Consider the following 83,126-nt stretch of genomic DNA (forward strand, 5'->3'; position numbering starts at 1 on the left):
TAGAGAATAAAAAAAGGAGCCATCACCAAAACTAAGAAAAACGTTATTGATAAGTACAAACATTGCCCCTGCAAGGGTTAACGGCATTAAACGAATAAAGCCATTTTTAATCGCATTAACGTGAGGTTGCTTTCCAATTTTAACCGCAAAAGGAAGGAGTACCTTTTCAAGTGAACCAATGAACTTACTCATAGAAAAATACCCTTTAAATGCCGCTAATTACTCGGCTTGCTGAAAAATTCGCTCTTTGACTGGAATAAAAAATTTAAATAATAAAAAAATAAAATTAATTTGTTGTTGCAGATGCTTTTTTAATAGAGGCAACAGCGGCTTTTAACACGCCTAAGCCATCTACTTTTCCATATAACAGAGAATCGATCACTTCGACCGGTTTATTCGGGAGTAATTTTTGGATATCAGGTAACATCCAGCTAATTTGTGGACCCAGCAAAATCAGATCCGCATCCTGCCCTTTTTGTGCAGCTAACGTTTCAGGAAAAGCTTCAATGACCACAGGCACATCATATTTTTCTGCTTGTGCTCGCATTTTGGTCACGAGAAGGGATGTTGACATGCCAGCAGAACAAAATAAGTAAATATATTTCTTTTGCATAAAACCCTCTTGAATTGGCAACGATTTACCTTAGAGATAACAAGGTTTTCTCTTGTGCATTCATTACTGTGTCAGTACAGAAACCAAAGTAAGATTAAAATAAGGATTGTTTCTGCTTGAATGAAGTATACGCAATGATACTAGCTAACGATATTTCTTATAGGTTAAGAATTGTCTCTCCTTGACCTGCTCTTTTGACACTCTTCACAAATTGAGCAAATAATCTTAAGAGTTCTTTCACGTCACAAAATTTGTTCTTTATTTTCCTTTAATGATCTCTCGCAAAATTTCGCCATTTTAGTCAAGTTAACCCTTTATTATTATGAGAATGTGAATTAGTATCATTACTCTTTATACTTTTGATGGTATTATCATCTTCTTTGTGGATCGACATTTAAGCCACTGCTGTAAAGATCCGTCTTATTTCGTGTTGCAACAATATGGGAAAGAGAATGTTTAAAAAGTCATTAAGCCCACTGTTTTTACTGCTTTCTTCACTTGTTATCGCTGGTTGTGATAACGCTCAAGACACATCAACAGCACAATCAGCAGAGAAACAAACTCTCACGATTGAACATTTTCAAGGGACAACTGAAATTCCAGCTCACCCACAGAAAGTGGTTGTGATGAATATGGAAACCCTTGATATTATTGATGCATTAGGTGCTCCTATTGTTGGTCTGCCACAAACCAATGTTCATTTACCTAAATTCTTAGAAAAATACACCAACCCAAACGACTACATCAATGAAGGTGCGTTATTCGAGCCAAACTATGAAAAGCTCAGCACAACAGCGCCTGATTTAATTTTAAGTGGTAGTCGTGCTCGCGATGCGTATGCGAAATTAAGTGAAATTGCGCCTGCGATTTCAATGGATATCGACCCTAAACGTTTTGTTGAAAGCCTTGCTGAACGCACAACAACATTAGGTCAAATTTTTGGCAAAGAAGAACAAGCCAAAAAATTACTGGCTGATTTCAATAGTAAAATTGATACTGTAAAAGCCAAAACACCGGATGCTGGTAAAGCAATGGTTGTGTTAGTCAGTGGTGGTAAGATTTCAGCGTATGGCCCAGGCTCTCGCTTTGGCTTTATCTATGACGTATTAGGTTTTGAACCTGCTTATGTTTTTGATAGCCCAGGTTCACACGGCAACATCGTCAACTCTGAATTACTGTTAAAACTTAACCCAGATTGGATGTTTGTTATTGACCGTGACGCTGCGATTGGTCGTGAAGATTCACAACCTGCGCAACAAGTCCTTGATAATGCGCTGGTAAGAAAAGTAAATGCTTGGAATAAAGACCAAGTTATCTATCTTGATGCAAGCTCTATTTATATTTCCGGCGGGATCCAAACTTACTCTCGCTTAATGGATACTATCAATCAAGCACTGGATCAAAAAAAATAAAGTAACTGAATGAAAACGTTCCATTTATCATTGGGGATAGGACTTGTTGCTATCCTCTCAATGATCAGTCTATTTGTCGGCGCAGGAGATATTACTCCTGCTTCGCTTTTTTCTGATCCCGATATGCGCGATATCTTTTTTATCAGCCGTGTTCCAAGAACCCTATCATTATTACTCGCCGGTGGTGCCATTAGTGTTGCAGGCTTAATTATGCAACTACTAACCCAAAATCGTTTTGTCGAACCCTCTCTTGCGGGAACCACTCAATCGGCAAGCCTTGGATTATTAGTCGTTATGTTGCTCTTTCCAGCAGCTGGCATCTTTACCAAAATGTTGGTAGCGACCGTTTTCGCCCTTCTTGGTACTTTGTTATTTATGTTGCTTCTACAAAGGATCACATTAAAAACGACACTAATAGTGCCTTTAGTGGGGATTATGCTTAGCGCTGTTATCGGTGCATTGACTATCTTCTTAGCTGTTTATTTCGATTTATTGCAATCTTTAGATGCATGGACAAGTGGCGATTTTTCAAGTGTATTACAAGGCCGCTATGAACTCTTATGGCTTGTTGGTGCACTTGCGTTAATGGCATGTTGGGTTGCTGATAGCTTTACTGTGGCTGGTATGGGACGTGAATTCTCCATTAATGTGGGACTTAATTACCGCAAGGTGATGATCATTGGATTATCCATTATCGCACTGATTAGTGGTGTAGTTGTGTCTGTTGTTGGCGCCTTACCTTTCCTTGGCTTAATTGTACCTAATCTAGTGAGCTTAGTGATGGGTGATAATATTCGTAAAACTATTCCGTGGGTTTGCTTGAGTGGTGGTGCGATTGTTTTATTGTGTGATGTGATTGGCCGACTTATTCGCTACCCATTTGAAATTCCTGCCAGTGTTATTTTAGGCGCTGTGGGTGCCGTCATTTTCCTTTTTTTACTACTAAAGCAGCAACGTTATGCAAAAAGTTAATTCATCCATAATTAGCAAATGTACTGGCGCTGCCGAACATAAGAAAATGCGCCTTTCACCCATGTCTCGTATCTGGTTATTGTTAGGGGCATCGTTATTATCTATTGTGTTATTTATGACGATAAACCTAAACGGCAATATCTCTTATATTCTGACTCATCGTGCCTACATTATTCTCACCATGATTGTAGTGGCATTTGCAGCTGGTGTTTCGACTATCCTGTTTCAAACCATTGCCAACAACCGTATTTTGACTCCTTCATTAATGGGTTTAGAAGCGCTGTTTGTATTATTACAAACCGTGTTTGTCTTTTTTGAAGGCGATATGCCTGCATCATGGATGTTGAACTTATCAAAATTCTTTTTAGAATCAACATTATTGGTGCTATTTTCGGTTGTACTTTATCGTTGGTTGTTTAGCTCCGTACGTTTTAACATCAATTTAGTCCTGATGATTGGGATTATCTTAGGTACGTTATTTCGTAGTTCAGCCACACTATTACAACGTTTAATGGATCCTAATGAGTTCTCCATTTTACAGGGTCGCATGTTTGCTACTTTCACTCGAGCAACGCCTGATCTTATCTTTTGCGCTTTAGCCATTATCATTGTCGTCGGTATCTTACTTTGGCGGATGCGCTATAGTTTTGATGTAATGGCATTAGGTCAAGCGAATGCGATTAACCTTGGTATTAATTACCGCAAGCAAACCACTTATATCTTATTACTGATTTCTGTTTTAGTCGCTGTTTCGACCGCTTTAGTCGGCCCATTAACCTTCTTAGGTTTAATTGTCGCTAACCTTGCTTACCATATCAGTGGTAGTAGTCAGCACCGTTTCTTAATGCCTGTTGCCTTTTTACTGGGTACTATCGCCTTAATTGGTGGGCAACTCGTTTTAGAATATGGTTTAAAAATGACAGGAACACTTTCTGTTGTGATTGAGTTTGTCGGTGGGATGTTCTTTATCTATTTGGTGTTAAGAAGACTTTAATATGATTGAAATCAGCAAGATATCAAAGCATTATCAAGATATAACCGTTCTCGATAATATTACAACGACTATTCAACGTGGCGGTATTACTTCGATTATTGGTCCTAATGGTGCAGGTAAATCTACACTGCTGTCTGTTATTGGACGTTTATTAATTCCTGAAAGTGGTATGGTCAGTGTTAACGGCATGGATGTTGCGGCAACAGATAGTGATGTGCTGGCAAAAAATCTCTCAATACTGCGCCAAGAAAATCAATTCGTCAGCCGTTTAACCGTAGAAGAATTAGTTGGCTTTGGGCGTTATCCTTATAGCAAGGGCCGTTTAACACTCGATGATAAAAAAGTGATTGATGAGTCATTAGCTTTTTTAAATCTAACTGAATTTCGCCATCGCTATCTAGATGAATTATCGGGTGGGCAACGTCAACGTACCTATGTTGCGATGGTACTATGCCAAGATACAGAATATGTCATGCTTGATGAGCCACTGAATAATCTTGATATGAAACATGCGGTAATAATGATGAAACTTCTGCGAAAAGCTGCAGATGAATTAGGAAAAACCATTATTATCGTTATTCATGACATCAATTTTGCCTCTGTTTACTCTGACTATATTTTAGCCATGCGTAATGGACAACTGTATTATCACGGCTCACCTAAAGAGATCATGAAAGCAGACATTATCGAAGATATTTTCGACACACCCGTTGACGTTAAAGAGATCGACAATAAGCTAATTGCTATGTATTACTAATTCTAGCCCATTATCATCAATAAAAAGCATGTTGTTCTCTTAACAATATGCTTTTTTATTGCCTTTTTTCTTTTTCAATCAGTACTGAATCAATATCGTCAAAGATAGATTGCCACTCATTATCGTTAATATCCATTAAGCCTAAATAGCGTAATAAAAATGTTCCCTCTGTTGCTAAAAAAGCCAATCTTGCACGTTTTCCTGTTTCTGTCGTGAGATCTAAACCCGCTAATCGCTGTTGATACCACGCTTTGGTACCTTGTAGATATTCAGGGGTTTGTAACAGAGCCGCTAATAAACTTGCCCCTTTAGCAAAAGAGATTTGATCATGAGCCTGAGTGGCATAAATATGTGCTGTGACGCGATTTTCAGGTGAGTCATCCTGTTTAATGACTTCCTTAAATTTGGTTTCATAACTCTCTTCCCAATGCTCAAACATTGCATCAATCATCGCTTCTTTACTGCTAAAACAGTATTGGACGCCCCCTTTTGATATTCCCATTCTTTTCGCCACCGTATCGATGGTTAATGCCGCAGCACCTTGCTCCATTACAATGTCGAAGATAACTTCTAACAGTTTTTCTCTATCAATAGTTCTTTGACGCCCCATAAAAAAACCTCTTTTAAATACGGTCGTATGGATTTATATTATAGCCGCTAGTAAAAATAATACACATAAAAATAACTGAGATTTCTATGATAAAAGATTATAAACGTTGGATAGTATTACTTTTGGTATCTAGCATGCTGTTTCTCATTGTTGTTGATGTAACCGTGCTTTATACCGCATTGCCACGTTTAACTCATGATTTAAACGCAAGTGCTTCAGAAAAACTTTGGATAATGAATGCTTATCCATTAATTGTTGCTGGATTATTACCCGCAGCAGGTATGCTGACCGATAGGATTGGTCATAAAACGCTGTTTATCTGTGGTCTTCCTCTTTTTGCAATTGCCTCTCTATGTGCTGCTTTCTCACCGACAGCAACCACTTTAATTGCTTCCCGAGGTTTTTTAGCCGTGGGTGCTGCAATGAGTATGCCTGCAACACTATCAATAGTTCGCCAAGTTTTTAGCGACCCACAAGAGCGAGCTATTGCGATTGGCATTTGGTCTGCGGTTGCTTCTGGCGGGGCGGCTTTAGGCCCTTTAATTGGTGGTATGTTACTTGAACATTTTTGGTGGGGCTCTGTCTTTTTAATTAACGTCCCTATTGTGCTGATTGTCTTGCCGTTCTCTATTTGGCTTATTCCTACATTTGCAGGACATGGTCGCCATAAAATCGATTATTTAAGCTCAGTACTTATCTTAATTGGTTTGATCAGTGCCATTTATGCCTTAAAAGAGATAGGAAAACCTTATACACAGTGGGATGAAGCTACTATTGCCACCATTATTGCCGTCGTTTTCCTCACTCTATTTACTCTACGCCAACGTAAACAGGCTTATCCGATGATTGACTTTAGGTTATTTAAAAACCGCTTTTTTAGTATCGGTATTTTAATGGCCATACTTTCAATGGTAATTATTGTTGGGATTGAACTACTGCTAAGTCAGCGCTTACAGCTCGTCGCCGGATTTACACCTTTAAATGCGGCATTAGCCATATTACCTATTCCTATTGGCTCTGTATTAGCATCACCTTTAGCGGGCTATTTTTTAACACGGCTAGGTGAAGTTCGCCTGATCATCAGTGGATTTCTACTCACTTTAGTGGGAAATCTATGGTTAATTGCTATTTATCAAACAACATCTCCAATAGTATTAATTGGTAGCTTATTCTTAATCGGCTTTGGTTTAGGTCTGATTTTTACCACGGCATCTACGTCAATTATGTTAAGTGTCGCAGATAGGCAAGCAGGAATGGCGGCCTCAATTGAAGATGTGGCTTATGAGCTGGGCAGTGTGATTGGTGTAACATTTATGGGCAGTTTGATGAGTACGGTGTATACCTTAAAACTGATATTACCTGACTCATTAGCTATCAACGATGCAGCTTATGACAGTTTAGATGAAGCCCTGATTGTGGCAGAAAAATTACCCATTGATATGGCTTCTCTTGTGATATCTCAAGCAAATTTAGCCTTTGAAAATGCCTTTTTTGTGGTATTAGTTACTACCGCAATTATTACAACACTTAGTTTGATTTTTTTACCTTATTGCTTACGCCATTCTGTTAGGAAAACCATCGTTTAATAGAGTAGGCATATTATGCAAAAACGCACTTAATAAGTGCGTTTTTATCATAATTATCTGATATATACATTAACTAAAACCTATCGATATCCAGCGCATCCATACTAAAATGAGAAGGCGATTGCCCCATCTGTTTTTTGAACATTGTCGAGAATGAACCAGCACTGTTATAACCCAAGTCAAAGGCAATTTCAGTAATACCGCGTCCAGATAAGATTTGTGTTAATGAATTCAATAAGCAGACTTGTTGTCGCCATTGTGAAAACGACATTCCTGTTTGTTGGCGGAAAAAACGGCTAAAAGAGCGCTCACTTTTATGTAATCTATCTGCCCACTGTTGCGGTAAAGAATCTATTTTCGGGTTACGAATAAAATCACGACATAATTTAGCTAATTTACTATCTTGTGGAATAGGCGCAAAAAATGGTAACGGTTTTGCTTTCGCTAATTCGCATAAGATTAACTGCATTAAAAGGCCATCTCGCCCTTTTTTATCATATTCTGCAGGCACATCTACAGCTTCAAGCAATAGTTGACGAAAAAGAGGGGAAACACTAACTACTTCACATTGTTTACTATGGCGAGGTGCGGCGGAAGGCTCGATATACAAGCTTCGAGTACTCACATCTAACATACGAGTTTCATGCCCAGTTTCTGGTGGGATCCACACACCACAAGATGGTGGAATAACCCACTCACCATCATCTGTACTCACTTCAATTAATCCCGTAGCAGGGTATAAAAATTGCGCTCGACGATGTTGGTGTGTTTCTAGCAACGTATTGGGCAAATAGTCTGTACCCAGCGCAATAACATCTCGGTCAAGTGAATCAACGCTTTTTAACGGTACATTTCTCACACTTTGGGCCACTCTCTTTTTATTTTCGTCCTTTTTAATATAGCAGTTCTCACGCACTCTACACACTGGCAAATAATGAGCTATATAATTAAAATCGCTATATATTTAAATAAATAGCGAAAGTGTATTATGTGAAATTTCAACCTTCTTGATATCTATTTTACAAACCCTATTAACAATCAAAAAACGAGCCCTTAACACCCTTAGTAAATAGGCTGAAATTCAAATGTCATTGTCTGGTTTTAGAATGTTGGCAAAAGATTAATCAACTACTATCCCTCTCGCAGATGTTATTTCGAGCATGCTGCACTTATCTATGCATTCAATAATAATGCAGCGGATACCAGACATTCCCTTTATTCATAGCCTAGAAAAATCACGCACATTCTTTATATCAAGTATCGGGTATATCGGGATCCGCCTATTATGTTTAAGGTAGAGTTCATTATGAGCAATCAGTCCGATCACGATAGTGATACAAAGAGCATTCTCAACGATGTTAGCCGCCGTCACTTTATTCAAGCGAGTTCAGCATTAGTTACCCTTCCTTTTCTCGCATCAAACTCTTTTGCTGCGACAACAGATGACGCTATTCCCGTAAAACCAATAACAACTGAAGATGGTGAACGCGTTGTTTCAACTTGCAGTAGCTTTGACTGTGGCGGTAAATGCGATATTCGTGCCCACGTGAAAGATGGCAAAGTCACCCGTATTAGCACACGTCCCGATGCTGATCTAGATGAAGAGATGCCTATTATGCGTGCCTGTGTTCGAGGCCGCGGTTATCGTAAATTTGTCTATCATCCAGACCGTTTAAAATACCCAATGAAACGCGTTGGTAAACGTGGCGAAGGCAAATTTGAACGTATCACTTGGGAAGAAGCGACCACTCTTATTGCACAAAATATGCAACGTATTAACCAGCAATATGGCCCTGCATCACGCTTTGTAAGCTTAAGTACGGGTGTCACTGGCGGTATTTTCTCAGGTGCGAATATGTTACGTCGCCTGTTTAATATCACCGGAGGTTTTCTGGAAAACTATCACTCCGTTAGTAATGGCAATACCTTAGCTGTCACCCCTTACACTTATGGAACTGCTGCCAGTGGCAGTACGCTAGACACCTTAGAAAATACACCACTGGTGATTTTATGGGGTCATAATCCCAATGAAACTATTTTTGGACATTCAAACCATTTCTTCCAAAAAATGAAGAAAAACGGCACTAAATTTATTGTCGTTGACCCTCGTTATTCTGATACCGCCTCTTCTTTAGCTGATCAATGGATCCCGTTACTGCCAACAACAGATAATGCCATGATGGATGCGATGATGTATGTCATCGTAAGCGAAAATCTGCATGACCAAACTTTTATTGATAAGTACACAGTTGGCTTTGATGAGCACCAAATGCCTGAAGGGGTGGGTGAAAATGAATCGTTAGTTGCCTATTTAATGGGTAAAAAAGATGGTATTAAGAAAACCCCTGAATGGGCTGAAACCATCACTAAAGTACCCGCAGATACTATTAAACAATTAGCGCGTGAATATGCATCCACAAAACCCGCGGCATTAATGCAAGGCTGGGGACCACAACGCCATATTTGTGGTGAACGGACGGCACGCGGTGCAACATTACTTGCAACTATCACCGGCAATGTGGGTGTTCGTGGTGGTTGGGCTGCAGGTTATGGTATGGCATTAAACTCTGAACTGCGTAAAACCATCGCAGGGCCAAGTCTATTAACCAACCCCGTTAAAGCAAAAATCAATATCACCAACTGGGTACAAGCCTGTGAAGATAAGAATTTAGTCACACCACAAAATGGGTTACTGAATGCAGAGAAACTTGATACTGAAATCAAGATGATTTTCTCAATGGCGGGTAACTACATGACAAACCAAAATACCGATATTCTTCATGCTGCGAAAGTCCTTGAAGATGAATCAAAAGTAGAGTTTATCGTCTGTAGTGATCTGTATCTGACACCAAGTGCAAAATACGCCGATATTTTACTGCCAGAAACCAGCTTCTTAGAGCGCTGGAATATCGGTGGTACATGGAGTTATGGCGACTACATTATTCTTTCTGAAAAAGTGATTGAGCCTGAATTTGAACGTCGTACTGACTACGATTGGTTACGTGAAGTTGCAGATAAATTAGGTGTGGGTGAACAATTTAGCGAAGGGAAAGAGACTGACCGCGATTGGATTGAATATTTAGTTAATGACGCAAGTGTTAAGCGTCCTGAAGATGGTATTCCAACCTTTAAAGAGCTATTGGTTAAACGTCGTCATTTATTAAAACATCGTCCACACACTCAAAATGTGGCATTTGAGAAAAATATTCAAGACATTAAGAATAACCCATTTCCAACACCATCAGGCAAAATTGAGATTTTCTCTAAACGCTTATATGACATGAATAATGTCGATATCCCTGCGCTTTCTCATTATGTGCCTGCCATTGAGGGCCCAGAAGATACGTTGACGGATAAATTCCCGCTACAACTTATCACATGGAAAGGACGTAACCGCGCTAACTCAACACAATTTGCCAATCCTTGGTTGCAAGAAGTACAGCGCCAAGAACTCTGGATTAACCCATTAGATGCCCAAGACAGAAACATTAAAGAGGGCGAAAAAGTCAAAGTGTATAACGATCGTGGGGTAACGATGGTTCCCGTCAAATTAACACAACGAATTATGCCTGGAGTCGTGGCCTTGCAAGCAGGAGCTTGGTGGCAACCTGATGCGAAAGGCATAGATCAAGGTGGATGTGCCAACGTATTAACATCATCTCGTAGCACCGCAATGGCACACGGCAATGCTCACCAAACATTATTGGTCGAGGTAACAAAAGCATGAGTAAATTTATCGTTTATCCCGCGGTGAGCAGCAAACAGTTAGGGTTTTATATCGACAGCGCTCGCTGTTCAGGTTGTAAGGCGTGTCAGGTTGCGTGTAAAGATAAAAACAACCTTGATGTCGGACGTAAATTTCGCCGTGTCTATGAAATCACAGGCGGTGGTTATACTCGTAATCCGAAAGGCGCGCTGGTCAATAATGTCTTTGCTTACACCTTATCTATCTCTTGTAACCATTGTGACGATCCAATTTGCGTTAAAAACTGCCCAACAACGGCAATGCATAAGCGTGAAGGCGACGGTATTGTCATGGTAGATACGGACAAATGTGTCGGTTGTGGTGCTTGTGCGTGGTCTTGCCCTTATGGCGCGCCACAGATGAACCCAGAAACCAAACAGATGTCAAAATGCGATTTTTGTATCGATTTACAGCAAAAAGGTGAACAGCCAGTTTGTGTCGCTACTTGTCCGCTAGGTGCGATCCAATTTGGCCCTATTGATGAACTACGTGAACGCTATGGCGATTTAGATTATGTCACGGGTTTACCTTCCCCTGAAATAACGCATCCCAACCTTGTTATTAACCCACATCAGGGTGCAAACAATGACGGAATTAATAATAAGGGAGAAAGAAAATGAATGAATGGTCATTATTAATCTTCACATTTATGATGAATGCGACCATTGGTCTTGCACTAACAACAGGGCTTTTTGCTCGTCGCCTTTCTCATTATCTTAGTGCAGAAAGCTACTACCGCTTTATGCTGTTGGCCTTATTTGTTATTTGTGGATTGGCGGGTTTAGGCTCTATCGCCTCAATCACTCACTTAGGTGTGCCATTAAATGCTCCTAATGCCATTAGAAATGTTTTTTCTGCTTGGTTGAGTCGTGAAGTCGCCGTCACTGCTATTTTTGTCGGTTGCCTAGGATTAACCTTTTTATGGCTCTGGCGCACTCGCAAACTCTCAATGCTGTTATTAAGTACCAGTATTCTGATTGGGCTATTTGATATTTATTGTATGGCATCAATTTATCGCCATACCTCTATTTTGACATGGATGGATCTCAATACCTATGTGATGTTTTTTGGCGCCATGTTCACGCTAGGTGCTACTATCTTCTTCTTGTTGCTCAAAATATTACAACGTATAGGAAGTAAATTAGGTATAGAAATACCTCAAGACTCGTTCCCAATATGCTGGAAATGGCAATTATGGGGAATAATGGCATTTAGCTTAATCGGTCGATTACTGTATCAACCTTTTTATGAGCAATATTTAACTAGCACACTCTATAGCCAAAAATCGGTGACATTCCCGTTATCGCCTATTCAAGCGTATTACTCCATTGGTTCGTTACGTACTACCTGTTGGATCTTAGCAACCTTTGCAGTATTGGCTTGTGGCTATAGTTTAGTGAAATTCCTAGCCTCTAAAAATCAAGGTAAATCAACTGAGTCTATCTTTGCGTTTGGCTGTGTGATCGCAATTATCGCTGACTTTATGTTGCGCTATGTTTTCTACTCAATTCACTAGTAGTCATTGAGCAAGGCATTTAAATAATAAAAAAACAAACCTCATTAATTGGGGTTTGTTTAAGGAAGTATCAAAAATTATGAGCAGACTCTCTTATTATGCGGCTGCATTTAATTTATTGGGAATTTGTTATTTATTCCCACCTGATGATGACACCAATAAAACTGCACTCAACTTTTTTAAAACTGGGGATTTTGCAGCGCAGTGGCCTTGTAAAATTGAAAGCGGTCTGTGTGAACGTTTAATTAATTCCGTTTCTATCGATACAGAGCAATTAAAAATCCAATGGCAAAATCTTTTTGTTGGCCCTAATGCTTTACCGGCTCCTCCTTGGGGGTCAACCTATTTAGATCCTGAAGGTTTATTACAAGGGGATTCTACCCTTGCACTAAGTGAGTTTTTAAAACGGGAACGTTTAAAAGTAAATACGCCTTTTCCAGAGCCTGTTGATCATATCGGTTTGATGCTATTTCAAGCTGCGGTATTAGCATCAGAAAAAAGAGAAGACGCGGTTAATGAATTACTTTCCCTTCATTTGACTACATGGCTACCTCACTATTTAAATAAATTAAAAATGAGTGGATATAGCCAATTTTATAGCACATTAACAGAACTGGTAACCATCACGGTGAACGCATTCAGAAAATAGAAATTTATTAACAACTAATCATCCTAACATAATTATTTAAGGTAATTTGGACCACGCACCCAGATTACCTTTTTTCGTTTAGGACATTCTTTTTTAAAATTATTATGATTTTAACCCTAAGCGTTTTGTTAAACGACGTAAGTTAGCCGGATCAAGGGATAATTCTCGTGCAGTTGCCGCCCAATTTTGGTTATTCCGCAGTAATGCTTGTTTAATTAAATCTCGTTGAAACTCATCCGTTGCGTCTTTTAAATTTTTTTCCTCAGAAGGTAACGATTGTGATATTGGATGAGTTAGATTTTCTGTACCTAAAGCAAAATGACTGACTTGTAAAATAAGGCTGTCTGTCTTATTCCCTGCCCTCGCTAATACGATTGCTCGATGAATGGTATGTTCTAATTCACGTACATTACCCGGCCAAGAATAATGCAATAAATAAAGGCGTAATTCAGGGCTAATAATCACTTGAGTAAGATTAAAGCGCTGACGATATTGCTCGCAGAAATACCCCACTAATAGCAAAATATCTTCGTCTCGCTCTCGTAATGGCGGAACATGCAGAGGAAAGATACTTAAACGATGGAAAAGATCGGCACGGAAATTTCCCGCTAATACTTCCTCCCATAAATCACGATTCGTTGCTGCTAATACACGTACATTAACGCGTAAATTACGATCGTCACCAATTCGTTGAATATCACCATATTGTAAGACACGCAATAATTTGGCTTGGAGTGATAATGATAATTCTCCTATTTCATCAAGGAATAACGTTCCATTATCCGCCATTTCAAATTTACCACTACGATGGCTAATTGCGCCGGTAAAAGCCCCTTTCACATGCCCAAATAGTTCACTCTCTGCCACACTCTCAGGAAGCGCAGCACAATTTAAATAGACTAACGGATTATCTGCACGATTAGACATTTCATGAATAGCTTTAACCACCAGCTCTTTACCCGTTCCCGTTTCACCACTCACTAAAATATTCATATCTGCGGGTGCAACAATTTCTATCTCTTTTTTTAGTTGCATCATCGAAGGCGATAAACCAATAATTTCTGTTTTTACGGTGGGCTTAAACGTATTGGTTGGTGTAAATAACATATTTTGATTTTCGAGTTGTTCAATCAATAACGCATTATTTAATGCACCAGAAGTTAATGCCGCAATTAAACGAAGCTCTTCATCACTGAAAGTATCAAACTGATGAGGGTCCATTCCATCAAGTGTTAAAGTACCAATTAAATCTTGTCCTGCAAATAACGGTAACCCCACACAAGCATGAACTTTTAAATGCTCTCTGTCTGGAATAAGGCCATCATAAGGATCGGGTAAATCACTGTCCGCTGGAAAACGCACCACATCCCCTGCTCGCGCTATAGTTTCGAGACGAGGATGCCCTTCTAGTAAAAAACGACGCCCTAAGACATCAGGCACAAGGCCATCTATGGCTAATGGAATAAACTGGTAAGGCTCATAGCGAAGCAATGCTGCGGCATCGCAATTTAGCACCTGCCGAAGTGTGGTCACCAGTCGCTGAAATCTATCTTGGTGACCAACATCTTTTTGTAATTCAATGGCAATTTTAGCCAACACATCAACAGAAAAGCCCATAAAAACACCTCATAGTCATTATGACCGTTATTATGGTCATTTTGACATGATAAAGATAGTCATATTGACAATATATAAATAGTCACAAAAACAAAAATCATTTTAAAACAACAAGATAAAAATTGGCACGCTTCTTGATTATATCAATACATATCCCTATGAAAAGATTAATGAGAAGGAACAATACAAAATGGCTATTCATGTTAAAAATAATGTTAATTGGGTTGGGCAACGTGACTGGGAAGTTCGTGATTTTCATGGCACTGAATACAAAACACTATTAGGTAGTAGCTATAACAGCTACCTAATACGTGAAGAAAAAAATGTGCTTATTGATACAGTTGACCATAAATTCAGTCGTGAATTTGTACAAAATTTACGAGCACAAATTAATCTAGAAGAGATTGATTACATTATTATTAATCATGCAGAAGAAGATCACGCAGGTGCATTAACTGAGCTGATGTCCTTTATTCCTAATACCCCGATTTATTGCACAGCAAACGCCATTGATTCAATCAATGGACATCATCATCACCCTGAATGGAATTTTAATATCGTCAAAACAGGCGATAGCCTAGATATTGGTAATGGCAAGCAACTCATTTTTGTTGAAACGCCAATGCTACATTGGCCTGACAGCATGATGACCTATTTAACTGGTGATGCGATTTTATTTAGTAATGATGCCTTTGGTCAGCACTATTGTGATGAACGGTTGTTTAACGATGAAGTTGATCAAACAGAATTATTTGAACAATGCCAACGTTATTACGCCAATATTTTGACGCCATTTAGCCGCCTTGTAACACCGAAAATTAATGAAATTTTAGGCTTTAATTTACCTGTCGATATGATTGCTACGTCTCACGGTGTGGTATGGCGTGATAATCCAACACAAATTGTTGAATTATATCTAAAATGGGCTGCCGATTATCAAGAAGATCGTATTACTATTTTCTATGACACCATGTCTAACAATACCCGCATGATGGCAGATGCCATTGCACAAGGTATCAATGAAATTGACCCTAATGTGTTTGTAAAAAGCTATAACGTCGCCAAAAGTGACAAAAATGACATTATCACTAGTGCGTTTCGTTCTAAGGGCGTGCTTGTTGGTTCATCAACAATGAATAATGTCATGATGCCAAAAATTGCCGCCATGCTTGAAGAAATGACAGGCTTACGTTTTCGTAATAAAAAAGCTGCTGCTTTCGGAAGTTATGGCTGGAATGGTGGCGCAGTTGACCGCATTCAAACTCGTTTAATGGACGCTGGATTTGAAACCGCACTAGCACTAAAAACTAAATGGCGCCCAGATATGCAAGCACAAGAAATTTGTCGTGAATATGGACGTGAACTTGCACGCCAATGGGCTTTAGCGCCACTTCCTGCGACTCAACCTTGTTGTACAACCTCATCACAACCTGAAGTTATCACAGATGTTGAAGCAATCGACTTAGGCCCACGTATGCAATGCAGTGTATGCCAATGGATTTACGATCCGGCAGTAGGTGAACCAATGCAAAACGTTCAACCTAATACACCATGGAGCGAAGTTCCTGATAGCTTCTTATGCCCTGAATGCTCATTAGGAAAAGATGTCTTTGATGCACTTGCAAAGGAGGCAAAATGAGTACAGACCGCCTCAATAGTGGGATTGTCATTATTGGCGCGGGCTTTGCTGCGCGCCAATTAGTCAAAAATATTCGCAAATTTAATGCAGATCTTCCCATTACCTTAATTGCATCAGACAGTATTGATGAATATAACAAGCCAGATTTAAGCCATGTTATTAGCCAATCTCAATGTGCAAATGATTTAACCAAACAAACAGCCCAAGAGTTTGCACAACAGTATCAACTCGCGATCCATCCATATACGCAAATTGTCGATATTAATACGGATGAAAAACGGATCCAGAGTGCCAAAGGTGAACAATGGCATTACGATAAATTGGTATTAGCCACTGGAGCGAAAACTTATTGTCCTGCTATTTCAGGCCATGAGTTAATGTTTACGCTTAATAGTCAACAAGAGTACCGAGCTTATGAAGCACAAATTCGCCAAGCTAAACGTATATTAATTTTAGGGGCAGGATTAATTGGTACTGAATTAGCCATGGATTTTAGTCGAGCAAACAAAGAAGTGATCGTTGCTGATATTTCAGGGCAATTATTATCCTCTCTGATCCCTTCCGATCTTAGTGGGCGCTTACAATCAAGCCTTACTGAAATTGGTGTACGCTTAATGCTGAAATCACCATTACAGTCATTAACACAAACCGATAACGGTATTTTAGCGACATTTAATCAGCATCATCAATTAACAGTTGATTGCGTTATTGCCGCTACAGGACTCGCACCCAATATAGAATTAGCTCACCTTGCGGGTTTACATACCGATCGTGGGATCATGGTAAATGAATATCTACAAAGCAGTAATAGTGATATTTATGCCTTAGGTGATTGTGCACAAATCAACGGTAATTTATTACCATTTTTACAGCCAATACAATTAAGTGCGATGCATTTAGCCAAATCACTTGTAGGTGAAAATAATGCACCGCTGAATTTACCACCAATGATTATTCGGGTGAAAACGCCACTAATGCCTCTACATCTTGCCGGTGAAACCGCACGTAATGACTTAACGTGGAATATTAATACAACACAATCTGGTGTTATCGCTAAAGGCTTTGATGAGAATGACGTATTACGTGCCTTTGTGGTTACAGAAGAACAGGTAAAAGAAGCTTTTGCTTTATTGCGAGCACTGTCCGCTTAATTTAAATAACATACGAGATACCGATATGAATTTACGTGATAAAACTCTCGGTCAACTAGCCCTGTCTATTTCAGGTGCCAGTGCTATTTTTCGTCAATATAACCTCGACTTTTGCTGTGGAGGTAAACGTACATTAAGTAAATCTGCAGAGAAAGCCGGATTAGACATTGATGAAATTGAAAATAAATTACTCGCACTTTCACAACAACCATTAGAAAAAGATTGGCGACAAGCGCCATTAAGTGAAATTATTGATTTTATTATTGTTCGTTACCACGACAAACACAGAACACAATTACCGGAGCTTATTCTACAAGCAGAAAAAGTAGAACGCGTTCATGAAGCAAAACCGACTGTCCCTAAAGGGTTAGCTCGCCAATTAACACTATTATTAGATGAGCTAACAAGCCATATGATGAAAGAAGAGCGTATTCTTTTTCCTATGATAAAAAATGGCTTAGGAAGCCAAGCTGGAGCCCCCATTAGTGTTATGGAACACGAACATGATGATGCGGGTGAAATTGTTGAAGTGATTAAATTTATTACCAAAAATATCACACCACCCCCTGAAGCCTGCACCACATGGCGAGTACTTTATAATGGCATTAATGAGTTTATCGACGATTTAATGAATCATATTAGCTTAGAAAATAATTTATTATTTCCAAGAGCATTATCAGGCGAGTAATTGATTAATCTTGATAGGCAGGGGATTTTGTTATCCCCTGCTATTTTATTCTTATTGAAATTAATAAAATCTACCGCTCGCCTTGAGTATCTATCAACAAACGCTGGTTTATATATTCGATAGTCTCGTCTATCGTCATAATATTATTAACGACATTAGTAATGCCTTGCCCGATAATAATTTCGGCTTGGCGTAAATTAAATAACTTACCATTAGGCACCGAAGATTCTCGTATTCCCTTATTAATTTCTTGATAAGCCAATGTCATCCATGGATAACGATGGCTAATCTCTTGATTATGGCTGAAATTTTTATGATTACTGTTTCCACCTAATAAAATAAGGTGATCCATAACCATTGGGGAATAAAGCCAACGATAAAATTGCTCTGCATATTGTGATTTTTGGCTATAACGTGAAACCCCTAATACGCCACCGCCTAATTGTGGAATACTACCGGGTACAGGTGCAAAACCTGTTTTAGGTAAAATATTGCTATGTGCAACATCGTTAAATAAATTCATATAAGCAATAAGCATAGCAAGATGCCCTTGCTCAAATTGTCTAACCGATTCACTCCACCATTTATTATGAATATTCTCAGTGATCGACAACTGTTTTAAATATTCTTCTAATATTTCACCTGCTAAAGGCATTTCTAATCTAGGAATATTATGACTTCCTATTAAACATCCACCTTTGGCGTAATAACGTAATAGATACTCTGTTGCAATTAACCCCGCGCTACCCAATGTTGTTGATGCCCCCATTGGGCAACTTAATTGCCCTTCTTCATGTTGCTCAGTAAAAAACTGCGTCACATTATCGTATTCTTCAAATGTTGTCGGTACAGTTAATTCATTACCTGTTTTTTCGTAGTACATTCTTTTTAGAATAGGATCTTCAAACAAGTCTTTTCGATAAAATAAGAGTTGTGCACTGGCATCAAAAGGCATGGCATAAGCAACATTATTTACTAAGCTAAATTTTTGCTGAGTAGGTAGTGAAAAATTATTTAATAAATCCGTTAATCCATTACCAATCTTATCTAATGGCTGTAATATTCTTTCCGCAAACCAAGGAAAACAGGCCATATCAATACGCAATAAATCATAATAAGGATGTAAATGTAACTGACTTAAAATTTGATACACTTCATCGTAAGGATGAATTGCTAAATTAACTTTAATCCCTGTTTGACGATAAAAATGAGGTAGTAGTTTTTTTAATGCACTGGTTGAAGGGCTAGGTAAAATCAGTAAGTTAAGACTTATCTCTGCTTTATCCTCACTGATAACCGCTGGCGTTAAAGTATAAAGATGATCACTTTGATTACGCACACAAGTTACATTATTCTCGATAATTTCCGCATCCTCTTCTTGGATGAGTGCATCAATCACTTCTAACCCAAGTTGAGCGTAGTTCATTGGAAAGCAATATAACCCTTTTAATACAGGTGGAATATTATCACTCAATGCAAAAATAGGTGGGCAATCATTGTGGCTACCAAAATAACTCGCCTGCGTTAAATAACAAGCTTTTTCAATATCTTGCGCAATAAATAGGTCCGGAATTTGCTCCATAGAAAAGAAGTCGAACGCAATTTTATAGCTCTCTTCATCTGATGCACAAAGCACCACATTTTTCTTATTGGGTGCATACTCTAAAAGTCGATTTTGTAATTCATTGGCAAAGTTTTGATTATTTAAATAGTCGCTACTCCCCATAAAAATACCCACTAATTTACCTGTAGTTTTTGCAATCTGTTGGCAAATAGCTTCAACTGCTTGAGCAAAATCTAGCGTAAAAAATCGTTGAGTATTAAGTGGCTGGCGATAAACAAATGCAACTTGAGATGGGGGTAATTTTAACGTGTCAAAATAGATATTTGCATCTTTGAGACAACTTACAGTGATCACTTGTTTATAACCACCCGCGGCAATTTTCTGTAATGCCTCCAATTCTGTAGTTTCCAGATCATCCGTTAAGAAAAGATCGTAAGTAACCTCAGGAAAATGAGCAATAGATTGTCTTAAGGAATTAAAGAAAACAGCATATTTTTCAGAAACTAATTGAGGTAAAAGTATGGCTATTTTATGGCTTTTATTGGTTCTTAACAGTTGAGCCTGTGTATTTAACTGATAACCCATTTGTTTGGCAGCTTGATACACAGCTTCAATCTTCTCAACACTTACATTTCCACGTTTATTCAATACGTTAGAAACCGTTCCATGAGAAACACCCGCTAATTTTGCAATATCTTTAATCGTTGCCATTGACCTTTTTCCATCTCAATTTCTGCTTTCACTAGCATACCTGAATTATTTATCGCGACTACCGATAATTGATTTGAACGTTCCATTTTAAAATAGCTTATAAAACAATCTAATACTATTTATCACAAATAAATGATTATCAATATCAATTACAAATTATATTCATATTAATCAAATATATAGAAAATTTAATTTGAATAAGATCACTGATCTGATCTTCCTTTATTGGCAAATGGTCATCCTCATTTTATCATTGGAACGTTCAAATTAATCTACAGCTTATAGATAATCAACACCAGATAGTTAATAAAATCATAATAAAACAATAGGATAAGGGGATTTCTTATGAAACTTCATTTTTTAGGGACGGCGGCCTCCGAAGGTATACCCAATCCCTTCTGCCGCTGTGAACACTGCCTGAAAGCAAGAGAACTTGGTGGGAAAGATATCAGAACTCACTCTTCTGCCATTGTCGATGACATTATGCTAATCGACGTATCACCTACATTTAGTTACCAGTTAATGCGTGATGGAATGGATGCTACCAATTTTGAAAGCCTTCTATTCACTCACACTCATCCTGATCATTTCAATGTCGGCGATCTGTTTAGCCGAATGGAAGGTTATGGTTTTGAAATTAACCATCCCCTTCATATTTTTGGTAACGATCGTGCAATTAATGGCTGTATCGAAGTTTTACCCGGTTACAGCAAAGAGCGCTTTGCTTTTCACTGCTTAATTCCTTTTGTTACCGTAGAAAGAAACGGTTATAAAATTACGCCATTACTCGCTAATCATGCGAAATGGGAGCTTTGCTACGTTTATCATATTGAAAAAGATGGCAAAGTAATTTTTTATGGCCATGATTCTGGTTGGTTCCCTGAATTAACATGGAAATGGTTAGAGAACAAACCACTTGATATCGTTGTTTTTGAATGTACTTATGGACTCAATGGTAAAGATCGTACCGATAATCATATGAGTCTAGAAACCGTATTTGCTGCGAAAGAAAAACTGCAACAACAAGGTTGTTTACATCAAGAAACACAAATTGCCGTTTCGCATATTTCACATAGTGGCAAATTGCTTCACCTCGAATTAGAAGCTGTTTGTGCTCCTCACAATATCCGTGTTGCCTACGACGGATTAACGTTAGAAACAAATTAAGAGGAGAACGATGATGGATATGAAAATAACCTCTCGCTTACTGATTATGATGTTTGTGCAATATTTCATGCAAGGTGCGTGGAATATGACTATGGGGCTGGTATTAAGTAGCTATGGTATGGCAAGCATTATTGGTAATGCCTACGCTTTATTAGGTGTCGCAACAATTATTTCCCCATTATTTATAGGTATGGTGGCAGACCGTTTCTTTGCTTCACAAAAAGTCATGGGCATCCTTCATTTAATTAATGCGGCTGTCATTATTTGTGTTCCTCAATTTATTGAGGCACAAAACAGTGGCATGACACTCTTCTTAATTTTCATTATTGGATTATTGTTTTATCCAACAACTGCGCTTTCAAATAGTATTAGTTTCTCCCATATTAATGGGGTGAAATATTTCCCTATTATTCGTGTATTCGGTACGTTTGGTTTTATGGCTATCGGATTTATATTAGGAGAAATGGGCTTCTCTGGTAGTACGATGACTTGGTATATCGCTTCTGCTGTGGGTGTTTTACTTGGTTTCTACTGCTTTACCTTACCTAATACGCCCCCTAAAGCAAAAGGTAAGCCATTCTCTGCTCGTGATATTTTATGTTTAGATGCGCTTTCATTATTTAAAGACCGCTATTTCGCTATCTTAATGTTTAGTATCTTTATTTTAATGATCCCAAAAACAGCTTACTCCGCTTATATTCCTGTTTTTATTAAAGCATTAGGTTTTAATAATGCGGCGTCTATTATGCAAATAGGTATAGCCTGTGAAGTTCTGTTTATGTTTGTATTGTCATTCTTCTTAATGAAGTTTGGCTTCAAAATTACATTACTTTTAGGTGCTGTTAGCTGGATCATTCGCTCAATATTCTTCTCTTATGCTGCGGTAAATACAGAGTTTTATTTTATCGTTATCGGATTAATGTTACAGGGATTATGTTGGGACTTCTTCTTTACTGCTGGTGATATCTATGTTGACCGCAAAGCCAAACCAGAAATTCGTGCTCAAGCACAAGGCCTACGCTTTATTGTCTCTAATGGTTTCGGCTTATTATTTGCTTCCACTATTTGTGGTCAAATCTTTAATTCAACCGTAACCGAAACGGGTGATGCTGCATTACCACAGTGGTCAACATTCTGGATATATCCAGCAATAGTCGCTGCCGTTGTAACCATATTCTTTATCTTCTTCTTTAAAGATGATGTAACAAAAAAGAAAAATAATGAAGATAAAAAAGTCCAGGAAGGCATTGCAACACCATAGTCTTAAAATAAAGGAATAAGCCAACGTTAGGAGCAAACCTTGGACGCATTAATTCAGTTTGTTGACAGCATTGGCCCTTTATCACTATCAAGTATCGCTAAATTACTGGCCGCCTTTATTTTGGGCGGCTTTATTGGCTTAGAGCGTGAATCAAAGGGAAAGCCTGTCGGTTTTAAAACTTGTGTCATTATTGCCGTTGCGAGTTGTTTATTAACTATTGTTTCTATTCAATCCGCAGAATATTACGCCAATATCTCCGACAACATTCGTAGTGATCCTATGAGATTAGCGGCACAAATTATCAGTGGTGTGGGTTTTCTTGGTGCTGGTGTTATATTGCATCGACGTGATGATGCAATTTCAGGCCTGACAACCGCCGCCATCGTATGGGCTTCTGCGGGTGTTGGTATTGCTTGTGGCTCAGGTTTTTATTGGCATGCCATGATTGTGACGGTTCTATTTTTTATGGCTATTCAACTTAGCCCACAAGTGGTGCTATTTCAGATGAAAAACCAACGTTTAGGTAAAATAAAGGTGCGTATGTTATTTACTCATGAAAATGGCGTACCTCTTTTAATCGAGTACTTAAAAAGCCATAAAGATGTAATTGAAAATTTAACGATCCGCGATATTAAAAAAGAGCGCGTTGAAGTAAATTTAAAATTATTAGTTAGACAAAAAATCACCTTACCGGAATTTTATTGTTCTTTAAAACAGCTTGAATATGTTCATTCTGTTTCTTTGGATCATTAACCTATTCAAAACAAGAAATGCACTTTATCTAAGATAATAGCGCATTTCTTCATTATTTTGATGACCGATTAATTATCTTACTGAGTATTTTTTACCTCTAGCGGATTACCAAAACGTTCTAGATACATCATGCCAAATAGTGTTGAAGCATAATCTGTAATATGCCCTACATCACGATAAACTGGCACACCTTCTATATCGGTTAGACAGACATTTTTATCGCACTGCACATCTTTGGGATCGATGATAATTAAGGCTGGATAGTCTTTTTTTAATTTAACAAATAACTGATCCATCCATGTATTTCCCTCGCCTTTATAGTTTTTAGGGTTACAGTTATTATCTGCAAAGTCTTTCCTTAATTTTGCATTTTCATAAAAACAGGTCATAAAACCACTTGGCATAGAATTGACTGTTTTAATAAAAACAGGTTTAGCACCTGTGGTAATAATAATATCAAGTGCTTCACGCATCGCTTTCTCAACGCGTTTGCGAGACTCTTCAACTGTTCTTACATCACCTATCTTATTAATGACATGATTTGACGCGTAATTATTCCAAACCTGCCCAAATATTACATAATCAAAGTGGTTATTCTTTATAAGTTGATAATATTTCGCCGTCTGATCGTAACAACGTTGATAAACTGTATTTTTATGATTAGACCAGTCATAAAGATAAATATTAGGAAGTGTAATACACGATGAAGTTGCTTGTGCATATACGTCTATCTTGGCATCTTTACCTAATATATCCATAAAGCCCCAGTAGTGATTTGCATGAGAATCACCCAATAAAAAGGCTTTTTTCTGACTCCCTATATCACCAATATGGCACATTTTATCGGGATCTGAGGCTTCAAAATTCATACATTTAGCCCGATTTTGATAATCAAACTGATTGAGTTTTGCCTCTAAATTAACGTAATTTTGCCCAAGTCTAACACCAAAGCCTTGATATTTTTCATTCAACGCATTTAATCCTAACGCCAATAAAATAGGTACAATCAGTAAAAACGCGAAAGAATATTTAAACTCAAGACGCTTTCTTCTAAACGGTTTTTCAATAAGAAGATAAGAAAAAATAGAGAGTAATAATGTTAAAGCTAAAAGTAACCCTTTTTGTATCTCGGTATTAAATACGCCAATATAACGCGCAATAGCGAACAAAGGCCAATGCCATAAATACAATGAGTAAGATAATAATCCAACGATCACGATCGGCTTTAATGAAAGTATTTTTTTAATAATATTTCCATGCTGTCCGGTATAAATTATTAATGCAGCACCAAGACAAACATATAATGTATTAAAATTAGGATAGCCCGCAATTACCCCTTTTTGAAATGCGATCCAAAAGATCACGCCTAAAGCAATAAGACTAATAGCATCACTGACGCTTTGATGAAGCTTCACTTTTGTCGGTAAATAAGCGACACAAACACCCAACATAAACTCAAAAATACGTGTACTAAAAAAGTAATAATTTTTAGGCTGATCTTTTTGGTAAAAAAACACTAAAGAAAAAGAAATTATTGTAATAAATACAACAGGATAAAAATTATTTATTTTTTCTTTATGATTGATTTTATGCAGAAAATAAAGTGCAAAAGGCAAAAATAGATACCATTGCCACTCTATCGCTAAAGACCATGTATGCAATAACGGCAAAAATAACGCATCTTGCGCCGCATAACTGGTTGTTGCTCTTGCAAAATATTTATTAGAAACCAACGCAGAGGCATATTTTTCACTATTCGTGATATCAAGATAATCACTAGGAAGATAGAAAAAACTTGAAATAACTAAAACTGAAAGTAATACAAAAAGATAGAGAGGTTGTAATCGCCATAATCGGCGAATATAAAAATCACGGAATGAAAAATTGCCTTGTGATAATGCATTTTTAATAATTGATGAAATCAAAAAACCAGAGATCACAAAAAAGATATCGACACCAATAAATCCTGATGGTATTAAGCGATTATCAAAATGAAAAAAGATAACCAGAATAACGGCTACGGCTCTTAAACCATCAATGTCAGCTCGATATTTTACATTCATAATTCAAACACATAATCCAAATAAAAAGAATCGCTGGATTATATACTAATTCGCCATATCACTTTAGTCACAAAAAGATGAATGACTCTTTAATATTAATAACAGCGAAATGGCCATAATTGATTAAACTCCATCGTTAAACCCATCTGTACTTCAGTTGAAAGTGAACCTTTACTCACCACAAATTTGGGATGTCGAATCATAATAGGGGTATTAATCGCATAATCTATTAATGATGATCGGTTTTGCTCTAACTCATCATAAAGCTTCTTCATTTCTGCTGATGATGTATTCTTATTTAACCTCCCAAGAGTAATATGAATAATATCTTTATAAAGTTCACTCTCAATGGGGATCTGCTGATAAACCTGCTGCCTAAAGCGTGTTAATTCTTCGGAGATACCCGTTAATATCAAGCTGCCATTGGATGTTAGGGTAACGTTATTAAATATAATTTTGAGACTTTTTATTTGATTAAAGATTTTTGTGACCTCATGACACCACGATAATAATACGGGTCGTTGCAGTTTAAACTGCTCATTTTGTTGATTAAAAATCGTCAACAATGTGGAATGAAATTCTTGTGGCTGAGCAAATTCAATAAATGGAAATTTAAGTGCAAACGGTTCGCAATAAGCTGTTAGTTGCTGGCTAAAAGGAATAAAACTCTCTTCAATTTCTGGCTTATCAATCAATAACTGCCCTGCATTTAAACTAATATCAATGACACTCTCATCATTACGTTGCTTTAGCCACTCTTCGCCCGTTGCGAGTTTTTCAAGGGTTGATTGTGTCAGAAATGCGTAAGCCATAAAGTACCTTTTATATTCCAGTAAAATCGTTATGTTACGCGCTGAATATAAAGCTTACTACCCAATTGAATCACTAAAAGTCGATTCAGTATTTCAAGTGAGATTAATAATTAACTATTAATCAATAAGATATAAAAATGATGCTTAAGGATCGTTTTGACATTTTTGCTGATGCTCACCTTATACAAACAAGGCTAATTCTATAACTTTCTTACAACCTTCAATCATTAGCATCAGAAAAACATTTAGAAATAAAAATTAACACTGAATTCTAATAAAATTTATTTCTTTAGTTTGAATTTATGATATAAATAATAAACACGCATTTTGAAAAACAATATTTCATATTGCATTGCAATAATATCCATTTCAATAAAGAGCAAAAAAATGAATATGAACACCAATAACCGACTCTTAGGCCTAAACCTACTACTCCTTCTTTAGGTGGCCGAGCACGTTCATTTTTTTGCAAAAGCCACCAGTCAGGTGGCTTTTTTGTTGTGCCCCTTACTGGTGAAATTATTTTTAGGGGAGTTTCTATGATGTTGAGTTTTACCATAAGGATGATGAGTCACAACGTCTTCTCAATAAGTAATTGTATGGTTATATCCTCCATAACTAATCAAATAAATCAGGGGGCAAAATGAGCCAACAATGGACATCACGAGTCGGCCATATCTTAGCAGCCGCAGGCTCTGCAATCGGTATTGGCGCAATCTGGAAGTTTTCTTATGTTGCCGCCAATAATGGAGGAGGCGCATTCTTAATCGTCTTCTTATTATTCAGTTTTATTATCGGGCTTGCGGTATTACTGGCTGAGAATATCTTAGGTAGTAGCACACATGCTGAAGCGGTCAATGCCTTTAAGAAAATGATGGGGCGTAATTGGGTTATCATTGGCGTTATTGGTGTATTCAGTTCATGGTGTATTTACAGCTTCTATAGCGTTGTTGGTGGTTGGACAATTGGTTATACCGTTATGGCGGCAACAGGCCAGTTGAATATTACAGATAGCGCTGAATTAACGGGTATTTTTACCCGCTTTATTAGTGATCCCTTATGGCCTATTTTGGCTCACCTTGCCTTTGCGGGATTAACCTGTTTTGTGGTTTTAGCCGGTGTACAACGTGGTTTAGAAAAAGCCGTCAAAATCATGATGCCGATGTTATTTATCATTATGATTTTATTGATAGTCGTTGGTATGAGCTTACCCGGTTCATCTGAAGGTTTAAAATTATTTTTATACCCTGATTTTAGTAAATTAACCCCTCAAGGCGTATTGGATGCGTTAGGATTAGCCTTCTTCTCACTGTCTATCGGTTTAGGTATTCACATCACTTACAGTGCTTATTTAGCGGATAACAAAGGTATCGCTAACTCCAGCATGTGGGTGGTTATTCTGTCTTGTATGGTGTGTGTACTTGCCGGATTAATGATTTTCCCTGCATTATCTGCCGCAGGCTTAGAGCCTAATGCAGGCCCTGGCTTAACCTTTATGACCATGCCAGTTTATTTTGCTCACTTACCCGGTGGCAACATTTTAGCCGTGACGTTCTTTGTCCTGTTATTAATGGCGGCGTTAACCTCTGCAATTTCATTACTTGAGCATATCGTCGCTTATGTGCAGATGCGTTTTCAGTGGACTCGTCGTCGTGCCGGATTAGTAGTTACAGCCTCAATTATGTTGATGGGTATTCCTGTTTCATTATCTTTTGGGCCAATGAGTGATGTAACATTCGCAGGTAAAACGGTCTTTGATTTGTTGGATTATCTGACTTCTAATATTTTGATGCCACTGTTTGGTATTGCAATGTGTTTAATCTTTGGTTGGTCACGTAGAGCGAATGCTTTTATTCCTGAAAATATCACTGGATTAAAACGTCAATGCTTATTGTTAGTATGGCGTTATATTGGTCCAATCTGTATCGGTATTATTTTAGTCCATGGATTGATTGGCTAAACAGGTTCCCTATAAAAACAGCTTATTAAACATAAAGAGAGGGTCAAATGACCCTCTCTTTTTTCTTGTTTTATAACAGCTTTTTTATAATCAGCCCTATTTTATTTTGGATACTTTATGTTACTTTTTCCCTAACAGTTTTATAAATTTTACCCAACCAATCCCATTGCTTGAGGTAAGAACATCGAAATTGCAGGAATATATGTCACTAGCAACAGTACAAGAACGATAACAGCAAAGAAAGGTAATAGCGGTCTGATTACACCTTCAATCTTGATTTCACCTATTTTACAACCAGTAAATAAAATAGGGCCTACTGGCGGTGTTATCGTACCTAATGAAAGGTTAAACACCATCATGATACCGAATTGAACGGGATCCATACCAAATTGAGCACAAATTGGTAGGAAAATGGGGGTAAAAATTAACACTGCGGGCGTTGGGTCCATAAAGGTACCAACCAACAGTAAAACCAAGTTCATAATCAGTAAGATAACTAAGAAACTATCGGTAAAAGAGAGTAAACCTGATGCGATAATGGCAGGTATTTTAGTAAATGCCATTACCCAAGACATAATGGATGATGTTGCAAGCATCAAAATAACAATTGCTGTCATTTTTGCTGTTGCTAAGAAAATAGCAGGCAAATGGTTTATTTTGATATTTTTATAACACATACCTAAGATTAAAGAGTACACAACTGCAATGGCCGAAGCTTCTGTTGCAGTAAAAATCCCACCTAAGATCCCGCCAATAACAACCACAATCATCATTAAGCTAGGAACTGCGTCAAGCACGAGCTTAAATGCTTGCCCTTTCATGGTATTTTTTTCAGCAACATAACCACGACGTTTAGCAATAAAACCTGCCACTAACATCACACCCAATCCCCATAAAATACCGGGAATATAGCCCCCCATAAACAGTGCTGTAATCGAAACACTCCCTGCAACAGTGGCATAAACAATCAGTGTGTTACTTGGTGGAATTAACATACCTGTTGGTGCTGATGCAATATTAACCGCGGCACTAAAAGCTGGGTCGTAATTTTCTTTCTTTTGGATTGGGGACATGATGCCACCAATCGCAGCGGCTGAAGCCACACCAGAGCCACTGATTGAACCAAATAGCATATTTGCAACAACGTTAGTTTGCGCTAAAGGCCCCGGTAAAAAGTTACTGACTAACTTAGCGCAGTTAATTAAACGAATAGCGATACCGCCATTATTCATTAAATTACCAGCCAAAATAAAGAACGGGATTGCTAACAGGGCAAAAGAGTCTAACCCCACAAATATTCGTTGAGCTGAGGTTAAAATAGCTCCGTCAAAAGGCAATATCATTGCCATGGCGAAGAAAGAAGAGAGCCCAATACTGACGCTGATTGGTGTACCAATAAATAAGAGAAAAAATGCGCCAATAAACATGACTAGGGCAACAACAATTGCAATATCCATGGTTACACCTTTTGCTTTGAAGAAAGTTGTCTAACCAATCCATATTGGTTATATAAGCAATAAAAAACAGAGAGAACACCGCTTATAGGTATAGCTGCATAGATAACCCCAATCGGGATTTGCAGTGCCGAATCAAGTTGTCCCATTTGACGACTCATACCGATGTAACCACCAATAGTGAGCACCAATAACACAAAAGCAGTTGTGGCAAACTCACCTAAAATTTCAAGGTAAATTCGGACTTTATAGGGCATTCGATCACGCATAAACGTAATTGCGATATGTTCACGTAATCCAAATACATAAGCACTACCAATTAAAATTAACCAGATAAATAGGTAGCGAGAAAGTACTTCACTAACTGCACTAGGATCGTTAAATAGATAACGAGTCACAACTTGGTAAGTCACCAATATCGTCATTAAACCCACAAGAAAAATACAAAAATAAGCGACGATGGTATCTATTTTCAGCTTAATACTTGTTAAAAAAGTATAAAAATCCTTTTTTGCAACAGGCGTATTAGCGTCGTTTGAAGAGGGTAATTTCTCTGAAGGTTCCATGGTTGATCCTTATAATAGGGGCTAAAAATTTAGCCCCTTGCAACAAACGGCATTAGTTGGCTAATGCGCGGATCTTATTGTAGATATCTTTTTGTTCTGGTGTGGTCAGCATCGATTCTTGTAGCGGTTTACAACGCTCTTGGAATGGTTTGATATCAACCTCAGTAAATGTTGCACCTTGGCTAATAGCAGATTGTCGAGCCGTGTCTAACGCTTGGTTAAATAGATCAAACTCAGTAACTGTACTTTCTTTCGCTAACTTACGGAAAATCGCCTGATCTTCAGGGCTCATCTTATTTATGAATGCTTCATTCACGATAAGTAAATCGGCAACCATAACATGGCGGGTATAAGAGAAATTAGGTGCAACTTCATACTGTTTTAAGTCAGCATAAGTGATTTCATTATTCTCTGCGCCATCAAGAACACCTTGTTGGATAGCGGAATAAACTTCACCTTGCCCCATAGGAACACCTGTTCCGCCCATACAAGACAACATTTTTACCATGGTGTCAGATTGCATGACTCGAATTTTTCTTCCTTTCATATCTTCAGGTGTTTTAACTGGGGTTCCTTTCACATACATACTACGAGCACCCGCGGTATAGGCAGTAATTACCTCGAAACCATTTCCTTTGGTTGAGCTAAAGAGGCCATCTAAGGTATCACCTGTAAAAACTTTTCTTTGGTGTTCTGAATCGTTATAGATATAAGGCATCGCCAGAACAGAGAAGTTTTTGTTGTAGTTTTCAACAAGAGGGTTGGCAACCACGGCCAATTGAATGGCACCTGATTGAACTAATTCAAGAGCAGCACGTTGGTCACCCAATAATTCATTAGGATGTATTTCGAGTTTATATTTCCCCCCCGTAGCAGCTTCTAATTTTTGACTGAAATCTTCCAATGCTTTGTATTGAGGATTTTTTTCAGATTGGTTAAAAGCAGTTTTCAAAATAACTGGACTATCTGTTTTGTCATCTTCACCACATCCCGCTAAAAAAAGGCTAGCGACTACAACGGTGCTGATAAGAGATAACTTAGGCAAAACATTCATTGTATGCATGTGAACCCCTTATGGGTTTGCGTATTTTGATAGTGTTAATGCTACTTGAATTTGACAATATTTCAGTGATCGAATTCAAGAAAATGAAATGGCGTTCCTATTTTTTGAAAATAGGTGACCACTTTTATATTTTAAACATAACAACCAAGTAACGTATTGATAAAAAAGAATTAAATCATCAAAAAAAGAGAAATTATATTTAAAAAAAGAGAAACTATTTATTCTAGAATAAGCTACTAACTCGCTTTAAATCTGAATTATCGGCTACTTATTAAGCAAAGAAGTAGTCGATAATCATATTTAGAATGGGGAATGATAGGATGAAGATCCTAGCTATTATTACTGAGTTGCCAGCCATGTTTTACTGATTTTAAAAACCGCCTTTTTAATTTTTTGTGAAGCATTTACCTGACAAGTAGGTCGATGAACTTCTCCGGGATAAAAAATCGCAAAATCGCCAGTATCAAGCAATAAACGGGTTGTAATAGGTGGGTTATCTAAGAAAATCAAATCTGGTTTTGTCTCTTGATATTGATGAGGATAAGTAATCGTTGTACTGGTAGAGATCATCTCTTGACCCTTCAGTACAACTTGAATATCAAGATAATGGTCATGGAACTCACTTTTTAAGTTTTCTTCACGATCTGTAGTCGGTGTGGAAATAATATAAAAAACATCATTATCAATAATGTTATATGTACCTTCACTCTTCTCTTGCAAAACGTTTAACGATAACTCTTTTTTAGTGAGTAATTTTAACAGTGCAGGCGGTAGCATAGTTGCATCAAGTTGCTTTAAATTTCCAATGATCATCAGGTTACCCTCTTAAATCCGTGTTTAAATTCAATTACAAAGCTGCCATTGCTTCTTTAGCAAGAACGCCTATTTTTTCCCATTCTTGATTATCAACGAGATCTGAAGGCACCATCCATGTACCACCACAAGCAACAACTCGAGGTAATGCGAGATAATCTTTCACATTATTGGCATTAACTCCGCCTGTCGGCATAAAAGAGACAGGATAAACGGCACTAAGAGCTTTGAGCATACCAATACCACCAGAAAGTTCCGCTGGGAAAAACTTCAATAGCTTGATGCCTAGTTCCATGGCCTCTTCAACTAAGCTTGGCGTGTTAATACCCGGAATAATAGGAATGCCTCGATGCTGGCAATATTGCACAATGCGAGGGTTAAATCCTGGACTCACAATAAAATCCGCACCGGCTTCAATTGCCTGATCAACCTGTGCTTTCGTTAATACTGTACCTGCACAAATGATCATTTTCGGAAATTCATTTCTTAACTGGCGAATAGCCTCTGCAGCCGCGGGTGTACGAAAGGTTATCTCAGCACTAGGCATACCGTTTTCAACTAATGCTTTACCCAATGCAACAACATCATCTGCATTTTTAATTGTGATAACAGGAATGATTTTTAGTGCCGAAAGTTGTTCAAGTAATGTTGACATAGAGTGCCTCGTTGAATGAATAAATGGTGCTTTTATTGAGGAATGTGGCATCGCGACTATTGGGATAATCGCGCCACGATGTTGAATAACCGTACTGGCAAGTAAGTGTGCATAACGCGCAGACATCACAACTGACTCACCTGCTAATCGCGTAGCAAGATAACCTGCACTGAATGAATCACCTGCGGCGGTTGTATCAATCACACTTTGCTTATCGAGTTTTATAGCGGGAACTTCATCACAATGTCCTTGCTGTATAATGAGGCAAGGTTCTGCGCCTTTTTTAATAACGATTTCCCCAACACCAAATTCAATCGTTCTAGACACACATTGTGCTGCTTCTCTATCTCCCCAAAGAAGAAATTCATCGTCTAATGTGAGAAAAGCCAAGTCAGTGAGTGACAAAATAGCTTGATAAGCTTTTTGTGCAGCATCGGGACTTTCCCATAATCTTGGTCGATAGTTATTATCAAAGGCAATTTTCACACCGTTTTCTCGACAATGAGCTAATTGTTGTAAAAGCAGTTCTCTGTCTTCGGGAGATAAAATCGCCAAGCTGATACCGCTTAAATAAATATAATCAAAATCAAGCAGTTGCTGGAAAATCATTGGGGCTTTTGGTGATCGTAACCAATATCGTGCGGCAGCATCGTTACGCCAATAATGGAAGGTACGCTCTCCTTGGTTATCCGTGTTTATGAGATAAAGTCCGGGTAATTTATTGTCTAATCTCTGGACTAATTCAGTCTGTACACCTTCTTTTTGCCATTGCTCTAACATGGCACTACTCATTGGATCTGTACCTAACGCACTGACATAATGAACAGATAAATTAGGATTTGCGCGAGTCAAATAAACAGCAGTATTAAGAGTATCTCCTCCAAAATGACGTACAATATTCGCCTGATTTTCGGATAGTTCAATCATACATTCGCCAATAACAGCCACATTGATAGCCATAGCGCTTTCCATTTTCACATTAGCAGTGATGTCATTTTATTTTAAATCGATTCACTTAAAAAGATTTAAAACAACATTTCATTAATTTTGTGATGTTGTCATTGTTTTCAAAATACATAAAAAAGTAAGTTTAAAGAAGATCCATAAAAAGCCATAAAGTACTCATCATGTTATCGCGTACTCATATACCCAATAGCATACACAAAACCATGACGGCTATTTATCTCTATCTACTTTAAATTCAAAGTGATACACACATAAAAAATATCAAATTTAGATGTTTTTCATTTAAAAACACTGTGATTAGCAACACGTTATATGATGAAAAATTGTTAGCCTTATTGAATCATCATCGTTAAGCGCTATAATTTTTATGGTATTTCAAATATAATGAAACAATAAATCATTTTTTAGGACTCACAATGTCTGAAATAGAAAACACTCCTGATTCAGTTTCCTCTGTACTCAAAGTATTCGCTATATTACAAGCACTTGGCGAGGAAAAAGTGATTGGTGTGACAGAGTTATCCTTGCGGATCATGATGTCTAAAAGCACCGTCTATCGTTTTTTACAAACGATGAAAACATTAGGCTATGTTTCCCAAGAAGGGGAAACAGATAAGTATTCTCTTAACTTAAAATTATTTGAGTTAGGCGCAAAAGCACTTGAAAACCAAGACTTGATTAAACTTGCTGATGAGCAAATGTATCGCCTTGGAAAACTGACCAAAGAAACGCTTCACCTTGGTACATTAGACGAAGACAGCATTGTTTATCTGCATAAAATAGACTCTGAATACAATTTACAGATGTATTCTCGCATTGGTCGTCGCCGTCCACTTTATAGCACTGGGCTAGGTAAAATCATGCTGGCTTGGCTACCAGAAACGGAAATTCGCGCTATTTTAGCTAATGTAACTTTTGAACCTTTTACAAAATACACTCTGAAAGATATCGATGCTTTACTTGTTGAATTAGAACAAGTTCGCAAACAAGGTTACGCAGAAGATAAAGAAGAAATGGAACACGGCTTGCGCTGTTTTGCTGTGCCTATTTATAGTCGCATGGGCAGAATTATTGCCGGACTCTCTTTATCTTTACCTTTGATCCGTTTCCAAGAAGAAAATAAAGCTGCGTTAATTGCGCAATTACATGAAGCGGCAGCCAATATTTCTGCTGGATTAGGTTTCCACGACTACCCTTTTAGCTACACTGATACCAATGTCTTGGCTGAAAATATTTAAAAATCAAACCTAATTCTTTGTTTATAATAAAAATCCATTAATAAAATTGATGGATTTTTTTATTTCTCTTTGTCATAACGAACTCTGTAATTTCGCTTTATATAGCTTAAAAATTGTTCGACTATTCACAATTAAGAAAAGGCTTTCTTGTACTATTCCACCAATTGAACCTGCCCAAATATTATGCGTTAACCAACATAGCGTACTAGTTAACATACACAATCTAAGCGCAATGCCGTTAAAGCGAAATAATGCATAGGTTGTTAACGTCGTCGCAAATAACGTTAAGAACTGTATTGGATGTATGATTTTTGGGATCACTAAAAACCACGCTAAAGCAATAAAGATCAACATGATCCCAATATTACGCGAATAGCCCGACACCCAATTTCGTATTGCACAAAGCAAACAGTTAATGGCTCCTACCGTTGAGCCTATCAAAAAGAAATGAATAGACATCAAAAGGCCATTGAGCGTGAGCTGAAATCTAAGTTTACTATCTTGTCGTTGCATAAAGGCAGTTGCACCAATAAGGCACCCGAGAACACCAATACCTTGGGCAATCCAATAATTTTCAAAAAACATGCAACCTCCTTATTCCCCGCTCAACGAAAAAAGGCGCCTTTGGGCGCCTTCTTCAACAATAGCGTATTAACGCGCTAACCAACCACCATCAACTGCAATGGTATAACCATTAATATAATCAGAAGCTGAAGATGCTAAGAAAACAACAGGCCCCATCATGTCACTTGGAACGCCCCAACGCTCAGCAGGAATACGCTCTAAAATAGCCGCATTACGTTCTTCATCAGCACGTAGAGCCGCAGTGTTATTTGTTGCCATATAGCCCGGAGCGATAGCATTCACATTAATGCCTTTATTTGCCCATTCATTTGCTAACAAACGGGTTACGCCCATAACACCACTTTTAGATGCAGTATAAGACGGCACACGTATGCCACCTTGGAATGAGAGCATTGATGCAATATTAATAATTTTACCGCCAGTACCTTGAGCAATAAATTTTCTAGCCACTGCTTGAGACATAAAAAAGAGACTTTTAATATTGAGATCCATAACATCATCCCAATCTTTCTCTGTAAAATTAATCGCATCTTCTCGACGAATGATACCGGCATTATTGACTAAAATATCAACATGGCCGAAATGAGTAACGGCTTTATCCACCAGCCCTGGCAATTCGTTCGTTTTACTCACATCAGCTTGTAAACTTAAAAAACGACGACCGAGAGCTTTTACTTCGGCGATAGTCTCTGTCGGTTCAACAAGGTTGATCCCCACGATATCACAGCCAGCTTGAGCAAGCCCTAATGCCATACCTTGGCCTAAACCTGTATTACAGCCAGTTACAATGGCGACTTTACCTTTCAGATCAAATGCATTCAGGATCATACTATTACCTCGAATATAAGAAATATGTACCACCACTTCATATAGTTGGTAGCTACTTTATTATGAGTAATACATTTATCTGATTAGCGCAGATCGCGAACTGCAACATGATCCATATCGCTAAAGACCTGATTCTCACCCACCATACCCCAAATAAAGGTATAGGCTTGTGTTCCAACACCTGCGTGAATAGACCAACTTGGTGAAATAATGGCTTGCTCGTTATGAACTAATAAATGGCGAGTTTCATCCGGTTTACCCATCATATGGAATACCGCAGCATCTTCTTTCATATTGAAATAGAAATAGACTTCCATACGGCGTTCATGTGTATGACAAGGCATGGTATTCCAAAGACTTCCTTCCTCTAACTGAGTCATCCCCATCACTAATTGGCAAGTCGGTAATACGTTAGGGACTAAATATTTATAAATAGTACGGCGATTACTGGTGCTTGCGTCCCCTAATGTTTCAGGAGAAGCCTGATCTTGTGTGATTTTACGTGTTGGATAAGTGGTATGTGCGGGTGCGCTATTATAATAGAATTTAGCTGGATGAGCAGAGTCAACACTCTTAAAGCTGACATCACGAGCACCTTTTCCTACATAAAGAGCTTCTGCTTTACCCACTTCATAGTTTGTACCATCAACCGTAATCACACCAGCGCCACCAATATTAATAAGGCCTAATTCACGGCGTTCTAGGAAATAGGTGACACCAAAAGACTTCCCTAACTCATTAGAAAAAGTGAGCGGAGAGTCCACTGGCATAATTCCGCCAAATACAATTCGGTCGATATGGCTATAAGTCATAGTCAGTTTATTTGGGCTAAAAACTTCTTCTATCAGAAACTCGCGGCGCAGGCCTTCTGTATCTAATTGTTTGGCATGGTCGCTATGAATGCTTTGACGAGTTTGCATAATGAACCTCAATTCCTAGCCTTGATAGGCATTAATGATAATGTGTGAAAATGCATCACTTTTATAGGGACACGATATCAATAAAAAACACAACCATCAATAAAAATATAAAACATTGTTTTATATTTTTGAAGATGTCGTTCTTTTTATAGGAAAGAGTCATTTTTGTTACTTCTCAAATAAAAAAAGAGCCACTCAAAATGAGTGGCTCTCGACTTAACTGATAATAATTTATTTATGGATACTTGATGGTTTTTACTACTTATTTATAACTTTGTTTAATTTCTTGAGAAATCGCTAATCCACGTTTTGCTTCTTTCTCAGCAAGTTCAACGGATAAACCGATATAAGAACGAGGATCGAGCATGGCCTTGATTTCATCTGCATTGAAAGCTGCAGTAATAGTTTCGTTCTTCATCAAGTTAGTATAAAAATCTTCACCATCTGCTGCCGTTTTAATCGCTTCTTCATATAACAGTGAATGCGCTTTATCTTTACCTAATTTTTCTGCCATTTTCATCATAACGTATTCTGTATTATCTAACCCTTTATTTCTCATCACGTTATGTAGCATTCTCTCTTCATGAGGAACGATGGTTCTTGAAAGCTCTTCCGTTCTTAATAGAATTTCTGTTGTTAATTCTAACGCTTCTTCAATTAAGCCATCAAATAACATATAAGAGCTACTGTCACCTTCATAAGGTCTTACCGCAGAGTACATTCCCACATTCGGTAATGAGTACAGTTTCTGTGAGTTAGCGATAATTCCTTTGGCCAATTTGGGATTAATTTTATGAGGCATTGTACTACTACCGACAGTACCTTTTGTGAATCCTTCAGAAACCTCAGCAATTTCTTCTAACGTGGTGCTATACACTTCTTCACCAATTTTATGGCAGATGTTAGCCATCAGTGCCAAGTTCATCATATATTCTAATTTATGCGTACTTAGATTACGTGATGGGACTTCCATTGCTTGCATACCCACTAATTCAGCAACGCGTTTTTGTACTTTCATCCCCACTTCAGGCATTGAGTTAAAAGCACCTACTGCACCGCCCATCATAATAGTGAATACGCGCTTTTCACTCTCTTTCATTCGTTGGTAGCAATCAATAAAATCACTGATCCAAACCGACACTTTATAGCCGTAAGTAATAGGAATAGCATGACGACCGTGTGTTCTACCTGCCATCACCATATGTTTTGTTCTTTCAGCGAGATTTGATAAGTTTTCGATGATCTCGCTTAACAACAACATAAATTTGTTGTGTACGGTTTTCATCATATACAGCTGTGAACTTTGCTGTATATTTTGTGTGGTAATGCCATAGTGCACATATTTACCACTCTCTTCAGAACATGCATTCACCAGTACTTTTAAAAAAGGCACAAAGCCATGACCGATTTTTTGATAAATACGGTTCATCTCTTCAAAATCGATATTCTCAATAATCGCCTTTTCTTTAATTTCATCTGCGGCAGACTGTGGAATAAAACCGTATTCAGCTTGTGCTTGCGCTAACATGGCTTCAAACATCAACCAAGTTGAATATTTAGCTTCATTGGACAGCAGATTTTTTATACCGCGATCGTCGATTGTTTTACTTTTAGAATCGTATAACGCTCTCATCATGTATCCTTTTTATTTCTTCATTGCGTCATCAACAGCATTGCGAACAAATTCGACTTTAGGGCCATAAACGACATGGACATGGTTTGCTGCCGGAAAGAAGAATGCTGTACAGCCAGACTCCAACATTAATTCTTTGTCTATTTGATTTACTTCATTAATATCAATACGTAATCGCGTAATACAGTTATCAACATTACGGATATTTTGTTTGCCACCTAACGCTTGAATTAAGATTTCTGCAATTTCGCCATAACGTTTTTCTTTGATTAGTGTGTTTTTCATATTGCTTGATTCTTCTCTACCTGGGGTTTTGATATCAAATTTGACGATAGCCCAGTAGAAAATAAAGTAGGTCACAACAGCCAGTGTGCTACCAATCAGCACTAAAAAGATCCAATTAGTATGTTCGTAGAGTAAACCAAAGATAGTGAAGTCAAAGACTGTGCCTCGGATATAACCAATTGCAACACCAGCAAAAGAGAGTAGAACTGCGCCAATACCCACAATAATCGCGTAAATTAAATAAAGTAACGGTGCGATAAAGACGAAGGTAAATTCAAGAGGTTCGGTTACGTTACCTAACATTGCAGTTAAAACCATCGTCACTAGCATCGATTTAACTTCAGCACGGTTCTCTTTTTTCGAGGTTTTATAAATTGCTAATGCAATCGCAGGGAATAAGAACAACGTAACCAACATTTGTTGCTGAGCCATAAAACGCGTCAGGCTTGGCATCATTGCCCAATATTCACTACTTGGACCTTGGTTAAATAATACTTCTGTCATTGCTGGAACAACACCCACATAGGTTTGCCCATCAATCACATAAGAACCACCGGCTTCGGTAAATCTAAACAGAACATTCCAGACGTGGTGTAAACCAAATGGGATAAATAGACGCTCACCACCCGCAGTAAAGAAAGGCCCAACAGGACTTAAGAAGACAGCCGAGAGCTTAGTTAAGCCCATGACTAATACTTCCCAAATAAATGGCAACAATGCACCCACACCAATCATTAATCCGACCATAATAATGGCGACAGATTTTTTCCCTGAGAAGAAGGCAAATGCTGTTGGCAATTCAAGGTTATAAAACTTATCGGTAGCCCATGCAGCGATTAATCCTGTGATAATCCCTCCGGCGGCACTAATATTCATGGTTTGTATACCCAGAACCTTAATTTGCCCAACCTGCGTCATAATGGCAGGATCAGCCAGCTTTCCAGTCAATACCAACCAGATATTGATTGTACTTATCAAGGTTAAATAGCCCACCACAGAGGCAAAGACCGCAATTCCCTTATCTTTATGACTCATTCCATACGCCACCCCCATTGCAAATAGAAGTGGAATATTGTCAAACACCACACCTGCAATAGAACGGATACTGACTAATAAAGCATTGACTGTTTCATTTCCTAAGAAAGGAAAGCGTGCAATCATATAAGACTGAACTAAAGCACCACTGATCCCCAAGATCATACCGATAGGCGCTAATACACCGATTGGTAGAAGTAGGGTTCTACCAAAGCGCTGAATAGACTCGCTGAACTTTTTCCTGGCCATATTTTTTTCCTTATGACTTCTCGAATATAAAAGAATTACCGAGGTACTCTAACTTAGGGATTATAGGAAATGAATGACGTAGCGGTTTTAAATATTATCTCATGTCATTTTTTATGACTTAGGTCTTTTTAATAAACGATTTAATTAATAATAATAAACAATTTTTTATTTCAGCAATAAAGATTGATCCTAGATATTAATATCTATATTGAAAAAGAAGGTTATTTTAAAATAACTTATGAGTATTTTAATCAGATAGATTAATGCTTTTTACACATTAAGAATAAAAAGAATATTTAACTAATAGAATGATCAGTTTATTAGAACTTAAAGTAGTGTTTCTAGCTCATTTATCAGTAAATCCACCAGCATAAAAAAGCCAATACGTGATTTAGTATCATCTTTTTTTGTATCGTGATTATCAGCAAAACAAAACAGAGCATGGCTTGCGTAACTGGTTAATTCATTGGTATTAAATGCTGTCATACTAATAATATTAGCATCTTTTAACTGTACGATTTTTGCTGTTTCTATAATTTTTTTTGTGCCACCAGAAAGGGAAATAAAGATAACAGTGTCATCTTCATTAACAAGGCGAGTAAACGAGTCAGATAAGTTGTAATCATTAATAAAAAAGCAATGTAGTCCCAAAGCAAACAGAAGGTGTTCAAGGTAATAACCGACTGCTTTACTCGTTCCCCTTGCAACAATAAAAATATTCCTAGAGTGACGTAAGGTTTTCGCACATTCCCGAATTTGCTCTTCATTAATTAAGGTAAATGTTTTATTAATATTCTTTTCTAATTGCTTTTTATAAGAGGCGGTACTCGTTTTCTCAACTTTATTTTGAGCCAAGATATAATTATTAATTTGGAATTTAAGCTCTTTAAATCCACTAAATCCTAACTTTTGCGATAAATTAATAATCACCGTTTTTGATACAAAAGTTTTTGCAACTAAATCATTAATATTTAAATAGGGTATATCCGCAATATTATCGGTGAGATATTTTAATACTTTTTTTTCGCTGATCGTTAAATTGTCATAATTTTTTAAGAAATCCAACATATCTCACCCAACCAATTGAATATAAAACACTCTATAAAGGAGCGAACATCCCAAAAATATGCCAGCTCTTTTCGTGCGCTTATGTGCAATAAAATAGATAACGAGTATACGTTAAATCATACAGTTATGTAGGAACAGAGTTATTTTTTGTGAATTGAGAGATTATTGAGCCCACGATCAATGAGCCCAATACGTGCTATTCATTACCCCAGCGATTAAGAAACATCGCAATATCGTCAATGCGTTTTTTATTAATACCCGCTTCTTTTGCCATCTCTTGTTGTGCCGATTCACTAATTTCTTCGTTATTCATTAATCGAGTGAGTAATAATTGAAAATAGAGAGCAAGCCCATCTTCTTCTGCTTCAGCAACAGGATCGGTTGATTCCAGTGAATACTCTTCTACCATGTCATAATATTTAAAATGGATTTCATTGTTCATAAATTCTCCCCAAGGATTAACGTTAATACTCGTCATATTCAATTACTATAAAATTACTAAGAGTATATCTCTACATTCGCCTGTTAACCTAAAATTCGCTATCATCCACTTTCTTCTTTTTCTGCGGATAGGCTGATGTCTACGATTATCGATACTTTTATTGCCCCACCTTGCCATGATGAAATCGAGATCCTTTATCAAGACGAGTACTTAGTCCTTATCAATAAACCGACAGGACTATTGAGTTTATCAGGAAAAAACCCACAAAATATCGACTCGGTACATTATCGATTAGTGAAGCTATTTCCGGGATGTACGCTTGTTCATCGACTTGATTTTGGTACATCTGGATTGATGGTTGTGGCACTCAATAAAGCAATCAATGCGCTTTTGTGTCAGCAATTTAGCCAACGCAGTGTAACCAAGGTATACAACGCACTACTGTGTGGTCATTTGAAAGAAAATGAAGGAGTGATTAATGCTCCAATTGCAAAAGATCCAGCTCTGTTCCCACGCATGTCTATTTGCCCTATTAATGGAAAGCCAGCTCGCTCTGGTTATCACGTTATTGAGCGTTTTTATCATATGTTAGAAGATAGGACGTTATTGCCTCTAACTCGGGTACAATTTACCCCTGAAACAGGAAGAACTCATCAACTTCGTATCCACAGCCAGTTTATAGGCCATCCTATTTTAGGGTGTGATTTATATGGTGGGAGCGACTATTACTTGAATAAAAAAATAAAAGAAACTAAAAGAACTGAACGGACTCCGCGACTTATGCTTCATGCGAGTGAGCTTCATTTTGTTCACCCTATTAGCCAAGCACCAATAAAAGCGCGTTGCGAGAGCCCGTTTTAAATATCGATATTTACAGTTTAAGTGCTTTTACTGTTTCATCGATATCAAGTTCATCTTCAGTAAAAACTATCTCTGTTCCGTGCATTGTCATGATCGCCAGCTTTCTCAACGTGCGCATATTAGTCGCACCATCCGCTGACTTTGGTCTGATGCTATTCATTAAAGTACCAACAGAAAGTACGGTATTTTCTTTATTGATATGTGTATCTGCAGGCACATCTTCGCTATAAATTCGAAATGATTTAATTGATGTCAATTTAACGCGCTCACCTGCAATATAAACATATTTGCTGTCTGGGATCACTTTAACCGCATAAGCAGACAGGCCTTTGGTATTGGTGGTCGGCTCAAACGTGACATTTGCATCTGTTTTTATCAAAGCAGGGTTGGCAACTTTAATCACATGAAAATAACGGTTATCCCCGTTTTCATCTTTAATAAATCCAAAACCTTTATCTTCAAACCACTTTGTGATTATTCCGTTCATTGCCATTATCGCCTACTTAATCGTTTATCTACAAAAATTTCCAGATGCAGTATAAAGCACAATGCTTATACAGACTATGCCTTTGAGTTAATAAGCTACGTTACTTACTACCACATTAAATCATCTGGGATTTTAAAATCAGCATAAGGATCGTCTTCATCTTGTTCTGTCTCGCTCAGTGCGTTATTTAACAAGATACAGTCCACGTCTCTTTGTGTAATTTTATCTGCAACACTGGCAGGAATAATCGCGTACTCCGTTTTATTTGCATTATCCAGACGAGCAATAGCAAGACGTCCACTAATTAATTGAGATTGCGTCAGTTTATCCACCGCAATTTTTTTAATTACATTATTGTCAGTGAAATTAAAGTCAATATCACCTTTTGTTGGCGTAATTCTATTCATCTCAATAAGTTGCTTAACTTGCGCTTTATATTCTTTAGATAAAGTCGCTTGTTTTTGTTGCTCACTAAGCAATTTATCGCGCTCAAGTTGAGCTTTTTTATTTTCTTCTACGGCTTCTCTTGCTTCTCGCGCTTGAACACGTGATTTTTTTGCCGTTCTTTGGACTTTTGCCATTTTTTTACTGGTCACAAGCCCTGCTTTTAACATTTGCTCTTGTAAGGTAAGTTTTGCCATTTTTATGCCTAAATTTGCTCAAGAATTTATGAAATTATACCTGTAATTTCTAAGAGTGCATCAGGTTGTAAGAAATGAAGATAGCAACATTTGAACCTATCATGGCATTCAGAGTATATTGGAAACACTATCGTAAAACGCTTTCTATTACAGGTAATACTAACAATGGCTCTGATCCCAAAAAACTATGCACGGTTAGAAAGTGGCTACCGTGAAAAAGCACTGAAAATCTACCCGTGGGTATGTGGACGTTGTGCTCGTGAGTTTGTTTACTCAAACCTGCGTGAACTAACCGTTCATCATATTGATCACGACCATACCAATAACCCAGAAGACGGCAGTAACTGGGAATTATTATGTCTGTTTTGCCATGATCACGAACACTCTAAATACACAGAAGCAGACCAATATGGCACAACTGTTGTCGCTGGTGAAGATGCACAAGATGATGTAGGTGCAGCAACCTATAATCCTTTTGCTGATTTAAAGTCGATGCTTAATAAGAAAAAATAGTGATGCAATGTCTGCTTTGGTGCAAAGCAGACTATCTATCCCCCTTCTCACGCCCCAATCTAGAATGGTGTATACTTACCAACAAGAAACTTGTTCACGGTTAATTAATAATGAAAGAAATCGAAAAAGCAAAAATCAAACTCCTTAGCGACCGTTTAGATCTTATTCGTCATAAAATGGCAAATATCTCACTGCCAGATGAAGAGGAAAAAGCGGAAAAATACGCAGAGTTTGAAAAAGAAAAAGTAGAACTGGAAACTGAAATCGCTCGTCTGAAAGCAGTACGTAACAATAAACTCAGTAAAGAAGCACAAAAATTAGAAGATATGCCATTCAAACGCCTCATTACTAAGAAAGAACAAGCGGATATTGGCAAGCTAAAGAAAACTGTACGGGGCCTGATAATTGTCCATCCAATGACCGCATTAGGGCGCGAAATGGAGCTAGATGGTATGACCGGTTTTTCTAAGACTGATTTCTAGCTAGAAAATCAATTCAACTAAAACCTGTAAAAATCAGCTAATACTAACTGGTTCTTAATATATATCTGTTATTATGAGCCGTTAGTTATCTGGAGAGAAGATTAGGAAGCAAAGCATCACGTAAACTAGAAAGCTACTTCTTCTGCTTACCTCTTTTCAGCAAATCTTTCAGTACTGCAATATTCGCCCTGTGGTGCTTTAGAAAGATTTTCGCTCATCGAATTGCCTCCACTCTCTATACGTTATGCAAGACTATGAAAAACAATATGATAAAGAAAGAATTAGATGCTTTATTAGAAAGAAGTGATGAAATAAGAAGTGGCGGAAGATCACAGGAGTCGAACCTGCCAAGGACCGCTGGCGGCCCCATCTGGATTTGAAGTCCAGCCGCCCCACCGGGGACGATGATCTTCCATTTTTGAATGGGTCAAAAGGAAATAACGGGATGATTATACGCTGAATTATTTTTAATCCCAAGTGCATCAAATCAATAAAACCCCTTTCAAATAAAATAATCCCGTTTTTGAGTAAAACTTCGGATAATTACCGCGATACTATTGAACTTATACAGTTTCATCCTCATCTTACTATCTATAACGAATAAACTCAGTGGTGTTTTTTACGTCACTGCAAACCAAAATACAGGATGTTTTTTATGTCAAATCCATTACTTAGCACAACGGGATTACCTGCATTTTCCCAGATCAAACCAGAACATGTTGTTCCTGCATTAAAAGAAGTGTTAACAACTTACCGTGAAACAGTTGAAAAATTACTGGCTGAAAATACTCAATTTAACTGGGATAACCTTTGCCAACCATTAGCAGAAGCGGGCGATAAACTTTCTCGAGTTTGGTCTCCAGTCAGCCATTTAAACTCTGTCAAAAATAGTACTGAACTACGTGAAGCCTATGAGCAAAGTTTACCATTGCTGTCTGAATTCAGTACATGGATGGGACAACATGAAGGTTTATATCAAGCTTATAAATCAATTAAAGAAAGTGCTAATTTTAATGCATTAACTCAACCTCAAAAAAAAGCGATTGAAAACGCATTACGTGACTTTGAATTATCAGGTATCGGCTTACCCAAAGAGAAACAACAGCGTTTTGGTGAAATCAGCGCGCGTATGTCTGAGTTAGGCGCTAAATATGGAAATAACGTATTAGATGCAACGATGGGTTGGTCTAAACTAATCACTGATGTAGAAGATTTATCCGGTATGCCTCAAAGTGCTATTGATGCTGCAAAAGCTATCGCACAAGCTAAAGAGCAAGAAGGCTACCTATTAACGCTTGATATGCCAAGCTATCTGCCTGTCATGACATATGCTGATAATCGTGAACTAAGAAAAGAGATGAGTATCGCTTATAGTACGCGAGCCTCTGATCAAGGCCCAAATGCAGGTCAGTGGGATAACAGCGAAATTATCGCTGAGATCCTTGCATTACGCCACGAACTCGCTCAACTCCTTGGTTTCAAAAATTACGCTGAAAAGTCACTCGCCACTAAAATGGCAGAGTCTCCAGAACAAGTCCTTAGTTTTTTAAATGACTTAGCACAACGCGCTCACCCACAAGGTAAAGAAGAGTTAGCTGAACTCACCCAATTTGCAAAAGAGCACTATGGTGTTGATAAATTAGAATCATGGGATTTGGCTTATTACAGCGAAAAACAGAAACAACACCTGTTCTCAATCGATGATGAGCAACTGCGTCCTTACTTCCCTGAACAACGTGCTTTAAGTGGCTTATTTGAAGTTGTTCATCGTATCTATGGTTTAACAGCTAAAGAGCGTAACGACATCGACACTTGGCATGATGATGTTCGTTTCTTTGAGCTTTACGATGAAAGTAACACCTTGCGCGGTAGCTTCTATCTTGATTTGTATGCACGTGAACACAAACGTGGTGGTGCTTGGATGGATGACTGCATGGGAAGAATGCGTCATGCCGATGGCAAGCTACAAAACCCTGTTGCTTATCTCACCTGTAACTTCAATAAACCTGTAGGTGGTAAACCTGCACTGTTTACTCATAACGAAGTCACCACACTGTTCCATGAGTTTGGTCATGGCTTACATCATATGTTAACGCAAATTGATACTGCTGATGTTGCTGGTATTAACGGTGTGCCATGGGATGCGGTTGAATTACCAAGCCAGTTTATGGAAAACTGGTGCTGGGAGCCAGAAGCATTAGCCTTTATTTCGGGTCATTATGAAACTGGTGAGCCATTACCACAGGCAATGCTTGATAATATGCTTAAAGCAAAAAATTATCAGTCTGCAATGTTTGTGTTACGTCAACTAGAATTTGGTCTATTTGATTTCCGTTTACATGCAGAATATGACCCAGCAAAAGGGGCGCGTGTAATGGAAACCTTAACCAGTGTGAAAGATCAAGTATCTGTCGTTCCGTCAACACCTTGGGCTCGTTTTCCTCATGCCTTTAGCCATATATTTGCAGGTGGTTATGCCGCAGGTTATTACAGCTATTTATGGGCTGATGTGCTTGCAGCGGATGCCTTCTCTCGTTTCTCCGAAGAAGGGATTTTTAACCGCGAAACAGGCCAATCATTCCTAGATAATATTTTAACTCGTGGCGGTTCTGAAGAGCCAATGGAACTGTTCAAACGCTTCCGTGGTCGTGAGCCAAAACTTGATGCTATGCTTAAAGGCTACGGCATTAAAGGATGATATGTGAATATCTGTTTACTTTGTGAAGAAGGCGCTGATAACAGCGCCTTATCTGATTTAGCGCAACGTTGGGGATTAGTTCACGACGAAACGCAAACAATGGCTTTAGTGTTAACACCAACTCACCTTGAATTACGCAAACAAGATGAACCTAAACTAGGTGGCATCTATGTTGATTTCGTAGAGGGTACCATGGCGCATCGTCGTAAATTTGGCGGTGGTCGAGGTGAAGCGGTGGCAAAAGCAGTTGGGATCAAAAAAGACTATCTGCCTGATGTAATTGATGCAACCGCAGGACTTGGTCGTGATGCGTTTGTCTTAGCGTCTATTGGTTGCAAAGTCAGAATGGTAGAGCGTCACCCCGTGGTTGCTGCATTACTTGAGGATGGCTTAAAACGTGCTTATCTCGATGCTAACATTGGTGAATGGATGCAAGAGAGAATGACGTTAATTCATGCTTCTTCTGCCCAAGCACTCACTGAGATCACACCTCCTCCTGATGTTGTCTATCTTGATCCGATGTACCCACATAAAGCAAAAAGCGCATTAGTAAAAAAAGAGATGCGAGTGTTCCAATCTTTAGTCGGTGCTGATGAAGATGCAGATGCCCTGCTAGAACCCGCAATGACCTTGGCAAAAAAACGTGTTGTCGTAAAACGTCCTGATTATGCTGAGCCATTAAATAATCAGCCTGCACATGCCAATATAACAACAAAAAATCACCGTTTTGATATTTACCCTTGTGTGTAAACACTGACATACAAGGATAAAGAAATTAGTTTGAGATCTGACGGGTGTTAAACACCCGTTCAGAATCAATGAGATTTACAGCACACCTTGAGCCAGCATTGCATCCGCAACTTTAACAAAGCCTGCAATATTCGCACCTTGAATATAATTAGTCTGCTTACCTTCACCACCGTAATTCACACAAGCATGGTGAATATCTAACATAATGTGATGTAAACGAGCATCCACTTTTTCGGCTTTCCAGCTTAAACGAGCTGCATTTTGCGCCATCTCTAAACCAGAGGTTGCAACCCCTCCCGCATTGGCAGCTTTTCCTGGTGCAAAAAGGACACCTGCTTCGATAAAGGCATCTGTTGCTGCAATCGTTGTTGGCATATTCGCACCTTCAGCAACGGCTTTAACGCCATTTTTTATCAAGACTTTTGCCGCCTCTATATCTAATTCATTTTGTGTTGCACAAGGTAGAGCAATATCAACAGGAACAGCCCAAGGTTGTTGCCCTTCAAGATAGGTTAAACCAAATTCTTTCGCATACTCTTCAACACGACCATAATTATTTTTAATTTCAGTTAAACGTGCGAGTTTTTCAGTAGTAAATCCGGCTTCATCAACAACCGTACCACCTGAATCGGATGCTGTGATAACCTTAGCGCCTAGCTCTAAGCATTTTTCGATAGTGAATTGCGCTACATTACCTGCACCAGAAACTGCCACACGCATCCCCTCAAGAGACATACCATGACGTTTAAGCATCGCATTAGTAAAGTAAACTAAACCATATCCAGTGGCTTCTGGGCGGATTAAACTGCCTCCGAATGAAAGGCCTTTGCCTGTAAATACACATTCATTACTATTAGACAGTTTTTTCATCATGCCTGCCATAAAGCCAACTTCACGCGCGCCCACACCAATATCTCCTGCTGGAACATCTGTGTTAGCCCCTAAATGACGATAAAGTTCAGTCATTAAAGCCTGACAAAAACGCATAACTTCCCCATGGCTTTTGCCTTTAGGATTAAAGTCAGAGCCACCTTTCGCGCCACCCATTGGTAATGTCGTTAAGGCATTTTTAAATGTTTGCTCAAACCCTAAGAATTTTAGGATAGAGAGATTCACAGAAGGATGAAAACGCATACCACCTTTGTAAGGCCCGATAGCTGAGTTAAATTGGATACGCCATGCACGGTTAACTTGCACTTGCCCTTTATCATCTAACCAACAAACGCGAAACTGAATAATACGTTCAGGCTCAACTAAGCGCTCAAGTAATGATTGTTCACGATATTGTGGATTTTTTTCTAAAAAAGGCCACAAAGTGGTAAAAACTTCACGAACAGCCTGATGATACTCAGGTTGATGAGCGTTATATTTTTCTACCCCTTCTAAAAACGAAGACAATGAGCCAGATATATTCATTCCGCTATTCCTTTTTTGTGTAATGTGATGTTGGCATAACCTCATTTATTCGGAATATTTTTGGGTTTTGTGAGGTTGATGTTGTTTTGCTTCTTGAATATATCATTAAAATACATTCACACTTCAAGACATTTTTTTCATAATTAGACAAAAAAAAAAGGTTGACTCCACTTAACAGCAGGAAAAATAGGAATTTTAGACAAAAAAATACCTGCATAAGCAGGCATTTTTTTTGCTTAAACAAGCAAGCGATTATTCTTCATCATCTTTCAGAGGAACAATTAACATATCAACATGCACAGTATTAATTAATTGACGTGCTGATGACATCAATTTGCTCCAGAAGTCTTGGTGATGACCGCAAACAACTAAATCCATATCGTATTTTTTAATCGCATCAACCAGAACTTGGCCTAAATCACCGCTACCACTCAAGGTTTCCTGAATTTCATAACCTGATTTATCTGAGAGGTCTTTTAACGCGTTACGGGTTTCATCAGTAATACGTTGTTGCATATCACCGAGGTTGACATCAATTAGACCGGTATAAAGATCAGAATAGTTAACATCAACGTGAATTAAGGAAACTTTGGCATTATAGGGTTTTGCCATAGATACAGCTTTCTGTACTAAGACGTTACTCTCAGGGGATAAATCAACTGCCACTAGAATATGCTTATAAGCCATCGTGAACTCCTTCCATAAGCTGATTAATCGGTTGGAAAGGCGGTTAAGCCTAAATCCTATGTATTAAATATAACGTTTTAAGATGAAAGTTAGATGTCGTCTTGATCACAACTTATGTCAAATTCATCAAGAAAGCATCTATCGATAAATAACAATATACACCATTTTAGATTATCACGATGTCATTCACCGACAATATCATCATAATAATGAGAATTGAGTATAAAAAACAACAAAAACACCCTTTTAGAGTTATTTTTTATCCATTTTTTTGAAAAAGGAAACAACTTGAACACGTCACTTTTGTTTATTGCTTAATTTCACCTAAACTTAAATAAGAGAAAAAATAACCTCTATGGGTAAAGGTTTTCTCATCTCTGAATCTATTATTCTAGGGAGGGGATTATGTTTAATGTCATTGTTATCTTTTGGGCGCTCTGTATTCTTTGCCTGATTAATATGATGCGTTATTTTTCATCTATTCGGGTGTTACTCACAATACTGCGCCAATCTGATCCGTTACTCTATCAATCAGTAGATGGTAATGGGTTTTTTACTATGCATGGGCAATTTTCAAAACAATTGCGACTTATCCGCTACATCAACCAACGTCAATATACCAACCATCATAATCCTGAAGTGATTATGCGTTGCGAGCGAATTTATCGGCAATTTTATCTTGTTAGCCGTTTTTGTATTTTGGCTGTAGCAAGTTTAATTGCGATGCTTATTTGGTAGGTGACAAAAACAAAAAAACGGTGACTAAAAGTCACCGTTTATAAACAAACTTGGGTAATTTATTGTTTATCAGCCATTCACAATGAATGTCAGTGATATCCAATAAAGTAAACCTGATAAACCAATGCTAACTGGTAATGTTAAGATCCAAGCAAGTCCGATATTTTTTATCGTCTTCGATTGAACTCCACCACCATCTACAATCATTGTACCTGCAACGGCAGATGACAAAACTTGTGTTGTTGATACAGGCATACCCGTATAACTTGCGACACCAATGGACACTGCTGCTGTTACCTGAGCAGAAACCCCTTGAGCATAAGTCATACCTTTTTTACCAATTTTTTCACCAATCGTTACTGCAACACGTTTCCAACCTACCATTGTCCCAATAGAGAGCGCTAATGCCACTGCAACAATGATCCAAATCGGTGCATATTCCACAGTGTTTAGCAGGTCACGACTCAATGTTTTTAAGAACCGTGCATCTTGGGCGCTAGTTTCAGGTAATTTAGCCACTTCTGTTGCGGTATCAGCGATACACATTAGTAATCGACGCATTTGAGCACGCTGGTCTGCTGTTAGTTCATCATAAGAACTAATATTTGCCAGCATTTGTTCTGTTTGATTCAGAACAATTGGCGTTCTCGCGCTGTTACAATGAAAATCGGTATCACTAGGATCAGTTTGTGCTGACACTCCTGGTGTATTTTCGATAGCATGCTGTAATGCTGGCTGATGCTTCTCATAATACTGCTGTAAGTGCACAACGGCATCATGTGTTTTGGTGATATCGTACCCGCTAGCACTCATATTGACGACAAAGCCCGCAGGCGCCACGCCAATTAATACCAACATGATAAGACCGATACCTTTCTGCCCATCATTTGCACCATGAGAAAAACTGACCCCAACCGCAGATAAAATCAGTGCAGTACGAGTCCAAAATGGTGGCTTACGCTTACCATCTTGTTTTTCACGTTCAGCTGGTGTCAGGTGAATACGACGACGTTTTTTCGTACCACTCCAGTAACGGCGCAGTAAGAAAATCATCGCGCCCGCAATAACCAAGCCGATAATTGGAGAAAGAATGAGAGATAGGAAGATACTGATCATTTTTGGAATGTTTAACGCATCAACGATAGACGAATCTGTCACGATAGCATTTGTTAAGCCAATACCAATGATAGCACCTATCAGCGTATGTGAACTTGATGCTGGAATACCGAAATACCATGTACCTAAGTTCCAGATAATAGCAGCTAACAGCAACGAGAAGACCATAGCAAGACCATGACCTGAGCTCACATTCAGCAGAAGATCTGTCGGTAACAAGTGAACGATAGCATAAGCTACGCTCAAACCACCGAGCAAAACTCCAAGGAAGTTAAATACACCCGCCATCACGACCGCAAATTGCGCACGCATAGCACGAGTATAGATAACAGTTGCTACCGCATTTGCGGTATCATGGAAGCCGTTAATAGCTTCATAAAATAGCACAAAAAGCAGTGCTAAAACCAACATTAAACCTGTATGAAATTCTAGGTCAGTAAACAAATGTAGCATAGACGTTAAGCCAGTTAGTTGGACATGAACGCGGCGCATTATCAGCGACAAATGCGAACGGTGGAAGCGAAATTTAACCTTTTTTTGATTTGATAACCAAGAAAATCAGAGCCTTTTTAAGATAATTCCTTATATATCATTTAATTAATAAAAATAAAAAAAAAGTAAATTTCTGACAATTTTTTTCCTTGCTAATACGAATTTAGGTGAAAAATGCAGATTTCTCCATATAATTTTACAAAAATACTCTGATCTTACGCGAAAATCATTGATTAAGTAGTCAGAGAAAACCAAGAACGAGACATCATTGTGGGATCATACGATACAGTAATTATAGGTGCAGGTGCCGCGGGGCTTTTTTGTGCGTCTTTAGCAGGACAAGCAGGATTATCTGTTTTAGTGCTAGATAACGGTAAAAAAGTAGGTCGAAAAATTCTTATGTCAGGAGGCGGTCGTTGCAATTTTACCAATATGTATATTGAGCCTTCAGCCTATTTATCAGAGAATCCTCATTTTTGTAAGTCAGCACTTGCTCGCTATACGCAATGGGATTTTATTGAGTTAGTGCAAAAACATAACATTGCCTATCATGAGAAAACATTAGGCCAACTCTTTTGTGATGATTCAGCACAGCAAATTGTGGATTTATTACTTGCTGAGTGTCAAAAAGGAAAAGTGAGTGTTCGCTTACGTAGCGAAGTAACGTTAATCGAGAAAACAAATGAAAACTTCACTGTTTTTGTTGATGGAAAAGCAATTGTGACCTCTTCTGTTGTCATTGCCAGTGGTGGGCTTTCTATGCCCGGTTTAGGTGCTACTCCTTTTGGCTATAAAGTCGCAGAACAATTTGGTCTTCCTGTTTTACCCACTCGTGCAGGCTTAGTGCCTTTTACATTGCATAAACCTCAGCTTGAGCAATTTAGCCAACTATCGGGCGTTGCTGTACCCGCTATTGTGACAGCAAAAAGTGGAACGAGTTTTAAAGAAAACATTCTTTTTACTCACAGAGGCCTTTCAGGGCCAGCTATTTTGCAAATCTCTAGTTATTGGCAACCTGGAGAGTATGTAAGTATTAACTTACTTCCGAATATTGATCTTGAAAACCTTCTACAAGAAAAACGCCAAGAGCACCCAAATCAATCATTAAAAAATACATTATCTCGCTTATTACCAAAGCGTTTTATTGAAATAATGATAGAAAATAAACAGTTACCTGATGTTCCTCTCACTCAACTTAGCAATGAACGTATTACTCAAATTGCAGTGTTGCTACAAGAATGGCAAGTTCAGCCTAATGGCACTGAAGGATATCGTACTGCGGAAGTCACTCTAGGTGGCGTAGATACTCGAGCCCTCTCCTCTAAAACAATGGAAGCCACTAAAGTAAAAGGACTCTATTTCATTGGTGAAGTAGTGGATGTAACAGGTTGGTTAGGTGGATATAACTTCCAATGGGCATGGAGTTCGGCGTATGCCTGTGCTCAGAGCCTTATTTCAACACCAAAATCAACGTTTTCTGAGTAATAATGAATAAATGTACCAATATTAAAGTTATAAATATTGGTTTTATAATTCTATAAACTTATAAGTTATACATAACAAAACCCAGTTATCATCAATCAGTGATAGCTGGATTTTGTTTTATCCCTTAATAGCGGCTCAAAATGGCTCATATCCCTTCTTTTATTCTGGTTTTATAGCGCAATTATTGTCCTTCCCCCTATGAATAACCTTATAAAAAATATTGTTAACTATTTGGTTATATTACTATTTTAAAAAATTATCAAAATAAAACGACTCGTTAATCAGTAAGTTAAAAGCTTTTCATTGCTTTTTTCTATATTGCTTAAAAAAAAGGCTTTACAAATGATACTGAGAACCATTATCATCAATAACACTTTCAGACGCACCACCTTCAGGGTGATATGAAAGAACGACATTGCTCACATTGCTTCCAGTGTTTTATTTAGCCAGCCGGGTGCTGGCTTTTTTCTTTTCTAAAACTTATTCGATGTTCTTGTTTCTCTTTATTCAAATTATTTGGATCTTCAGGTTAAATTCCTCCGCTTTTCTACTTTGTGCTATTGCGTAAACTGTGTTCAACAACTGATGAGAAGGAAACACATAATGATTTATCTACGCAAAGCAAATGAAAGAGGACACGCTAATCATGGTTGGCTAGATAGCTGGCATACCTTCTCTTTCGCAAACTATTACGATCGTGATTTTATGGGATTTTCTGCATTACGCGTGATTAATGAAGATCGCGTAATACCTGGTGAAGGCTTTGGTACTCACCCTCATAAAGACATGGAAATATTAACCTATGTGCTTGAAGGTAATATCGAGCACAAAGACAGTATGGGTAATAAAGAAAATGTTCCTGCTGGTGAGTTTCAGATAATGAGTGCAGGTACAGGGATCACCCATTCAGAATATAATCCGAATAGTGATCAAGGGCTACATTTCTACCAAATTTGGATTATGCCAAATACTGTCGGTATCACACCACGCTACGATCAACGTCGTTTTGATACAACAGTAAGTAAACAGCTTATTTTGTCGCCAAATGCCCGTGATGGCTCTTTAAAAGTATTCCAAGATATGACCTTATGGCGTTGGAACCTGAAAAAAGGTGAAGAAGCACAATATCAAGTAGAAGCGGGACGCAATATTTGGCTACAAGTTGTAAAAGGAAAAATAGCCATAAATGACATAATTGCGACCACCAGTGATGGTGTAGCTATTGCTGATGAAGATATGATCCGTTTTGTTGGTGATGAAGACAGTGAAGTTTTATTGTTTGATTTACCTCCAGTAACAGCATAGTTGGGTTACCACCCTCTAAAGTCACTTTTTCTCTAATAATCTATTTCACTTTGTTTTCTTTTTTTATCCCCTGAGATGTTCTCGCATTTCAGGGTTTTTTTTATTTAAAATAAAAAAACACCAAAATCACACTTTATGATATTTGGTGTTTTTTATTAATACAAATAACAATTAACGCTTAGGTCCAACTTTTGTCAGTGCTTGGCCAGCTGGGGTATCTGTATATTTATCGAAGTTTTTCACAAAACGATCAGCAAGATCGTCTGCTTTCACATCCCATTGTGCTTTATCAGCATAAGTATCACGAGGATCTAAAATTTCACTATTAACACCGGGTAATGCTGTTGGGATTTCTAAATCAAACACGGGTAATGTTGTCATTGGTGCTTTATCAATATCACCATTTAAGATGGCATCAATAATAGCGCGAGTATCTTTAATTGAGATACGCTTACCTGTGCCGTTCCAACCGGTGTTAACCAAATACGCTTTTGCGCCAGATGCTTGCATACGTTTTACTAATACTTCAGCGTATTGTGTTGGATGTAGAGATAAGAATGCCGCACCAAAACAAGCTGAGAATGTAGGTGTTGGCTCTGTTACACCACGTTCTGTTCCCGCAAGCTTAGCGGTAAAACCCGATAAAAAGTGATATTGCGTTTGTTCTGGCGTTAAACGTGAAACAGGAGGTAACACACCAAAAGCATCTGCAGTTAAGAAAATCACTTTCTTAGCATGACCCGCTTTAGAAACTGGTTTAACGATATTATCGATATGATAAATCGGGTAAGAAACACGAGTATTTTCTGTTTTTGAGCCATCGTCGAAATCAACAGAACCATCCGACAACACAACCACGTTTTCTAATAGTGCATCACGTTTAATTGCACCATAGATATCAGGTTCAGCTTCTTTTGATAAGTGGATCGTTTTCGCATAACAACCCCCTTCAAAGTTAAACACACCGTCATCGTCCCAACCATGCTCATCATCACCAATTAGCTTACGCTTAGGATCCGTTGAAAGGGTTGTTTTACCTGTACCGGATAAACCAAAGAAAATAGCCACATCACCACTTTCGCCAACGTTTGCGGAGCAGTGCATAGAAGCCATACCTTTAAGAGGAAGGAAGTAGTTCATCATAGAGAACATACCTTTCTTCATCTCGCCACCGTACCAAGTACCGCCGATTAACTGAATGCGTTCAGTTAAATTGAACGCAACGAAGTTCTCAGAATTAAGTCCTTGTTCCTTCCAATTTGGATTTGTACATTTTGCTCCGTTCATCACAATGAAGTCTGGTGTAAAATTTTCCAGCTCTTCTTGTTCAGGGCGAATAAACATATTTTTAACAAAATGAGCTTGCCAAGCAACTTCCGTGATAAAACGTACTTTTAAACGTGTATCCGCATTCGCACCACAAAATGCATCAACAACAAACAAACGTTTGCCTGATAGCTGATTGGTTACCAATGATTTTAAGTCAGACCACACTTCTTGTGAGAGTGGCTTATTATCATTTTTACCTTTTCCCTGATCAGCCCACCACACTGTGTCACGAGTAACATCATCACGAACAATGTATTTATCTTTCGGAGAACGTCCAGTAAATATACCTGTATCAACGGCAATAGCGCCTAACGAGGTTAATGTGCCTCGTTCATAACCTGTTAATCCAGGCTGGGTTTCTTCATTAAATAACAGCTCATAGCTTGGGTTATAAATGATTTCACTTGTGTCCTTAATACCGTACTGCTGGAGATCCTTAGGGGTAAGACCTTTAACGCTCATAGTTTCGCTCCTGATAAATAGACCTTTCTACGAGCAATATTAGGGTGTTACGAGTAATTAACAGCGATTGTTATCAATATTTTGAAAATTTATAATTTTTTTATGTTAAGAACGAGAGCTAATGCACAAAACTACAGAAAAATTGTTGAATAAAAAAGGACGCAAAATAGCGTCCTTTTGATAAAATCACCTTGCTAAATCGAATCAGTGCAATTCAGAGCCATTTAACTTATTGATATTATTAATATCACTCTCTGTGAAGATGTAATGGGTTCCACAATATTCGCATTCCATATCGATATTACCCTGTTCTTGCAACAGGTGGTTCACATCTTCTTTAGATAATGTTACTAATGTATTTTCACAGCGCTCACGCGAACAAGTACAATGAAATTCAACTGCTTGAGGCTCATAAAGAGTGACATCTTCTTCGTGATATAAACGATGTAAGATCTCTTTAGTATCCAGCGTAAATAACTCCTCAGCCTTAATAGTGTGAGTTAATTGTGTAAGTAATTCAAAATGTTCCGCCGTATGTTCCGCAGTGAACTCTTCTGATGCTGGTAATACTTGTAATAACATTCCCGCAGCCGCAGGCTTACCTGCTTGCATACCACTACGAATAAATACGCGAGTTGGTAACTGTTCTGATTGTTTAAAATAGTTATCAATACAAGCTTCAATAGTTTCACCATCAAGAGCAACAATACCTTGATAACGTTCACCTTTCTCTGGTGTTACTGTGATGACCATAAAACCATTCCCGATCATCTCTTTTAATGTACTTCCAGCCTTTACATCATCGCCCACACGCGCCACACCGCGCATTTGTTGATTGTTATTACCATTGATAACAGCCAATCGTACTGGACCATCGCCTTGTATTTGAACAGTAATATCTCCTTCAAATTTAAGCGTTGCTGTTAACAAACTGGTTGCCACCAGCAAATCACCCAGAAGACATTGAACTGGCTCAGGATAATGGTGATTTTCAAGCATTGATTGATAGGTTTCAGTCACATTGACCAATTCACCACGTACCGCGTTTTTTTCAAATAAAAAACGTGATAAAGAGTCTTTTTTAGACATAACGTTCTCTCATTTCAGGGAATCGGTTAATCCGATTCTTGTAAATTTGTCTGTTTGAAGCGAAGTAAGGTGCGTCTTTCCTTTTTATCAGGGCGACGTTCAGGATGAGGCATTGTTAACGCATTCATTTTTCTCGCTAGAGCAATTTTTTCTCTTTTCGCAATACTCTCTGGTGTTTCACAATAGAGTGCTTGCGCTTGTGTAGCACCTTGTCGCTGTGAACTCACCATTAGAATGGTTACTGTCCGTTCATCATTACCTTGTCGTAGACGTATTTCTGCGCCTTCTTCAACGATTTTACTTGGCTTGCCTCTCACACCATTGTAATGGACTTTGCCACCTTCAATCATCGTGCGAGCAATGGCGCGCGTTTTATAAAAACGAGCAGCCCAAAGCCATTTATCTAAACGGACACCACTGTCTTGTGATGGTTGACTCATCCCTTTCTCCTTAACTTCAACTTCTTTTATGAAGGCGATAGTGAAAACACATAGCCTTCCACAACAAGGGACTTACTGAGGAGGGCGATAAAAACAGTGCTCATAATAGAGACTGATTTTATTCATGCGTTGGTTGTTTTGTCGCCGACGCCGGATGATAAGAAATAGGTTCAATACTAAAAACCCGATAGCGAGAAACAATAATAACGTATTACCGATGTAATATAACATTGTCATTGAATCAGGTAGGCTATGTAAAAATATCTGTAACGTACCATTAGCATCAACAACCATGCCTGTTATTACTCCACCCGTATCAAAAGGTGTATGTAATAAAATATCGGATAAACGCTGTAACTCTCGCCACTGTTCTAACGGCGTGGGTTCAAACACTGAGTTTGAATTTGACGCGTAATCAACAAGCTGTTTTCTTTCATCACTGATTAATAGCACACCACCTGGTGGCGGACTATTTAACAGAATTGCGGCTTTATCTATTTCTCGGTAGATAAAAGAAGATGTGGTGGTGTCGATAAGCTTTTCCAAGGCCTCAGCACTTACTGCACGTAATAAAACATTGGTACCCGTTAGTTTACCACTCTCCGCGCGTTGAACTAATGCAGCCCAGTCATTGACGTTACTCAAGTTAACTAACGCCATTTTCAAGCGGATGCATTCGTTCTCTCTCGGGCATAAATCCTGTGTTTTCAACACAATACCATCGAAATTATCTAAAAGATTCATCCCTGATTTAGTAATTGCTTGACCTAAACTTGGGTTAACTCGGTTATTAGAAACGGGATGAAGTTGCTCTTCAACCATATGTAATAAAGCAGCTGCTTTTTCGATTGTGCTCGATTCAGGCATCGGCATTGGATTGCTGTTATTCCAGTAAATACCCGAACAATCAAAAGGTGCAAAAATAGTTTTATTATTCTTACTTGATAGATTAGGTGGCATATAACACATACCCACCCCTTTCGCCTGAATAATATCCCCAACATGCAAATCGGTTGTTTCTAATTCGGTAAAATTGGTTACTAAATGAGGTTCTGTATCTTTAAGCCATGAAAAACTGAGTTTCATTGAAAGAGAAAGTGGCTGATAAAGATACAACATGCCAATAATAAATAAGCTCCAAAAAACGAAAATAATATTTTTAATATACCGTTTATAAGGATAATTTTTTTCTTCATCATGTAATGAAAGATAACTTCCTTGCTTTATAACATGATGACTAGGGTACATTTCTAAATAGGTTACTTTATCAATATAACCTTGGATATAAGGCTCCCAATGAGGTGGATAAATAAGATCAATCCCCCCTAAAGAAACATTTTTCACCTGCCCATGATCAAAATTACCGAAAAGCCCCCAGCGTTTTAAACGTCCTTTAAAACAATGGACCTCTTGCTTACGAGGTTTAATCAAAGGATTGTGAATAAGGAAAATACCAATGGCAAGAAATGAGCTTCCTATCGCTAAGATCCAAGGAAGGAAAACCTGAGGCATCATTAGGGCCGTTAGCCATAATGTAAGCCCTATACAAACAAAAGAACCATCCCAAAAGCCAGATGAGTTATGTAATCGGTATTCTTCGTTAGTTTCTTCTCTAATTTGCAGTAGATGGGCAGCATCACCTTCATTCTTTTGGATCGTGGATGAACCATTTGCCAAGATAGGTTCAGAAAGTTGCTTTAAACTCAGCGCAGAAAAATGAATTTTTTCATCTTTCAAAAAGTGCCCATTAACACCAATTACGATGGGGATAGATGGCGTACACACAACATCGAGGACATTTTCTTGTTGAAGATAAGGAACAAGTAGCGGGGGAATGTGAATTTCTACAGCATCAATATAGTAACGCCAATGATTTAATCCTTCTGATGAGCCCGCAAAACGGTTAACGATATTTCTTAATGTTGTAACGACTTCACCTTTAATTGGCATTTCGGGGAAGTTTTGTAATGAATATCCAGAAGAAAAATCCGACGTACCAAAATAAGATAAATAATCACTAATAAGCCCATAGTCATCTGAAGTGAGCTTACGATAAGTTGGTTTGGCAAGAGATGGAAGATGATGTGAGTCATCAAGCCGCCTTCTTTTAAAGAATAGAAAGGCGGCCATTATAAATAGGCTTATCATTAAGATAGCCAATATAATGACTGATAATCTCATTTTTTCCCCATGCTTATACTGATGCTGCGTAGTAACAATAACAAATTTAAAACCCTGCCTAACATAAGGCAATTCCTATTCTTTTGTTCTATTTTTTATTTAAATACAATAGATTATATTTTTATTGGCGCGTTATAATTTATCTGTCTTATCAATTTTATATCCACTAACAACGCTATCTTCAGGTAAAATAGCGGATCAATAAATAATAATATTCTCAAAAAATCAATAAATAACTAGGTTTAGTAGCGGAGTGTACTCAATTTTCACTTAAAAGCTAAATCTAATTGTTAGATTTATTTTGTCATTAATGTGTTAAATTCAGGTTAATCTCTATTCTGCCAGGGGCTGTTATGAAAGAACTTAAAAAACCCAATATATTAAACATTGATAACATCGCCCGTTCTCGATTATTTCAGATCCAATCCGTTAATCTGGAGTTCAGTAACGGGGAAAAACGTATTTATGAACGCATGAAACCGGCGAACCGCGAAGCCGTTATGATTGTTCCGATCATTGATGACAACCTTATACTTATTCGTGAATACGCTGTTGGTATCGAAAATTATGACTTCGGTTTTCCTAAAGGTGCCATTGATCCTGGCGAAAATGCGCTACAAGCTGCAAACCGCGAACTCAAAGAAGAAATTGGTTATGGTGCCCACTCTTTAACAGAAATAGCAAAGCTTTCTATGGCACCTTCTTATTTTTCCAGCAAAATGAATATCGTCATTGCTCATGATCTTTACCCAGAGCAACTGGAAGGCGATGAACCTGAACCGCTAATTCAAGTACGTTGGCCTATCGCCAAAATGATGGACTTACTGGATCATCCCGATTTTACTGAAGCACGTAGTGTCAGTGCCCTCTTTCTCGCACAGCGCTATTTACAAAATAAATAAATAAAAAAACCCCCAGTAATTGATTGTCCAACTATTGGGGGTTACTTCATTTTTATATCCGATTTTTTCGATTAATTAGAATAATTCGTTAGATTCACCATTATCCTCAAAAATCTGTGTTCCCACTTCGCTTTTTGCTCTTTCTGTGGGTTGTGTGCCCTCAATGAAATACTCTTTCATCGATGGGCCATCACCTGCAAGTTTACCCGTTCTTCTATCTATTTGAACAGCAACAACACCTTTTGGTGCTGGCATCATATTCACAGGTACACCATCAAGTGCGACTTTCATAAAGTCATTCCAAATAGGTTGCGCTGTTTTAGCACCAGCTTCACCACCACTAGCCGCAGTACGTCCTAAGTTACGGCTGCTGTCATCAAAGCCAATCCAAGCAGTGGCAACAATATTTGCACCATAACCCGAGAACCATGCGTCTTTAGAACTGTTGGTTGTTCCTGTTTTACCACCAATATCTTGGCGTTTTAGATCACGAACAGCCCGCCAACCTGTACCAGACCATCCCGGTTCACCCACAAGGTTTGTTCTTAATGCATCATGCATTAAGTAAGCCAGTGGTGTGCTGATAACGTGTGGTGCGTATGGGCTTTCTTTAACAGTCTCAGCTAACGGAGCTTGTTCTAATTCAATTTCAGGCGCTGCATCCGCAGGCTGTGATTTATTAGATTGAGCAACGTTTTCCATATAGTCATCAGATAGAGCGATAGAACGCATGGTATCGCCGTAAATAACTGGTATATCTGTACAGTCTGGGCAGGCTACTTTTGGCTCTGCAGTAAACAACACTTCACCTTCTGCATTTTCAATACGTTGGATATAGTAAGGTTCAATTAAATATCCGCCATTCGCCATCACAGCAAAACCACGTACCATTTGCATTGGTGTAAATGATGGTGATCCTAATGCTAAAGATTCTGTTCTATCAATATTTTGATTAGGGAAACCAAAACGTAAGAGATAATCAGCAGCATAATCCACACCCATTGCGCGCATTGCACGTACCATCACCACGTTTTTAGATTGACCTAATCCCTGACGTAAACGAATAGGCCCCGCATAAGTTGGTGGTGAATTTTTAGGTCGCCAATCTGTACCTGCACCCGCATCCCAACGACTAATAGGTAAATCATTAAGGAGTGTTGATAAAGTAAGTCCTTTATCTAACGCAGCCGCATACAAGAAAGGTTTAATATTCGACCCCACTTGGCGCAATGATTGAGAAACGCGATTAAACTTACTGATTTCAAAATCAAAACCACCTACAAGCGCAATAATACCGCCATTGAGTGGATTTAATGCAACAAATGCCGCATTAACGCCTGGAAGCTGCGCTAATACCCAATTGTTATCATTATTTTGACGAACCCAAATTTGCTCACCAACATTAACTACTGCATCAACTTTTGTTGGTGTCGCGCCTTGAGCGGTATCTGAAATAAACTTACGAGCCCAACGAACTGCTTTTAAATCTAAGGTAATGTTATCGCCATTCTTTAAAACTACTTTCGCTTCTTTAGCGTCTGCAGATAACACAACTGCTGGGATCAATGGCCCATAAGTTTGAATTTCTTTTAATTTTTTACTGATCGCATCATTATCCCAAGGCGTTTGCCCTTCACGCCAAAGGACTTCTTGAGCACCGCGATAGCCATGGCGCATATCATAATCAATCACATTGTCACGTAAGGCTTTTTCTGCTGCTAATTGATCTTTACGAATAACAGTGGTGTAAATTTTATAGCCATCAGTATAAGCATTTTCACCATAACGCTCATACATCTCCATTCTCACCATTTCAGTGAGATATGGGGCTGAAAAATCAATTTGAGGTGCATGGTATTTAGCCACAATAGGCTCTGCTCTTGCACTTTCATATTGTGCTCGAGTGATGTAATTCTCTTCATACATACGCAATAAAACAACATTACGGCGTTTTAAGGCACGATCGTAAGAATAGAGTGGATTTAGTGTAGAAGGTGCTTTAGGCAAACCAGCAATGACTGCCATTTCATTAAGGCTAAGATCATGCACACTTTTACCAAAGTAAACATACGCCGCAGCACCTACACCGTAAGCACGGTTACCCAGATAAATTTTATTTAGATACAGCGCTAAAATTTCATCTTTTGTTAACTCTTTTTCAATGCGAATAGCCAAAAAGGCTTCTTTAATTTTTCGCATTAATTTCTTCTCAGGCGTTAAAAAGAAATTTCGAGCTAACTGTTGCGTAATGGTACTTGCACCTTGAGAAGCTTGTCCTGATGTTAATGCAACAACTACCGCACGCGAGATCCCAATGGGATCGATACCGTGATGCTCACGAAAACGGGTATCTTCGGTTGCGATAAAAGCATTAATTAATTGAGGAGGCATTTCCTCTAGCGTTAGCGGTAAACGGCGTTTTTCGCCATATTGCGCAATTAATTCTCCGTCTGCACTTAAAACCTGCATAGGGGTTTGTAAACGAACATCTTTTAATGTCGCAACATCGGGTAACTGAGGCTCAACATACTTATACATACCGTATATCGAGGCTGCTCCCAAAATTATGCAAGCCAAAACGAAGATGAAAAAATATTTTAAGAACTTCACCTTAAATTTCCCATGTAGTGTGAATTGGGCGGTTTATAAACAAACAGTGCGTAGTATAAAGGTAACGCCTCTTTGAAAATAGGCAATTACTCATCAATAGATATGGATATCATTTATGGAAACACACAATTACCAGATTGGTATTGAAATTAACACTCATCATATCAATGCTGTTTTGGTATTTCAGCAGAATAAACAATGGAAGATCAGCGCATTTTGGCAATTCCCTTTACCTCTCAATGATGATTCAGATGATACAAAATTAAGAAATATCTTAATAAACTGGCGCAAAGATCTCCCTTTTATTAACAATATTACTCTCTCATTACCTGATATTTATGAAAGTTATCAGACAATCCCACTGCCACCGCTTATTTCCCTTACATCGGCGGCATGTTATCGGTTAGCACAGTTACGAGCCACATCTTACACACAAAATACAAAAAACCCTGTTAATTTTGACTATCGGCAAAATAACGGCAAACTCGCTATCCATTTGTGTCATAAGATCGCATTAGATAAGTATATAGCCTTGTTTTCTGAAATAAACTTAGCGCTCTCTGCAATTGATTTACCCGCGTGTGCGCTACGCTATTTAGCCACTTACCTTAATATCTCACCTAAAAACAAGCTTATTTACTGTAAAAATAACACACTATTTTGGGTTTCATCTGATGATGAAATGCCCCATTACGGCACTCTTCCTTATCAAGATCAGCAAGAACAACAAACCGCTATTTATCAGCTAATAGAGAAATATCATTGGTCTAAAGAACAGTGCTATTTTGCTGGCGATAATGCGACAGCATTTAGCCATTCAATGCCTCTTTGGCCTGATTTTTCCCATTATTTATTTCAACCAACCACAAAAGAAAACACACTTTCCCTTATCGCTCTTGGTTTAGCATTACGTCCTTAGGAGAAATCATGTATCAAGTAAATTACCTACCTTGGCGCCACAATTTATTTAGAAAAAGGATCGTAATATGGACTTATCAAACATTAATTTTTATCACTATCACACTAATAATTTGCGGTTATTACACCTATCATTTAGCCCAAAAGCGAAATACAGTCTCAGCATTACACACTCAAACACAGCAACAAGAAAAAAGTTTGTTCGAACAACTCAATATTTATCAACAACAGAAAGAACAAACCGACTTATGCTCTCAGCGCTATTCGCTTTATTATAAAAATTGGTTACGTTATTTACATTACATACGCTTTTTTCAGGCTATTGAAGTTTATCTCCCTGCTGCTGTATGGATAAGTCATTATTCTGATACGGATAATCGCCACTCTTTAGATCTTATTTTACCCAAAACACAATCTCTCTCTTTTATAACCCATTTTAAACATCACCCCATTCTTACCACTCTATCGTTGGATCATTTACAACAAAGCAAAATCTCCCCGTCCTATACCGAAGTTCATTTAACGGGAAAATGGGAAATCGGCGAACCGTGGAATAAAAAAGATGTCGAGGAAGTACCATGAAGATAAATGTGCAATGGTTACAATTTGTGATTTCTCTCGCCATGTGGCAAATAACATTACTGAGCTTAACAATACCCTTTACTATTTTTCTACTTTATTACTTCTTTATTTATAGCGGTTACCAGCAAGAAATAACTCAACAGCAAATGGAAACAACCCAAAGGCTCTCTCGTATTCATCATTATCAAAAGACGTTAGAGACTGCACCATCACTTGAATCACTTATTGCACAACAAGCTGATTATCATATTTCATTAAATAATCCATCAACTCATGAGCAACTACAACACCTACTTATTACCTATCATTTCATCCCTGAAATTTGGGAAAACTCACCTAATTCGTTATATAAGCTCACTTTTACTTTGCCTTATACTCGCTTGATAACTTTACTCGAACACCTTAATCAAACCGGATTATTGCTTATCTCGCTCGATATTACTCCAACAAAAACAGAGTTACTTTCTATTCAAATCACACTAATGGCACTAAAAGAACTCTCATTAGAACAAGGTGGCATATCATGAAAACATTGGTTTTCTTTATAATGTTATGTATGACAACTTGTGTTTTGGCTCACCTGAGAGATCCGTTCTTCCCTGACGTTTCTGATGCTATTAATCATGAAAATATACCTTCAATATCCGCTGAAGAACCATGGGAAGACACACAGCAAACTGAACCATTACACCATCGACTTTATCCGTTAAATTATGCTGATGCAGAAACATTAGCGAAGCAACTTAGCACTTATGCGATCCCACTATTAAGTAAACAAGGCCGGATCATTGCTGATAGTGACTCGAATAGCCTTTCAATTGTCGATAATGACAAAGCACTTTATGAAATCGCAGATTGGCTAAAATTAAAAGATACGCCACAACAACAAGTTCATATCACTGCGCATATCGTCAGTAGCAGTCAAGATGCGTTAAATGAATTAGGTACCCAATGGGGCTTACAAGCATTAAAAACTACAAATACTGAAGCAGTATCGACAATACCTAGTACTACACCAATAAATCCTAACTCTGCTTTATCAATACCTTCGCTGTCTGCATTATCGCTTCATCAAAATACCAAAAATCCACTTCACTATATTGCCTTTAATATTGCCAGAATTAATGGTCGCCTATTAGAACTTGAGTTAAGTGCATTAGAACAAGAAAAGCAGCTATCAATTATTGCGAGTCCAAGACTAACAGCAGCTCATGAGAAAACGGCCTCAATAAAACAAGGAACGGAAATTCCCTATGTCAGCAGAGATAATGAAGCCACTCGAGTTCAATTTAAGGAGGCTGTATTAGGAATGGAAGTCACCCCGATTATTCAGAGAAATAAAAAAATAAGGTTAATACTTAAAATCAGTCAAAACACACCTGGTATCGCCCTTGTTCAAGGTGGTAGTGAACACCTTTCTATCGACAAGCAAGAGATCAGTACAGAAGTCACTATTAATGATGGAGAAACCATTATGTTAGGAGGAATATTTCAACAAAAGCAGCAAGAGCATACAGCAAAAATCCCTTTATTATCATCTATCCCATTATTAGGGATACTTTTTAGCCATAAAAGAGATCAGCATAGTCGCCATGAATTGGTTATTTTTATTACACCCAAATTAATCTAACTTTTTATATGATAAAAATTTTTACCATAAAATACAAAAAGTTACCTATTTATCACTAGGGTTAAACTGAGAGTTATTCATTGTTTTTTCTTATAATCAGTATTTATAGATTTGACGATGAGGACGATTTAGCTTACAAGGGTTAGCTAATTTGAGTGGACCTGAAACATCACAATGATAATACGGATACATTTTATGCACTTCCTCTATTCTTGGAGGTAGGGCTTTTTATATGTAATATTGATCGCTTGATGACGAAAAAGACAATATTATCAGATGCAGTTTTCCGACTAAATTGTGTTAGAATCTTCGCGTTGCCAACAAAGATGATTACTTTTTTTAGTAGTTTTTGTTATGTACTGTAGGCAAAGGGATTTTTATCCTATGTTGTTGTTTGCAACAGCATGTGGTTATTTTATAGCGATCTACTGAAAGAACTCAGTCTTATTATGAGAGTAGATAACAAATGTTATCAGGTGTGAATTAGATAAACACTCATAAATTTCAGTTTAGGTCCCGTCGCTGAATGAATTTGGCGGGGCGGGTTATCATTAACGAATATCTTAGTAATACCAAAAACATGGCAGAGAAACGTAATATCTTTCTGGTTGGGCCTATGGGTGCCGGCAAAAGCACTATTGGTCGTCAGTTAGCTCAACAACTTAGTATGGAGTTTTATGATTCCGATCAGGAAATTGAGCGGCGTACAGGTGCGGATGTAGGTTGGGTATTTGATGTAGAAGGCGAAGAAGGCTTCCGTCAACGAGAAGAGAAAATAATCAACGAACTCACTGAAAAGCAAGGCATTGTACTTGCTACAGGTGGTGGTTCGGTGAAATCGCGAGAAACCCGTAACAGACTATCTGCTCGTGGTGTGGTTGTTTATTTAGAAACAAACATTGAAAAACAACTCGCTCGTACCCAACGTGATAAAAAACGTCCTTTATTGCAAGGTGTTGAACCTGTGCGTGATGTCTTAGAGACATTAGCTGAAGAACGTAATCCTCTTTATGAAGAGATTGCTGACATCACAATTCATACTGATGATCAGAGTGCAAAAATTGTAGCCAATCAAATAATTGAATTATTAGAACAAAACTAATAAATTCAGCTATTTATAAGGTTAAGTAAAGACAATAAGAAGAAGGCCACTGTTATGGAAAAAATCACTGTCACATTAGGTGAAAGAAGCTATCCCATTACCATTGCTTCTGGCCTTTTTCATCAACCTGATACTTTTTTACCATTAAAATCAGGGCAGCAAGTGATGATAGTTACGAATGTAACGCTTGCTCCTCTCTATTTAGAAAAGGTAACAAACACCTTGAAAAAACAAGGTGTTTTGGTTGATAGCGTGATTTTACCTGATGGCGAACAATATAAATCGCTTGAAATCATGAACAATGTCTTTACTGCATTATTAGAAAAAAATCACAATCGAGACACGACACTTATCGCATTAGGCGGCGGTGTTATTGGTGATCTAACCGGTTTTGCGGCAGCAAGTTACCAACGAGGTGTTCGCTTTATTCAAGTTCCTACCACGTTGTTATCACAAGTTGACTCATCCGTTGGCGGAAAAACAGCAGTTAATCACCCTCTTGGTAAGAATATGATTGGTGCATTTTACCAACCAGCTTCTGTCATTATTGATCTCGATTGCCTTGCCACATTACCACCTCGTGAGCTTTCATCTGGTTTAGCTGAAGTTATTAAATATGGCATCATTTTAGATAAAGACTTCTTTATCTGGCTTGAAAATAATATTGATAAACTTTTGGCGCTTGACCCTAAAGCTATGGCTTTTTGTATCCGTCGTTGTTGTGAGCTAAAAGCTGAAGTTGTCGCCGCAGATGAAAAAGAAACCAGTGGCTTACGTGCATTACTCAATCTAGGCCATACTTATGGGCACGCTATTGAAGCTCATATGGGATATGGTGTTTGGTTGCATGGTGAAGCGGTTGCAGCAGGTATGGTAATGGCGGCAAGAACCTCTCAAGCACTCGGTCAATTTACTGAAGAAGAAACACAACGTGTTATTCAATTACTTGAGAAAGCAAATCTCCCCGTCAATGGCCCTGTAGAAATGACACCTGATGACTATTTACCTCATATGATGAGAGATAAAAAGGTCTCTGGTGGCAAATTACACCTCGTTTTACCAAAAGGCATCGGTCAATCTGAATTACGTGCGGATATTTCTCGCGAACAAGTCCACAAAGCGATAACATCTTGCATTAATGCAAATTAAGCACCCCATTACCTGGCTAGAAGCAAACCAGAATGCCTACTTAAGGATAATTCTGGTTAATATTGTCAAATGCAACGTTTCAGAAAAAGCGTTTCATCCTTATACTATGAGGTAATGGCTAAGGCTGAATAGAATATTTTTCGCTTTTTGACGCTCTGACGGAGGGCATAATGGACGAGTTCAAACCTGATAATGAAACTAAGGGTGATAATTCACTCAAACCTGATACATCGGATAGACCTGAACGTCGAACCAACCGACCTCGTAACAACCCATTAAAAAATGCACGCTTCTCTGTATCCCGTCAACAGATGATGATTGGTGTGGGTGTCCTAGTACTTATTCTGTTAATTATTGCAATCAGTTCTGCATTAAAATCACCAGAAACAACTGAACCTACGTCACCAACTGGAACAGAAAGAAATATCGATCTGTCTCAACAACCGTCATCCGTTACACCTACAGAAAATGGGCAGCCATCAACACCTCAAGCTATTTCTGGGCAAGAAATTCAATCTGTGACACCCCCTTCACAAAATTTACCACCGATGATTGATTCACAAGGTCAACGTGTTGAGATCCCCGGTGATATTGTTGATTCTTTAAATCAACAACAAGCGGGTATAAACCAAGCAACAAGCCAACAGCAGCAATTAAATTCACAACAAACAAAACCAGTACAGCCTGCTATACAACCACCAGCAACCAAGCCAGTGCAACCTGTACAAAAACCTGCTGAAGTAAAAACACCGCCAACAAAGCCGGTAACACCACCAGCAACAACACAATCTAAACCAGCCGCTAAACCGGTTGTTTCAGGCTCATTATCTGCTGGCAATTTAAGTTCTATTCCAGCTTCAAATTATACATTGCAATTAAGTGGCGCAAGTCGCCAAGATACCTTAGAAGCTTTCGCTAAAAAGAACCTCAATGGAAACTACGCTATCTATAAAACTCAGCGTAATGGTAACCCTTGGTATGTACTCATCTATGGTAACTATCGTAATATAAGCGAAGCTAAACAGGCTGTTTCTTCATTACCTGCACCGGTACAAGCGAAACAACCTTGGGTTAGACCGATGAAACATGTTCATCAGGATCTAAAAAAATAATTAAGACGAGGTTCACCGCTGATATGCTGTCTGAAACAGAGTACAATCGGCGACTCTGAAACGATTGAGAAATTTGGACGGCATGAAAAAAAAGCGCGCATTCCTAAAATGGGCTGGTGGTAAGTATCCTTTGGTAGATGATATTAAACGTCATCTACCTGAGGGTAACTGTTTAATTGAACCTTTTATGGGTGCTGGTTCTGTTTTTTTAAATACAGAATACGATTCATATATTCTTGCTGACATAAATAGTGATCTAATTCATCTCTATAATACGGTAAAGCAACATCCTGAAAAATTCATGAAGGATGCTCGCTTATTATTTACCCCTCAAATGAATATCGCAGAGGAATTTTATCAACTACGACAAGAGTTTAATCGCTCAACTGATCCTTATCAACGTAGTGTCTTATTTCTCTATCTTAACCGTCATTGCTACAATGGTTTATGTCGTTATAATTCTAAAGGTGAATATAACGTCCCTTTTGGCCGTTACAAAAAACCTTATTTCCCTGAAACAGAGTTAATTTGGTTTTCTGAAAAAGCGCAAAAAGCTGAATTTGTTTGCCAAAGCTATTCATCAACCATGACAAATGCAGAAAAAGGTGCCGTCATTTATTGTGATCCTCCTTATGCGCCATTATCACCCACTGCAAATTTCACGTCATACCATACAAATAGCTTTAGTTTTCAAGAGCAGGAACATCTGGCTCAACTTGCCTCGATGCTGGCTTACGAGAGACAGATACCCGTGTTAATATCAAATCATGAAACTGCGTTAACAAAAGAGTGGTATATAGACGCAAAAGAGCTACACAGTGTGAAAGTCAGAAGAACAATCAGTAGCAACACACTCGGTCGTAGCAAAGTGAACGAATTACTTGCCTTATATAAATAATCGTTAACACCTCCCGACAATGGGAGTGTTGTCAGGAGAATGCGATGAAAGATTTTCTGATTGCCCCTTCTATTTTATCTGCTGATTTTGCACGCCTTGGTGAAGATACTGAAAAAGTACTTGCTGCGGGTGCTGACGTTGTCCACTTTGATGTCATGGATAACCATTATGTTCCAAATCTAACGTTTGGTGCACCGATATGTAAAGCCTTACGTAACTATGGAATTACTGCACCTATTGATGTTCACTTAATGGTAAAGCCAGTTGATCGCATCATCCCTGATTTTGCACAAGCAGGCGCAACCTATATTTCATTTCATGCAGAAGCCAGTGACCACGTTGACCGTACCATTCAATTAATCAAAGACTGTGGGTGTAAAGCAGGCTTAGTGCTTAATCCAGCAACCCCATTAAACTATCTCGACTATGTTATGGATAAATTAGATCTTATCCTGCTGATGTCTGTTAACCCAGGTTTTGGTGGCCAATCATTTATTCCTAACACTCTCGATAAATTACGCCAAGTTCGTAAGATGATTGATGATGGTGGTTATGACATTCGTTTAGAAATTGATGGCGGTGTTAAAGTCGATAATATTGCTGAAATTGCCCAAGCGGGTGCAGATATGTTTGTTGCTGGCTCGGCTATTTTCAATCAGCCTGACTATAAACATGTTATCGACAATATGCGCCGTGAATTAAAAAAGGTATCGTAATGATAGATAAAAAACTCAAAGGTATCCGTGCTATCGCCTTTGATCTTGATGGCACACTCACTGACAGCGCAGTAGGGCTTACAGAAGCAACAGATTACGCATTAAAAGCAAAAGGCTTTCCTCCTGCTGGAAAACATAATGTCACTATTTGGGTGGGTAATGGCGTTGATATGTTGCTTACGCGTGCTTTACATAATGCTGGCGTTGAGGATGTCACAGAAACCTTATTAAAAGAAATGCGTGATCTTTTTGATGAACATTATGCAACTTCTGTCAAAACAGGTAGTGATTTATTCCCACACGTTAAAGAAACGCTTGAAGTATTAGCTTCACATAATATTCCATTAGGTATCGTCACCAATAAACCATCACCATTTATAGCTCCACTATTGCAGCAACTGAAAATTGATAAGTATTTTTCCTTGGTGCTAGGAGGAGACGATGTTAAAGAAAAAAAACCGCATCCAGCACCATTATATTTAACAATGGGTACATTTGGTGTTAAAAAGGAAGAACTCCTTTTTGTTGGGGATTCTCGCAACGATATTATTGCAGCACAAGAGGCACAATGCCCTTGCGTAGGTTTGACCTATGGCTATAACTACGGCGTATCTATCGCAGATAGCAAACCTGATTATACACTTGATAATTTTGCTGATTTGCTCTCAATCCTCGACATCACGCCAATGACAACTGTGGAATAGAACTAACATGACGACTTCAGTAGAAAAAACGGCAAAAAAACCAATTGTATTCAGTGGTGCACAGCCTTCTGGTGAGTTAACTATCGGAAACTATATGGGTGCATTACGTCAATGGGTACAAATGCAAGATGATTATGACTGCATTTACTGTATCGTTGACCAACACGCCATTACAGTTCGTCAAGATCCAAAAGAATTAAGAAAACGAACGCTAGATACGCTGGCGCTCTATCTTGCTTGTGGTATTGATCCAGAAAAAAGCACCATTTTTGTTCAGTCACATGTTCCACAACATGCTCAATTAAGCTGGGCACTCAATTGTTACACCTATTTTGGTGAATTGAGCCGTATGACTCAATTTAAAGATAAATCAGCACGTCATGCTGAAAATATTAACGCTGGATTATTTGATTATCCTGTATTAATGGCAGCAGATATTCTTATTTATCAAACAAATCAAGTTCCTGTTGGTATTGACCAAAAACAACATCTTGAATTAAGCCGTGATATTGCTCAGCGTTTTAACGCTATTTATGGCGATATCTTCACTGTACCAGATCCTTTTATTCCAAAAGGTGGTGCGCGTGTTATGGCATTACAAGATCCAACTAAAAAAATGTCTAAATCTGATGATAACCGTAATAACGTTATCGCATTGCTTGAAGATCCAAAAGCGGCAGCTAAAAAAATCAAACGGGCAATGACTGACTCAGAAGAGCCACCTCGTGTTATTTACGACCTTGAAAACAAAGCGGGTGTATCTAACTTACTAGATATTTTAGCAGGTGTAACAGGTAAAACGATTCCTGAATTAGAAGCTGAATTTGAAGGCCAAATGTACGGTCATCTAAAAGGTGCTGTCGCAGATGCTGTCTCTGAAATGCTAGCCAACATTCAAGAACGATTTAACACATTCCGTAATGATGATGCTCTACTTAATAAAATCATGAAAGAAGGTGCAGACAAAGCTAAAGCTCGCGCTCAAGCAACCTTAGACAAGGTTTATGACGCAATCGGGTTTATTGCTCATCCGTAATTTTCTGTTAATACATAAAAAACACCTCGCCTATTTTTAGAGAGGTGTTTTTTTTAGTAAAGAGAAAATTAACTATTTATTCTTTAAACAAGCGCCGATTAAAACTCTCAATAGTTTGATTTTGCAGTCTTAACTGCATAGTTTTGCTCCAACTCGCAGATAATCCTGCTGCACCTAATAGACGACGATAAAGTTCTTCATCAAAAGGCATATGAAAAGCAATTGAAATCGCTTCTTTAACAGAGATATCACTGTTTCTTGAAACCAAGACTAGAGGATGATGGCTACCTGTTTCTCCTGTACTCACAACACGATATAACCAACCACAATAACCACTATCTTGCATAATTTGCGAAAAGTTACTGACTTCTGTCACTGTATTAAGTTTGTAGCAAGGAGAGCGAGGTTGTGTAACTTGGATAAAAGCATTTCCCCATTGGTAAATATCACCAATAAAAACATTTTCTTCAGTCATACCTGTTGTTGAGATATTTTCACCAAATGCAGGAGCATGAAGAAAATCCATCAATTGTGGGAATTGCTCAGCCCAATAAAGATAGTGTTCTTTAGGATAGTGACAAAGTGCGCGATCAGGGCCACCGTGAAAGCTCTTTTCTGCTTGCTCATCTCCTTCTAATCCCAGAGAAGTGAGTTTGATATGACCATCCACCAGCCTTTTGGTGATCGCACTGGTAAATCCATTAGACGTTGTTGTGATGTTGCCGATAAAAACACTAGGAAAATAACGCATGGCTCACTACCTAAACAGAAAACAATGACCCATAGTAAAGAGAGTGTTCAAAATAAACAATGCCGACAATTGTCGGCATTGAAAATAGAAAAGAAATTATCAATTCAATTATGCTTTGCTCTGAAAACGTTTTTGCGCTTCATCCCAGTTCACAACTGACCAGAACGCTTTGATATAATCAGGGCGTCGGTTTTGATATTTCAAGTAATAAGCATGTTCCCACACATCTAACCCAACAATTGGATAGCCAGATGCACCCGCTAACTCTTCACCCATTAATGGGCTATCTTGGTTGGCTGTAGAAACAACGGCTAACTTACCGTCGTCTTTTAATACCAGCCATGCCCAGCCAGAGCCAAAACGACTAGCCGCTGCTTTTTCAAATAACTCTTTAAAAGCATCAACACTACCAAAATCGCGTTCAATCGCCTCTTTTAGTGAGCCTTGTAATTGGGTTCCTAATTTTAAACCTTTCCAAAATAAAGAGTGATTTGAGTGGCCACCTGCATTATTACATAAGAATGTACGTTGATCAGCGGGTACTTTATGAAGATTTTTAACTAGTTCATCAATATCTAAACCAGCAAGTTCAGGTAATTTTTCTAATGCAGTATTGGTATTATTCACATAAGTTTGATGATGCTTTGTATGGTGAATTTCCATTGTGCGCTCATCAAAATGAGGTTCTAATGCATCGTAAGCATAAGGCAGTGCAGGTAATGTATAGCTCATATTAATCTCCAGTGCTGTTTTATCTTGGATCACATCATGTGATTTATCTTTTCATTTCATTATAGTGAAAAAAACGTTAATGAAAATCATTATCATATCCATATTATTTTTGTGGTTTTTTTATTCAGCACTCGTTAATTAATTTTCACAGTATATTATTTTAATTTAAAAGCCTTTTATTAAATAATAATTCTATTAAACAAGATAAATAAAGCTAAATAATGCACACCTTGCTTTAGCACTAATTGAACATTCCATGAAAAGCATTTCCATTAATTCGTGATCTTCTGCGCAAAAAAGAAACAATTTTTATTCCCCCTCTTTTGTTAACGACTTTTTGACATAGTATTAACAATAGTGAGGAGAACTATTATGACAAAAATAAACCAACATCATATTCCTGCAACCGTTGCAGAACACGCCCTGATTAATAAAGAGCAATACCAAAAAGACTATGAATTATCTATCAAAAATCCTGAGGCCTTTTGGGCAGATAAAGGGAAAATTGTTGACTGGATAAAACCATATACTGTGGTAAAAAACACTTCATTTGATCCAGGCCATGTACGCATTCGCTGGTTTGAAGATGGACAGCTAAACATCAGCCAAAATTGCCTTGACCGCCACCTTAAAACACGGGGTGATCAAACTGCAATTATTTGGGAAGGTGACTCACCTAATGAGTCGAAAAAAATCACTTACCGACAACTCCACCAAGATGTTTGCCAATTCGCTAATGTATTAAAAAATCTAGGAATTAAAAAAGGCGATGTTGTGGCGATTTATATGCCGATGGTACCTGAAGCAGCAGTTGCTATGCTCGCTTGTACTCGTATTGGTGCAATCCACTCTGTTATTTTTGGTGGTTTCTCACCAGAAGCCGTTGCTGGTCGTATTATTGATTCAAAAGCCAAATTAGTTATCACTGCTGATGAAGGCTTGCGCGCAGGTCGTGCTATTCCTCTAAAGAAAAATGTCGATGATGCATTAAATCATGCCGATATTCCGCCGATTAATCATGTTGTTGTACTTCGCCGAACAGGAAATACCGAACAATGGATTGAAGGTCGTGATATTTGGTGGGATGAGATTATTCAAGGTGTAAGTACTGAGTGTGATATCGAAGCTATAGATGCAGAAGATCCACTCTTTATTCTGTATACATCGGGTTCAACAGGTAAACCTAAAGGTGTGTTACATACTACCGGAGGCTATCTTGTTTATGCTTCAATGACGTTTAAATACACCTTTGATTATCATGAAGGTGATATTTATTGGTGTACTGCTGACGTGGGTTGGGTAACAGGCCATAGCTACTTACTGTACGGCCCGCTTTCAAATGGCGCAACAACAGTCATGTTCGAAGGTGTACCTAATTACCCAGCAGTTAACCGTATGGCTCAAATCGTTGATAAGCACCAAATCAATATTCTTTACACAGCTCCTACCGCAATTCGTGCATTAATGGCTGAAGGCGATAAAGCGATTGAAGGAACTCAACGCACTTCTCTACGCATTCTTGGCTCTGTAGGTGAACCTATTAACCCAGAAGCTTGGGAATGGTTCTATCAGAAAATGGGCCGAAGCCAATGCCCGATTGTTGATACATGGTGGCAAACAGAAACTGGTGGTTTCATGATAACCCCATTACCTGGTGCCATGGACTTAAAACCAGGTTCTGCAACACGACCTTTCTTTGGTGTTCAGCCCGCCATTGTCGATAATATGGGAGAAATACAACAAGGTGCTTGTGAAGGTAACTTGGTGATTGTTGATTCTTGGCCTGGTCAAGCAAGAACGCTTTTTGGTGATCATGATCGCTTTGAGCAGACGTATTTTTCAACCTTTAAAGGAATGTATTTTTCTGGTGATGGTGCTCGCCGTGATGAAGATGGTGACTATTGGATAACAGGACGTGTTGATGATGTCCTGAATATTTCAGGCCACCGATTAGGAACAGCAGAAATAGAATCTGCCCTTGTTGCTCACCCTAAGATTGCTGAAGCAGCAGTAGTGGGTATTCCTCATAATATTAAAGGGCAAGCTATTTATGCTTATGTCACGTTAAATCATGGTGAAGAGCCAACACCTGAGCTTTATACAGAAGTCCGTAACTGGGTACGTAAAGAAATAGGGCCAATAGCAACACCTGATATTCTTCACTGGACAGATTCTTTACCCAAAACGCGCTCGGGGAAAATTATGCGACGTATCTTGCGTAAAATTGCCTCTGGTGACACAACTAACCTCGGAGATATCTCAACACTCGCCGATCCAGGTGTTGTAGAGAAACTGTTAGAAGAAAAACAGTCTCTATCACTTACCGCTTAACATACAACAATATAACTGTCATTTAAAAACGTGATACGACACTGCAAAGGCATGAAAATGCCTTTGCTAGGCTCTCTTACCTGAAAATCATGGAATGCGGGGGATTTAAGCCTCTAAATAAAGTGATCAACCAAACAATTATATAGAGGAGAACTCTGATGAATGCCAATATTTATCAAGAGATAGAAAATAACCCTCGCTTTAAAGAACTGGTTAAAAAACGTAGTCGTTTTTCATGGACACTTTCAATTATTACACTCGTTATGTATGTTTCATTTATCTTACTTATTGCCTTCTATCCACAATGGCTCGGCACTCCCTTGTATGAGGGAAGCTACATTACACGAGGTATTCCTATTGGTATTGGATTAATTATTACTTCATTTTTATTAACTGGTATTTACGTTGTAAAAGCCAATACAGAGTATGACAAACTAACAAGCGAGATTATTGAAGAGGTAGAAAAATGAGCAAATTATTCTACACAATAAGCCTATTTCTCCTCTCTTCAACCGTTGTTTATGCGGCTGCAATAACGGAAGGTGGTGAGAAACAACCGATGAATATTCAGGCTATTATTATGTTTCTGATATTTGTCGGTTTAACGCTTTATATCACTTATTGGGCCTCTAAACGTACTCGTTCACGTTCAGACTATTATACGGCTGGAGGAAAAATAACAGGATTTCAAAATGGGATGGCTATTGCAGGCGATTTTATGTCAGCAGCATCCTTTTTAGGGATTTCCGCACTCGTTTATACCTCTGGTTACGATGGTCTGATTTATTCAATAGGATTCCTCATCGGCTGGCCGATTATTCTTTTTATTATTGCTGAACGTTTACGTAATTTAGGACGTTATACCTTTGCTGATGTCGTCTCTTATCGATTAAGCCCTAAGCCTATTAGAACACTCTCTGCTATAGGCTCTTTAGTTGTGGTGGCTCTTTATCTGATTGCACAAATGGTCGGGGCTGGAAAACTAATCGAGCTACTTTTCGGCTTAAACTATCATATTGCTGTGGTGCTCGTCGGTATTCTCATGGTGCTGTATGTGTTATTTGGCGGCATGTTAGCAACGACATGGGTACAAATCATCAAAGCTATTTTATTACTCGCTGGTGCAAGTTTTATGGCTGTTATGGTCATGAAAGCGGTAGATTTTAATTTCAATACCTTATTTAAAGAAGCTGTAAATGTGCATTCAAAAGGAGCCTCAATTATGAGCCCAGGAGGCTTAGTTTCTGATCCTATTTCTGCACTTTCTTTAGGTCTTGCATTAATGTTTGGTACAGCAGGACTTCCTCATATCATCATGCGCTTCTTTACGGTTAGTGATGCCAAAGAAGCCCGTAAGAGTGTCTTCTATGCGACAGGTTTTATCGGCTATTTCTATATTCTTACTTTTATCATTGGTTTCGGCGCTATCCTACTCGTTAGCCCTAATCCTGTGTTCAAGGATGCCACTGGCGCTTTAATTGGTGGCACAAACATGGCGGCAGTTCATCTTGCTGATGCTGTTGGGGGTAATTTCTTCCTAGGTTTTATCTCTGCGGTTGCTTTTGCCACTATATTAGCTGTTGTTGCAGGGTTGACTTTAGCCGGTGCATCAGCTGTTTCTCATGACCTTTATGCTAACGTCATTAAAAATGGCCATGCTGATGAACGTAAAGAACTTAATGTATCTAAAGTAACTGTTGTGATATTGGGGATAGTCGCTATTGGTTTAGGTATTCTATTTGAGAAACAAAACATTGCCTTTATGGTAGGACTCGCTTTCTCAATAGCCGCAAGCTGTAACTTCCCAATCATTTTGCTATCAATGTATTGGAAAGGGCTAACAACACGTGGCGCTGTAGCTGGGGGATGGTCTGGTTTATTAATAGCCGTAACATTAATGATCTTAGGGCCAACAATTTGGGTCAGTATTTTAGGTCACGAAAAACCTATCTATCCTTATGAGTATCCAGCATTATTTTCAATGATAATAGCATTTGTTGTTTCATGGATTTTTTCAATTACAGATAAATCATCTTTAGGTGAGCAAGAAAAAGCGAAGTTTCAAGCACAATTTATTCGCTCTCAAATTGGCTTAGGAATTGAACAAGGTAAAGATCACTAAAAGTCATAAAAACCACTAACAATTTACGACAAAAGTGCTCATTCTTTTATAAAAAAGAAGGGCACTTTTATTTTATTGATATACATTCCGATCATATTTATCCCCCTTTACTTATTTAGAATAAATCTAATTTTTAAATACATATCTATACGTTTATTTTAATAGCTTGCTGTTTATTAACTCTTTTTCACAAATGGAAATAAAAAACAAAATAAAATCAATACATTACAAAGAAAATTTATTATTATTTATTCACTGTATAACTTTATTAATAATACAAAAAAGTTAGAAAAGTCGTAATAATACTAAATTCAGACACATTTCAGTCAAACAAGCCTTGTATTGTCAAAAGGTAAATGGTTAACTTTTTGTTCTACATAAGAAGAGGTGACAGTTTTAAATAGATTATGTCTCGACTAACTTATTACATACTTTTATTTCTTTTATCTATAACACCAGCAATACTTGGTGGCTCAACGTTGTACATAGAACAAAAGCTTTATATTGTTCTCATCGGTTGGCTACTTATGCTGATGTGTAGTGGAATTTATCGTTCAATTCTAGGAAAAATAGTAACATTTATAATTAGTGCACTATGGTCTTTAAATCTGTCTATTTCTCTATTTTTCTATCGTGAACACGATATTGCATTTTCCTCGTCTATCGCAGAAACGTTTATAAATACTAACGGCAGTGAGACTGTTGGTATGCTTTCTTATAATAAATATTACGTATTATTTTATATCTGTAGCTTCTCTATTTATTATTTTCTTATCCATAAAAGCGCTCGATTTTCTCATTTAAAAACTACGATAAATAGTGTTATTGCGATTATTATATTAATAGCGATTATTCCTATATATAAAAACTTAGCATTAAGAAATGATAACAATACTAAATTAGTCTCTGAATATACTCTTTTAAATACACCTTTTTATAATGCAGCAGCACTAGTTAGAACGTTTCATGAAAATCGTCAAATAAAAAGAATTGCTTCTCAAAAAGTTAATTATCAATATAGTAAAAAGGATGATAATACAGAGATTTATATTCTTATTATTGGAGAATCTGTTCGACGTGACCATTTAGGTATTTATGGTTATCCTCATGATACAACTCCAAATTTAATGAAAGAAAAAAATAATCTAATTCTTTTTGAGAATGTTTACTCTCCTGCCCCTGTAACCATTCTTTCTGTACCAATTTCTCTATCAAATATAGGATTAGAGCAATTACAGGATAAAAATCATTACGCTGATAATATTGTTTCCCTCGCTAATCATGCTGGATTTAAAACTTATTGGTTAAGTAATCAAGGGAAAGGGAATCAAAAGACAAGTGTAATCTCGGTCATTGCTAATATGGCACAGAATAAAAAGTGGAATGATTTTATTGGCTATGATGAAGAGCTACTTCCTTATTTGGATAAAGCACTTAATGAACCATCTACACAGAAAAAATTTATTATTTTGCATACTTATGGTAGCCATGAACCTGCTTGTAACCGATTTCCAAATCAAGATTTAAAAAAATTCACACAACAAGAAGATGATAATTGTTATGACAGCTCTATCGCTTATACAGATAAGTTAATTAATAACATTATTGAAAAAGTAAAAGATAAACCCTCATCTATTCTATACTTTGCAGATCATGCTTTACAGCGCATCGATAAGAATAGAGAGGTTCGTTATCATCATGGTGTAAATACACCACGAAAAGAAGCTTACGATATTCCTTTGTTCATTTGGTATAGCCCCTCTACAATAAAACCAATAATGAGTAATGAGGTTTTGAGCAAGCCTTATTCAACCGCAAATAATTATTGGTTATTAAGTAGTTGGCTTGGCATAGAACATACTTCTCCCAATAAATGCTACTCGCCATTAAATGATTGTTATCAATCCATATCACCAATAATGGTCATTGATGGTAATAAAAATCTCTTGAATTACGATTTATTGAGTTCTGAAGAACAAGAACCTCAATAACATATTCATTAAAAAATATCTAAACCTAAATAAAGAATGCACTCAATATAAAGAGTGTGTTTTTTATATCTTCATTATTTACTTCTAATAACATCCGTCTGAGATAACGATAAATAAAAAAACAGAATACTAGGCATCAAATTAAGTGATATTGATGCTTATAAAAGATAATTTACTAATGAAGTGCCATAAATAAATTTAACAACATGAAGAGTAGCTATTTTACTGCGGATAATATAACAACAGTAAGTAATGAATTATCGCTGGATCTCTCTCGATTCTCTTTATCAAGATATTGAAGAGAACGCACAAAATTACAGTGTTTGGTTTCGTTATATATTAAACCGGATGGGTATTGAGCAATTTTCTCGTTGGGGACAAGGTATTATTTAGCAATTATCTTATTAATACTCTAAATAAAATATGCGACTCATACCTTTAGTCTTTTTTCTATATAGTCACGATTAAATTCAATTAATTAGCGATTAATGTATGAGTTAAAAAACCCCAAACGCAAAAAAGCCAACCCATTGGGTTGGCTTTCTCGTCTTATTTAATGCCTGGCAGTTCCCTACTCTCACATGGGGAGACCCCACACTACCATCGGCGCTACAACGTTTCACTTCTG

General features: G+C 38.0%; 74 protein-coding genes, 1 tRNA gene and 1 pseudogene (1 of these 76 cut by a window edge). 42 read left to right on the top strand and 34 right to left on the bottom strand.

Annotated features, from left to right (window positions below):
* Both chbC and ABN256_RS12105 read right to left on the bottom strand, forming a co-directional pair.
* Nucleotides 1–192, bottom strand: partial view of a PTS N,N'-diacetylchitobiose transporter subunit IIC gene (gene chbC, locus ABN256_RS12100; protein WP_072068899.1) — the 5' end (the start) only. The gene continues 1,167 nt to the left of window position 1, outside the view; the window shows 192 of its 1,359 coding nt (coding positions 1–192); it begins with the start codon at nt 190–192; its stop codon lies beyond the left edge, outside the window.
* Nucleotides 193–286: 94 nt separating this feature from the next.
* Nucleotides 287–613, bottom strand: coding sequence for a PTS sugar transporter subunit IIB (locus ABN256_RS12105; RefSeq protein ID WP_072068900.1), 327 nt, complete (start codon nt 611–613; stop codon nt 287–289).
* A gap of 452 nt (nt 614–1,065) precedes the next feature.
* On the opposite strand from ABN256_RS12105, the gene ABN256_RS12110 reads away from it, so the two are divergent.
* The 4 genes from ABN256_RS12110 to ABN256_RS12125 are packed head-to-tail and all read left to right on the top strand — an operon-like array spanning nt 1,066 to nt 4,748.
* On the top strand, nt 1,066–2,025 hold the full coding sequence (locus ABN256_RS12110) for a siderophore ABC transporter substrate-binding protein (RefSeq protein WP_109409029.1): 960 nt from the start codon (nt 1,066–1,068) through the stop codon (nt 2,023–2,025).
* Nucleotides 2,026–2,034: 9 nt separating this feature from the next.
* A complete protein-coding gene (locus ABN256_RS12115) occupies nt 2,035–2,997 on the top strand; it encodes an ABC transporter permease (RefSeq protein WP_196554429.1) in 963 nt (320 codons plus the stop codon).
* The gene (locus ABN256_RS12120; protein ID WP_196554430.1) at nt 2,984–3,991 is read left to right on the top strand and encodes an iron chelate uptake ABC transporter family permease subunit; all 1,008 of its coding nucleotides are present in this window, start codon (nt 2,984–2,986) and stop codon (nt 3,989–3,991) included. The genes ABN256_RS12115 and ABN256_RS12120 overlap by 14 nt, the downstream gene beginning before the upstream one ends.
* A gap of 1 nt (nt 3,992) precedes the next feature.
* On the top strand, nt 3,993–4,748 hold the full coding sequence (locus ABN256_RS12125; protein ID WP_197269758.1) for an iron ABC transporter ATP-binding protein: 756 nt from the start codon (nt 3,993–3,995) through the stop codon (nt 4,746–4,748).
* A gap of 55 nt (nt 4,749–4,803) precedes the next feature.
* Here the strand turns inward: ABN256_RS12125 and ABN256_RS12130 are convergent, their stop codons facing one another.
* The gene (locus ABN256_RS12130; protein WP_196554431.1) at nt 4,804–5,358 is read right to left on the bottom strand and encodes a TetR/AcrR family transcriptional regulator; all 555 of its coding nucleotides are present in this window, start codon (nt 5,356–5,358) and stop codon (nt 4,804–4,806) included.
* A gap of 86 nt (nt 5,359–5,444) precedes the next feature.
* Here ABN256_RS12130 and ABN256_RS12135 point away from each other — a divergent pair, with 86 nt between their 5' ends.
* Entirely contained in the window at nt 5,445–6,944 is a 1,500-nt protein-coding gene (locus ABN256_RS12135) for an MFS transporter (RefSeq protein ID WP_196554432.1), read from the top strand.
* 73 nt (nt 6,945–7,017) lie between these two features.
* Here ABN256_RS12135 and ABN256_RS12140 read toward each other — a convergent pair whose 3' ends face one another.
* Nucleotides 7,018–7,803 (bottom strand): AraC family transcriptional regulator, encoded by a 786-nt coding sequence (locus ABN256_RS12140; protein WP_072068907.1) that lies wholly within the window; start codon nt 7,801–7,803, stop codon nt 7,018–7,020.
* A 447-nt stretch (nt 7,804–8,250) separates the two neighbouring features.
* Between ABN256_RS12140 and ABN256_RS12145 the strand changes: the two genes are divergently transcribed.
* The 4 genes from ABN256_RS12145 to ABN256_RS12160 all read left to right on the top strand — a co-directional run bounded on the left by ABN256_RS12145 (nt 8,251) and on the right by ABN256_RS12160 (nt 12,854).
* Nucleotides 8,251–10,671: a DMSO/selenate family reductase complex A subunit gene (locus tag ABN256_RS12145; protein ID WP_196554433.1), complete on the top strand. Its 2,421-nt coding sequence runs from the start codon at nt 8,251–8,253 to the stop codon at nt 10,669–10,671.
* Entirely contained in the window at nt 10,668–11,309 is a 642-nt protein-coding gene (locus ABN256_RS12150) for a DMSO/selenate family reductase complex B subunit (RefSeq protein WP_072068909.1), read from the top strand. Before ABN256_RS12145 ends, ABN256_RS12150 begins: the two co-directional genes overlap by 4 nt.
* Complete coding sequence (locus tag ABN256_RS12155) at nt 11,306–12,205, top strand: dimethyl sulfoxide reductase anchor subunit family protein (protein WP_196554434.1); 900 nt, start codon at nt 11,306–11,308, stop codon at nt 12,203–12,205. The genes ABN256_RS12150 and ABN256_RS12155 overlap by 4 nt, the downstream gene beginning before the upstream one ends.
* Before the next feature lie 79 nt (nt 12,206–12,284).
* A complete protein-coding gene (locus ABN256_RS12160) occupies nt 12,285–12,854 on the top strand; it encodes a molecular chaperone TorD family protein (protein ID WP_072068911.1) in 570 nt (189 codons plus the stop codon).
* A 102-nt stretch (nt 12,855–12,956) separates the two neighbouring features.
* Here ABN256_RS12160 and norR read toward each other — a convergent pair whose 3' ends face one another.
* The gene (gene norR / locus ABN256_RS12165; RefSeq protein WP_072068912.1) at nt 12,957–14,471 is read right to left on the bottom strand and encodes a nitric oxide reductase transcriptional regulator NorR; all 1,515 of its coding nucleotides are present in this window, start codon (nt 14,469–14,471) and stop codon (nt 12,957–12,959) included.
* A gap of 190 nt (nt 14,472–14,661) precedes the next feature.
* On the opposite strand from norR, the gene norV reads away from it, so the two are divergent.
* The 3 genes from norV to ytfE are packed head-to-tail and all read left to right on the top strand — an operon-like array spanning nt 14,662 to nt 17,949.
* On the top strand, nt 14,662–16,110 hold the full coding sequence (gene norV / locus ABN256_RS12170) for an anaerobic nitric oxide reductase flavorubredoxin (RefSeq protein ID WP_349439507.1): 1,449 nt from the start codon (nt 14,662–14,664) through the stop codon (nt 16,108–16,110).
* Nucleotides 16,107–17,261 carry an NADH:flavorubredoxin reductase NorW gene (gene norW / locus ABN256_RS12175; RefSeq protein WP_349439508.1) on the top strand — a complete coding sequence of 385 codons (1,155 nt, stop codon included), beginning with the start codon at nt 16,107–16,109 and terminating at the stop codon, nt 17,259–17,261. The genes norV and norW overlap by 4 nt, the downstream gene beginning before the upstream one ends.
* Before the next feature lie 25 nt (nt 17,262–17,286).
* On the top strand, nt 17,287–17,949 hold the full coding sequence (gene ytfE / locus ABN256_RS12180; protein WP_349439509.1) for an iron-sulfur cluster repair protein YtfE: 663 nt from the start codon (nt 17,287–17,289) through the stop codon (nt 17,947–17,949).
* A 70-nt stretch (nt 17,950–18,019) separates the two neighbouring features.
* Here ytfE and ABN256_RS12185 read toward each other — a convergent pair whose 3' ends face one another.
* Nucleotides 18,020–20,224: an extracellular solute-binding protein gene (locus ABN256_RS12185; RefSeq protein ID WP_349439510.1), complete on the bottom strand. Its 2,205-nt coding sequence runs from the start codon at nt 20,222–20,224 to the stop codon at nt 18,020–18,022.
* A gap of 345 nt (nt 20,225–20,569) precedes the next feature.
* Between ABN256_RS12185 and ABN256_RS12190 the strand changes: the two genes are divergently transcribed.
* From ABN256_RS12190 to ABN256_RS12200, 3 genes are read left to right on the top strand one after another with little or no spacing between them, the layout of a single operon-like run.
* Nucleotides 20,570–21,391, top strand: coding sequence for an MBL fold metallo-hydrolase (locus tag ABN256_RS12190; protein WP_197269749.1), 822 nt, complete (start codon nt 20,570–20,572; stop codon nt 21,389–21,391).
* Nucleotides 21,392–21,404: 13 nt separating this feature from the next.
* Complete coding sequence (locus ABN256_RS12195; protein ID WP_072068918.1) at nt 21,405–22,652, top strand: MFS transporter; 1,248 nt, start codon at nt 21,405–21,407, stop codon at nt 22,650–22,652.
* 39 nt (nt 22,653–22,691) lie between these two features.
* A complete protein-coding gene (locus ABN256_RS12200; protein ID WP_196554440.1) occupies nt 22,692–23,405 on the top strand; it encodes an MgtC/SapB family protein in 714 nt (237 codons plus the stop codon).
* Nucleotides 23,406–23,482: 77 nt separating this feature from the next.
* Here the strand turns inward: ABN256_RS12200 and ABN256_RS12205 are convergent, their stop codons facing one another.
* Together ABN256_RS12205 and ABN256_RS12210 are read right to left on the bottom strand one after the other, a co-directional pair.
* Complete coding sequence (locus tag ABN256_RS12205) at nt 23,483–25,468, bottom strand: acyltransferase family protein (protein WP_349439511.1); 1,986 nt, start codon at nt 25,466–25,468, stop codon at nt 23,483–23,485.
* A 95-nt stretch (nt 25,469–25,563) separates the two neighbouring features.
* The gene (locus ABN256_RS12210; protein ID WP_349439512.1) at nt 25,564–26,280 is read right to left on the bottom strand and encodes a hypothetical protein; all 717 of its coding nucleotides are present in this window, start codon (nt 26,278–26,280) and stop codon (nt 25,564–25,566) included.
* A gap of 643 nt (nt 26,281–26,923) precedes the next feature.
* On the opposite strand from ABN256_RS12210, the gene ABN256_RS12215 reads away from it, so the two are divergent.
* Nucleotides 26,924–28,240: a sodium-dependent transporter gene (locus ABN256_RS12215; RefSeq protein WP_072068922.1), complete on the top strand. Its 1,317-nt coding sequence runs from the start codon at nt 26,924–26,926 to the stop codon at nt 28,238–28,240.
* A 149-nt stretch (nt 28,241–28,389) separates the two neighbouring features.
* Here the strand turns inward: ABN256_RS12215 and ABN256_RS12220 are convergent, their stop codons facing one another.
* The 6 genes and pseudogenes from ABN256_RS12220 to kdgK form a co-directional block, all read right to left on the bottom strand.
* On the bottom strand, nt 28,390–29,697 hold the full coding sequence (locus tag ABN256_RS12220; RefSeq protein ID WP_072068923.1) for a TRAP transporter large permease: 1,308 nt from the start codon (nt 29,695–29,697) through the stop codon (nt 28,390–28,392).
* A gap of 2 nt (nt 29,698–29,699) precedes the next feature.
* The gene (locus ABN256_RS12225; protein WP_082151779.1) at nt 29,700–30,260 is read right to left on the bottom strand and encodes a TRAP transporter small permease; all 561 of its coding nucleotides are present in this window, start codon (nt 30,258–30,260) and stop codon (nt 29,700–29,702) included.
* A gap of 52 nt (nt 30,261–30,312) precedes the next feature.
* Nucleotides 30,313–31,323: a TRAP transporter substrate-binding protein gene (locus ABN256_RS12230; RefSeq protein ID WP_115351068.1), complete on the bottom strand. Its 1,011-nt coding sequence runs from the start codon at nt 31,321–31,323 to the stop codon at nt 30,313–30,315.
* Between the two features lie 339 nt (nt 31,324–31,662).
* On the bottom strand, nt 31,663–32,136 hold the full coding sequence (locus ABN256_RS12235; RefSeq protein ID WP_115351067.1) for a NanQ anomerase/TabA/YiaL family protein: 474 nt from the start codon (nt 32,134–32,136) through the stop codon (nt 31,663–31,665).
* Nucleotides 32,137–32,170: 34 nt separating this feature from the next.
* Complete coding sequence (locus ABN256_RS12240) at nt 32,171–32,842, bottom strand: bifunctional 4-hydroxy-2-oxoglutarate aldolase/2-dehydro-3-deoxy-phosphogluconate aldolase (protein WP_349439519.1); 672 nt, start codon at nt 32,840–32,842, stop codon at nt 32,171–32,173.
* Nucleotides 32,837–33,751, bottom strand: a pseudogene (gene kdgK / locus ABN256_RS12245) (2-dehydro-3-deoxygluconokinase); the annotation flags it as partial. The pseudogene kdgK and the gene ABN256_RS12240, both read right to left, overlap by 6 nt.
* A 422-nt stretch (nt 33,752–34,173) precedes the next feature.
* Here kdgK and kdgR point away from each other — a divergent pair.
* Nucleotides 34,174–34,995: a DNA-binding transcriptional regulator KdgR gene (kdgR, locus tag ABN256_RS12250; protein WP_072068926.1), complete on the top strand. Its 822-nt coding sequence runs from the start codon at nt 34,174–34,176 to the stop codon at nt 34,993–34,995.
* Nucleotides 34,996–35,067: 72 nt separating this feature from the next.
* Here kdgR and ABN256_RS12255 read toward each other — a convergent pair whose 3' ends face one another.
* The 7 genes from ABN256_RS12255 to ABN256_RS12285 all read right to left on the bottom strand — a co-directional run bounded on the left by ABN256_RS12255 (nt 35,068) and on the right by ABN256_RS12285 (nt 42,040).
* A complete protein-coding gene (locus tag ABN256_RS12255) occupies nt 35,068–35,580 on the bottom strand; it encodes a YgjV family protein (RefSeq protein ID WP_072068927.1) in 513 nt (170 codons plus the stop codon).
* Between the two features lie 66 nt (nt 35,581–35,646).
* Nucleotides 35,647–36,408, bottom strand: a complete 762-nt coding sequence (kduD, locus tag ABN256_RS12260; protein ID WP_115351065.1) for a 2-dehydro-3-deoxy-D-gluconate 5-dehydrogenase KduD — start codon at nt 36,406–36,408, stop codon at nt 35,647–35,649.
* Between the two features lie 83 nt (nt 36,409–36,491).
* On the bottom strand, nt 36,492–37,328 hold the full coding sequence (gene kduI, locus ABN256_RS12265; RefSeq protein ID WP_072068929.1) for a 5-dehydro-4-deoxy-D-glucuronate isomerase: 837 nt from the start codon (nt 37,326–37,328) through the stop codon (nt 36,492–36,494).
* 262 nt (nt 37,329–37,590) lie between these two features.
* Complete coding sequence (locus tag ABN256_RS12270; RefSeq protein WP_196554447.1) at nt 37,591–38,961, bottom strand: class-II fumarase/aspartase family protein; 1,371 nt, start codon at nt 38,959–38,961, stop codon at nt 37,591–37,593.
* 12 nt (nt 38,962–38,973) lie between these two features.
* A complete protein-coding gene (locus tag ABN256_RS12275) occupies nt 38,974–40,530 on the bottom strand; it encodes a PTS transporter subunit EIIC (protein ID WP_196554448.1) in 1,557 nt (518 codons plus the stop codon).
* A gap of 327 nt (nt 40,531–40,857) precedes the next feature.
* On the bottom strand, nt 40,858–41,598 hold the full coding sequence (locus tag ABN256_RS12280) for a MurR/RpiR family transcriptional regulator (protein ID WP_072068932.1): 741 nt from the start codon (nt 41,596–41,598) through the stop codon (nt 40,858–40,860).
* Between the two features lie 196 nt (nt 41,599–41,794).
* Nucleotides 41,795–42,040: a DUF2543 family protein gene (locus tag ABN256_RS12285; protein WP_072068933.1), complete on the bottom strand. Its 246-nt coding sequence runs from the start codon at nt 42,038–42,040 to the stop codon at nt 41,795–41,797.
* Nucleotides 42,041–42,175: 135 nt separating this feature from the next.
* Between ABN256_RS12285 and ABN256_RS12290 the strand changes: the two genes are divergently transcribed.
* A complete protein-coding gene (locus tag ABN256_RS12290) occupies nt 42,176–42,901 on the top strand; it encodes an RluA family pseudouridine synthase (RefSeq protein ID WP_197269743.1) in 726 nt (241 codons plus the stop codon).
* A 10-nt stretch (nt 42,902–42,911) separates the two neighbouring features.
* Here ABN256_RS12290 and ABN256_RS12295 read toward each other — a convergent pair whose 3' ends face one another.
* Together ABN256_RS12295 and ABN256_RS12300 are read right to left on the bottom strand one after the other, a co-directional pair.
* The gene (locus tag ABN256_RS12295) at nt 42,912–43,388 is read right to left on the bottom strand and encodes a cold shock domain-containing protein (RefSeq protein ID WP_196554450.1); all 477 of its coding nucleotides are present in this window, start codon (nt 43,386–43,388) and stop codon (nt 42,912–42,914) included.
* Nucleotides 43,389–43,495: 107 nt separating this feature from the next.
* Nucleotides 43,496–44,029: a DUF2058 domain-containing protein gene (locus ABN256_RS12300; RefSeq protein ID WP_196554451.1), complete on the bottom strand. Its 534-nt coding sequence runs from the start codon at nt 44,027–44,029 to the stop codon at nt 43,496–43,498.
* 165 nt (nt 44,030–44,194) lie between these two features.
* Between ABN256_RS12300 and yajD the strand changes: the two genes are divergently transcribed.
* Nucleotides 44,195–44,542: an HNH nuclease YajD gene (gene yajD / locus ABN256_RS12305; RefSeq protein WP_006534437.1), complete on the top strand. Its 348-nt coding sequence runs from the start codon at nt 44,195–44,197 to the stop codon at nt 44,540–44,542.
* A 110-nt stretch (nt 44,543–44,652) separates the two neighbouring features.
* Complete coding sequence (locus ABN256_RS12310) at nt 44,653–45,024, top strand: YibL family ribosome-associated protein (RefSeq protein WP_196554452.1); 372 nt, start codon at nt 44,653–44,655, stop codon at nt 45,022–45,024.
* Between the two features lie 319 nt (nt 45,025–45,343).
* Here the strand turns inward: ABN256_RS12310 and ABN256_RS12315 are convergent.
* Nucleotides 45,344–45,438 (bottom strand) — tRNA-Sec (locus ABN256_RS12315).
* A gap of 241 nt (nt 45,439–45,679) precedes the next feature.
* Here ABN256_RS12315 and prlC point away from each other — a divergent pair.
* Both prlC and rsmJ read left to right on the top strand, forming a co-directional pair.
* Entirely contained in the window at nt 45,680–47,722 is a 2,043-nt protein-coding gene (prlC, locus tag ABN256_RS12320; RefSeq protein ID WP_196554453.1) for an oligopeptidase A, read from the top strand.
* 3 nt (nt 47,723–47,725) lie between these two features.
* Complete coding sequence (gene rsmJ, locus ABN256_RS12325) at nt 47,726–48,472, top strand: 16S rRNA (guanine(1516)-N(2))-methyltransferase RsmJ (RefSeq protein WP_196554454.1); 747 nt, start codon at nt 47,726–47,728, stop codon at nt 48,470–48,472.
* Between the two features lie 75 nt (nt 48,473–48,547).
* On the opposite strand, the gene gdhA is transcribed toward rsmJ, so the two are convergent.
* Entirely contained in the window at nt 48,548–49,888 is a 1,341-nt protein-coding gene (gene gdhA / locus ABN256_RS12330; protein ID WP_072068944.1) for an NADP-specific glutamate dehydrogenase, read from the bottom strand.
* Between the two features lie 252 nt (nt 49,889–50,140).
* Complete coding sequence (gene uspA, locus ABN256_RS12335) at nt 50,141–50,575, bottom strand: universal stress protein UspA (RefSeq protein WP_072068945.1); 435 nt, start codon at nt 50,573–50,575, stop codon at nt 50,141–50,143.
* Between the two features lie 405 nt (nt 50,576–50,980).
* On the opposite strand from uspA, the gene uspB reads away from it, so the two are divergent.
* Nucleotides 50,981–51,313: a universal stress protein UspB gene (uspB, locus tag ABN256_RS12340; protein ID WP_072068946.1), complete on the top strand. Its 333-nt coding sequence runs from the start codon at nt 50,981–50,983 to the stop codon at nt 51,311–51,313.
* Nucleotides 51,314–51,382: 69 nt separating this feature from the next.
* On the opposite strand, the gene pitA is transcribed toward uspB, so the two are convergent.
* A complete protein-coding gene (gene pitA / locus ABN256_RS12345) occupies nt 51,383–52,882 on the bottom strand; it encodes an inorganic phosphate transporter PitA (RefSeq protein WP_072068947.1) in 1,500 nt (499 codons plus the stop codon).
* Between the two features lie 309 nt (nt 52,883–53,191).
* Between pitA and ABN256_RS12350 the strand changes: the two genes are divergently transcribed.
* Nucleotides 53,192–54,406, top strand: coding sequence for a BaiN/RdsA family NAD(P)/FAD-dependent oxidoreductase (locus tag ABN256_RS12350; RefSeq protein ID WP_115351055.1), 1,215 nt, complete (start codon nt 53,192–53,194; stop codon nt 54,404–54,406).
* Between the two features lie 603 nt (nt 54,407–55,009).
* The gene (locus ABN256_RS12355) at nt 55,010–55,711 is read left to right on the top strand and encodes a pirin family protein (protein WP_349439513.1); all 702 of its coding nucleotides are present in this window, start codon (nt 55,010–55,012) and stop codon (nt 55,709–55,711) included.
* A gap of 171 nt (nt 55,712–55,882) precedes the next feature.
* On the opposite strand, the gene pckA is transcribed toward ABN256_RS12355, so the two are convergent.
* From pckA to umoB, 4 genes are all read right to left on the bottom strand, one after another.
* Complete coding sequence (gene pckA / locus ABN256_RS12360; protein ID WP_164526877.1) at nt 55,883–57,502, bottom strand: phosphoenolpyruvate carboxykinase (ATP); 1,620 nt, start codon at nt 57,500–57,502, stop codon at nt 55,883–55,885.
* Nucleotides 57,503–57,706: 204 nt separating this feature from the next.
* On the bottom strand, nt 57,707–58,591 hold the full coding sequence (gene hslO, locus ABN256_RS12365) for an Hsp33 family molecular chaperone HslO (RefSeq protein WP_197269739.1): 885 nt from the start codon (nt 58,589–58,591) through the stop codon (nt 57,707–57,709).
* 26 nt (nt 58,592–58,617) lie between these two features.
* Nucleotides 58,618–59,031: a ribosome-associated heat shock protein Hsp15 gene (gene hslR, locus ABN256_RS12370; RefSeq protein WP_197269738.1), complete on the bottom strand. Its 414-nt coding sequence runs from the start codon at nt 59,029–59,031 to the stop codon at nt 58,618–58,620.
* A 72-nt stretch (nt 59,032–59,103) separates the two neighbouring features.
* A complete protein-coding gene (umoB, locus tag ABN256_RS12375) occupies nt 59,104–61,212 on the bottom strand; it encodes a flagellar biogenesis regulator UmoB (protein WP_072068951.1) in 2,109 nt (702 codons plus the stop codon).
* Nucleotides 61,213–61,565: 353 nt separating this feature from the next.
* Here umoB and nudE point away from each other — a divergent pair, with 353 nt between their 5' ends.
* Nucleotides 61,566–62,114 (top strand): ADP compounds hydrolase NudE, encoded by a 549-nt coding sequence (gene nudE / locus ABN256_RS12380; RefSeq protein ID WP_072068952.1) that lies wholly within the window; start codon nt 61,566–61,568, stop codon nt 62,112–62,114.
* 75 nt (nt 62,115–62,189) lie between these two features.
* On the opposite strand, the gene mrcA is transcribed toward nudE, so the two are convergent.
* Nucleotides 62,190–64,724 carry a peptidoglycan glycosyltransferase/peptidoglycan DD-transpeptidase MrcA gene (mrcA, locus tag ABN256_RS12385; protein ID WP_196554458.1) on the bottom strand — a complete coding sequence of 845 codons (2,535 nt, stop codon included), beginning with the start codon at nt 64,722–64,724 and terminating at the stop codon, nt 62,190–62,192.
* 115 nt (nt 64,725–64,839) lie between these two features.
* On the opposite strand from mrcA, the gene ABN256_RS12390 reads away from it, so the two are divergent.
* The 11 genes from ABN256_RS12390 (at nt 64,840) to trpS (ending at nt 74,571) form a co-directional block, all read left to right on the top strand.
* Nucleotides 64,840–65,643 carry a hypothetical protein gene (locus ABN256_RS12390; protein ID WP_196554459.1) on the top strand — a complete coding sequence of 268 codons (804 nt, stop codon included), beginning with the start codon at nt 64,840–64,842 and terminating at the stop codon, nt 65,641–65,643.
* 8 nt (nt 65,644–65,651) lie between these two features.
* On the top strand, nt 65,652–66,224 hold the full coding sequence (locus ABN256_RS12395; protein ID WP_340894372.1) for a PilN family protein: 573 nt from the start codon (nt 65,652–65,654) through the stop codon (nt 66,222–66,224).
* Nucleotides 66,221–66,751, top strand: coding sequence for a hypothetical protein (locus ABN256_RS12400; protein ID WP_072068955.1), 531 nt, complete (start codon nt 66,221–66,223; stop codon nt 66,749–66,751). The genes ABN256_RS12395 and ABN256_RS12400 overlap by 4 nt, the downstream gene beginning before the upstream one ends.
* Entirely contained in the window at nt 66,748–67,854 is a 1,107-nt protein-coding gene (pilQ, locus tag ABN256_RS12405; protein ID WP_349439515.1) for a type IV pilus secretin PilQ, read from the top strand. Before ABN256_RS12400 ends, pilQ begins: the two co-directional genes overlap by 4 nt.
* Nucleotides 67,855–68,434: 580 nt before the next feature.
* Nucleotides 68,435–68,956, top strand: a complete 522-nt coding sequence (gene aroK, locus ABN256_RS12410; RefSeq protein WP_036914409.1) for a shikimate kinase AroK — start codon at nt 68,435–68,437, stop codon at nt 68,954–68,956.
* Nucleotides 68,957–69,010: 54 nt separating this feature from the next.
* Nucleotides 69,011–70,105 (top strand): 3-dehydroquinate synthase, encoded by a 1,095-nt coding sequence (gene aroB / locus ABN256_RS12415; protein ID WP_196554462.1) that lies wholly within the window; start codon nt 69,011–69,013, stop codon nt 70,103–70,105.
* A gap of 170 nt (nt 70,106–70,275) precedes the next feature.
* Entirely contained in the window at nt 70,276–71,217 is a 942-nt protein-coding gene (locus ABN256_RS12420) for an SPOR domain-containing protein (protein WP_349439517.1), read from the top strand.
* Between the two features lie 82 nt (nt 71,218–71,299).
* Entirely contained in the window at nt 71,300–72,115 is an 816-nt protein-coding gene (gene dam / locus ABN256_RS12425; protein ID WP_196554464.1) for an adenine-specific DNA-methyltransferase, read from the top strand.
* A gap of 44 nt (nt 72,116–72,159) precedes the next feature.
* A complete protein-coding gene (gene rpe / locus ABN256_RS12430) occupies nt 72,160–72,831 on the top strand; it encodes a ribulose-phosphate 3-epimerase (RefSeq protein WP_072068960.1) in 672 nt (223 codons plus the stop codon).
* Complete coding sequence (locus ABN256_RS12435) at nt 72,831–73,535, top strand: phosphoglycolate phosphatase (RefSeq protein WP_196554465.1); 705 nt, start codon at nt 72,831–72,833, stop codon at nt 73,533–73,535. The genes rpe and ABN256_RS12435 overlap by 1 nt, the downstream gene beginning before the upstream one ends.
* Before the next feature lie 7 nt (nt 73,536–73,542).
* On the top strand, nt 73,543–74,571 hold the full coding sequence (gene trpS, locus ABN256_RS12440; RefSeq protein WP_072068962.1) for a tryptophan--tRNA ligase: 1,029 nt from the start codon (nt 73,543–73,545) through the stop codon (nt 74,569–74,571).
* A gap of 76 nt (nt 74,572–74,647) precedes the next feature.
* On the opposite strand, the gene yiiM is transcribed toward trpS, so the two are convergent.
* Together yiiM and sodA are read right to left on the bottom strand one after the other, a co-directional pair.
* Nucleotides 74,648–75,322, bottom strand: a complete 675-nt coding sequence (yiiM, locus tag ABN256_RS12445; RefSeq protein ID WP_196554466.1) for a 6-hydroxyaminopurine reductase — start codon at nt 75,320–75,322, stop codon at nt 74,648–74,650.
* A 108-nt stretch (nt 75,323–75,430) separates the two neighbouring features.
* The gene (sodA, locus tag ABN256_RS12450) at nt 75,431–76,054 is read right to left on the bottom strand and encodes a superoxide dismutase [Mn] (RefSeq protein WP_349439518.1); all 624 of its coding nucleotides are present in this window, start codon (nt 76,052–76,054) and stop codon (nt 75,431–75,433) included.
* Nucleotides 76,055–76,426: 372 nt separating this feature from the next.
* Between sodA and acs the strand changes: the two genes are divergently transcribed.
* From acs to ABN256_RS12475, 5 genes are all read left to right on the top strand, one after another.
* Complete coding sequence (gene acs / locus ABN256_RS12455; protein WP_340894384.1) at nt 76,427–78,385, top strand: acetate--CoA ligase; 1,959 nt, start codon at nt 76,427–76,429, stop codon at nt 78,383–78,385.
* Between the two features lie 158 nt (nt 78,386–78,543).
* Nucleotides 78,544–78,855: a DUF485 domain-containing protein gene (locus tag ABN256_RS12460; protein WP_072068966.1), complete on the top strand. Its 312-nt coding sequence runs from the start codon at nt 78,544–78,546 to the stop codon at nt 78,853–78,855.
* A complete protein-coding gene (locus ABN256_RS12465; RefSeq protein WP_196554469.1) occupies nt 78,852–80,507 on the top strand; it encodes a cation acetate symporter in 1,656 nt (551 codons plus the stop codon). The genes ABN256_RS12460 and ABN256_RS12465 overlap by 4 nt, the downstream gene beginning before the upstream one ends.
* A 407-nt stretch (nt 80,508–80,914) precedes the next feature.
* Nucleotides 80,915–82,498 (top strand): phosphoethanolamine transferase, encoded by a 1,584-nt coding sequence (locus ABN256_RS12470; protein WP_197269731.1) that lies wholly within the window; start codon nt 80,915–80,917, stop codon nt 82,496–82,498.
* Nucleotides 82,499–82,750: 252 nt separating this feature from the next.
* Nucleotides 82,751–82,891 (top strand): hypothetical protein, encoded by a 141-nt coding sequence (locus tag ABN256_RS12475; protein WP_196554471.1) that lies wholly within the window; start codon nt 82,751–82,753, stop codon nt 82,889–82,891.
* Nucleotides 82,892–83,126: the final 235 nt, after the last annotated feature.

The sequence above is a fragment of the Proteus sp. fly-1008 genome, from assembly GCF_040140305.1.
Classification (GTDB): Bacteria; Pseudomonadota; Gammaproteobacteria; order Enterobacterales; family Enterobacteriaceae; genus Proteus; species Proteus vulgaris_B.

Bases quoted from the DNA above. Each gene is read 5' to 3' on its own strand.
- ABN256_RS12105 (WP_072068900.1), bottom strand. From the start codon at position 613: ATGCAAAAGAAATATATTTACTTATTTTGTTCTGCTGGCATGTCAACA.
- ABN256_RS12110 (WP_109409029.1), top strand. From the start codon at position 1,066: ATGTTTAAAAAGTCATTAAGCCCACTGTTTTTACTGCTTTCTTCACTT.
- ABN256_RS12115 (WP_196554429.1), top strand. From the start codon at position 2,035: ATGAAAACGTTCCATTTATCATTGGGGATAGGACTTGTTGCTATCCTC.
- ABN256_RS12120 (WP_196554430.1), top strand. From the start codon at position 2,984: ATGCAAAAAGTTAATTCATCCATAATTAGCAAATGTACTGGCGCTGCC.
- ABN256_RS12125 (WP_197269758.1), top strand. From the start codon at position 3,993: ATGATTGAAATCAGCAAGATATCAAAGCATTATCAAGATATAACCGTT.
- ABN256_RS12130 (WP_196554431.1), bottom strand. From the start codon at position 5,358: ATGGGGCGTCAAAGAACTATTGATAGAGAAAAACTGTTAGAAGTTATC.
- ABN256_RS12135 (WP_196554432.1), top strand. From the start codon at position 5,445: ATGATAAAAGATTATAAACGTTGGATAGTATTACTTTTGGTATCTAGC.
- ABN256_RS12145 (WP_196554433.1), top strand. From the start codon at position 8,251: ATGAGCAATCAGTCCGATCACGATAGTGATACAAAGAGCATTCTCAAC.
- ABN256_RS12150 (WP_072068909.1), top strand. From the start codon at position 10,668: ATGAGTAAATTTATCGTTTATCCCGCGGTGAGCAGCAAACAGTTAGGG.
- ABN256_RS12155 (WP_196554434.1), top strand. From the start codon at position 11,306: ATGAATGAATGGTCATTATTAATCTTCACATTTATGATGAATGCGACC.
- ABN256_RS12160 (WP_072068911.1), top strand. From the start codon at position 12,285: ATGAGCAGACTCTCTTATTATGCGGCTGCATTTAATTTATTGGGAATT.
- norR (WP_072068912.1), bottom strand. From the start codon at position 14,471: ATGGGCTTTTCTGTTGATGTGTTGGCTAAAATTGCCATTGAATTACAA.
- norV (WP_349439507.1), top strand. From the start codon at position 14,662: ATGGCTATTCATGTTAAAAATAATGTTAATTGGGTTGGGCAACGTGAC.
- norW (WP_349439508.1), top strand. From the start codon at position 16,107: ATGAGTACAGACCGCCTCAATAGTGGGATTGTCATTATTGGCGCGGGC.
- ytfE (WP_349439509.1), top strand. From the start codon at position 17,287: ATGAATTTACGTGATAAAACTCTCGGTCAACTAGCCCTGTCTATTTCA.
- ABN256_RS12185 (WP_349439510.1), bottom strand. From the start codon at position 20,224: ATGGCAACGATTAAAGATATTGCAAAATTAGCGGGTGTTTCTCATGGA.
- ABN256_RS12190 (WP_197269749.1), top strand. From the start codon at position 20,570: ATGAAACTTCATTTTTTAGGGACGGCGGCCTCCGAAGGTATACCCAAT.
- ABN256_RS12195 (WP_072068918.1), top strand. From the start codon at position 21,405: ATGGATATGAAAATAACCTCTCGCTTACTGATTATGATGTTTGTGCAA.
- ABN256_RS12205 (WP_349439511.1), bottom strand. From the start codon at position 25,468: ATGAATGTAAAATATCGAGCTGACATTGATGGTTTAAGAGCCGTAGCC.
- ABN256_RS12210 (WP_349439512.1), bottom strand. From the start codon at position 26,280: ATGGCTTACGCATTTCTGACACAATCAACCCTTGAAAAACTCGCAACG.
- ABN256_RS12215 (WP_072068922.1), top strand. From the start codon at position 26,924: ATGAGCCAACAATGGACATCACGAGTCGGCCATATCTTAGCAGCCGCA.
- ABN256_RS12220 (WP_072068923.1), bottom strand. From the start codon at position 29,697: ATGGATATTGCAATTGTTGTTGCCCTAGTCATGTTTATTGGCGCATTT.
- ABN256_RS12225 (WP_082151779.1), bottom strand. From the start codon at position 30,260: ATGGAACCTTCAGAGAAATTACCCTCTTCAAACGACGCTAATACGCCT.
- ABN256_RS12230 (WP_115351068.1), bottom strand. From the start codon at position 31,323: ATGCATACAATGAATGTTTTGCCTAAGTTATCTCTTATCAGCACCGTT.
- ABN256_RS12235 (WP_115351067.1), bottom strand. From the start codon at position 32,136: ATGATCATTGGAAATTTAAAGCAACTTGATGCAACTATGCTACCGCCT.
- ABN256_RS12240 (WP_349439519.1), bottom strand. From the start codon at position 32,842: ATGCCACATTCCTCAATAAAAGCACCATTTATTCATTCAACGAGGCAC.
- kdgR (WP_072068926.1), top strand. From the start codon at position 34,174: ATGTCTGAAATAGAAAACACTCCTGATTCAGTTTCCTCTGTACTCAAA.
- ABN256_RS12255 (WP_072068927.1), bottom strand. From the start codon at position 35,580: ATGTTTTTTGAAAATTATTGGATTGCCCAAGGTATTGGTGTTCTCGGG.
- kduD (WP_115351065.1), bottom strand. From the start codon at position 36,408: ATGATCCTGAATGCATTTGATCTGAAAGGTAAAGTCGCCATTGTAACT.
- kduI (WP_072068929.1), bottom strand. From the start codon at position 37,328: ATGCAAACTCGTCAAAGCATTCATAGCGACCATGCCAAACAATTAGAT.
- ABN256_RS12270 (WP_196554447.1), bottom strand. From the start codon at position 38,961: ATGAGAGCGTTATACGATTCTAAAAGTAAAACAATCGACGATCGCGGT.
- ABN256_RS12275 (WP_196554448.1), bottom strand. From the start codon at position 40,530: ATGGCCAGGAAAAAGTTCAGCGAGTCTATTCAGCGCTTTGGTAGAACC.
- ABN256_RS12280 (WP_072068932.1), bottom strand. From the start codon at position 41,598: ATGTTGGATTTCTTAAAAAATTATGACAATTTAACGATCAGCGAAAAA.
- ABN256_RS12285 (WP_072068933.1), bottom strand. From the start codon at position 42,040: ATGAACAATGAAATCCATTTTAAATATTATGACATGGTAGAAGAGTAT.
- ABN256_RS12290 (WP_197269743.1), top strand. From the start codon at position 42,176: ATGTCTACGATTATCGATACTTTTATTGCCCCACCTTGCCATGATGAA.
- ABN256_RS12295 (WP_196554450.1), bottom strand. From the start codon at position 43,388: ATGAACGGAATAATCACAAAGTGGTTTGAAGATAAAGGTTTTGGATTT.
- ABN256_RS12300 (WP_196554451.1), bottom strand. From the start codon at position 44,029: ATGGCAAAACTTACCTTACAAGAGCAAATGTTAAAAGCAGGGCTTGTG.
- yajD (WP_006534437.1), top strand. From the start codon at position 44,195: ATGGCTCTGATCCCAAAAAACTATGCACGGTTAGAAAGTGGCTACCGT.
- ABN256_RS12310 (WP_196554452.1), top strand. From the start codon at position 44,653: ATGAAAGAAATCGAAAAAGCAAAAATCAAACTCCTTAGCGACCGTTTA.
- prlC (WP_196554453.1), top strand. From the start codon at position 45,680: ATGTCAAATCCATTACTTAGCACAACGGGATTACCTGCATTTTCCCAG.
- gdhA (WP_072068944.1), bottom strand. From the start codon at position 49,888: ATGAATATATCTGGCTCATTGTCTTCGTTTTTAGAAGGGGTAGAAAAA.
- uspA (WP_072068945.1), bottom strand. From the start codon at position 50,575: ATGGCTTATAAGCATATTCTAGTGGCAGTTGATTTATCCCCTGAGAGT.
- uspB (WP_072068946.1), top strand. From the start codon at position 50,981: ATGTTTAATGTCATTGTTATCTTTTGGGCGCTCTGTATTCTTTGCCTG.
- pitA (WP_072068947.1), bottom strand. From the start codon at position 52,882: ATGCTACATTTGTTTACTGACCTAGAATTTCATACAGGTTTAATGTTG.
- ABN256_RS12355 (WP_349439513.1), top strand. From the start codon at position 55,010: ATGATTTATCTACGCAAAGCAAATGAAAGAGGACACGCTAATCATGGT.
- pckA (WP_164526877.1), bottom strand. From the start codon at position 57,502: ATGAGCGTTAAAGGTCTTACCCCTAAGGATCTCCAGCAGTACGGTATT.
- hslO (WP_197269739.1), bottom strand. From the start codon at position 58,591: ATGTCTAAAAAAGACTCTTTATCACGTTTTTTATTTGAAAAAAACGCG.
- hslR (WP_197269738.1), bottom strand. From the start codon at position 59,031: ATGAGTCAACCATCACAAGACAGTGGTGTCCGTTTAGATAAATGGCTT.
- umoB (WP_072068951.1), bottom strand. From the start codon at position 61,212: ATGAGATTATCAGTCATTATATTGGCTATCTTAATGATAAGCCTATTT.
- nudE (WP_072068952.1), top strand. From the start codon at position 61,566: ATGAAAGAACTTAAAAAACCCAATATATTAAACATTGATAACATCGCC.
- ABN256_RS12390 (WP_196554459.1), top strand. From the start codon at position 64,840: ATGGAAACACACAATTACCAGATTGGTATTGAAATTAACACTCATCAT.
- ABN256_RS12395 (WP_340894372.1), top strand. From the start codon at position 65,652: ATGTATCAAGTAAATTACCTACCTTGGCGCCACAATTTATTTAGAAAA.
- ABN256_RS12400 (WP_072068955.1), top strand. From the start codon at position 66,221: ATGAAGATAAATGTGCAATGGTTACAATTTGTGATTTCTCTCGCCATG.
- pilQ (WP_349439515.1), top strand. From the start codon at position 66,748: ATGAAAACATTGGTTTTCTTTATAATGTTATGTATGACAACTTGTGTT.
- aroK (WP_036914409.1), top strand. From the start codon at position 68,435: ATGGCAGAGAAACGTAATATCTTTCTGGTTGGGCCTATGGGTGCCGGC.
- aroB (WP_196554462.1), top strand. From the start codon at position 69,011: ATGGAAAAAATCACTGTCACATTAGGTGAAAGAAGCTATCCCATTACC.
- ABN256_RS12420 (WP_349439517.1), top strand. From the start codon at position 70,276: ATGGACGAGTTCAAACCTGATAATGAAACTAAGGGTGATAATTCACTC.
- dam (WP_196554464.1), top strand. From the start codon at position 71,300: ATGAAAAAAAAGCGCGCATTCCTAAAATGGGCTGGTGGTAAGTATCCT.
- rpe (WP_072068960.1), top strand. From the start codon at position 72,160: ATGAAAGATTTTCTGATTGCCCCTTCTATTTTATCTGCTGATTTTGCA.
- ABN256_RS12435 (WP_196554465.1), top strand. From the start codon at position 72,831: ATGATAGATAAAAAACTCAAAGGTATCCGTGCTATCGCCTTTGATCTT.
- trpS (WP_072068962.1), top strand. From the start codon at position 73,543: ATGACGACTTCAGTAGAAAAAACGGCAAAAAAACCAATTGTATTCAGT.
- yiiM (WP_196554466.1), bottom strand. From the start codon at position 75,322: ATGCGTTATTTTCCTAGTGTTTTTATCGGCAACATCACAACAACGTCT.
- sodA (WP_349439518.1), bottom strand. From the start codon at position 76,054: ATGAGCTATACATTACCTGCACTGCCTTATGCTTACGATGCATTAGAA.
- acs (WP_340894384.1), top strand. From the start codon at position 76,427: ATGACAAAAATAAACCAACATCATATTCCTGCAACCGTTGCAGAACAC.
- ABN256_RS12460 (WP_072068966.1), top strand. From the start codon at position 78,544: ATGAATGCCAATATTTATCAAGAGATAGAAAATAACCCTCGCTTTAAA.
- ABN256_RS12465 (WP_196554469.1), top strand. From the start codon at position 78,852: ATGAGCAAATTATTCTACACAATAAGCCTATTTCTCCTCTCTTCAACC.
- ABN256_RS12470 (WP_197269731.1), top strand. From the start codon at position 80,915: ATGTCTCGACTAACTTATTACATACTTTTATTTCTTTTATCTATAACA.
- ABN256_RS12475 (WP_196554471.1), top strand. From the start codon at position 82,751: ATGAATTATCGCTGGATCTCTCTCGATTCTCTTTATCAAGATATTGAA.